This is a genomic window from Halobaculum sp. XH14, from assembly GCF_032116555.1.
In the GTDB taxonomy this organism is placed as follows: domain Archaea; phylum Halobacteriota; class Halobacteria; order Halobacteriales; family Haloferacaceae; genus Halorarum; species Halorarum halobium.
The window spans coordinates 1,715,225-1,828,635 of record NZ_CP134949.1; the positions used below are offsets into that span (position 1 = coordinate 1,715,225).

Sequence of the window (113,411 nt, forward strand, 5' to 3'; positions counted from 1 at the left end):
CGGTCGAACAGGCCGGATTTACGTCTTTACATCCCGCGACGCTCGTCGGCGATCGACGCGAACGAGCCGACGGCGACTCCCGACACGGATCCGAACCGGGGGCCATAAAGTCTCGCGCCACCGAGGTTCCGACCATGCGACGACGACGGTTCCTCGCGGCGGCCGGGTCGACCGCGGCGCTCTCCACGGCCGGCTGTCTCGGGCTCTCGGCCGGCGCGGACGACTGGGACGTGGGGATGACCGCCGAGGCGTTCCGCCCCTCCGAGTTCACGACGACCGTCGGCGAGGAGGTCGTCTGGGAGAACACCTCCTCGCGGGCCCACACGGTGACGGCCTACGAGGACACGCTCCCCGACGGCGCGGCGTTCTTCGCCACCGGCGACTTCGAGTCCGAGTCGGCCGCTCGCGACGCGTGGGACGGCAGCCAGGGAGCCATCACGAGCGGCCAGCGGTTCTCGCACACGTTCGAGGTCGCGGGCGAGTACTCCTACTTCTGCGTTCCCCACGAGAAGGCGGGGATGGTCGGGACGGTCGTCGTCGAGGAGTAGCGTCTCACCGGACCGACCGGGGACGGGATCGAGTGACCGCATCGCTCCGGAGCCGAGCAACCCGTGAAAAGCTGGATCGCGTTCGTCGGTTCGAAGTCGCCTACTCCTCGTCGGCGTCGACGGCGACGTCCTCGTCGTCGACGTCGACCGCGGCCTCCTCCTCGGCGGCGACCTCCTCGGGTCGCGCCTCGAGCGAGAGCTTCTGGACCTCGACGCGGCGCAGCGGGTAGATCGTCTTCGCCTCGCCGTAGATGGCCGACGAGAGCCGGCCCTCGACGACGGAGTCGACGAGCTGTTCGAACGTCCGGTCCTGCGCGGCCTCCTCGACGATGTCGGTCATCACCGAGCGGATGGCGTGCTCCTGCGAGCGGTCGGCCTTCTTCGTCGTCAGCGCGACCGGCTGGAGTCGAACGCGGTAGTCGTCGGTCGTGCGGACCGTGCGGACCGCGTCGACCTTCGACGCGCCGCGGCGGACGAGCGAGCGCAGGTAGTCGCGCGCGAGCTCGTGCTCGATGAACTCGGTGTAGGCCGAGTCCGAGCCGACGTCCGTGATCTTGAACGTCAGCTTCGTGTTGTTCTGGCTCTGGTCGTCGGTCAGGTCGCCGAGGGTCGTCTCGACGGTCCGGCCGATCACCTGGTTCGGTTCCTCGGCGATGGTCTCGCCGAGCTCCGCCCTGTCGAACTGCTCGGGCGCGAGCACGGTGTACCACCGCTTGCCCTGTCGCTGTCGTGAGACTGATCGTTCACTCATGGGTGTCTGTTGTGTCGTGTGTCGTCGTGTCGTTCGCGTTCGTGTCGTTCTCGTCGTCGGTCGCGTCGTGGTCGTCCGCGCGTGCGTCGGTCGCCGTCGTCGCGTCCGTCGCCGGGTCGTCGGTCCGCGCGTCCGCGACCACCGCGTCCGCGACGGTCACGTTCACGAGGTAGTCGTCCGCGGAGGCGTGGAGGCCGCCGGTCGTCTCCCGCTCGATGCGCGTCCGGACGACGTCGCCGTCCGACGCGGTGTGCATCTGCGGGGTGTTGTCCGGCGCGAGCGCGTCCGCGACCGTCGCGGCGGCCACCGCGTCGGCGTGCCGCGTCTCGAACGTCGCGGTGCGCGACTCCTCCGTCATACCGTCCCCCTGAACGCCTCGATGAACTCCTCGCTCTCCACGTCGTCCGCGTCGAACCGGACGTCGCCCAGGTCCGCGTCGCCACAGACCGAGCCGTCCTCGGTCGGCGTCGCCGCGGTTTCCGCGACCGTGACGTCCGCGAGGGCCGCGCCCAGCGCGGCGGTGACGTCCACGTCGCCGGTCCCGGCCGCTGCCGCGGCGTCGTCAGTGACGACGAGCGCCACCGGCTCGGGCGACCGGAAGTCGCCGGCGAGCCTCGCGGCGGTCGAGAGCGCCGATGCCGACTCCGAGTCGGCGTCGGCCCGGAGGACGAAGACGCCGTCGTGGCGGCTCGTCTCCGGCCCGTCGAGGACGCCGTGGGCGGCGGTCGCGTGCGACCGCCAGGCGTCGAGCGCCGCCTCCCGGGCGACGTCGTTGCCGAGCGCGAGCGCGACCCCCAGTCCAGGAGCCTCGCGCGCCGTCGCCGAGAGGACGTCCGCGTACCCGCCGAGGGTCGCGAACGGCCCGTTCGGCGTCGCGTGCGGCTGAAGCGCGTGCCCGACCGACTCGGCCGCCCGCTCCGGGGCGTCGGCCGTCGCGTCGAGCGCGACGACGGAGGCGAGTTCCCGCCGGGCGTCCTCGTCCGGCTCCGCGGGGTAGTCGAGCTCCCCGAGGAGCGCCCGCGCCGCCTCCTCGTCGCCCGAGACGGGCGAGCGGAGCAGCGTCGAGTGTGCGAGCCCGTCGCTCGCGTCCGCGGTCGGGACGGCCACGCCGGGTCGCCGTTCGACGGCACCGAGCCGGTCGGCGGCGTCGAGCAGCGAGCCGCTGCCGGCCGCTCCGGGCGTCGTCCCGGCCGCGATGACGCCGGCGAGCCCGACGACCGGCTCGGGGTCGGGGCCGAGTTCCGCGACGACCTCGGCTGCCGCGACCGACACCGGCCGGTCGCCGGTCGGGATCGACGTCTCGTTCGCGGCGGTCCACCCGAGCGCGAACGGCGTGCCGTCGCCCTCGGGTACCGCGTCGAGCCGGGTCGTCCGGACCTGGAACGGCACGTTTGCGGCCCGAAGCGCCCGGGCCAGCAGGCCCGCCGCGGCGAGCGCGTCGCCGGTCGGGCGGGCGTAGAGGCGGACGAAGTCGGCCTCGCGCAGCGCCGTCGCTACTGCGTCCGGGGCGGGCGAGTCGGCTGCGCGTGCGGTCGACATCTGGAAGTCCTACTCGAGGAGCCGCCGTGCGGCCTCGTAGCTGTACGTGAAGTCCTCGTCGAGTTCGTCGCCGCGGTAGTAGTCCACCAGCCGGCGGATCTTCGACTCCGTGTTCTGGAGCGCGCGCTTGTTCTGTGCGTCCTGCGCGTTCTCCGCCATGTGATCGCGGAGGCGGATCGCGCGTTCGAAGAGGTTCCGGAGGTCCTCGGGGAGTTCGGGCGCCGCGTCGTTCTCCTCGAGGATCTCGGTGACCTTCTTGCCGGTCGCGAGTTTCACGTCGGGAACGGGCGTGCCCTTCACGCCCTCGTCGCGGAGCTTCAGGCCGATCTGGCTGGGGTCGTGCCCCTGCTCCGCGAGTTCGACGACGCGTTCCTCGACGTCCTCGGCGTCGACGTCGCTCCACTCCGGGGGTTCGTCTGCCACCGGGTGGTCCGAACCGGACGAACCGCGGCGGCGGGTGTGCATTCGTGCCATGTGTTCTGGTTGGAACGCACCACCGCAGAAGCGAGCCACCGCCGGCGTTCCACGCGTCGACGCGCGCCGCGTGGCGTCGCGTCGAGACGGCTGGCCGGCGGGGGCACCTCCGCAATCTCAAAGCCCGCGTGGGCAGGTCAGATTTGCGGCCGTGCTGTTCCCAACGTGAGGTGACTCCGGAACGGGTTAAACCGTTTCGGGTTGGGCTGGCCGGCGGCTCGGGGTCGTCCCCGCCCGGGTGGACGTCCCGAACGGTGCCGGGTCCCGATCCGTGGGCGTGCGCCGTCGGTCACGCGGAGTCCGGGGTCGAATCCCGCCAGCACGGTTTTGCTCGGGGGACCGAAAAATGCGGTCATGGCCACGACGCGACCGGTGGGGGTGCTTCGTGGGCGTCGACCCGGAGTCGCGTGGGCGGCGACGCTCGCTCTCGTCGCCGCCGCGTTCCGGCTCCTCTCGATCGGCGAACCGGACTGGGCGGCGTTCGTCGTGGTCGTGGTCGGGGTCGCGCTCCTCCCGCCGGTCATCGAACGCGATCCGAAGACGACGATGCCCGGGGAGCTCCTGGCGCTCGTCACGATTCCGGTCGTCCTGCGGGCGGTCGGCGTCGTGAGCGCGGCTTCGCCGTTCCTGGTCACGGCCGGGCTCGCGCTGCTGGTCGCCATCGCCCTCGGCGCGTACACGTCGCTCGCGCTGACCGCGCGGTTCGCCGTGGTCCTCGTCGTCGTCACCACGATGGCGTTCACGGCCGTCTGGGTCGTCGGAACCTGGGTGAGCGACGCGCTCCTCGGCACCGAGTTCGTCGCCGGACAGACCGAGTTGATGTGGGACGTCGCGGCCGCGACCGGGGCCGGCGTGCTCGCCGGCGTCGCGTTCGAACTGTACTTCCGGTTCTCGATCGACGCCGAGGGCTCGGGCGAGTCGGGCGCTTCCAGGGACGGTTCGGCGGGGTTTGACGACGACGCGCGACGGCGGGAGCGGACCGACCGCCGGGTGAACCTGCCGGGCGACGAGCGCCAGCAGCGCTTGGCGGTCAACGCAATGCGCGGCGTGCTGGCGTTCATCGCGGTCGTCGGACTCGTCCGGCTGAACGTTGGGCTGTTGCTCAACGGTGCGATCACGCTCGCGGTCACGTTCGTCCCCGCGTTCCTGCGACGCGAGTACCGATACCCGATGGACGTGGGGCTGACGATGTGGGTGACGGCGGCCGTCCTCCTCCACGCCGTCGGCGTGCTCGGCCCGTACCGGGAGTTCGCCTGGTACCACTCGGTGGCCCACGCGCTGTCGGCGACGCTGATCGCCGGCGTCGGGTACGCGCTCGCGCGTGCCGTGGAACTACACAGCGACGGCGTCGACTTTGAGGCTGGGTTCCGCGACGCCTTCGTCGTCCTGTTCGTCCTCGCCGCGGGCGTGGCCTGGGAACTTCTGGAGTTCGCGAGCGGCGGGGTCGCGTCGGTCATCGGCGGACGAGCCGCGCTGGTCCAGTACGGGACGAGCGACGTCGTGAACGACCTCGTGTTCAACGCCGTCGGCGGCGTGGTGATCGCGGCGCTCACCACCGGGCGCTTCGAGGCCATCGCGCGGTCGCTGGCGGACCGCGTCGGCGTCCTCACGGGGGAGCAGTAGCCGGGCGGACTTTCGGCAGCCGTTCGGGCGACCCGGCCGTCACTCGTTCGCGGACGGCGCCCCGAACCGAGGGATTTATGCCCGGACCTCGGCAAGTCGGAGGTGTGAGGGCTCGTAGATCAGTGGTAGATCACTCCCTTGGCATGGGAGAGGCCCCGGGTTCAAATCCCGGCGAGTCCACTCGGAATACAGTTCGTGTATAGTTACGAACGCGCAGCGACGAGTCCCATGACTCGATGGACGAGGACACTGTTCAAACGGGAGTTCACCTCGCCCGTCCTCCTTCAATAGTTTCCCTCACACCGCCGGTTTCGCCATCGATGGCCACCCCCACGGCGGCTCCGGCGGCTCGGCCTCCGATACCTGTGCCTCGACGAACCCGACCCTGACGACCACGTCCCTGCCCAGCTCCCTCGTCAGTTCGTCGTCCCAGCGCTGGGCGAGATCAGGCGGCGCGTCCCGCTCGCGGGGAAGTCCCACGAGCACGTTCACCTCGGGTTCGTCCCCAAGCACCATGTCGGCCGGATCGTACTCGACGGTCACCCGGACCAGTTCGACGCCCTCGACGTCGGCCTCCTCGAAGTCCGCTTCGAGGATGGACTGGGTCTGCTGTTCCAGCGACTGGCTCTGGAACGTCGTCCAGGTGACCGCGACCAGGACGAGCGACAGCACCGCGATGCCGACGGCGATGACCACGACGCGCGAGTACACCGACGCCCGCACTCCCTCGTACGTCCCGACGTCGAGGGGCTTGAACCCCGAGAGGTAGAAGAGGACGAGCGCCGAGAGGTTGATGGCCAGCAGGTTCACGACCACCAGGATGGCCGCGGCGATGGCGACGCCCGGGAGCCCCAACGTGACTCCGAGCCCGGAGATCGCGGCCGGCGGCACCAGCGCGACGGCGATGGCGACGCCGACGAGCGTCGAGCCGGAGCCGCGCATGATGCTCAGCGCACCCGCGAGCCCCGACCCGAGCGCGAGGAACAGCGACAACACGTTCGGGCTCGTGCGTTCCGCGACCTGCGGGATCGTCCGGATGTCGAGTCCCGGCGCGATCAGCACGGTCTGCTGGAGCACCCAGCCGAGCGCGGCGGCGGTCGCGATGGCCGCGAGGAGCCCGAGGACCTGGAGGGTGACGCCACGTGACGCCATCTCCGGTTCGTCCAGGATGGTGCCGACGCTCGCGGAGATGGCCGGCCCCATCAGCGGTGCCACGACCATCGCGCCGATGATCGTCGCCGCCGAATCGAGCAGGAGTCCGGTCGTGGCGATGACGGTGCTCAACACGAGGAACGCGAAGAACGTGGAGTTGGCCGGCGCGAGGTCCTGGGCGCGGGCGTACAGCTCCTCGCGCGAGATCCGCAGCCCCGGAAACCGTTCCTCCAGGGCCGAAAGCCGCTGTGAAACGACGGTCTCGGTCGCCATGACGATGGTGTAGGAGTCCTCCCTGATGCCGGCGGCGAACAGTTGCTCCATCACCGGCTCCACGCCGCTCGGCGGGACCGGGAACTGGACCATCGCCTCGAAGTCGCCGCGCCCGACCTGCTCGAACACCGCGTAGTCGATCCCCTGTCCGTCGAGCGCGTCGAGAACCGCTCCGCGAGTCCCGCTCGGAACCAGGACCTGAACGAGTCGCATGTGGTGATCGTGGGGCCGGTTATGCCAGTCGTTGGGGTCGGTCGTGTCAGTCGTCGTGCAGTCGCTTGCCGGCGGGGGTGAACCCCGTCCAGGACGTCGGTCGTCTCCGAACCTAGCCCGCGACCTCCTCGGCAGCGAACGCGTCCCGGAGCCGGGTCTCGTCTTCGGGCGAGAGGTTCGTCTCGATCAGTTCGAACTCCACACCCTCCAGTTCCCCCTCGATGCGCTCGAGCTGGGCGTCCCGAGCGAGGAGGAACAGCGCCGACTCGCCCGGCTCGACCGCGTCGGCCACCTCCTCGATGAACTCGTCGTCGATGCCGATGTCCGAGAACTTGCCCGAGAGCGCGCCGGTCACGGTCCCGATCGCCATCCCGAGCCACGGCATCCAGAAGATCATTCCGATGAGTAGCCCCCAGAATGAGCCGCCCAGCGCCCCCGCTCCGACGAGGCTGTGTGCCTGCTTGATCTTGACGTGGCCGTTCTCCTTGCGGACCGCGACGGCCGCGTCCTCCAGCGTGATGAGTTCACGCTTCTGAAAGTCGTACATCCGCTCTCTCATCTCTTCTGCCCCGTTCTGATCGTCGAACGCGAGCACCACGAGGGAACTCATACGCCCGACCCGACGACGTCCGGGCGCTTTGTTAGTAACGCACAAGACGCGGTAACGACGCCGAAAGGCGTCCACGGTCGGAACCTACTTTCGCGGTAAGCGATTGATACGGCGGGTACCGTGCCGACTGAGGGAAGAAAGGGTGGCTTTCGCGGTCCGTGAACGGATCGAATTTCGCCGGGTCGAAGCAGCAAAAACGGACCGGGGTCGTTCGGCGATCAGACGGCACCGGGGCCGGCGTTGGCGACGTCCCGCTCGACGCCGATCGCCTTCCGGCCGACCAGCGCCACCGAGATGAGCGAGAACCCGCTCGACAGCAGGCCGACGCCGACCAGGAGGCCGACCGCCCAGAGCGCGGTGCTGGGGAACCCGACCCAGAGCAGCACGGCGAGCAGCAGCGAGATCACGCCGCTACCGGCCACCCAGGCCCACCGGGACTCCGGCCGCATCCGGAGCCCCATGACGATCTCGACGACGCCGTCGACCGCGAAGTACGCGACGAGCAGCAGCGTCAGCGTGGCAAGCCCCAGCACCGGGTTCACCAGCAAGGAGACGCCGGCCAGGCCGTAGACGATGCCCAGCACGACCTGCCAGAGCGATCCGCTCCATCCCCTGGCCGAGAACGCGTTGACGAGGTGGACGAGGCCGCCGACGATCAGGATCGCCCCGAGCAGCAGCGAGAGCGTCACGCCGGTCACGAACGGCGTGAAGATCGCTAGCACACCTAGCGCGGCGAGGACGATGCCCCCGCCCAGCAGGTACCGCCAGTTGTCTTGCAGTTCCATCGGAACGCCCGTCGCTTTGGAAGTGGTTTCTGAACTCATGATTGTGAGGATAACTCCGCCTTCTAGGACGACTCAGACGGGGATAATCGTTGTTTACCGATGCTGACGGGTTCGTACGCGCATCGTGACGGAGCCGCCGGAACGCCACCCACCCGAGCGGTCGGAACCACGATCCCCGCGAGCGGAATCCGGGCCGAACGACTTCAGGGCCCGCCGACGTCTCTCCGCTCCAGTTCTTTGCTCCCGAACCGGTCCGCATCCGCGACGGTCGTCCTCGCATTGCACGCGGGCCCAGAACGCTCTTGGCCCCCACCGACGAGAGCCACCTACGTGCAGATCGCAATCCTCACCGTCGGCGAGGAACTCCTCGCCGGCGAGACCGAGAACACGAACGCCTCCTGGCTCGCCCGCGAACTCGCCGAGCGCGGCGCGACCGTGGCCCGCATCCTCGTCGTTCCCGACGATCCGGACACGATCGCCGAGCGCGTCCGGGACTGGTCGGCGACGTTCGACGCGGTCCTCGTCACGGGAGGGCTCGGCGGCACCCACGACGACGTGACGGTCGAGGGCGTCGCCGGCGCGCTCGACCGCGAGGTCGTCGTCGACCCGGCGGCACTCGACGCCGTGACCGAGTCGGCGCGCGCGTTCGCCGAGGCGAACCCCGACGTCGTCGACGAGTACGACCTCGAGATCGACCTGGAGGCGTGGGCGGAACTGCCGGCGGGGGCGCGGGTGCTCGACAATCCCGCGGGGCTGGCACCCGGCTGTTCGGTCGGGAACGTCTACGTGCTGCCCGGCGTCCCCGACGAGATGCGGGCGACGTTCGCGGGCGTCGCGGGCGAGTTCGACGGCGACGTCGTCTCCGAGACGGTGTACACCGACGCGCCGGAGGGGTCGATGGTGTCCACGCTCGGTGACCTGCGGGACCGGTTCGACGTCGTCGTGGGGAGCTACCCGGCGCCTCGCGGGGAGTCGAACCGGGTGAAAGTGAGCGGAACGGACAGGGAGGTCGTCCGGCGCGCGACCGCCTGGCTCCGGGACCGGATCGCGGTCGCCGACCCGGACGAGCGTAACCGCCGGGATGCCGATCGGTGACCGGCCGGGCCCAGCCTTATCGAAGTCCCAGCGACCCACGTGATCCACTCGTTGTCCGCCGGTTCGTCCATCCGGCCGGCGGCGATCGTGAGGGCGGGAACGGCGTGCGATTATCCGAACTGAGTATCGCGGCGGCACACATAACACGGAGAGGCACCGAGCGCGCACGATGATGGGGGACGCTCGGGACTCGGAGGGGAAGCGAGCCGTCTCCAACACCGTCGCGGTCGTCCTGCTCATGGGGATGATCGTGACGACCGGCGCCCTGGTGCTGTTTGTCGGCTCCTCGGTCGTCACCGACTATCAGGCCGATGCACGCGTGACGGCGACGGTCGACTCGTTCCGGGAAGTCGACGCCCGGATCAGCCAGGTCACGTTCGGCAACGACGAGATCCAGTCCGTCGAGTTCGCGGACAGGGAGGGGAGCAGCGTCTCGATCAGGGAGGGCTCGTACGTCAACATCACCGTCGACGAGAACCCGAACTGTCGCGTTCACGCGGAGATGGGCTCGATCGTGCGGGACTTCGACGACGACGGCGAGGTGGCATACGAGGGCGGGGGCGTCTGGCGCGAGACGGGCGGGACGACCTCGATGATCTCGCCGCCGGACTTCCAGTACCGCAACGGGACGATCGAGTTCCCGATCGTCAACGTCGGCGACAGCGGGGCCGGACGGATCGACCGGTTGGTCGTCGACAAGGACGTGGACGCCTCCCGCGAGGCGAACCGGAACATCTCCCGGATGCTGTCCGAACCGGCGTGTCGTGACCCCGAGAACGTCACGGTCACCGTCGCCAGCGAGTACTACGACGCCTGGGGCCAGTTCCTCGGGGAGACCACCGGGTCGAACGTGACCTACGACGACGCCGAGGGGAGCGCCTCGCTCACGCTCAGGGAGTTCGGCAGTTCCGTCACCGTCAACGACGACGCCATCTCGGCGTCCGACTTCGAGGCCGAGATCGAGGTGCTCTCGACGGGCGTCTCGGGCGGGTCCTCGAACATCGACAACGCCCCCACGACGTTCTTCATCAATCGCAGCGGCGAGATACTCACCCCGTGGACCGACGGCGACCCGACCGACTCGATCGACCCCGACCAGGACGACCTCGGCCCGCCCACCGCGAACCTGCCGGTGGCGACGACCATCTCGGACGACGAATCGACCTCGTTCGCCGTCGCGGCACAGTACTGGAACTGTCACGACTACGACGACACCGGCATCGACCGCACGGTCGACGGGACCACCTACGACGAGTACGGCTGCGATAACGCGGGCGGGCTCGTTCTGGAGGCCTCGCTCAACCAGAACCGCGAGAACCTCATCGCGCTGACCGACGGGCAGGTCGTGCCGGGCAACCCGGCGGGATACGAGTACCAGGCGTCCCTGAAGGACATCCTCCAGGGGAAGATCGACGACGACGGCCGCCTCCAGCTTCAGCCCAACCAGGTAGTCTACGTGTACGAGCTGACCGACGACCCCGCGGACGCGGACTGTGACGACGACGGCGTCCCCGGCTACGATGCCGACGGCGACGGCACCATCGACGACCCCGACGACGGCGAGGGATCGAGCTGTAGCGACTTCAACGATGCCGTCGTGCTCGTCACGCTGGAGGAGAACGACGGCATCTCGGCGGGCAACTTCGCCATCCACGTCTCGTTCAACCAGGTCGTGATCTCCGAGGAGTGAGGCGGTCGCGGTCGGTCGACGCGGGGCCGACCCTCGGGAGCGGACACGATCCCGCCGGGACGACCGACGCTCACGTCGAGAAGCCGACGTCGAGGACGAGCAGCCTGACGAAGACGCGGTCGGCGGTGCAGGTGTAGGTCGACCCGCTCTTCGTCCACCCGTTCCCCGTCAGGTACTCGCCCCACTCGTCGGCGTAGGGCGAGGAAGTCACCGCGAGTTCGACCGCGGTGGCGTTTGCCGCGCGCTGGTACGTGCCGCCGGTCGCGGTCGGAAACAGCAGGGAACTGTCCGACTCCGCCGAACTCACGACCACCGAGCCGTCGAACCCGACGGCCGTCACGTTGCCCGCCGGCGCGACCGCGATCAGCGAGACGACGGCACGATCCGGGTCACAAATCACGGACGGTTCGTGTGTCATCACGGCTCCGTCCTCGCGTCCCCGGAACACGGCCCCGCTCTGGTACTCGATCCGGCTGTCGTCGACGCCGATCCGGACCGAGCCGGTCGTGACCGTCGTCGCCGGCGGGTCCGGCCCGTCCGCGACCGCGACGTCGACCTCGAACGTGCTCCCCCCGGCGACGGCGATCTCCCCGCCGTTCAGGCGGATCTCGTTCGCGCGGTTCTCGCCGTCGCTCCGGCCGATCTGCTCGAACGTCACGGCGAGCGCCTCCATCGCGTCCTGTGCGCTGTTGACCTCCGCGTGTCCGGAGATATCCAGCAGCGCTCCCGAGCCGGCGGCGTACACCGTCCCGACCGAGAGCAGGATGACCGAGAACGTCAGGACGAACCCGACCGCCTCGCTCACCCCGCGGTCCGTCCCGCTGCCGTCGACGGGGCGCGACTTCGATCTCACGAGGACCCACCTCCTTCGATCGTCAACTGGCCGTCGAAGACGACCCGAACCGCCCCGCCGGACGCGCTTCCCGGCCCGACCGGCACGTCGCTGTCGAAGGGGATCGTCACCTCGACGGTCGGCTCGACGCTCCGAAGCGTCAGGCAGCCGTCCGCGTCGCCCGGACACGATGGGTCGGCTGCGAGGCTCACGGCGTAGCCGCTGCCGGCGACCTGCTCGACGTGGTTCGTCTCGAACGAGACGCGCACGTTCGACCCGGCGGCGGCGATCTGTTCTGCCCTGACGAGTTCCTCGACGAGCCGCTCGCCGATCGTTTCGAGCTGTCGATCGATCGAGTTCCCGCGCTGGTCCTCGACGAGCTGGCCGCCCGCGATGAGGATCCCCGAGATCAGCACCGTGGTGATCGCCGCCGTCAGCACGGTGGTGAGCGCGGACGTTGCGGCTCGATCCGTTCCGCCGAGCGGCCGGGTGGCGTCACCGGTCATGGTACCTCCCGTCCGACGACGACGACGCTGTCGACGTGCCACTCGTCGTTCCGGTGGTCCGCCTCGTTGCGAACCAGCCTGAGCGCGAAGTCGTCGTGGAACGCGTCCGGGTCGGTGATCGTCGCCGACACCGTGAACTCCTCGCCCTGCGAGTAGGAGTCGAACTCCCTGATCGCCTCCCAGGCGCCGCCGTCGTCGCGGTACTGGACGTAGAAGTACTCGCCGTCGTACTCCTCCGGGTGGTCGCTCCCGCCGCCGGCTTTCACCCACGCCTCGACGGTCACCTCGTCGTACGCGCTCGTGTCGTAACTGGCGGCGGTCCGGAGTCCGGACGCGTCGCCGTCGTCGCCGGCGATCGTCGCTGCCGCGCCCTGGTCGCTGTAGACTGACTGGGTGAACGTGTCGACTGACCCGATCTCCTGCCACGCGCCGAGGCCGCCCTCGAACCCGTCGTCGAGGAGCGTCGTGACCGTCGGCCCGTCGGCCGGCGCCAGCGGTTCCACGTCGTCGATCGTCGTCCGCACCGAGACGTCGGGCGTCTCGTACACGAGATCGACGGAGGCGGCGACGATCACCGTCTCGAGGGACGGCGAGTCGCTCCCGTCGGGGGAGAGGTTCCCGGTGGGAACGGAGCCGTTCACCGCGATCCGGTAGGTTCCCTGCGCGTGCTGTCCACCGTCGAAGGTCAGGGTGTAGGGACCCGAGACCCCGTCCGCGAACGCGTAGCTGCACCCGCCGCCGACGACGCCGGTTTCGTTGAGCGTCACCGGTATCGAGCCGACGGTGCAGGTCGACGCGCCGCCGTCGTCGGTCGTCGTCTCGACCACCACGTCGCCGCCGGCGTCCCGATACACCGCCAGCTCCCACCAGTCGTCGGTCGTCGTCGAACTGGCGTTGAGCTCGAACCGATCGGAGGCGTCGACCTGGTCGACGGTCATCCCGAACGACGTGACGTTCGTCGCGTTCGCGGCGTCGACGAGTGACCAGCCGGCGTCGCCGTCGACCGACCGGAAGTCCTCCGGAGCGTCCTGCACGATCAGTTGGTCGGTGTCGGAGTCGGTTTCGTTCAGGGACACCTGGATGTAGGCCGGTTTGCCGTCGGCGACGACCTCCTGGAGCCGCCTGTTGTACGTCGTCAGGTTCCCCCGGAGTTCGGCCGTCCCCACCGAGCCGTCGGTTCCCAGCACGCCCATCAGCCGCGCGGTGTCCTGACGGACGGCCTCGATGTAGCCCTCCGCGTCGTGGCTCGCGGCGATGGTACCGCGGTCCGGGACGCTCTCGGTGTAGATGGTGGCGTTGAACAGGACTGCTACCCCGAGCAGGGCGATGGCGACCGCGACCGCGCCGACCAGCAGGAGTTGGCCACGATCCTGCCGTGTTCGTGGCCCGCCGTCCTCCTCCGGGCCCGGTTCGGTCCCCGTTTTCCACGACCTCCGCGTCGGTTCGTCCGTCGACGTGCGGCCGCCGTCGGTCACCAGACGACCACCCTGATTCGGAGCACGTTGTAGATCGGCCCGTCGGGGTCGACGTCGGGCGCGTAGAAGTTCGACGCCGGGTCGCCGAGCTGGTACGCCTCCGGCCCGGTGAGCCGCATCCGGTCGTAGACGGTGATGACGAACGACGCCTCCACGGCGTTGCTGGTGGGGTAGCCGCGCCGGACGAGCACCTGCTGGTCCGTCTCCGCCGGATCGCTGCCCGTCCGGTACTCCACGAACAAGTTGTACGTGAACCCGCGCTGGGTGAACGTCTGGTTCAACATCGCGCCGAACACGCTCGGGGCCGACCGGGCGTCAGGCGGCGGGTTCGGACCGTAGCCGAACCGGTTGCTGACGTTGTACCCGACGTAGGGGTCCGCGAACAGGCCGCTGCTGGCGTTCCAGTACAGCGCCGTCGAGGTGAGCGAGCCGTTCGTCCGGGCGGCCGCGAGCGCGTCGTTCGCCTGGACGCGGAGCTGTGCGCGGGTGTCGGCGTCGACGGTCCCCGGGGTGGTGGGCGTCAGCGCGACCGACTGCACCGACAGCAGGAGCGCGAGCACGACCAGGATCGCCGCCGCCATCCCCTCGAGCGTGTACACCTGTCCGCGGTCGGTCCCGTCACTCATGGGTCACCACGTCCTCACGACGAGCCTGCAGCTCGGTTCGGTCGGCGTCGGCCGGCAGGCCGGGAGCCCGACCGTGATCCGCGTCGAGGCGGCGACCGGGTGGGAGCCGTAGGGGTCGCCGACGGTCCGCCAGTCCGCCTCGTCGGGCGTCTCGAGCGTGACGTTGATCCGTCTCCTGTCGGGCAGTTCGTACCGATCGCGGAGGCCGTCGCCGGTCGAAGTGAACTCGTCCGGCCCGGCGACGCCCCCGAACAGGTCGTCGACGAGCGTCTCGTTCAGTTCCGTCCGGGAGCCCTCGACGGTCACGTCGTGGAGAAGTTCCGTCGTCACGCGCTCGTTGGCGATGGTCGCCGAACGCTCCATCGAGGCCGAGTACGGCGTGAACAGCGTCGGGACGAACGCGAAGACGAACGCCGTGGCGAGCAGGAAGACGCTCACGCCGGCCGCGTAATCGAGGAGCAGTTGCCCCCGCTCGTCTCCCCGCCCTACGGAGCGGGATCGCACGGTTCGGCGGGGCGGACGGGTCACGTCGCCGTCGTCGCCGCTCATGCGACCACCACCCAGACGGCGAGCGCGAGCGTCATCAGGACGACGACGAACTTCACGCCCGAGACGATCTTCGCGTCCCGGATGTAGCCGCTGATGAACCCGGAGATGATGGCCTGAAGGGTGACCGCGTGGAAGAACAGCAGCGAGAGCATGTCGGGGTCGATGTTGCCCCCGAAGCTGAGCCCGCCGGCCTGCGCCCCGCCACCGTTCCCGCTGGCCTGGTCGGTGAGCCCCGCCATGACGTCGATGAACTGCGTCTGGAGGATGGCCATCACGCCGAGCAGGGTGACGTACGTCATCAGGATGATGGCGACCTGCATCCGCGCCCTCGACTTCCGCTCCCGGTCGATGTCGTCCTGGTTCTCGGACGCCTGCGCGGCCGTCGTCAGCACGTCGGTGATCTGGCTCGACGCCTCCTGTGCCTCCGAGATGAGCTTGATCGTCCGCGCCAGCCGGGGGATGTGGTACTCGTTGTTGAACTCGACGAGCGCCTCCCTGACGCTCGTGCCGTAGTTCACCTTCGCGTACATCACCTCGAACTCGTCGGCGAGCCGTCCCGAGGACGTCTCGGCGACCGTCTCCATCGACTCCAGCAGCGTCTGGCCGGTGTCGTTCGCCGAGGAGAGCTTCCGGAGGCTCTCGGAGAGCTTCCCCGTGATGCCGGCGCGCCGCCGGACGTTCCAGAAGTTGAACACGGCGAGGGGAAGACAGACGACGTACATCGGCAGGTAGACGAGCAGGAACGTTCCCCAGATCGGGTTGTCGATCAGGCGGTCGTACGACAGGGGTGCCCGACCGGACGCGACGCCGATTCCGACCAGCACGAGCGCGGCAGGCACGGTCAGCGCGAGCGTGTACGGCGGGTTGTCCCGGAAGAAGACGTGCGGGGCGGACAACAGCCGTTTCGTCCGGAAGTTGCCCTCGCGGCTCTTGATGCGGTCGAACAGTCCGTACGAGCCGACGAACGACTCGACGAGCCCGAGGTGGACCAGCCCGCCGCGCTGGCTCTGGGCGAACTGCTCGTCGACGCCGTCCGGGTCGAGGTAGCCGTCGCCGACCTCGTCCTGTTTGACCGTCGAGACCAGCACGAGAAAGCCCACGCCGATCAGCGGCGTGAGGAGATACACCGTCGCGTACAGCAGGCGGTCCTGGCTCTGGCCCAGCATCGACATGATGACGAGAATGATGATGAGCAGTAGCGGGAACAGCGAGAGCGTCATGTACATCTCGCCGAACAGTTCCAGCGTCTCCAGGGTCAGTTGCTGCTGCTGTTTCGCGGTTCGGAGGTGTTTCTCCTTCTTGTCCTTCAGGAACCGCTCCATGTCGCCCCCCGAGTTGATGATCGAGAGCATGTCCGTCAGGAACTGTGAGAGTTCGTCGCTCGGGGTTTCTGCGGCCTGCTCGCGGACCGCGTTCCGGTAGTCGGTCCCGAAGTACTCCGTCTCCTGGACGATGCTCTGGAACTCCTTTGCGACCTCGCCGTAGGTGTCCTCGGCCTGGGCCATCGACTCGAGGATCTCGAGCTGGTTGAGCCCGCCGACCGAGAGCGCGTACATGAACGACACCGAGTCCGAGAGCAGCATCTCGATCTCCCGCTCCCGGGCGCTCGCCCGCTGGTACGGGATCGCCAGCAGCGTCCCGAACCCGCTCACGAAGCCCAGCGTCCCGAAGAACAGGCCGCTCAACAGCACCCCTAGGGGCATCTTGAGGCTGTCGAGCAACGCGGCGTTTTCGGCCGAGGAGACGGGGATTCCGAGCCCGACGCTTTCGGCCGAGAGGACCCCGAACGCGAACAGCACCCAGCCCAGCAGCATGCCCACGATCCACAGCGCCAGACCGACGAGGACGCCGACACCGAGCGCGCGGGAGACGTACAGTTCGACCGGCCGGTTCATCCGGGCTTCGGTCAGCTTCTCCTCGATGCCGGCGACGAAGTCGCCGTGCTCGTCGAACAGCCGCCTGAACAGCGGGTAGAACGCGTCCGCGAACCCCCGCGCGTCGCCGAAGCCGTCGCCGGTGTCCAGGCTCATCTACCCATCCTCCGGGTTCTCGACCTCGCCGAACCCCCAGTCGTCGATCTCGTCGTCGGATACCCCGTCGACCTCGTCACTGCCGTCCCGGTCACCGTCGTCCTGATCGCTGCCGTCCTCGTCACCGTCGGCCGAGTCCGGTTCGTCCCCGTCCGGGTCGACCGGGTTCGAGTCCTCACCCGACTCGATCCCGTTCGGATCCTCACGCGATTCGACTTCCTTCGAGCCCCCGGAATCGACGTCGTCGTCGAACTGATCGACGGCGTCGAACGGATCCGCGGTCGACTCCGAAACCGTCCCGTCGCCGGACGGATCCCCGTCGTCCGGCTCGTCGTCGAACGCTGATGGCCGGGCAGTCGGGTCCGCGTCCACCGCATCGCTCGCGTCGATGTCCGGCTCCGGTCGCACGTCCCGCAGCGCCGAGAGCACGCTGTCCGGCTCCGCGCCCCGGTACTCCGCCAGGAGGTCCTCCGCGCGGTCGAGCACGTCCTCGGCCTCCGCGGCGGTCCGCTCGTCCGGCTCGGGGCGGGGGACCATCTCCTCCTTGTCGGCGTCGACGTCGATGAGCACCGACTCCATCTCGCGGAGGTCCTCCAGGCTCTCCTCGAGCCCCTCGTCGGCCATCAGCGCGAGGATCGTCTCGGGGTCGTTGATGAACGCCTGGAGCGTCGCCGCGACCTGCGTGTACGTGTTCAGGCCGCGGTCGATGAGGTACGCGAGCACCGCACGCCGCTGGAGGAGCTCCTCCTGAAGCGTCTCGTGGGACCAGCCCCGGTCGAAGGCGATCTCCTCGAGGGTGTTCGACTCGCCCATCTTCAGGAAGTTGTCCGTCTCGGCCTGCCACTGGTAGACGTCCTGGACGTTGATCTCGTCGTTCTCGGCGTCGTAGTGGTTGATCTCGGTGAGCGACTTGTTCCGGCGGACCTTCCGGCCCTGCACCCGGGTCGACGTCTGGATGGAGACGAGATCCAGCGCCGTGAACATCGTCTTCGAGACGTTGATCGGGTCCGTGGTGAACCGCTTCAGCACCTCGCCGACGCTGTCGGCGTGGAACGTGGTGTAGGTCGTGTGCCCGGTCGACATGACCTGAAACAGCGTCCGGCCCTCCTCGCCACGGATCTCGCCCATCACGATGTAGTCGGGGCGCTGGCGGAGCGCGGCCTCCAGCAGGTCGAACTCGTCGACGTCGCCCTTGTCGTCCTCGGAGAACGAGGGACGGGTGACCGACGCGATCCAGTTGCGCTGGGGCAGTTCGACCTCGCGGGTGTCCTCGATGGAGACGATCTTCGAGTTCGACGGGATGAACAGCGAGACGGCGTTCAGGCTCGTGGTCTTGCCGGACGCGGTGCCGCCGGCGAAGATCAGGCTCTTGTGGTTCTCGATGCAGAGCCAGAGGAACGCCATCTCGTCCAGCGAGAACGTCGTCCAGTTGATCAGGTCGATCGGCGTGAACGGGACGTCCTTGAACTGCCGGATGGTGTAGTTCGTCCCGTGATCGGACACCTCCTTGCCGAGCGTGAGCTGGGCGCGGGAGCCGTCCGGCAGCGTCGCGTCGACCTGCGGGCGCCGCTTCGAGATCCCCTTCCCCGAGCGCTGGGCGAGTTTGACGACGAAGTCGTCGAGTTCGGCCGTCCCGTGGTAGACGTTCGAGATGATCTGCTCGTAATCGGAGTGGTAGACGAAGACGGGGCTCTCGTAGCCGTCACAGGAGATGTCCTCGACGTTGATGTCGTGTTTGATGCCGTCGATGCGTTCGTAGCCGATGAAGTCGCGTTCGAGGTAGTAGAGGAGCTTTCGCACCGTGTACTCCGTGAGCGTCTCCGGGTCCTCCGCGATGACCGCCGGCTCGGGCCGCGCCGCGATCCCCTCGATCTCCCCCTCGGTGACCGGCTCATCGAACCCCAGCGCGCGGACGAGTCGCCCGGCGGCGCCGTCGTCCGGGTCGATGCCGAGCGCGTCGGCGAGTTTGTTCCCGAGCCCCTCGCTCTCCTCGCGTCGGTAGAGGTCGTACCTGTCGAGCAGGTCGTACGTCTCCTCGCGGATGACCTCCTTCCTGTGGGCCTCGTCGCTCGCAACGCCGCCCTCGTCGGCGTACTTGATCGCCGAGCGCAGTTTCCCCTCCAGGAACTCGGTGAGGTCGTCCTCGATGGGGTTGCGGTACGGCTCGACGACGTAGTACTTCTTCTCGTTCTCCTTGGTCGAGTGGAACAGGACGACGAACGAGTACGGCTCGTTCACCCAGTAGCGCTCCTCCTCGCGGAAGTGGGTCTTCTTCGCCATCGGGACGGCCTTCTCCAGGTCGTACCGGTTCGCGATCGTCGTCCGACCGTCGGCCCGCGAGAAGAACTCGTCCTCGTCGACGTCCTCGTTCACGTCGACCGTCCGCTCGTCGACCAGGTCGTCGAGTTCCGGCGCGCGCCCGCTCAGGTGTCCGAGCGTCTCCTCGATGGCGTCCGGGTCGAACCCGAGCGCGTCCGTCCTGTCCTCGTGGGTGAACGCGAGCGGTTCGCCCTCGTCGTCGGTCGGCGGCTCACCCTCCTCGTCCAGAAAGTACTCCTCGCGGTAGTCCTCCCAGGTGTAGAAGTCCTTGACGACGGGCGTGTCGTCGTAGCCGATGAGCGCGGACTGGTCGGTGATCCGGCCGGCGATCTCGGCCCCCGCCGCGAACCGACCCGGCAACGCGTCCGGATCGTCGCCGAGGAACTCGGCGGGGTCGAGCCCGACCGCGCGAACGTCGTCGGCGGTGATCGGCCGACGGTCCGGCTCCCGTTCGGAATCAGCGTCCCCGGTTCCATCGTCCGCCGCCCCACCGTCTCCGACGTCCTCCCGTTCGTCGGGGTCGATTCGTGCCCGCTCGTCCAGCCGGTCCGCCTCGGTCTCGTACCCCAGTTCCCGCAGTAGATCGGCCCAGGAGTAGCGTCCGGCGACGACCCGCGGTTCCCCCCGAAGCGACGCCGGCCCGCCGGATTCCTCGAATCCGGTCCCCGGCGTCGCGTCCGCGTCGTCGGTGGCCATACCACGCCTCACAATCGGAGGTGAAGTTAAATGCACCCCCGAAATATCGTTTTCGAGAACGGGAATATTGGACAGCTAACAGGACTCTCTCGTGAAATTTCGCCACCCCTTCTTTGGATACAAATTCGCCAGTTGGGGGCGGTCTCTCACCCGATTCTGCCGGTCGAGCCGACGTTGAAAGAATATCCGTCGGCCGAGTGCCGGTCACTGGAGGGGTGGGGAGCGACGTCCATCGACTTCGCTTCCCACACCACCTCCTCAGTACGAACGACGGCACGGCTCCTCGCACTCCGAGCGCCCCCGAGGTCTCGTCTACCTCGTAATCCCGTCACGCCGGTTCGCTCGCCGCTCCGTTCCTCGCTATCGGGCGTGACGGGATTCGAACCCGCGATCTAGAGGTTAGGAACCTCTCGCCGTATCCGCTTGGCCACACGCCCCGCTCGAAGCGTGCGGGTGGCCGGTAGAAAAACGGTGCGGAGCGGGCGGATGCCGATTCAGGCCGATTCCGTCTCGGTCGTCGACTCCGTGTCGTCCGCCGCGTCGGCCGCGCTGGCCTCGTCGGCCGTGTCGTCGACGCCGGTCGCTCCCTCCTGCATGTCCTGCAGTTCGTCCTCGATCTCCTCGCGGCCCTTCTTGAACTCGCCCATCGCCTGTCCCGTCGACCGGGCCAGTTTGGGGATCTTGTTCGCGCCGAACAGCAGGACGAGCACGAGGAGAATGATGAGCATCTCCGGCCCGCCGGGGATCGCACCGAACAGGGGTACTGTAGTCAGCATCTCTACCTCCGGCTAGCCCGGTGGCGACTATAGGCTTTTTGCTCCGCTCAGGTCGAGACGCCCGCGAGACGGCCGTCCGAATCACTGCCCCGAGTTTGCCGCCCGCGTCTCGGCGCACGGCCGCCCACGCCAGCCACCCAGAAGCCGAACCGTGGTGACTGGTTGGTTACCATCGCCGAGTAACCGGAGCGTACCGGGGGCAGTGAGCGGGGAGCGACACCCCGTCGCACGCGATCCGACCGCGACGTCCTGGATGACGAGACGACACCTGTCAACCGGTGGCACGACGGGCGAGCGTTTTTGCGCGACGGTCCCTACTGCCGAGGTATGAGCGACGATCAGGCCGCCGACCCCGTCGCGGGCGGTCGGCGCTACAGCCCCGACGCCGACCACGCGTTCCCGGACGAGAAGCTGAACGAGGTGCTCGCGGCGCTCCGCGACGACCCGGAGATCCACACCTACCTCCGCGCACAGAACGTCAACGCAGTCACCCGAAAGGGGTACAACGACCACGGCGCGAAACACATCGAGATCGTCCGCAACCACGCGCTCCGGCTGTACGACCTGCTGAAACGGGGTGGCGTCGAGTTCAACGGCGCCGCCGAGCAGGGGCTCGCGGAGGCCGACGAGGCCGTTATCATCGCGCTCGCCGCGACCCTCCACGACATCGGCCACGTCGTCCACCGCGACGAGCACGCCTACTACTCCATCCCGCTCGCGGCCGACGTGCTCGACAGGTTCCTCGCCGACTTCTACGACACCTCCGAGGCGGTGCGGATGAAGGGCGAGGTGCTCCACGCCATCCTCTGTCACCACACCGAGGAGGACCCCCTGACCCGCGAGGCCGGCGTCATCCGCGTCGCCGACGGACTCGACATGGAGCAGGGACGCTCGCGCATGCCCTACGAGAAGGGCGGGCGCGGCATCAACACGCTCTCCTCGCAGGCGATCCGTCGCGTCGAACTGAAACCGGGGTCGGCCGCCGGCGAGGACGCGCCGGTGCTCGTCGACATCGAGATGGTCAACGCCGCCGGCGTCTACCAGGTCGACAACCTCCTGAAGGCGAAGCTCCGGGACTCGCTCATCGACGAGTACGTCCGCATCGTCGCCATCAACAGCAAGGCGGACGACCAGCTCGTCGAGCGCATCGAACTCTAGGCGTCCCTCGCTGCCGACTTCGAGACGCTTTTGAACGCGGAAGCGGTGTTTCGAACCGAAAGGGGATAGCCTCAGGTGGCACGCTTTGGCAACTCCGTCGCGCTCCTCCGGGACAGGGAGTTCGCGGCGCTCGCGGGGACCGCGTTCGCGCGCAGTCAGGCGTACTCGACGATCCTCATCGCGCTCGCGCTGTACGCGGAAACGTTCGGCACGACGGGGTTCATCGAGGGGCTGTTCGGGACCGCGTTCGCGCTGGTCCAGCTCGCCATCGTGCTCCCGCTCGGGCGGAAGGTGGACACGGGCAACGCGAAGCGCTACCTGCTCGCCGGCTTTCTCGTCAACGTGGCGACGTTCCTCGGGTTCATGCTCGTCCAGAGCCCCGAGCACGTCATCCTCGTCCGGATGGTCCAGGGGCTCGGCGCGTCGATGCTCTGGATCACCGGCGCGACGATCATCGGCGAGATCAGCCCGGACGGGGAGCGGGGCCGCTGGCTCGGCTCGTACAACCAGTTCGCGTCGTTCTCGTCGCTCGCGGGCGACCTGCTCGGCGGCTACCTGCTGTACGCGTACGGCTTCACCGAGACGTACCTGGTCCTCACGCTCATCACGCTCGGAACGTTCGTCCTCGTCTACGCGTTCCTCCGCGACAACCCCGGCGGGCGAAAGGACCCGGAGGAGGCGGGCGGACTGGAGACGTTCCGCTCGCTCATCGACCTCGGCATGTTGCGCGCGCTCGTCACGTTCCGATTCACCTTCAGCGTCGGGAAGATGGCGGTGATCATCTTTCTCCCCATCTACGCGAGGACGGAGTTCGGCATCTCCGCGTTCGCCATCGGCTGGATCATGGCCGGCGGGAAGCTGACGAAGGCGCTCACCCAGGGGTTCGTCGGCAACCTCACCGACCGACTCGGGCGGAAACACTACTTCGTCGCCGTCGGCGCGCTGCTGTACGGGCTGGGAACGGCCGCCATCCCGCTCGCGAGCTACTTCGAGGGGTCGGTCGCGCCGGTCGAGATCTCGTATCTGGGCGACACGCAGGTGCTCGGCGGGGCCTTCTTCGCGCTGTTCGGGGCGTACTCGATCCTCGGCATCGCCGACTCCATCCGCCTACCCGCGAGCATGGCGCTGTTCGTCGAGGAGGGCGAACAGTACGACTCCGTGGCGAGCGCGATGTCGCTCCGCTCCATCTCCTGGAAGGTGGGCCAGGTGGTCGGCCCGGTCCTCGTGGGCACCGTGATGGACTTCGTCTCGACGGAGGCGGGGTTCCTGCTCGCCGCGGGGTTCATCGCGTTCGCCACCGCGTCGTTCGTCGTGCAGTCGCGGTTCGCTGCGCGTGCGGCGGCGGCCGAATCGGGACGGCCGGCCGCTGGCGACGACTGAACCACGTCTGTGTCACCGGGCACGAGGTGAGACGGTAACGGTATTGCATCGACGGCGAGCGCCGCGACATGGTCCGCGAGCACCGCGACCCGGTCCAGTACGGGCTGCTCCGGCAGGAGTGGCGTGAGGAGTTCACCGCCCCGACATCGCGAACGCACCCGGCTTCCACCGTTCAGAGCCGTCGCTCGTTGTGCTCGTCGTAGGCCGACAGGTTCCGGTCCGCGAGTTCCACGGTCCGCTGGATCCGGTGGTCCCTCGTTTCGTCCGTCTTCGCGTCGGTCACCAGCGCGATGAACGCGTGCTGGTCCGTGTTGGAGAACGCCTGGAAGTTCTCCCAGGCCTTCTCGTTGGCCTGCAGCGCGCGTTTCAGTTCGGGCGGAACCTCGTGGTCGTCGCCGAGCCGATACGCGTCCGCCCACGCTCCCGACTCCCTGGCCGCCTCGACCAGTTCCATCCCGGCCGGGGTCATCTTCCCGGCCTCGATCATCCGCTCGACGCGCTCCGTGTTGTTCTTCGACCACTTGCTGTCGGGCTTGCGGGGGGTGAACCGCCGTTTGTACGTCTCGTCGTCGATCCCGTTGACGAGGCCGTCGATCCAGCCGAAACAGATCGCCTCCTCGACCGATTCGCCGTAGCCGATGCCGCTCCGGTCGGCGTCCGCCTTGTAGTACCCGACCCACAGTTCGTCGGTCGAACCGTGGTTCGCTTCGAGCCAGTCGCGGAACTCCGTTCGGGAGCTGAAGAATACGGGGTCCATCGTCGGAGTACCGTATCGAACGGCCGGGTGATAATCGTGCGGGTCAGGGGAACGGATCACGTCGTCCGTGCGTCCCGTCGCTCCGCCGGTGGAGCATGATCGGGTTGTCGTCGGGGTCGGCGACCATCGCCATCGCGCACGTGGGGAACTCCTGTGGCTCCATCAGGACGGCCATCCCCTCGTCCCGAAGCCGTTCGACGGCCGACTCGACGTCGTCGACAGCCATCGAGACGCCGACGCCGCCCGCACCCGGAGACAGGGGAACCGCGGGGTTCACCTCGCCCAGCGCGAGCGTGGTCGGCGGCAGGGCGAACTCCGCCCAGCCCGACTCCTCGTCCAGCGATTCGAGGGCGAGTCCGAGCGTGTCCCGGTAGAACGAGACGGACTGCTCGATATCGCTGACGGTGTGAAACACGAAGTCCGCTGCTTTGGCGTTCATGCGACGTCCCTACGACGACCACTGCCCAGTTAATTTCTCACCCCGGAGCGAATGTAAACAGGTGTCGACTCGTACGGCCCGCCGGAACGAACTCGCCCGCGCGTCGTCAATCCCAGCGTTTCGAGGGTGTCAGCGCCGCCTGTCGTGACCGCCGCCACCACAACCCGGCGTTGAGGAGCACGCCGGCGAGGAGGAGCCCCCAGTTGAACCACGGGTCGTCGTACCAGACGAGGTCGATTCCGAGCGACTGCGAGTAGAGCGGCCAGAACGGCTCGACGGCCTGGGCGACGTCAGGTGCCGAGAGCATGTCCGCGAACAGGTGTGAGAGCCCGGGAATCCACACGACGAGGAACCAGAACGCGAACCCCGGCCATTCGGCGGGCTTCGAGGACTCGTCGACCGTGTCGGCGACCCGCCGGTACGCCAACGAGAGAACGGGCCCGAGAACCGCCGCCGCGACGGTGACGAACAGCACGGTGTGGAGGACGCCGTGGTGTTCGATCGTCCCGACGACGGTCTTGAGTGGCAGATCGACGTCCGGCAGCATCCCGAATAGGACGCCCACAGCGACGAACGTCCCGACCGGCGTCGACCGACCGGCGAGTAGCCACGCCGGCGCGAGCCACAGCAGCGCCATCCCGAGGTGTCCGGCAACGTCGACCACGGTGTCGGTTCCACGTCCGTCCCTAAACCGTTGCTGGCGGCTTCTCGTGTCCTGCCCGTTGCCGGTCGGCAGAACATGCGTCGGCCGGGATCTGGACCGAGCCGAGCCTGGCTACTCGCTTCGCTCGGAACTGCGACTCGTCGGGTTCAGAATCCCGACGAAGCGATCACGTCTCTCACAGGCGTTCGAGGCGACACTGCGCCGGCCGGGATTTGAACCCGGGTCGTTGGCTTGGAAGGCCAAAGTCATACCAGCTAGACCACCGGCGCGCCGTGGTAGTTGCTATCGGCAGCAGGAATAAGGGCCTTCCCCTTTCAGTCAGTCGTCGGCAGCCGCCTCCTCGTCGGGTTCCGCCGCTCGCGGTCCCGCCGCGTGGCCCTCGTGTGTGACCGCAGTCGCCAGCAACTCGGGCGAGATGGCGGGTACGTCGGCGGCCTCGACCGGACCCAGCGCGTCGACGTCCTCCGTCGAACGCGGGAACGGCCGCAGGTCCATGTGGATGGCGATGCCGGCTTTCGCGCCCTCTCCCATCGCGACCGGGATCTGGTTGTACCCCGGCGTGAGATCGCCGACGGCGTACACCCCGTCCCGACTCGTGCGCCCGTGGTCGTCGACGTCGACCGTGCCGTCGTCGGTGCGTTCCAGGTCGAGCGCGTCGGCGAGTTCCGCGTTGTAGTTCGAGCCGTACATCGGGAAGCCGCCGCGGTACTCGCGGGTCGTCCCGTCCGCGAACTCGAACGACTCCAGCCAGCCGTCCTCGTCCTTGTTCATGCCCGTGATCTCCTCGTGGATCACGTCTACGGGGTGGTTCTCCAACATCGTCGCCGTCGCCTCGCTCCACTCCGGGTTCGCGCCGCGGGTGAGCACGTCCACCTCGTCGGTGAAGTTGAGCATGATCATCCCGACGTGTGCCGCGGCGTCGCCGGCGCCCATCACGTACACCGGCTCGTCGACGAACATGTACGCGTCACAGTGGAGACAGTAGTGCAGTCCCCGACCGGTCGGCGGGAGGGGCGGATCGGGCCGCTCGTCGGAGAATCCGGTCGCCAGGACGAGCCGTCTGGTGGCGTACTCCTCCCCGCCGGCGACGAGTCGATAGCCGGTCGCGTCCTCCGACGCCTCCCCACCCGATTCCGAAGACGGCGGCCGGACGTCCTCCACGAACGTCCGCTCGTAGTCGGCACCGTAGGACTCGACTTGCTCCCGGGCCGTCCGGAGGAACTCGGCGCCGCTCGTCTCCTCGGTGACGCCGATGACGTTGTGCGTGTCCTGCATCATCGCCGCGCGGCCGCCGCCGCGGTCGAAGACCGCCGTCCCCAGCCCGAGTCGCGTCGTGTACAGCGCGGCCGTCAGCCCGGCCGGTCCGCCGCCGACGACCACCACGTCGTAGTCGAACTCGTCGCTCATGGGGAACCGTTCGGGTGCGCACAGTTAAAGTCGCCTTCCGGCTGTGCGCGGTCGACGACGGACCGACCCGCGCGGGAGCGGCAGGGATCGACTCGCTCCGGAGCGACCGGGAACGGTCCGCGCGGCCGACTCCCCGCCGGGAAGCGTTCGAGCGCGCGGAATCAGTCGGCCGCGACGACCGCGTAGCAGTTTCCGCTGGAGACGAACGCCTCCACCGTCCGCACGCCGCTCGCGTCCAGATCCGCGCGGAACTCGTCGGGGTCGTAGATGTGGTAGAAGCGCGGGACGGTCCGACCGCCCGGGAGGGTCCAGTCGACCTCGGTGTCGAACCCCTCCTCCGCGTCGAACCGGTCGCTCTCGGTGCTCCACGCGCTGACGAGCGCGCGGCCGCCGGGCGCTAGCGACCGACCGAGTTCGGAGAGGGACGCGACCCGGCGCGCGCGGGGGCGGAGGTGGTGGACGGCGGCGACGTACACCGCCACGTCGACGACGTCGTCCCGGACGGGCAGCGCCGCCGCGTCGCCGAGAACCGGGGCGAACGCGTCCCGATAGCCACGTTCTCCGGCCCGATCGACGGCCTCGCGGATGAGTTCCTCGCTCACGTCGACGCCGACCACCCGCTCGGCGCGTTCGGCGAGCGACTCGGAGTGGCGGCCGTTCCCACAGCCGACGTCGAGCGCGACCTGTCCCGATCGCCCGTCGAGGAACGACTCCACCTCGGGCCAGGCGTACCGCCTGGTTCGCGCGAAGTGGGACGCGATCCGATCGTACGTCTCGGCAACCTCCCGACGTTCAGCCGGTCGTGCGGGCTCGTCGCCGCGTCCCGATCGATCGCCCGTCATGTTCCGATGAACGCGAATGCGACGTACGTGGACAGCAGCATCAGGCTGGCGTGTTTGACGCCGTCCGCCATGCGACCCTCCCCGAGTTGGCCGGCGATGACGCCCGAACAGACCGCCTGAATCGCCGAGGCGTGATAGAACAGCAGGACGTACTTCTCGGTCGAAACGTCCCCGAAGCCGCCGAACACGCCCGAGACACCCGACACGCCGGTTCCGGAAACGCCGTCGTTCGTGCCGGCGATCGCCGCGTTCTCGATCGCCGGCACGAACGACACCGAGAGCGCGCCGACGATGCCGAGGAACACGGCGAAGGAGACGTAGATGACCAGCAGGTACGTCACCATCACCTGCCGTCGCTCGCGGCGGAGCCGCTGGGTCGCCCGCGTCTCGTCGGCGGCGATCTCGAGCACCGGCGCGACCTCCCCGCTGGCCGAGATCGCGTTCGTGACGAGCGCGACCGCCCGCGAGACCATCGGCGAGTCGACCCGGTCCTCCATCCGTTCGAGCGCCGTCGCCGCGTCCGCACCCCACCGGATGTCCCGCCAGGTGCGCTCGATCTCGGGCGTCAGCTTGCCCAGATCCGAGCGGGTGAGCCGGCGGATGCTCTCCACGACCGTCAGCCCGGCCTCGTTGATGCTCGCCATCCGATCGAGAAAGTCGGGCACGGCACGCTCGATGGCCCGCGTTCGGCGCTTGTCGAGTTCGTACACGAGCCCGTAGCCCACGAGCGCGAGCAGCGTCGCCTCGATGACGGGCGTGTCGAGCGCTCGGAGCGCCGGCAGCGGTGCGAGCGGGAACGCGTCGACCCGAAACCGGATCCACCAGAGTCCGGCGGGAACCGTGACGAGCATCGTCGCGGCCGGGCGGGCGAGGATCGCCCGACGTGGCCGCCTCAGCCAGCCCAGCAGTCGGTCGAACGTCTCGTACGCCGCGAGCCGTTCCCGGCTGGCCGCCCAGCGGTCCGACGCACCGCCGACGCCGCCGTCCGCGCGCGTGTCCTCCTCGGACGCGGTGCTGATCGCGGCGGCGCTCCGCCGTCGCGGGTCGGCCGCTATCCCGGTCCGCCGTGTCTCCTGGCTCGTGTTCGTGATGGAGTCGACGTAGACGGCGAACCCGGCGGTTCCGAGCGGGACGGCGACGTAGACGACCACTCGCAACAGCGCCGTCGTGTCCTGTAGCACCATCCCGATGACGACGAGGATGGTGATGAAAAACAGCGGCCCGGCGACGAGCACCGTCACGTACGCCTCCGCGAACGCCGAGAGGACCTCGAGATACTGCTCCTGCTGGGACTCGGCCTCCGCCTGATAGCGCTCGTACTGGCCCTTCAGGTACTCGGAGATGTTCTGCCCGCTGGCGAGCACCGAGGCGACGTTCTCGCCGAACTCGGCCATGTTCTCCGAGGGCGTCCGCCGGCCAAGTCGCTCCATCGCCGTCAGCACGTCCGTCCCGAAGTTGTTCATGTCGCGGACGCCGACGCCGAGTTCCCGCGCCGCCTCCCCGTACACGCCCTCGTTCTCGGTGAGCGTGTTCAACACGTTCGGGAACGCCATCCCGGACCGCGAGAGCGCGTAGACGAACGCGACCGTCCGGGGCAGCGTCGCCTCGATCTGTCCCGCGCGGGCGTTCGCGCGCTGGTCCAGAAGCTCCCACCGGATGGCGTACGTCGCCAGCGCCGCCCCCGCGCCGAGCGTCGCCGAGGACGCCAGCAGCAGCGGGAACAGGTCGCCGACCCCCAGTTCGCCGACGCGCGTGAGGTCGGCGAGAAACGAGAGCGCGGCCGGCAGCCGCGCCCGGAGCGTCTCGCCGTTCACCCGGAGCGCCGCCAGCAGGAACCCCATCCCGTACACCCCGAGGAGGCTGCCGGCGACGCCCGCGATCCCCGAGTACATGAGCGTCTTCGAGGCGTACACGCGGTGGGTCACGCCGAGGTGTGCGGCGCGGATCCGCGTCCGCTGGTTCCGCTTCCGTGGGTTCTCCTGGGCAACGTAGTCGCCGAAGAACACGAGCGCCGTCCGCGTCACCGCGAGGTTGACCCGACGGCTGAACGGGGCCGCCGCGACCGGCGCGAGCAACGCCACGAGCAGGAGGATCGAGACGAGTGCGACCCCGAGCATCGGCTACGGCTCCGCCCTTCCGGACCCGTCCCCCTCGTCGGGGACGGCGTCGTCCGCCGTGCCGTTCTCCGGTCCCTCGGCGTCTTGGGATCCGTGTTCGTCCGGTGACCCGTGCTCGTCCGGTGACCCGTGCTCGTCCGGTGATCCACGCTCGTCCGGTGATCCATCGTCGTCGGTCGGTCCCGTCGTCGATCGCGCCTCCGTCGTCGCCGCGATCCGGTCCATCACCCGGTCGGGGTTCGAGTAGTACTCGTTGACCAGCGCCGTGAACCGGCGGTAATCGGAGATCCCCCGTTCGCGGAGGTGTTCGAGGAACGTCCGCCTGTTCCGGAGCTCCGAGAGGAGTTCCGACCGCGACCAGCCGCGCTCCTCCTGGATCTCCTCGAGCAGGTCCGAGTCGCTCCGGCGGAACGAGTCGTCCTCCGGGTCCCACGAGAACGACGACGAGTAGTCGAGTTCGCCGGTCCGCTGGTCGATGCCGCCGATCTCGCCGACCGTCCGCGCGCGGCGAACCCGCTCGTTCCCGAATCGGGTGAGCGTCTGGATGGAGAGCAGATCGAGGCTCTGGACCATCGCGCGGGGCACGTTGATCGGCTCGTTCTCCAGCCGGTTGATCACCGTCTCGATGGAGTCGGCGTGCATCGTGGAGAACGTCGTGTGCCCGGTGTTCATCGCCTGGAACAGCGTCACCGCCTCCGCGCCGCGCACCTCGCCGACGATGATGTACTCCGGCCGGTGGCGCAGCGCCGACCGCAGCAGGTCGTACATGTCGATGTCCGTGCCCTCGTGGAGCCGCTCGCGCGTGACCGAGGAGAGCCAGTTGTCGTGATACAGCGACAGTTCGCGGGTGTCCTCGATGGTGAGCACCTTCGAGCGCGGGGGGATGAACATCGAGACGGCGTTCATCGAGGTGGTCTTGCCCGACGCCGTCCCGCCCGCGAAAATGAGGCTCTTGTTGTGCTCGATGCAGAGCCAGAAGTACGCCATCTGCTCGACGCTGAACGTGCCGTACTCGATCAGGTCGATGGGCGTGAACGGCTCGTCGGCGTACTGTCGGATGGTGAACGCCGAGCCGCGCGGGGTCACCTCCTCGCCGAGCGCGAGTTCGGCACGCGAGCCGTCGGGAAGCGTCGTCTCGACGATGGGGTCCCCGACCGAGATGTGCCGGCCGGACCGCTGGGCGAGCCTGATGACGTAGTCGTCCAGTTCGTCCCGCCCGAAGGCGACGTTCGTCTCGATGTCCGTGTACTCGTCGTGGTAGACGAACAGCGGGAGGTCGTAGCCGTCACACGAGACGTCCTCGATGTGGCGGTCGTTGAGCAGCGGGTCGACCTTGCCGTACCCCCGAAAGTCCCGCCTGAGGTAGTAGAACAGCGTGTGGTAGGTCGCCATGTCCGCGTCGACGCCGTACTGTTCGAGCAGCGTCTCCAGTTCCTCCCGGAGCGTCTCCTCGTCCGCCCGCTCCGAGTCGCTTCGGAACAGCAGCGGGTCCCTGATGTCGTCGACGACGCGTTCGAGGAGCGTTCGCTGGAACCCGTCGAGTTCGGGTTCGACGACATGGTACCGGCGTTCGCTCTCCTCGGGGTCGCGGCTGATGACGACGTAGGCGTAGGGGGCGTTCACCCAGTAGCGGTCGATCTCCTCGTGGCCGTCCGGGACCGAAAACGACGCCAGCGGGCCGTCCTCGCCGGGCCGGAACGGCCTCACCTCGAGATCCGTTCCACGGAGCATCTCGATGGTGCGGGCGATGCGGCGGCGGAGCGCCCCCAGCCGCCCATCAGCCCCCCCATCGGCGTCCGCGAGTTCCCCCGACATGCCGTGATCGTCGGTCGTTTGGCGCACCCGTACTTAAATCCGGCACCGCCGGTTAGCGGAATTGATACTCGCCGGCTCGGCGGTCTCGTGGGCCGACGGAGGCCTCCCCGACGTCGAACCGAGCGTCACTCCACACGGTCCGCCCGGAGCAACAGCACGCCGAAGGCGAGGTAGAACGGAACGCCGAGCGGGATCGAGGTCCCCGCCAGCCCGCCGCCGACGCCGAGGTCGACGCCGAAGAGCCCGCCCGTCAGCAGGACCGAGGCGACCCCGAAGACGACCCCCGTCGCGGTCAGCAGGCTGCCGAGCAGACGGACGGGATCGACCGACCAGGATTCGGCTCGCGCTTCCTCGCGGTAGTAGTGGACGGAGACCGCGACTGCGACGAGCAGCACCCCGGCCCCCACGAGCCACGCCGCGTACGCGCCGGCGACCGACTGGCCCGCCTGCAGCTGGTAGGCGGAGAGCGGATCCCGGAGGCTGGTCGCGCGTGCCAGCGGGACGCCGAACGCGTACTGGATCTCCAGCAGCGGGAAGCGGACGAGGAGGATGCTCCCGCCGCCGACGCTGCCGTGGAACACGTTCCACGGGATGAGCACGGAGAGCCACGTCGAGAGCACCGCCAGTTCGGGCGCGTACTCCGAGCGGACCCAGACCATACGCGGCGACCGGCACGGGACGACATAAAACCGAGTGAACTGGCCGTGGCCGTGAATCCGGTCGAGACTGGACCGAGCGGCGAGGCCCGAGAGCCGACGAGCCGGCCGATGCGACACGCAGACGCGACCGGCCGAGTTGGCCGAACCGCACCATCACTCTGCGTTACGTTCATACTCGTGTGCCACCACGGCTCCAGTACGGAATGAGGCGCGACTACTTCGAACTGGCCGTCGAGCAGATCGGATGGGTGGATTCTGACGGAGACCCGCGGAAACCACACGTGTACATCGATTTCCACGGACCGGACGGTCTGCTTCGAGAGCGCCTCACGGGCACCGAGGACGGCCTGCTGGACGGCGAGGAGATCGACGTCGCGTTCCGGCTCCAGACGTCCCACGAGGAGGACCCGGACGCGGCCGGCGTCGTCGGCGTCACGAACCGCATCACCGGCGACTTCGTGCTGGAACTGAACCAGGCCGCGGCCGACGTCCTCCAGTTCATCCGCGCGGCCCGCGAGTACGGCCAGCAGAACGACGGCGACGGGGGTTACCGCGTCGAGATCACGGTCGAAGGGGAGCCGCTCGTCTCCTACGAGAAGGAGACGTTCCTCGTCTACGACCCCGAGGGGAACCTCCTCCGGCGCGAGAGCCTCATCCCCTCGGGCGTCGAACTGTGAGGGCGAGTCTGCCTCAACCCCGACTCCGAACCATCTCGACCGGGCGCCCGAACCGGAACGTCCATGCCCCGGTCGGTCCCACCTGGTTCCAGTGAAGAACGTCACCGACCGCGTCTCGAACCCGTTCGGGATGGAGCCGGACTGTGACCGGTTCGTCCCCGGGTACGGCGACGCAAACGCCGACTTCCACGTCGTCGGCGACCACCCGGGCGTCCACGGCGGCGTCGACGCCGGCGTCCCGTTCACCGGCACTCCCGCGGCCGAGCGGTTCCAGGCCGCCCTGGTCGAAGCGGGCCTGCTGGAAGCGGCCGGGGATGCACCCGACGTGAACTCGACGTTCCTCTCGTATCTCCACATGTGCGTTCCCGACGGCGAGCCGTCGGCCGGCGAGTACGCCGACATGGAGCGGTTCTTCGACGCGGAACTGCGCGCCATCGCGGCCCACGTCCTGCTTCCGGTCGGTGCCCGCGCGACCGAGCACGTGCTGGAGACGTACACGGCCCAGGCCTGGAAGACCGAGATCGACATGCGGGGGCTCCACGGGGCTGAACTCCGGGGGTCAGGGTGGCTGGTCCTCCCGATCCTCGACCCGGTCGAGTGGGAGGAAGGAGACGCCGCCGACCTCGTCGAAGCCATCGAGACGATGCGCTCGACCGACTATCGCAGGGAGTCCGATCTGGGTCGGTTCATCGCTGGCGAGGACCCGTACCTCGTCCGCTGAGACGCCAAGTATTGACGGTCGACCCCGGTTTTTTGTGGGTTGGTAGCATCCGTGTCACCGGCGGCCATCCGAACGCGTCTGACTGTCAGACCGCACGCGTCTCGGCGACGTCCGCCGTCTATGATTGGTGCTCGCCGGCCGTGGCATGCGGCCGGCAACGCGCTTTCTCGCCGCGAACCGACCGCTCGACAGCGCGACGCTCGCCACCGGTGCGGCGCCGGCTCGTCGGACCGACGGGACCCTCCCGAGTTCGGGACCGACGGGAGCCTTCCGAGTTCGGGACCGATGGAACCTCCTGCGGCTTGACGGCCGATGGGAACTCTCTTGGGTCCCGACGGCCCACTCGGGTGCGTGAAGCGCATCCGCCTGCACAACACCGTCTTCGAGGGGTTGAACGACGTGTATCTCCTCGACGGCGAGGAGACGGTGCTCGTCGATACCGGCGTCGCCCTCCCCGAGGTGCGCTCGGAACTTGAGGAGGGCCTGTCGGCCCACGGCGTCGCGCTGGCCGACGTCGACCGCGTGTTCCTCACCCACTGGCACCTCGACCACGCCGGCCTCGCCGGCGAGATCCAGGCAGAATCCGGCGCGAGCGTCCACGTCCACGAGGCCGACGCGCCGCTCGTCTCCGGCGAGGAACCCTCCCTGCTCGAGGACCACCCCGGACAGCGCGAGACGTTCGCGGAGTGGGGCATTCCGCGCGGGAAGCGGACGGAACTCATGGCATTCCTCGAGGAGCAGATGGACCTGGGCGGCGACCCCGCCGACGTGACGCCCTTTGCTGACGGCGACACGTTCGACGTGAACGGCCGGACGCTGGAGGCGGTTCACCTGCCCGGCCACGCCGCCGGACTCTCGGCGTTCGCGGACGAGGCCGCCGGCGAGGCGTTCGTCGGCGACGCGATCCTCCCGAAGTACACGCCGAACGTGGGCGGCGCGGACGTCCGTGTCGACTCCCCCCTCGCCAGGTACGTCGACAGCCTCGTCGAGATCGTCGGGCGCGACTGGGACGTCGCGTGGCCGGGCCACCGCGACCGCATCGACGACCCGGCCGGCCGCGCGGCGACGATCCTCCAGCACCACCGCGACAGGACGGGGAACGTCGTCGACGTGCTCGACGCGCGCGGGGCGTCGACGCCGTGGGAGGTCAGCGCGGAACTGTTCGGCTCCCTCGAGGCGATCCACGTGCTCCACGGCCCCGGCGAGGCGTTCGCACACCTCGATCACCTCGCGGACGCCGGCGTCGTCGAGCGCGACGGCGGGCGCTACCGTCTCGTCGACCCTGCGGTCGACGTCGACGCGCTGTTCCCGGACGTGGGCATCGAGCGCGTGGTCGAGTTCGAGGAATGAGCGGCCGGATCCAGCCGGTCCACGGAGGGTTCGATCTTCAAGCACTGGCGCGCGGCGACGGCCGCGGGAGCCGACAGGCGGGGGCGTTCGGGGCGGCCGACGTGACGGCGAAACGGGGACCGTAGCCGACGGCCGTGGGGCTGTTACGGCCGCCACGGAACCGGAGAACGCGACCGGACGGACCGTTCCACGGCCCGCGACCGACGCGACGTCCGAAGACGCAGGAACACAACACTAAAACACGCCCTCGGCCAAGAATCCCCCATGGAACTCCGCGTTTTGGACAAGACGGACGAGGAACTCCGCATCGAGGTCGCGGGCGAGGACCACACGTTCATGAACGTGCTCAAGGGCGCACTGCTGGAGTCCGACGGCGTCACCGCGGCGACCTACGACATGAACCCCGAGCAGTCCGGCGGTCAGACCGAGCCGATCCTCTCGATCAAGACCGAGGCGGGCGTCGACCCGCTCGACGCGCTGGAGGACGCCTCCGACGCAGTGAGCGACCGGATGGGAACGCTGTACGAGGACATCGAGGACGCGTTCGCCTCGGCCGCCTGAACCGGACTCGAACGCCGGACGGATCGCTCGCGCCGACTCAGTTCTCACGGACTCGCTCGCCCGCCCGCACCGGAACGTCCAGCCAGTTCGCCGTCGGGATCAGCGGACACTCGTAGGCCCCCGAGTACGCGCAGTACGGGCTGTACGCGCCGTTGAAGTCGAGCACCCACTCGCCGTCGTCGGTGCGGTCGTCCGGGTCCTCCAGGTCGAGGTACCTGCCGGCCGGATACGTCTCCTCGCCGCTCGTCGCGTCGCGGAACGGCACCCAGAGGCGACCCTCGTCGCCCGGTGACCGGTAGGCCTGCAGCGTCACCGACTCGCCGGCCAGTTCGAACCGGAACTCGCCGACCGCGAGGTAGCGCCGCTCGCCGTCCTGCGTCGTCTCGACGGTGATCTCCTCCGGGTCGTCGTGCTCGTGCAGGGTCGTGACGATCCGGTAGTCGGGATCCGGGTCGAAGTAGTCGAGGCCATCGAACTCGTCGCGGTCCGCTTGCGGTATGGGGGACTGCGGGTGCTCCGCGAAGAACTCGTCCTTGTGTCGACGCTGCTCGCGGACCGCCTCGACGTACTCCTCCTCGGTGCTCATGGACGGTATTCGGTTCTCGAACGGGAAGAAGCTACGTCGCTCGTGTGCAACCCCGATCCGAGACGTTCCCGGAAACGTCGCAGGGGTGGGCCTCCGGTCGCGTCTCAGCGTCTGATCGGCAGGGCACGCTCGTCGAGGTACCGCTTCACCTCGTCGATGCCGTACTCCTCGAAGTGGAAGATCGACGCCGCGAGGCCCGCGTCCGCGCCGGCCTCGGTGAACACCTCGTACATGTCATCGGGACCGCCACAGCCCGACGAGGCGATGACGGGCGTCGAGACGGTCTCACAGACCGCCTTCGTGAGTGGGATGTCGTAGCCGTCCCTGGTCCCGTCGGCGTCGATGGAGTTGACGAACAGTTCGCCCGCGCCGCGCTCCTCGGCCTCCGCGGCCCACGCGATCACGTCGAGGCCGGTCCCCTCGCTTCCCCCCTTCACGGTACACTCGAACCAGCAGGACTCGCCGTCCACCTCGACGTAGTGCTCGCCGCGCTCGTCGAACCGGCGCTTCGCGTCGACCGAGATGACGATACACTGGCTGCCGAACGACTCGGCCCCCCTCGTGATGAGCTCCGGGTTCGCGATGGCTCCCGAGTTGATCGACACCTTGTCCGCGCCGGCCCGGAGCGTCTCCTTGATGTCCTCCCGAGTCCGGATGCCGCCCCCGACGGTCAGCGGGATGAAGCACTCGTCCGCGACCGCCGAGACCGTATCGAGCATCGTCTCGCGGCCGTCCGAGGTGGCGGTGATGTCGAGGAAGACGAACTCGTCGGCGCCCGCCTCGTTGTACTTTTTCGCCAGTTCGACCGGGTCGCCGGTGTACTGCAGGTCCTCGAAGTTGACCCCGGTGTAGACGGCCGCCTCCCCGTCGTCGTCGAGGGCAACGTCGATGCAGGGGATGATGCGTTTCGTGAGGGGCACTGTCCCGACGTTCGGTCCTGGGGCGTTTCACCGTTTCGACAGCGACAGTCGGAGCTCGGTCAGGACGATTAAGTACCGAGGCGTCGGAGGCTGGGGTATGGCCGACCACCACGAGCACGAACACTATCGGGAGTTCGACGACGAGCGGATCACCTCGCCGATGCAGTCGTTCGCGACGGGGCAGGTGCTCACGGGCGCGCTGATCGCGCTCGTCGGCATCGCGGTCGCGTTCGGCGTCCCGCTGCTTCTCGCCTGAACGGCCGGATCGGGTGCCGCATCGGCCGACCGATCGCTTCAGGTCGACCCGTCTTCGACGCTCACCGTCACCGTTCCAGCCCCCTGGCTGGCGTCCGCCGATTCGACGAACGACTCGTCGCCGAGGTACGCGACGACCGTCTCCGCGCCGACCCGCTCCGTCCTGATCGGTCCCTCGCCGGGTCGGGCCTTCCGCCACTCCGCGAACGCCGCCTCGAACTCCGTCGCGTTCGCCCGGTCCTCGAACGTCAGCGCCCAGGCGTAGCCGACGGTCCGGCCGCTCGCGGACGTGTCCCTGAACGCGACGCGGCGGTCGCCGGCCCAGCCGTCGGCGCCCCACGCGGCGACGGATTCGTTCATCGGGCTCCCGAGCACGACGCGGACGAACAGTTCGCCGAACGAATCCCGACTCCCCGGAACGACCTCCCAGCCGTCACCGTCCCTCGAGGCCACGTCCGGGTTCTCGACCGGCTCGCTGCCCGGCTCCGCGCCGTGGATCAGCTCCTCGGTCGTCCGGGGCGGATCGCGGTAGATCTCCCGGGTCTCCGCGGGCGAGTCGACGCGGCGGTCCGCGTAGCGAGCGCCGAAGTAGTAGGGAGCGAGGCCGAACCGAACCGCGCCGCTGCCGTTCCGGTAGCGCTCGCCCATCGTTCGGATCGGCATCGCGTTGTCGGAGCCGTACCGCTCGGCGTAGGCCGACTCCGTGTACGTGGCGATCCCCTCGGTGATGCTGCGCTGGACCAGCGAGTCGTCGGTCGTGGGCCGGCCCGCGAGGACGCCTTCGGACGTCCGTCGGAACGCCCCGGTCCGGTACTGGACGACGTGGACCGACTCGTGGGCGAGCGTCCGCTCGGTGTCGCCGGTCCGGTTGAGGATGAGCCGGTTCACCGTCACCGTCTCGGGGCCGGAAACGTAGGCGGCGGCCGTCAGTGCGCGGTCCCGGTCCTCGGGAATCCTGATGCCGAGGAGCCGGTAGAACTCGGGGTAGCGGCTCGTCCCGATCCCCATCCGCGCGTTCGGCTCGATCACCACTTCCTCGGGCGGGGCGGTGTCCGTCCGGTTCACCATGACCGTCACCCGCGCGTGGACGAGCGAGTAGTCCACCGGAAGCACACCGCCCTCAGTCTCGATGTCGTATGTGTCCGCGAGCGACCGGGGTGCCGGGGTCGCGTCCGGCTTCGTCGGCGTCGTCACCGTGGTCGCGTTCGGGGCTGGCGTTTCCGTCCGGTCGACGCCCGACGGGGCCCCGGCGCCGTCGGCGAGCGGTCCCGACGGACCGACCGAGCCGCCCGCGCCACAGCCCGCCAGGACGAGGAGAAGCGCGACGAGGACCGTGGTCGATCGCATACGAACCGATTGACGGCGAACTCCCTAAGCCTACTCCCGGCCCGTAACGGGGGTACTGCTGCTGGAGGGAGCTAGTCGAGTTCCCGCTCGATGACGCTCCGGAGTTCGCGTATCTCGTCGACGTCGTACTCGATTCGCTCGTCGCCGACCGTGAGCGAGAGCGTCGAGTCGCCGGTCGCGGTCCCGAGCCGTTCGACCGGCGCGAGTCCCTCGAACGCCGAGACGACAGCGTCGGCGTCGGTCGTCTCCACGACCGCGCGCCCCGGCGTCTCGTCGAACAGCGAGGGGGCGTCAGCGACGGTCGCCTCGACGCCCGCGTCCGCACCGACCAGTTCAGCGAGCGCGACCGCGAGGCCGCCGTGGCTCACGTCGTGGACCGCGAGCGTGGCTTCCCGTGTTGTGACGTCGGCCAGCGCCTCGAGGACGGCCGTCGGGTCGTCCGGCAGGGCCGGGAACCGGTCGGTCCCGCCCACCTGCGCGAGGTACTCCGAGCCGCCGAGCGCGTCGCCCGCCTCGCCGACGAGCAGCAGTTCGCCCTCGCCCGTGACCGACGCGGGCGGGGCCGAGTACTGGCCCGTCGTGCCGATCATCGCAAGCGTGGGCGTCGGCGGGATCGGGCCCGCAGCGGAGTCGTTGTACAGGGAGACGTTCCCCCCGACGACCGGGACCGACAGCTGTGAGCACATGTCCGCCAGCCCGTCGACCGCCTCCGCGAACGCGCCGTACACCTCCGGTTTCTCCGGGTTTCCGCCGTTCAGGCAGTCGACCGCCGCGAGCGGGCTCGCCCCCTTCGCGGTGAGGTTCGTGGCGTTTTCGAGCGCGACCGCCCGTGCGCCCTCGTACGGGGCCGCGTCGGTCCAGCGCGGCTCCGCGCCCGCCGAGAGCGCGACGCCTACGTCCGCCTCGCGGACGGCGATCACGGCCGCGTCGTCGCCCGGTCCGACGGCGGTTCGGGTCCCGACCTCGTGGTCGTACTGGCGGTACACCCAGCGCTTGCTCGCCGTGCTCGGGGTTCCGACGACCGCCTCGAACGCGTCGGCGAGGTCGCTCGTCGGGAGGTCCCGATCCGGCTGGCTCGGCTCCGCTCGCGGGAGGTCGTTCATCGGCGCGCCGTCGGCGAGGTACTCGGCGGGAACGTCGACGACCGTCTCGCGGTCACCGTCCGGACCGTCCGAGGCGCTCCGTGCCCCGCTCCCGGCGAACGTGCAGACGTAGTTCCCGTCGGTCACCTCCCCGATGACCGAGCAGCCGAGGTCGAACCGGTCGGCGATCTCGCGGACGCGGTCGACGTCGCCGGGGCGAACCTCATAGCACATCCGCTCCTGGGACTCGGCGAGCAGGATCTCGAGCGCATTCATGTTCGGCTCCCGCTGGTGAACGGCGTCGAGGTCGATCCGGGCGCCGAGTTCACCCTTCGCCACCAGTTCCGAGGAGGCACCGCCCAGCCCGGCGGCACCGAGGTCGCGCGCGGAGACGAGCAGGCGCTCGTCGAGGAACGCCTCGTTCGCCTCGATGAGCCGCTTTTCGGCGTATGGATCGCCGACCTGCACCGCGGGTCGGTCCTCCGTCTCCGCGTCCTCCGCGAGGTCCTCGGAGGCGAACGACGCGCCGCCGAGGCCGTCCCTGCCGGTACCGTTGCCGACGAGGACGAGCTTGTTGCCAGGTTCCTGCGCCACCGCCGTCACGAGTCGGTCCGCGGAGGTGAGTCCGAGGCAGGCGACGTTGACGAGCGGGTTGCCCTCGTACCCCTCGTGGAAGGCGACGGAGCCGCCCACGGTCGGCACGCCGATGCAGTTGCCGTAGTGGCTGATTCCCTCGACGACGCCCTCGAACAGATAGCGGGAGTGCTCCCGGTCGAACGGGCCGAAGTAGAGCGAGTCGGTCAGCGCGATGGGGTACGCGCCCATGCTCATCGTGTCGCGCACGATGCCGCCGACGCCCGTGGCCGCGCCGTCGAACGGGTCGACGTAGGAGGGGTGGTTGTGGCTCTCGATGCCCAGCGTGACGTAGGTGTCCCCGTCAGTCGCGTCGCTGGCGGCATCGTCGTCGGCCGCCGTGTCGGCGTCGGGCGACGGCAGCGCGACGACCGCGGCGTCGTCGCCCGGGCCGACGACGACCTGCTCGCCCTCGCTCTCGAACGCGCCGAGCAGGGGGCGCGAGGAGCGGTACGCGCAGTGTTCGCTCCAGAGGTTCTCGAACAGCGCTGCCTCCGCAGGCGTGGGGTCGCGGCCGAGTTCCGCGGTCACGAGTTCGCGGTCCGCGTCGGGGAGACTCATCCACATGTACGGCTACCCTCGGCGGTCAAATGGCTTTTCATGTGCACGGACGTGCCCATTCGTCGCCGGAACGGTCGGACCGCGTATCTTTTTTACCGGCCGCCACAAGCGCCGGACGTGCTATCGGTCGAGCTGCACTGTCACTCGGAGCTCTCACACGACGGGCGCGACCCCGTCGACATGCTGCTCGAACAGGCGGCCGCCGTCGGGATGGACGCGCTGGCCGTCACGGACCACGACGAACTCGACGCGAGCCTGGAGGCCGCCGACCGGGCCGACGAGTACGGCCTCGTCGGCATCACCGGGATGGAGGTCACGAGCGCCGCCGGCCACGTGCTCGCGCTCGGCATCGAGGAGCCGATCCCGGCCGGGCTCCCGTTCGACGACACGCTCGACCGCATCGCGGACCAGGGCGGGCTCTCGGTCATCCCGCACCCGTTCCAGAAGTCCAGACACGGCGTCGAGCCGCACGTCACCGACGAACAGCTCGCCCGCGCCGACGCCATCGAGGTGTACAACTCCCGGCTGCTCACCGGCCGCGCGAACCGGAAGGCCGAGGCGTTCGCGCTCGACCACGGCGTGCCGATGACCGCCGGCAGCGACGCCCACATCGCGGAGATGGTCGGCCAGGCCGTCACCGAGGTCGGGGCCGACGACCGGACGCAAACGGCCGTGCTGGACGCGATCCGCGAGGGTCGGACCAGCGTCGTCGGCCAGCGAACGCCCTGGCACATCTCCTTCCGGCAGGCCGCCGGCGGGGCGAAGCGCCGCGTCCGGCGACGGATGGCCCAGTTCCTCTGACGTGACGCGGATCGACGGCGCTCCGGCGGAACTGGTCCGCGACGCGCTCGCCGACGGCGACCCGCTCCCGGGCGGGACGGGCTTTGCCGGCGAACTCGACGGCGCGCTCGTCCGGGACGTGCTCGGCCGCCGGCCGGTGTTTTCCGAAGCCGACGAGCCGGGAGCCTGGAGCTTCGACCCGACGACGCTTCGGGCGCCGACCCCGGTTCCCGCGGGCCACGTGCGGACGGAGGACGGCGACCGGCGAGTCTGGACGCTTCCGGACCCGGAGCCGACGGCCGGCCTCGAGGCGCAGCGGTCCGTCACCGACGCTGTCGTGGACTCCGCCACTGCGGTCGATCCGGACGGGCTCGCGGTGGCGTTCTCCGGCGGCGTCGACTCCGCGCTCGTGGCCGCCGGGGTTCCGGACGCGCCGCTGTACGTCGCGGGGTTCGAGGGGAGCCACGACGTCGCCGCCGCCCGGGACGCCGCCGACGAGACGGGCCGGGAGCTCACCGTGGTCGAACTGTCCCACGACGACCTTCGACGCGTCGTCCCCGAGATCGTCGCGGCGACGGGTCGGAGCAACCCGATGGACGTGGGGATCGCGCTCCCGCTGTACCTCGTCGCCGAGCGCGCGGCCGCGGACGGTCACGGTCGGCTCGCGGTCGGGCAGGGCGCGGACGAACTGTTCGGCGGCTACGCGAAGGTGGTCTCGCCCGGCTCCGACCACCGGGTCGAGGCCGACACGGTCCGGGGCGCGCGCCGCGAGACGGTGCTCACGCTCCCCGATCAGTTAGAACGCGACGTGCTCGCGCTCCGGGCCGCGGGGGTCGAGCCCGTCGCGCCGTTCCTCCGGGACTCGGTCGTCGAGGCGGCGCTTCGGCTTCCCGGCGACCGGATCGCCACGGGGGACGAACGGAAGGTCGCGCTCCGGGCGGCCGCGACGGATCTGGTCCCCGAGTCGGTACGGACCGCGGACAAGAAGGCCGTCCAGTACGGGACGTACGTCTCCCGGGAACTCGACCGGCTCGCCCGTCGGGCCGGGTTCAAGCGACGGATGGAGAACCACGTCGGGCGGTACATCGAGTCGCTGCTGGAGTGAGTAGCCAGAACAAGGGGGAGTCACGGCCACCCCGTCGGAGCCGCGTTCAGCGGAAGTCGGCCCGCCCCTCGGCCTCCAGCAGTTCGTGGTACCGGTTTCGGATGGTGACCTCCGAGATGTTCGCGACCTCGCTCACCTCGCCCTGTGTCACCTTCTCGTTCGTGAGCAGCGACGCGGCGTACACGGCCGCGGCGGCGAGCCCGACCGGCGACTTGCCCGAGTGGATGCCAGCTTCCTTCGCGCTCTGGAGCAGGGTTCGGGCGCGGCGCTCCGCCTCGTCCGAGAGCCCGAGATCGGAGGCGAACCGGGGGACGTAGCTCTCGGGGTCGGCCGGCTGGATCTCCAGTTTCAGCTCCCGGACGACGTAGCGGTAGGTGCGGGCGACCTCGTCCTTCTCGACGCGGGAAACGTTCGAGATCTCGTCGAGCGAGCGGGGGGTGCCGGCCTGGCGGGCGGCAGCGTAGAGGCTCGCGGTGGCGACGCCCTCGATCGACCGGCCGGGCAGGAGGTCGTCCGCGAGCGCGCGCCGGTAGATGACCGACGCCGTCTCGCGGACGTTCTCGGGCAGGCCGAGCGCGCTGGCCATCCGGTCGATCTCCCCCAGCGCCTGTTTGAGGTTCCGCTCCTTCGAATCCCGCGTCCGGAACCGCTCGTTCCACGTGCGCAGTCGCTGCATCTTCTCCCGCTGGCGACCCGAGAGCTGGTTGCCGTAGGCGTCCTTGTCCTGCCAGCCGATGTTCGTCGAGAGCCCCTTGTCGTGCATCATGTTCGTCGTCGGCGCGCCCACGCGGCTCTTCTCGTCCTTCTCGGCCGAGTCGAACGCACGCCACTCGGGCCCGCGGTCGATCTCGTCCTCCTCGACCACCAGCCCACAGTCCCGGCACACCGTCTCGCCCCGTTCGGAGTCGGCGACGAGGTCGCCGCCGCACTCGGGACACTGGAGGTCTTCACGCTCCCGTTCTGATTCGAGCTCGTCGGCCTCTCGCTGCTCGGAACGCTCGTCCGTGTAGTCGCGGACGTTTTCACTCATTATCTGGTGGGGTGGGACCGGGGAGATGGCTCTCCGAGTTGTTCAACGTAATATACTATTGGGCGTGAAGCGGGTTAAACGTGGTGGCGACGTACGGGCGTGTAGCGACCCGAACGCGCCCCGAGGATCCGGTTCGAGCGCCGAGTCGGGCGAGGGAGTACGTGCTATCGAAACCCTTACTCCCGGTCCGGGCCAGCCATCGACCATGACTGACACCTCCGACGCGGACGGGACCGCCGGCGCCGGGGACGGCGTCGACTCCGCCGAGGTCCGCCACGTGGCCGAACTCGCCAGGGTGGACCTGAGCGACGAGGAGGCCGCGTCGTTCGCGGCGCAGTTCTCGGACGTGCTCTCGTACTTCGAGGCGCTCGACGAGGTTCCTGCCGTCGAGGACGAACCGGAGCTCGTCAACGTGATGCGAACCGACGAGGCCCGCGAGGGACTCGACCAGGAGGCGGCGCTCTCGAACGCTCCCGAGTCGGAGGAAGGGTTCTTCAAGGGGCCGCGGGTGTCGTAGATGACCGACTACAACGCCATCGTCACCGAGGCGACCATCGAGGGAGCCGACGAGGGCCCGCTGGCCGAGAAAACCATCGCCGTCAAGGACAACATCTCGACGGAGGGCGTCCGGACGACGTGCGGATCCGCGATGCTCGAGGGGTACGTGCCGCCCTACGACGCGACGGTCGTCGAGCGCGTGCGGGACGCCGGCGCCACCGTCGTCGGCAAGGCGAACATGGACGAGTTCGGGATGGGCGGCACGACCGAGACGTCCGCCTGGGGCGCGACGAAGAACCCGGTCGACCCGGAGCGGGTCCCCGGCGGTTCCTCGGGCGGGTCAGCGGCGGCGGTCGCTGCCGGCCGGGCTGACCTCGCGCTCGGCTCCGACACCGGCGGCTCGGTCCGGAACCCCGCGGCGTTCTGTGGCGTCGTCGGCATCAAGCCGACGTACGGGCTGGTCTCGCGCTACGGCCTCGTCGCCTACGCGAACTCGCTCGAACAGATCGGTCCGCTCGCGCCGACGGTCGAGGAGGCCGCGGAGCTGTTGAGCGTCATCGCCGGCCCGGACGAGAACGACGGGACGACGAGGGACGCGGGCGCGGACGCCGACTACGCGGCGGCCGCCGACGGCGACGTCGACGGCCTCACGGTCGGCGTCCCGACGGAACTGGTCGAGGGTGCCCACGGGGCGGTCGTGACCGTGTTCGAGTCTGCGCTCGCGGACCTCGAATCGCGGGGCGTCGACACCGTCGAGGTGTCCCTGCCGTCGGTCGACCACGCGGTCCAGGCGTACTACGTCATCGCCATGTCGGAGGCGTCCTCGAACCTCGCGCGGTTCGACGGGGTTCGGTACGGCGTTTCCGGCGGCGAGGGCGACTGGAACGAGTCGTTCGCCCGCGCCCGCGAGGACGGATTCGGCCCCGAGGTGAAACGTCGGATCCTGCTGGGCACGTACGCGCTCTCCGCCGGCTATCACGACAAGTACTACAAGAAGGCGCAGGACGCCCGCGCCTGGGTGAAACGGGACTTCGACGAGGCGCTCGCGGAGGCCGACGTGCTCGCGACCCCGACGATGCCAGTCCTTCCCCCGAAACGCGGCGAGAGCCTCGAGGACCCGCTCTCGCTCTACCTGATGGACGCCAACACCGTCCCCGTCAACCTCGCGAACCTCCCGGCGATCTCCGTTCCCGCCGGCGAGGCCGACGGGCTCCCGGTGGGCATGCAGTTCGTCGGACCGAAGTTCGGCGAGGAGACGATCGTGCGGGCGGCGAGCGCGGTCGAGGAATAAGAGCCGACCGGCCAGTTCGACGCCATATGTCGGGCGATTTCCGGCTTCGTGATCGGAACGATGGCTTTTCGGAGTCCCCTCGTTCAGTCCGAGGACATGTACGTGGTCATCGTCGGTGCCGGCAACATCGGCACGCCGCTCATCGAACTCGCGGTCGACGGCGGGAACGAGGTCGTCGTCGTCGAACGGGACCAGGAAAAGGCGGAGGCCGCCGCCGCCGAGTTCGACTGTCTGGTCATCAACGACGACGCGACGACGCGGGACGTCCTCGAGGACGCGGGCGCGGAGCGTGCCGATGCGCTGGTCTCCACGACCGACCACGACGCTACGAACATCATGGTGTGCCTGCTCGGGAAGGAACTCGAGGTGCCCGAGATCGTCTCGGTCGTCCACGACGAACGACACATGGCGCTGTTCCGTCGGATCGGCGTGAACACCATGGAGAACCCGCAGCGACTCATCGCGGAGTACCTCTACCGGGCGGTCAAGCGTCCCTCCATCGTCGACTACATGCGGGTCGGACAGGAGGCCGAGGTGTTCGAGATCCGCGTGGCCGAGGACGCTCCGATCGCGGGCGAAACGATGGAGGAGGCCCGGGACGCCGGCCACATCACGGACGACATGCTCGTCGTCGCCATCGAGCGCGACGGCGGTGCAGATCCCATCACCCCCCGGGGAGGAACGAGGGCGCTTCCCGGCGACCTCTGTACGGTGTTCTCCGGACGGGGAGCCACCCCGGAGGTGACGGACGTGTTCGGCCACTTCGAGGCGAACGCCGATCGTGGCCCCAACGGCGGCGGGGCGACGTGAGATGAGTCGCCGTCGGACGGTCGCGGGAGTGCCGGCGGACCTCGCGATCGTCGCCAGGGACGTGGGCTCGCTGCTGGTGATGCAGGCGACGATGATGACGGTCACCGTCGTCCTGGCGCTCGCGTTCCGCGAGTTCTACCAGGCGTTCGCGTTCCTGCTGGCCGGCGGACTGACGGTCACCGTCGGGTTCGGGGCGCGCATGACCTTCGCCGACGCCCCGGCACCGCGGATGAAACACGGCATGGTCATCGCCGCCACGGGGTGGTTCTGTACGGCCCTGTTCGGCGCGCTCCCGTTCCTGCTTTCGGCGTTCGTCACGCCGTCGGCCGTCGCCGCGTCGTTCGTTCCCCAGGGGGCCCAGTACGCGGAGTCGAGCCTCCGCTACTTTCGAGACCCGCTCCACGCGCTGTTCGAGTCGATGTCGGGGTGGACGGGGTCCGGCCTCACGATGGCAATCCACGAACCGTCGCTCCCGCGGACGCTGCTCTGGTGGCGGTCGTTCATCCAGTGGGTCGGCGGCGTGGGCGTCATCGTCCTCACGGTGTCCGTCCTCGCTCGACCGGGGAGCGGGAGCTACGCGCTCTACAGGAGCGAGGCCCGCGAGAAGCGGATCCACCCGAGCATCATCTCGACCGTCAGGACGCTCTGGAAGATATTCCTCGGGTACACGTTCGTCTCGGTCCTCGCCCTGTTCGTCGCCATCAGGACGAGCGACTACGGCTCGTCGCTCCCCCTCGTCGAGGCGGCATGGCAGGCGCTCAACCACGCCATGACCGGGCTCTCCACCGGCGGCTTCTCCGTCACGGACGACTCCATCGCCACGTACGACTCCCCGCTCATCGAGGCCGTCCTGCTGCCGGTGATGACGGTCGGTGCAATCGCGTTTCCGGTCCACTACGGCGTCCTCCGGAACCGGGACCTCACCCGCCTGGCCGACGACCTACAGACTCGCTGGCTGTTCCTCCTGCTCGGAGCGGGATCGGCGCTCCTCGTCGCTCAAAACGTCTCGGCGCTCGAGTACGCGAGCGGGGCGTTCGGCGCGACCGACTGGCTCGGCATCGGGTCGCTGATCGGCCCGACCGCCGCGGACGCTGCCAGGGACAGCGCGTTCCAGTTCGTCAGCGCGCTCACCTGTACGGGGTTCCAGTCGTCTTCGATCGGCGAGTGGAGCGCTGGCGGCAAGCTCGTCGTCTCCTGTGCGATGGTCGTCGGCGGCGCGGCGGGGTCGACGGTCGGCGGCATCAAGATCATCCGCGCGTACACAATCGGCCGCGGCATCGTCTGGCAGTTCGGGCGCGTGTTCCTCCCCGCGAACGCGGTGGTCACCGCCGACATCGGTGACCGGACCCTCGACCGGAACGAGATGAACCGCGAGTTCGCCGAGGCGGCCATCGTCTCGCTCCTCTGGGTGATTCTGCTCGTCGTCTCGTCGTTCGTCCTGACGAACGTCGTTGGCCCCTCCTTCGGCTACGAGGACGCGCTGTTTGAGGTCGCCTCCGCGCAGGGGAACGTCGGCCTCTCGACGGGTATCACCGGTCCGGCGATGCCACCGCTCGCCGAAGCCATGTTCCTGTTGAACATGTGGGTCGGTCGCCTGGAGATCATCCCGGTGCTCGTGTTCGGGCGCTCGCTACTGTTCGGGATGGACCCGTAACCCGAACTGACTGGACGGTTTCACATCACTTATGTACTCCCGCTACCCGAAGTGAGAATAGTGTATAGAGAGTCGTTATTCGGTGTTTTCTGACTACATCCAGTTCGAGCGAAGTTTTCAATTTCATTCACCGTTCGAATTTACAGGAACATTTAGGTAAATATTCATCGCAATCGCACCGGGAATGAAACGTCATGTCCGACAACCCGGTCAAGACGTACCTCGCACAGCACCCGAAAGCCTGCGGCGCAGTGTTCATGATGACGATGCTGCTCGCCAGCGCCGGTAACGGCGCGGCGACCGCGGCGGCGATCAACGGTCCGTAATCAGAGTTCTTCGAAGTTCAGTTCGTCGGACCACACCAGTTCGAAATCGACCAGCAGCGGCGTCCGCTGTTGTGTGGTCGCCTCCTCGAGTCGCTCGCGTGAGATGGTCAGCGACGGCGGGACGCTTCCCGCGAGATAGTGGGTACCTTCGTCGGTGAAGAAGTCGACGAACAGGCTCCCGACCCCGTAGTTCCGCGTCGTGTAGGCCCGATGTACGATCCGGAACGAGTCGGCTCCGGGCTTTTCCCTGGACTTGAGTTCGACGAGCGTCGGCGTGCCGCTCCCTGCCTGACACAGCGTCACCCCCGCGTCGCCCACGACCGAGTACGCGCCGCCGACGACGTGGACCTTTCGTACCACGTCGAGCACGCCGTGGAGGTCGAAGCCGTAGTCGAGCAGGCGCGCCATCGTCCGGCCGGCGTTGGTCGCCATGATGTTCCCGACGTCGGTGGTCGTCACGAGCCCGCCGATGCTGCCCGCGCGGACGAGCTCCATCCCCTGTGCGTAGGAGGTGCAGGCGTTCAGGAGGAACGCCTTCACGCCCGTCGTCTCCAGGGTGTGGAGGTCGAGGTAGCCGTCCGCACACTTCATGCCGTCCGCGTCGACGTGGCCGACGAAGTGGAAGAAGTCGTGATCGTCCGCGAGCAGGGAGCGGAGCTGTTCGCGCGAGCGGTCGTAGGCGATGTCGATGTCGAACTCGAGGTAGTCGCGGAAGCCGTACAGCTGCTCGGTCTCCTCGCGCATCTCGTCCTCGTTGCAGACCACCTGAACGTCGATGACGTGTGACTCGGAGGCGGGCTGGTCGATGCGCCGTCGATACGAGCCCACCGTGGGCTTGGACGCCCCGACCGGATAGCCGTCCCCGACCCAGGTGTGACCGACCGTGTCGACCGGCTCCGGGGTGACGACCGTCTCGTCCTCGAACGCCGACGCCGGAGTCTCGCCGCCGCAGGAAGCCGCTTCGTTCTCGTCGGACCGGTAGAGCCCACCCAGCGATTCCGCGCCGTCCGCCCCGGCGGCCGACGCTGTCGCCGGGTCCCTGATCGCGGACAGGTCGTTGACCACGAACGGGAGCAGTTCGGCGCTCCCGGGCTCGGCGGCGACGTCGGCGGTCAGGTGCCAGTCGAGCACTCCCGAGAGCGGGTCGGTCGGGACATCGAAATACCGGGCGAGCCGCTCGTCGACCGGCAACTCGTACAGCGCGGCCGCGTCGATGTCGACCCGGGACTCGACCGTGGCGCGCTCGTGCAGGTCGACGTCGTAGAACCCTTCGGTGCGGACCGCACAGTCGAGGAGGAACACGTGTTCGAGGAGCGCCTGAGCGGCGTCGGCGAGCCGCCCGTCCGCAAGCGAGTGGGACGCCCCGGCCGCGGTGACCCGCGGCCGGTCGCCGGGCACCACGGTCGCACCGAGGTAGTAGGCCAGCGTCGACACGGTGTAGACCGACCCCCACTCCGCCGGCACCTCGATGGTGACGCCCGTGTCGGGCGGACCGGCGAACGAGGGGACCTCGCGCTCGTCGTCGAACGCGACCAGCGGCGGGTGGCCACGAAGCGTCGGGAACGACCGCTCCGGGGAGGTCGTCGCCAGCGCCGACCCGAACGTCGAAACCGCGTCCATCAGCCCGCGGGGGGATTCGGGGACGGTGACCGTGCCCGCCGGCCGGCCGTGGAACGAGCGCGCGCCGACCCGGACGGTCCGATGCTCCTCGAAGCGAAGGCTGGTCCTCCCGGCCTCGCTACCCACCTCGAACGGGCCGTCGAGCCGGAGGTACAGCTTCATCGGCGCGGAGGACACCTCTAGCTCGTACTCGCCCGCCCCCACCGACGTCTCCCCGCCCGGCGGACAGGAGTCGACGAGTTCGTCGTCGCGCCGGACGTAGACGGCGACCGGTTTCCGGAACGCGACGTGGTCGGTTCCGAAGGAGACGGCCGAATCGACCGGGAAGACGAACCCGTCGGTCCCGACGCCGTCGGTTGCCGCGCCCGCGGTGTCGACGCGAAACACGACGTCCTCGATGTCGTCACGAACGAGGAGGTCGTCCCCGTCGCGCGCGAATCGGATCACCCGCTCGGCTCCCCTTCCGCAGGGCACGTTCGGCCGGCGTCCGGAGAACCATCGTCCCCCCATCGTCGGTTCATTTTCGCGTCTTTCCCTTTCCGAGACCCGACTAAAGCATTACGTGCCAGCTATCAGACCGGGGAGTTCGCCGATTCTCCTCAGCGACGCCAGAACTCCGGGGTGAGACAGGCCAGCACCGGGATGATCTCGAGCCGACCGATCCACATCAACGCGACCATCAACACCTTCCCGAACTCCGAGAAGGACCGATAGCTTCCCATCGGCCCCAGGACGCCAAAGCCCGGCCCGACGTTGCCGAGCGTCGCGGCGACCGCGCTCATCGCCTCCAGCACCGTCAGCCCCTGCCCGACCCGGACGGTGTCGAAAAACAGCACTAGCGTCCCGACGAAGAACAGCACGACGTACAGCAGCGTGAACGAGAAGATGCCCCGGATCGCCCGCTCGTCGAGCGGCTGCCCGTTCAGCCGGACCGGCCTGACGGCTTGCGGGTGGGCGGTCGTGAACAGCTCACGGCGGACGGTCTTCAGGATGACGTACCAGCGGACGACCTTCACGGCCCCGCCGGTCGACCCCGCGGAGCCGCCGATGAACATCCCGAACAACAGCGTGTACTGGAGGGGCTGGCTCCAGGTGTTGAAGTCGATGCTCGCGTAGCCGGTCGTGGTGACGATGGAAACCACCTGAAACAGCGCGTGCCGGATCGCCGGTTCGACGCTGCCGTCGACGGTACCGACGGTGTTCTGCAGGTACGCCGCCCCGTAGGTGGCACTCGCCGGCGAGGTCCCGACGAAGCCGGCACCGGCGAACAGCAGTCCCGCGACGATCGCGGTCAGCGCACCCATGACGCCGAGGTAGACGTGCCACTCCTGGTCGTCGAGGAGTCGGTCGAAGTCGCCGGTCAGCGCGTGCCAGAACAGCGCGAAGTTCGTCCCCGCCGCGACCATGAACGGGATGATGACCCACTGGACCGCGGCCGAGAACGCCTCGATCGATCGCGCCTCCGGCGAGAACCCGCCGGTCGGCATCGTCGTGAGCCCGTGGGCGACGGCGTTGTACAGGCCCATGTTCGGCGCGAGGCCGGGGGTCCCGAATAGGGGGCCGGCAACGTGGAGCCCGTAGAGCAGACAGATCTCCAGCAGCGTGAACCCCATGTACGCGCCCCAGAGCGCCCGCGCGGTCTCGGCGATTCGCGGGGTCAGCTTCTCGATCCCCGGACCGGGCGCCTCCGCGTCCATCAGCTGTGCGCCGCCGACGGACAGTTCCGGGAGGATCGCCACCGCGAGCACGACGATGCCCATCCCGCCGAGCCACTGGGTCAGCTGCCGCCAGAGCATGATCCCGCGGGTGTGCGTCTCGAAGGAGATGTCGCCGAGGACGGTCGCACCGGTGGTGGTGAACCCGGACATCGACTCGAACAGCGCGTTCACCGGGTTGGCGAGCGTCGAGTCGGGGTTGATCGGCGCGACGAGCCCCGGGACGCCGTAGGCCTCCACGAGATACGGCACCGCGCCCACGACGGCGACCGTGAGCCAGGTGAGCGCGACCATCAACAGCCCCTCGCGCGCGCCGATGTCGGGGTCTGGGTCGAGCCGTTCGAGCGCCGTCCCGAGCGTCGCCGCGAGGAGAATCGTGACGACGAACGGCGCGACCGGCTCGTCGTAGTAGACCGAAACGAACAGCGGCACGAGCAGCGGGATCGAGAGGTAGCGGAGAACCGTGCCCAGGAGGCTCAGGCTGGCCCGGTACCGAACCGTGAGCGACCACCCGTTTCGGGACATACACGCTGGCACTCCAGTCGACCGTAAGAAGGCCTCGCTTTCGGGACAGCGGCCCCGTGTGTCCCGGTTTCCGTGCTCGAACCCGAACCAGTCGGCCGATCAGGACCGCCAGTACGCCGGCGTGAGCAGCACGAGCACCGGGACGATCTCCAGCCGGCCGACCCACATCAGGACCGTCATCAGCAGCTTCGACGACCGGGGGAACGGGGCGTAGCTGTCGAACGGGCCCGCCAGGCCGAACGCCGGCCCGATGTTGAGGAACGTCGAGGCGGCGGCACCGAGCGCCTCGAACTCCGAGAGCGCGAGGCCGACGCGGGCCGCGTCGACGACGAGCAGTACCGCCCCCAGGAAGAAGCCGACGATCACCAGCAGCGTGTACGCGTAGATGTCCTGGACGGCCTCCTCGTCGACCGGCCGCCCGCTCAGCCTGACCGGCCGGACCGCTTCCGGGTGGACGGTCGTGTAGAGGTCACGACGGAACGCGCGGAGGATGACGAGCCAGCGGAGCGCCTTCACCGAGCAGGTCGTGCTGCCGGCCATCCCGCCGACGAACATCAGCATGAAGAGGACGTGCTTGGCCGAGGCGGGCCAGACGGTGTAATCGAGCGTCGCGTAGCCGGTCGTGGTGACGATCGAGACCACCTGGAACGCGGAGTGGCGGAGCGTCTCCTCCCCGAGCGGGCCGTTCCCGGGCGTGACGAGCAGCAACGCGAACACCAGCGCTGACGCGCCCGCGAGCACGGCGACGTAGAAGCGGAACTCGTCGCTTCGTCGGATCCGGGAGCGGTCGCCACCGAGCAGGTGATACAGCAGGACGAAGTTCGTCGCACCGACGGTCATCACCAGCACGAACGCCCACTGGACGGCCGGCGAGAACGCGCCGGCGCTGTCGGGCCGCGGCGAGAACCCGCTGGTCGAGATGGAGGTGAACGCGTGTGCGACCGCGTCGTAGGGGGTCATCTCGGGTGCCAGCCCCGAGACCCGCAACGCGAGCAACAGCCCGACGGTACCGACGGTGAGCAGGACGTATAGCCCCCAGATGATGCGGGCGGTGTCGATGAGTCTCGGCGTGAGCTTGTTGACGTCCTCGAGCTGGGATTCGGTCTCCATGAGCTGTGCGCCGCCGACGCCGAGCGTCGCCAGCACCGCCGTCGCGAGCGCGAGGATGCCCAGCCCGCCGAGCCACTGGAGGAGCGAACGCCAGAGCAGCAGCGACCGCGGCTGTGCGCCGAAGTCGACGACGACCGTCGCGCCCGTCGTCGTGATGCCGCTCATCGACTCGAACAGCGCGTACTCGGGCCGTGCGATCGCTCCCGCGCCGCCGAGCACGAACGGGACCGCGCCGACCAGCGCGATGGCGAGCCACACGAGCGACACCGCGAGGTACGCCTCGCGGGGCCCGACGTTCTCCGCGTCCCAGCGACCGATTCGCTCCAGGGACAGCCCGACGGCGAGCGAAACGGCGGCGGCCGCGAGGAACGGCCCGAGCGCCTCGTCGTACCAGAGCGCCGCGACGACCGGAACGGCCAGCGCGAGCGTGAGCCAGCGGAGCACGCGGCCCAGGATGCCGGCGCTGACCCGCCAGTCGACGCGGAGACTCACAGCCGGGCGGTCAGCCCTTCGGCGACGTCCGCGGGGGCGAAGGCGACGACGTGGTCGCCCGCCTCGATGACGGTGTCACCGCGGGGGGTGACGAACGCCCCGTTTCGCGTGATCGCCCCGAACACCACCCGCTCGGGGAGGTCCGCGACCGAATCGAGGATCGTCCGTCCCGCGAGGGGGCTGTCCTCGCCCACCTCGATCTCGATGACCTCGGCCTTGTCCGACTCGATGAGCGCGACGTTCTCCGCGGTCCCCTCGCGGGTGAACCGCGTGATCTCCTCGGCGACGACCGCCCGCGGGCTGATGGCGACGTCGACGCCGACCGTCTCGAACAGGTCGATGTACGGGTCGCTGTCGACGATCGACACCGTTCGCCCGACGCCGAGTCGCTTCGAGAGCAGGCAGGCGAGCAGGTTCTTCTCGTCGGAGTCGAGGGTGCTGACGAGCACGTCGGCGTCCGCGATGTGCTCCCGTTCCAGAAAGTCCACGTCGGTCGCGTCCGACTGGAGCACGACCGCGTTCGGCAGGTCCTCGGCGAGTTCCCGCGCCCTGTCGGCGTCCTGCTCGATGTACCGGACCGAGACGTCCCGCTCCTCGAACAGCCGCGCGACGTGGTAGCCGACCTCCGAGCCCCCGACGACGACCACCTCGTTCACCTCGTCCTGCTCGTCGATGCTGGCGACCGTCGAGGCGAACTCGCGGACGCTTCCGGGGCTCCCGATGACGACGAGGCGGTCCTCGCCCTCGATCACCGTCTCGCCGGTCGGGATGATGACCGCGTCCTCACGCAACAGCGCCGCGAAGGTGAGCGAGTCGAAGCGGTCCGCCTCCGCGACCGTCTGGCCGGCGACGTCGCTGTCGGGCGCGACCTCGAACTCGGCCATCTGCACCTTCCCGCCCGCGAAGGGGTCGACGTCGAGCGCGCCCGGCAGGCCGACGACCCGGACGATCGACTGGGCCGTCAGCAGGTTCGTACAGACCATGAAGTCGATGCCGAACGCCGTGTTCGACCGCCGCCAGGTCTTCAGGTACTCGGTCTTCTTCACGCGCGCGATGGTGAACGCCTCGCTGATCGCTTTCACCGTCGAACAGGCGACGATGTTCGTCTCGTCGTCGTCGGTCGAGGCGATCACCATGTCCGCGTCGGCCACGCCCGCCTCCTCGAGCGTGTCGACGGAGGTGCCGTCCCCGTTGATGGTCAACACGTCGAGGCCGTAGGTGAGTTCCTCACAGCGCTCCGGGTCCTCCTCGACGACGATGACCTCGTTGGACTCGTCGAGATCAGCCGCGATGGACTCGCCGACCTGCCCCGCGCCGATGATGACGACCCGCACTAGGCGCACACCCCGTTCATTGTGTGGCCCCACAGTCGGGGGCGGTATGAGGGTTCCGACCGACCGCGTGCCCGTGTGGCCCTCACCCGGCCGGTCACGTCGCCCTCAGAACGCCTGCCCGTCGCTCCGCACGTCCAGTCGCACGTCGCGGTTACGTCCTTCGAGTTCGCGCACGGCCCGCTCGATGATGCGCTCTGCCTCCTCGCGGATGAGCGGCTTCACCCGATCGAGCACCCAGTCGAACGAGACGAACGCGGGGAGCGACACGGCGGAGGCGTCCGCCGAGTCCGCATCGAACCGAACCTCGAAGGTCACCCGACAGCCCTCGGTCGCGTCGGCAGGCGCCTCCTCGGGGAGTTCCTCGAACGGTTCGATCCGCCAGTGGCCGCGGGCGTCGATGTCCTTTCTCACCCGCCAGTCGATGCGCGTCGGCGGGTCGACGTCGGTGACCTCCGATCGTGCGGTGTAGGTGAGCTTCCACCAGGAGAAGCGAAGCGCGTAGCGGCTTCCCGCGCCGCCGTCGCCGTGGGTCCGCGAGACGCGGTCGAGGTACTCGGTGTAGCGCGAGTAGCCTTCGAAGTCCAGCAGGAACTCGTAGGCCGCCGCGGGCGGCACGTACACGTCGGTCGAGACGACGAGTTCGTCCACGCCCCATCCTGTCCGGGAGTTCAGGTAAGGGTTCCGGGGGACAGGACGGGTCAGGCGAGGCGTCCGAGGGTACCGGATGCCTCACGTCCAGGGCGCCGTGTGTGACCGTGGCTCGTTGTTAGGTCGGCCAAAAGATCGCAGGGCTTACTTACCTTTAGGCAAACCAAAAACCGATGCGACGACGAGACTTCATCGGCGCGGGTGCCGGTGCGCTCACGACGGGACTGGTCGGCTGTCTGAACTCGAACGATTCGGGGGCCGGAACGCCGACGGACGAAGCGACGGACGCGCCGACCGTAGAACCGACCGAGGAACCGACCGACGCCGCCACGCCGGAATCGGCGAGCTACACGGTGTCGATGGCTCCGGTCGGCGACGTGACGTTCGACGCGGTGCCCGAGACGTGGGTTGCCAACAACGGGAGTTGGGCCGACATGGGCATCGCGCTCGGCATGGAACCGCCGAAGGGCGTCTGGCTCACGGGCCGCTATCACACCCAGTACTACGACGGCATTGACGGCGTCTCCGTCGACAAGAGCGGGATGGTCGACCTGTCCCAGGACGGCGTCAGCAAGGAACTGTTCTACGAACTCGAGGGCGACTTCCACGCCATCGACCCGAACTTCCTGATGAACCGGTTCGACGGCTGGGAGCAGGCCGACATCGACGAGGTCGAGGCGAACATCGGGCCGTTCTTCGGCAACAGCATCTTCTCGCGTGGCTACACCTGGCACGAGGATTACCAGTACTACGGCCTCATGGAGGCGTTCGAGAAGCTCGCCCGGGTGTTCCAGCGGACGGATCGCTACGAGGCGTTCGCCTCGCTCCACGAGGAGTTTCAGGCGTCGATCTCCGAGATCGTCCCGCCGGAGGGCGAACGCCCCGCGGCCGCCGTCCTCTGGGCGGGCGGCGACCAGCCCGAGGCGTTCTTCCCGTACGTCATGAGCGAGGGAACGAGCTTCAAGCAGTGGAACGACCTCCGGGTCCGGGACGCACTTGCCGAGACGGACGTGAAGGACTTCCACAGCAACCGCGGCCAGATCGACTACGAGACGCTGCTCGAAGTCGACCCCGAAATCATCCTGCTCCGCGGTCAGGAGGCCAAGACCGGCGAGGAGTTCCGGAACACCGTCCTCTCCTTCATGGAGGACCACGACGTGGCGAGTTCGCTCACCGCGGTCCAGCGCGACGACGTCTACCGCGGCGGCCCGCTGTATCAGGGGCCGATCACGAACCTCGTCGTCACCGAACGCGCCGCCTCCCAGGTGTACGACGTCGAAGACGAACTGTTCGACCGGAGCCGAGTGGCCGACATCGTGAACGGCGACGCCTGAGACGGGCGACGACGACGGGCCACCCGTCGATACCTCCCCCGCGGGAGGGACGGACCGAAGGCCTTTTGCTGAATTAGGGCGGCCTAAATGACATGCACTGTCGGATCGGGGGCGGTCGGTGATGGCCGGCGAGACGCGGACCCCGCGCGTGGGTGGACTGCGGAGTCGGGTCTCGTGGATCGACGGGCCGCTCGTCACCGTCATCCTCGCGAGCCTCGGCGTGATCTTCGTCTCCGGCCTGATTCAGGTGAGCTTCGGCGATTACACGATGACGCTCCCGACGACGTGGCGGGCGGTGTTCGACCCGGTCGTCTGGACGAATCCGCAACTGTTCCTCCGCCTGTTTCTCGGTGAGGGGCTCGGGACCGACGTGGCTCGCACGCTCGGCATCTCGACCGCGGAGGTCTCGCTGTCACGCGAATCACTGGTCGTCTGGCGGATCAGGATGCCCCGCGTCATCGTCGCGATGTTCGTCGGCGCGAACCTCGCCGTCTCGGGGGCGGTCTTCCAGGCGGTCACGCGAAACGAACTCGCCTCCCCGTACATCCTCGGCGTCTCCTCGGGCGCGGGGCTGGCCATCCTGCTCACGCTCGTGGTGTACACCGGCCTCTCACAGCTCCTCCCCGTCATCGCCGCGCTCGGCGGCGCTGCCGCGTTCCTCCTCGTGTACGCGATCGCCTGGCAGGGAGGAACCAGCCCGGTCAGGCTCGTGCTCGCCGGCGTCATCGTCAGCACGGTGTTCCAGTCGCTCCAGACTGGGCTGTTCCTCGTCGCCGACGACCTCGGCGTCGTCCAGACTGCCATCGCGTGGACGACCGGCTCGCTGACCGGCGTCAACTGGGAGGAGGTCCGGACCGCGTTCCCGTGGACGATCCTCGCGCTGACCCTCTCGCTGATCGGGTCGCGGCAGTTGAACATCCTGCTGCTGGGTGAACGAACCGCCCGGTCGCTCGGGATGCGGGTCGAACGGACCAGGTTTCTCCTCTCGGGGGTCGCCATCCTGGCGGCCGCGACCGCCATCGCGGTCGGCGGCATCATCAGCTTCGCGGGACTCATCGTCCCGCACATGGTACGGCAGCTCGTCGGCAGCGACTACAAGCGCCTCATGGTCGGCTGCCTGTTCGTCGGGCCGGCGCTGTTGACCGTCGCGGACGTCGGTGCGAGGCTCGGCCTGCCGTCCGGACAGGTGCCGGTCGGCATCGTCACGGGGCTCATCGGCGGGCCGTACTTCCTGTATCTGATGCGCCGCAAGAGCGCGCTGGGGGACCTATGAGCTCGTTCGACGACGCGGAGCCGGACGCGACGTCCGGCGGAGCCGAGGAGACGAGCGACGTGGCGGCCGGTCGGGCCGGGGACTCGGCGGCCGGACCCGCCGACGACAGCCCGGAGCTGTTCGTGGACGACGTCGCGCTCTCCTACGGCGACGGCGAGCCCGTCGTCGAGGCCGAGACGCTGGTCGTCCCGGCCGGCGAGGTGACGGCGCTGGTCGGTCCCAACGGCAGCGGGAAGTCGACGCTGTTGCGCTCGATGGCCGCGGAGATGGGTCCCGACAGGGGCTCGGTGCTGCTCGACGGCACCGACGTCCAGTCGTACGACGCAAAGCAGCTCGCCAGGGAACTCGGAATGTTGTCCCAGGAGAACGTCGCGCCCGACTCGACGACGGTCCGCGAGCTGGCGATGCACGGTCGCTACCCGCACCGCGGGTTCTTCGAGCCCGTCGGCGACGAGGACAAGCGGGCGGTGGACCGCGCGCTGTCGCTCGTGGGCGTCGAGGACCTGGCCGGGCGGCCGGTCGGCGACCTCTCGGGCGGACAAAAGCAGCTCGCCTGGCTCTCGATGGTGCTCGCCCAGGAGACGGACGTGCTGTTGCTCGACGAGCCGACGACGTATCTCGACCTCCACCACCAGCTTCGGGTGCTCGACGCGGTCACGCAGCTCAACGCCGAACGAGGCGTGACCGTCGCGGTCGTGCTCCACGACATCGGCCAGGCGGCCCGCTTCGCGGACAACCTCGTCGCGCTCAAGGACGGCGAGCCGTTCGACTGGGGACCGCCCGACGAGGTGGTGACGGGCGAACTGGTTCGCGAGGTGTTCGGCGTCGAAGCCGACGTCGGCTTCGGCCCGGACGGCCCGACCGTGACGCCGCGGCGCGCGCTCGACGAGGAGTCGGACTGAGCGGTCGGAGGGCCTCCCTGCACGAGTGTCGAGTCACCGCTTCGACGATGAGGCTCGCGGACCGTTCGCCCGCCGGCGAACCCGAACCCGGGAGACATAAGGCGGTCCGTCGGGTTTCGATTCGTAACGAATGAGCGGAGCGGAGGAGAGCGTCTTCGACGTCTACCGGGACCGCGTCGAGCGGCCGCTCTACCGACTGTTTACGGAGTACGGCACGCGGGAGTGGCGCTGGCTGGTGCTCGGGATGACCGCGAACGTCATCGCTCGGGCGGCGAGCCTGCTCCCGCCGGTCGTGCTCGGCGCGGCCATCGACAGCGCGTTCGACGGCGACGCCCCCTACTCGTTGCCGCTGATCCCGGCCTCGCTGCTGCCGACGGCCGCGCCGGACCCGGTGCAGTTCCGGTTCTCCGCGGCGGTCATCGTCGGGGCGTTCGTCGTGACCGCGGTCCTGACGTGGGTGTACGGCGTTGCCGCGAACAACTTCGCCCACAGCGTGATGCACGCGGTCAGGACCGACTCGTACGCGAAGATGCAGGACCTGGACATGTGGTTCTTCGACGACAAGCAGACGGGCGAGGTGATGTCGGTGCTCAACAACGACGCGACGAACCTCGAGCGGTTCCTCGACGACGCGCTCCAGAACTCGGTCCGCATCGGCGTCATGCTGCTGGGCATCGGCGTCGTGCTGTTCCTCGAGAACGCACAGCTGGCGTTTCTCACCCTCGTCGCCGTCCCCGCAATGGTCGGCTTTACCTACTGGTTCATGAAAGCTGTCGAGCCGCGTTACGCCGCCCAGCGGGAGGCGGTCGCGGACCTGAACACCCGGCTGGAGAACGCGCTGGGCGGCATCCAGCTCGTGAAGACCTCGGGGACGGAGGAGTACGAGACGGGGCGGGTCCGGCGGACCTCCCACGCGTACTACCGGAAGACGCTCGCCATGCTCCGGCTCAACTACATCTACCGGCCGGGCATGGAGCTGCTCGCGGGCGTTTCTTTCGCCGTGACGTTCGTGGTCGGCGGGCTCTGGCTCATCGACGGCACCGCCCCCGGCCCGCTCACCGGCGAACTCTCCTCGGGGGCGTTCGTCACGTTCATCCTGCTCTCCCAGCGCTTCGTCACGCCGCTCTCGGAGGTCTCGAACATCGTCTCCCAGTACGAGAACGCGAAGGCCTCCTGCGAGCGCGTGTTCGGGCTCCAGGACATCCCCCGGCGGGTGACCGACGAGCCCGGCGCCATCGAACTCGACGACGTCGACGGCGCGGTCGAGTACGACGACGTCTCCTTCCGTTACGCCCAGGGCGACCCGGATGCCGCTGGGGGCGACGCGGACGGCGGTCACCCCGTCCCCGACTCCGCCAACCTGATCCTCGACGGGATCGACTTCTCCGTCGAGCCGGGCGAGACGGTCGCGCTCGTCGGCCCGACCGGCGCGGGCAAGTCCACGCTGCTGAAACTCCTGCTCAGGCTGTACGACGTGGACGAGGGGGCGGTCCGGATCGACGGCCACGACGTCCGCGAGGTGACCGCCAGGAGCCTCCGGCGGTCGATCGGCTACGTCAGCCAGGACACGGTCCTCTTCGACGGCACCGTCGCGGAGAACATCCGCTACGGGCGGTTCGACGTCGACGTGGCCCGAGGCGACGGGGGCGACGGCGACGACGAGGTACACGAGGACATCGTCGAGGCCGCCGAGGCCGCCGAGGCCCACGAGTTCATCACCAACCTCCCGGACGGCTACGGGACTGGCATCGGCGAGCGCGGCGTGAAGCTCTCGGGCGGGCAGCGCCAGCGGCTCTCCATCGCCCGCACGGTGCTCCAGGACCCCGACATCCTGGTGCTCGACGAGGCGACGTCGGCGGTCGACACGGAGACGGAGATGCTCATCCAGCGCTCGCTCGACAGGCTCGCGGCCGACCGCACGACGTTCCTCATCGCCCACCGGCTCTCGACGGTGAAGGACGCCGACGAGATCCTCGTGCTGGAGGGCGGCGAGGTCGTCGAGCGCGGCGGCCACGAGGAACTGCTCGAGGCTGACGGCCTGTACGCCAAGCTCTGGGGCGTCCAGGCCGGCGAGATCGAATCGCTGCCCGAGGAGTTCGTCGAGCGCGCCAGGCGGAGACAGGCCGAAACCGTGCTGTCCACGGAGGACGGCGAGTAGCCCGTTCCGACGGCCCACGACGAGCGCAGCGTGTGCCCCCGCGCTTTTCCTGTTTCCGGACGACCGATCCGACGTGACGGTCGCGCCTGACCCGTCGGAGATCTACGAGCGCGCGGTGGCGGAGGGCGACCGCCGACTCGGCCAGTCGACGCTCGAACTCGCGTCGACCGGGTTCATCGCCGGCTTCACGGTCGTCTTCGGCATCGTCGCGCTCGGCATCGTCGAGGGGATCCTCGAACCCGCCATCGGCGACGTCGCCACGATCGCCGGAGCGCTCGCCTTCGGTCCGGGGGTCGTGTTTCTGGTCGTCGGGCGCGCCGAACTGTTCAACGAGAACTTCTTCGACCCGGTCGCGAGCGCGGTCGAGGCGTCCGGGACATGGCTGGTCGGGCCGCTGGTCCGCCTCTGGACGGTGACGTTCGCGTTCAACCTCGCCGGCGGCGCGCTCGTGATCGGGGTGTTCTCCGTGGAGGGGGCGCTCCCGCCCGGGACCGGCGAGGCGTTCGTCCGGGCCGCCGAGGAGATCGTCCACCGTCGGACGCCGGCGAAGTTCGCGGACGCGTTCGCGGGCGGCGTCCTGGTGACCCTGCTCTCGTTCCTGCTGCACGCGGCCAACGCCGTCGGGACGCGAGCGTTCCTCGCGTACCTGGTCGGCTTCCTGCTGGCGCTGGGAGCGTTCGACCACGTCGTGGTGACCATGCTCCACGTGCTGTTCGGGGTCGTCTTCGGGGCCGGGATCGGCCTCGCGGGCGTGGCGACGACGACCGCGGTCGTCACGTTCGGAAACCTCGTCGGGGGGCTCGGGCTGGTGACGCTCACCCACGTCGCGCAGGCGAAGGGGGCCGAGGACTCCGACGGTTGACTCAGACGTCCTCGACGATCTCGCCCATCCGCTCGACCGGGATGGCTCGCATCGTCTCCGTGTCCAGCCCGTGACGCTCGATGACGATCGCGATCTGCATGGCCGCGTCCTCGTCATCGACCTGGAACGTGACGAGGAAGTCGTAGCCACCCATGAGCGCGTAGCTCTCGAGCAGTTCCCCGCCGAGCCGTTCGACGTCCTCCCGGATCTCGCCCCAGATGCTCACCAGCTCCTGCGGGTTCTGGAACTCCCGTTCGTCGACGTTCGCGAGGACCGTGTACGTCGCCATGGCCCGACGTTCGGGTCCCGGTCCCAAATGCCTTCTTGCGCCCCGGTTCCGTCCACGACGCCGCTCGCGGGAACCACGACGCTCAAGCCGGAGGGGCGGGACTACCCCGCATGACGGAGACGGCACTCGAGACCGACGCGGAGTACGACGTGCTCGTCGCCGGCGGCGGCGTCGCGGGGCTGACCGCGGCGACGTACACGGCGCGGGCGGGCCTCCGAACGCTCGTCGTCGCCGACGGTGAGTCGATCCTCGGGCGCAACGCCCACCTGGAGAACGTCCCGGGTTTTCCCGCCGGCGTGAACCCGCGCCTCTTTGCCGACATGCTCCGCGAGCAGGCCGAGCGGAACGGCGCGGAGCGCGTGGCGGGCCGGGTCGAGGAACTAGCGGGCGTCGAGGACGAGTTCCGGGCCGATCTGGCGGACGGCGGGACGGTCACCGCCGCCCGCGTCGTCGCGGCGTCGTGGTCGGATGCCGACTACCTCGACGCGCTCGACGTGGCGGTCAGGGACGCCGGCAGCAAACGCTACGTCGAGGTGGACGACTCGGGGCGAACGTCGGTCTCCGGGGTCTACGCCGCCGGGCGGCTCGCCGAGAAATACCACCAGACGGCCGTCGCCGCGGGCCACGGTGCCGAAACCGCCATCACGCTGGTCCACGACGCGGACGTGCCGTTCTACCACGACTGGGTCGTGCCGGAGGGCTACTTCACCGACCGCGGGCGGGAGGTCCCGCCGGGCTGTGAGGAGATCGACGCGGGAGAGCAGGCCCGCCGACAGGCCGAATCCAGGGGGACGATGCGCGAGTACTTCGCGGAGCCCCACGCGGACCGCCAGCGCACCCACCCGAGCCTCGTCGACGACGACCGCGGCCGCGTCGACCCCGACTGGGAGTCGGACGACGACTGATCGTCCGCCCCACATCGTCGACCCATCCAACCGCCTCGGCGACGCACCGATCCCCCGACGGAACGCGCTCCACTGACCAACCGCCGGGCGACGCTTCTCCGGCCAACCGCTGGACGGCGATTGCCCGACTAGCCCTCGGGTGGGACTGAAAGGGGCCGCGGGGGCTTTCGCGGTCCGCACTACGATACCGACCACGCAGAAACCACCACCGACCTGGACTCGGTGGACAACAACGATTTATCACCCGGTCGGGAGAACACCGCACCATGACCGACCTCCTCGCGGACACGAACGTCGCGCTCGGCGTCTCCGGGAGCATCGCGGCGGTGCGCGTCGTGGAACTCGCCCACGAGCTCCGCCGGCACGGGGCCTCGGTCCGGGCGGTGATGTCCGAGGCGTCCCGCGGTATCCTCCACCCGTGGGCCGTCGAGTTCGCCACCGAGCACGAGGTGGTCACCGAGATCACTGGCGGGGTCGAACACGTCGAGCTCTGCGGCCGGGACGGCTGGGCGGACGTGCTGTTGCTCGCGCCGGCGACCGCGAACACCGTCGGGAAGGTGGCCGCCGCGGTCGACGACACGCCGGTCACGACCTGTGCGACGACCGCGCTGGGTGCCGGACTCCCGGTCGTCGTCGCGCCGGCGATGCACGAGCCGATGTACGACCATCCCGGCGTGCTCGAGGCCATCGAGCGCGTCGAATCGTGGGGCGCCGACTTCGTCGACCCCCGCGTCGAGGAGGGGAAGGCGAAGATCGCGACCGAGGAAGCGATCGTCACCCAGACGGCGCGCGCGGCCGGGAACCGGCCGCTGGCGGGCCGGCACGTCGTCGTCACCTCGGGGGCGACGACCGAGCAGGTGGACCCGATCCGCGTGCTGACGAACCGATCCTCGGGTCGGACCGGCCGCGCCGCCGCACGCGCCTGCTACGCCCGCGGCGCTGACGTGACCCTCGTCCACGACGGCGACGAGGTGCCGTACGTCGACGTGATCGCGGTCGAGACCGGCGAAGAGATGACCGACGCGACCGTCGCGGCCTGCGAGGACGCGGACGCGCTCGTCTCCGCCGCGGCCATCTCGGATTACACGGTCGAGGGGGTCGACGAGAAGATCCGGTCGGGAAAGGAGTCGCTCACGCTCGATCTGGTTCCCACGCCGAAGCTCATCGATGCCGTGCGCGAGACGTACCCCGACCTCGCCGTCGTCGGGTTCAAGGCGGAGTCCGAGGGCGACGACGACGCGCTGGTCGGGAGGGCACGGGAGCTCCTCGACCGCGCGATGCTGTCCTTCGTCGTCGCCAACGACGCCTCCGTGATGGGCGCGGACGCGACGCGGGCGCTCGTCGTTCGGGCGGACGAAGTCTCCGCGTTCGAGGGCTCGAAGCTCGGGCTCGGGCTCAGAATCGCCGACGAACTGGCGGAAGAGTTCGGGACCGTCGGCGAGTGACCCGTCTGTGAACGGACTCGGACTCGGACTCGTCGGGAGAAGGCTGCCGAGCGGGGACGGCTACTCGTTCTCGCCGGCCCGCTCCGTTTCCGCGCCCGTCCGGCTGGGCCACGTGACCCCCTCCTCGAACTCGACGCCCATCCGCTGGGCGGCCCGCGAGATCATGTGGCTGCCCGTCGGTGCGGTGAGGAACAGGAACAGGATCGTGACCAGCGCCTTCAGTCCCTGACCGGCCGGGCCGAAGTACACCCAGGCGGCCAGCGCGATGCCGGAGACGCCCAGCGTCGTCGCCTTCGTGGTGGCGTGGAGCCGGTTGTACACGTTCGGCAGGCGGAACAGGCCGACCGTCCCCACGACGAGGAAGAACGACCCCACGAGCACTAGCAGGACGACCAGCGCGGCCCCGACCGGTCCGACGGTCGTGCCGGCGGCGGATTCTGCGGCGATCATTCGATGATGTCCCCCTCGGTCACGTACCGTGCGACGGTGACCGTGCTGATGAATCCGATGATCGCGAGCACGATGCTCACGTCGAGGAAGAACCCCTGCGCGGACGCCATCGCGTACAGCAGCGCGATGGCGACGACGTTCGTCCCGATGACGTCGAGCGCGACGACCCTGTCTGGCGTCGTCGGCCCGGTGATGACGCGGTAGCCCACCGCGAGCGTCGCGGCCGCCGCGAGCGCGAGCGCACCCGAGAGGAACAGCGGCAGCAGATCGACGAGGGGGCTACTCATCGTCCACCCCGCCGTCGGTCGCCGGGTCGCCGGGGACCGGATCGCCCGGGGACAGGTCCTCCCGGAAGATGACCAGCGCGTAGTCCTCCCAGTTCCGGATCGGTCCGAGCACGTCGGCGGCGTCCTCGGCCGAGATGCTGTGCACGTACAGGGCGTTCGCGTCGGCGTCGTAATCCATCGTCAGGGTACCGGGCGTGAGCGTGATGCTGTTCGCGATCGTCGTCACCGCCGCGTCCGACTGAACGCGGAGGGGGACCTCCACGACGGCCGGTTCGATCGGCATCGACGGCGAGAGGACGACCCGCGCGACGGCCAGGTTCGCCACGAGCAGTTCCTTCAGGAACGTCAGCACGTAGAGGGCCGCGTACGGGAGGACCCGGAGCGTTCGGGCAGTCGGCGGTCCAGCGTAGAACCGCCGGAGGGCGAACGCGACGGGGAGGCTCACCGCGAGGCCGATCAGTCCCTCCTCCGCGATACGCGTCGCCTCGAGTGGCACCCCGCGCACGAACAGCCAGAGCACCGCGAACACGACCGCGTTCACCAGCCAGCGCCGCATCAGGACTCACCCCCCTGGGTCAGCACCGGCTCGGGCGCGACCGCGTCGACGTAGCCCGCGGTGTCCGTCGCGGCCTCGGCCGCGCGGGTCGCGGCCTCGACGACGAACTCCACGCCGACGCCGAAGCCGACCAGACACAGCGCCAGCGCGACGACGGCCGTCAGTTGCACGGCCAGCGATCCGACGATCACGTCCGTCGCACCCTCGCCCTGAGCGGCGCCGTCGGGGGCGCCGCCGTCCGCGGCCACTCCCGAGGACCGCTTGCTCCAGCGACTCGGCAGCGCCGCGAGCACCGTCTCGGTCGGCTCGCCCCAGAACACCTGGTTCCAGAGCCGCGTGACGTACGCGATTGTCAGCACCGCCCCGCCCAGCGCCGCGGCCAGCGCGAGCCCGCCCGCGAGGGGGGCTACCGCGAGGGCTTCGACGCCCGCACGGAACACGAGGAGCTTGCCGAAGAAGCCGACCAGCGGCGGGACGCCGACGAGCGAGAGCCCGCCGAGCAGGAACGCGCCTGCGAGCAGCGGCGCGCGCGAGGCCAGCCCGCCGAGCCGGTCGAAGTCGGTCGTGCCGACCGCGGAGTAGACGGTGCCCGACGCGAGGAACAGGAGCCCCTTGGCGAGCCCGTGGTTGAGCGCGTACACGAGCGCCGCCGCGACGCCGAGCGTCGCCAGCGTTCCCCCGGCGCCGGGGCCGCCGAAGTCGACCGCGAGCGCGGGCGCGGCCATCGCCACGGCGAGCGGGAGCACGATGAACCCGACCTGCGCGATCGAGGAGAACGCCAGCATGCCGTCGACGTCCTCGCGCCCGACCGCGGCAGCGCCGCCGTAGAGGATCGAGAGCACCGCACCCACGAACAGCGCCGGGCCGACGTAGGCGAACGTGCCGGTGTTCGCGTACGCGGCGCCGGCGAAGACGGTGAAGAACAGCCGAATGATCGCGTAGACCCCGACCTTCTTCACCACGCCCGCGAGCACGGCCGTCACCGGCGCGGGCGCGGCACGGTACGCCGACGGCACCCAGAAGTGGAACGGGACGAGTCCGGCCTTCAACGCGAACACCGAGAGCAGCAGCGAGGCCAGCCCCAGCGTGGGCGCGAGTTCGACGCCGTAGGCCGCCGGGTTCGCGAGCCTGCGGGCCATGTCCGCCATGTTGAGCGTGCCGACCGTGGCGTACAGCCCGCCGATGGCGACGAGCATCAGCGCGCTCGCCAGCAGGTTGAGGACGACGTATCCCAGCGCCGCGCGGGTGTGTTCGCGGCCCGAGTAGAACAGCACGAGGATGTAGCTCGCCATGAGCATCACCTCGAACCAGACGAAGAGATTGAACACGTCGGCCGTGAGGAACGCCCCCGTCACGCCGGCGAGCATGAAGTGGAACAGCGGCGTGAACGAGAGCCGCCGTGCGAACTCGTCGACGTAGACGGAGGCGAACGCGAGCGCGGGCAGGAAGACGACGGCCGCGAGCCCGAGCATGAACGCCGACAGCGAGTCCGCGACGAGCGTGATGCCGAACGGCGCGGGCCAGTTCGACACGTAGTACGGGACGACGCGGGGGCCGCCCGTCGCGAACACGACCGAATCGAACAGCGCCGCCACGGCACCGAGGTAGGCGACGCCGCCGAGCAGGCTGATCGCCCGCCGGAGGCGTCCGTCGAACCGGACGAGCAGCGTGAGGATGCCGGTCCCGAGCGCGACGAGCAACGGCGCGACGACGAGCGCCGACATCAGTCGTCACCCCCGTCGTCGAACCCGAAATCGTCGGCGGGACCACCATCGGCGGCGGCCCCGACCTCGCCCTCGATACCACCGTCCGTCGCGGCGGCCGCTGCGCCGCTCGCCGCGGCCCCGTCGTCGCCGGCCGCCGGTCGGGGGCCGTTCCGCCCGAGTTCGTACACGTCGATGGTGCCGTGCTCCTCGTACACCCGATAGGTGAGCACGAGCGCGAGCGCGGTCGTCCCGAACCCGATGACGATGGCGGTCAACACGAGCGCCTGCACGAGCGGGTCGGTCGGAAGCGCGGCGTCCTCGGCGACGAAGTTTCCGATGGGCGCGCCGCCCGCGAACCCGCCCATCGTGACGAGGTAGACGTTCGCGGCCTGTGCGATGATGGTGACGCCCCAGACGACCCGGACCACGTCGCGGCGGAGCACGAGGAACGTCCCGAGCGCGAACAGGGTTCCCAGCACGCCCGCGAGGATCCACTGGGTCATTCGCTCCCCGCCTCCCCGAGGACCGTGAGCAGGCCCCCCACGACCGTGAGGTAGACGCCGACGTCGAACGCGAGCGCCGACGCCACCTCGAGTTCGTGATACAGCGGGACCCCCTCCAGGAACAGGACGGCCTGGGTGAGAAACGGCAGGCCGAACAGCATCGGGACCAGCCCGCTGAGGAACGCGACCGCGAGTCCCCCAGTGAACAACAGCCGGTACAGGCCGATGGTTCGATCGGTCGCTTCGCCGCCCGAGCCCATCTCGAGCAGTTCCGACTGGAGGAACTCCATCCCGAACACGACGTAGACGAGCACGAACGCCGTCGTCGTGAGGACGCCGCCGATGAAGCCGCCGCCCGGCTGGTTGTGCCCCTGGAGCATGAACGCGAGCGCCGTGACGAGGATGATCGGGACGGTCACGCGAACGACGGTTCGCGCGATGACGGTCGTCCGATGTTCGTGCTCGATGCCGGGCGCGGCCGACCCGGCAGGTCGGGTGTCGGCGGCGTCCGCGCCGTCGGCGCCCTCGCCGGTGGAGAGGTCCGGTTCGGGGCCCGAAGCGTTCGTCACTGTGCCTCACCCCGTCCACGCATCCGAACGAGCGTCAACACCGAGAGCGCCGCCATGGCGACCACGGTAATCTCCCCGAGCGTGTCGATCGCGCGGAAGTCCACGAGCACGACGTTGACGACGTTGTAGCCGCCACCGTAGTCCGTGAACAGCGGCGGGTGCTCGGCCGGGACGCCTGCCAGCCGCGAGAGGTTCCCGCCGATGGCGTCCGGGCTGCCGGCGGTCGCGAACACGACCGTGAGAAACACCGTCGCGCCGACCAGCACCGAGAGCGCCCCGTCACGCACCGCGACCGAGAACCGGGGGCTGCCGTAGTAGGCGGGGAGCCTGTCGAGCACGAGCAGGAACAGCACCAGCACGAGCGTCTCGACGACGAGCTGGGTGAGCGCGAGGTCCGGCGCGTCCGCGAGGATGTAGAAGATGGCGACCATGAACCCCAGGATCGAGAGCGTGAGCACGCCGGCGACGTGTGACGGCGCGCCACCGACCGCCGCGGCGCCGACGAGCGCGACGAGGAGCACGAGCACCATCGCCGCGGTCATGCCGTCCGCGAGTTCGACCGCCGGGAAGCCGACGCCGGTCGCCAGGTACGCGCCGACGACGAGCACCGACGTCGCCGCGAACACCCACGTCGCGTACGTCCGCAGCAGGCCGGTCTGGACCCGGGAGACGAGGGTCTTCGAGCCGGCCGTCAGCCCGTCGACGCTGCCGTCGTACCACCAGTTCGCGCGGACCGGACCGTGAAGCAGGCCCCGGATTCCGTCGTGGAGACGGTCGTAGCGCGGCCACAGGAGCGCGCCGACGCCGATGGTGATCGCGCTCATCCACACCGGCGGGGTGAGGTGGGTCGGCAGGCCGACCGAGAACGAGTGCGCGTCGCCGGGCACCGTGCTCGCGTACACTTCCCCGACGAGCGTGTCGATCGCGAGCTGGGGGTCGACGCTGATGACCGCGACGAGCGCGCCGAGGATCACCGGCGGAACCAGCATCGGCAGGGGCGGCCGGTGGACGTCCCCGAGGTCGCCGTTCGGGTCGCCGAGGAACAGCGAGAGGAACTTCAGCGAGTAGAGGAACGTGAACACCGAGCCGAACACGGCGACGACCGGGAACAGCCAGGTCAGCCCGCCCGCGTCCTCGGCCAGCACGAACGTCGCCTCGAACAGGAGTTCCTTCGAGTAGAAGCCGTTGAACGGCGGGATGCCGGCCATCGACAGCGACGCCAGTCCGGCAACCAGCGCCGTCACCGGGAGGTCGTGTCGGAGCCCGCGGAGCTTCGATATCTTCCGCGTCCCCGCCTCGTGGGCGACGATTCCGGCGACGAGGAACAGCGCCGCCTTGAACGACGCGTGGTTGAGGATGTGGAACGCGCCCGTCTCGGCGCCGTAGGCGTTGGCCGCCCCGAACCCGGCGACGATGAGGCCGAGGTGGGAGGCCGTCGAGTAGGCGAGCAGCTCCTTGATGTCGGTCGCCGCGACGGCGAGGATCGCCGTGACGGTCATCGTGAGCAGGCCGAGCGTCACGAACAGGAGCGACCACTCGGGGAGGGACGTCGCCTCCGGGACCGCATCCAGGAAGAACGGCCGGAAGCGACCGACGAGATAGACGCCCGCCTTCACCATCGTCGCGGAGTGGAGGAACGCCGAGACCGGCGTGGGCGCCTCCATCGCGTTCGGCAGCCAGACGTGGAACGGGACCTGTGCGGACTTGGTCGCCGCACCGATAGCCAGCAGCAGCAGGCTGGGCAGGAACAGCCCGGCGCTCCGGAGCGTCGCCACGGTCTCGCCGGCGTTCGCCGTGAGCGACCCGGGCCCGACGATGAGGGTCGTGTCACCCGCCCACGCGAACACCAGGAAGCCGGCGAGCATGAACAGTCCGCCGGCCACGGTGATGAGCATGGACTTGCGTGCCGCGTACTGGGAGGACTTCTCGCCGGTGTAGTGGCCGATGAGGATGAACGACGAGAGGCTCGTCAGCTCCCAGAACGTGAACAGCGCGAACAGGTCCGCCGCGAGCGCGACGCCGAGCATCGAGCCCATGAACGCGAGCAGCGTCGCGTAGTACTTCGCCTGTCCCGGTTCGCCGTGCATGTACCCGCCCGAGTAGGTGAGGGTCAGCACGCCGACACCTGACGCGAGCAGGGAGATGAGCAGCGAGAGCCCGTCGACGTAGAACGCGAGCGAGATGCCCAGCGACGGGACCCACTCCGTCCCCACGAGGCCGTGTGTGCCTGTCACCGTGAGTCGGGCGACCAGCGCGAAACAGACCGCCGCGACCCCGGCCGCGTAGTAGGCGGTACGCTCGCCCGCCACCCGATGGACGAGCGGCGTGAGCGCCGCCCCCGCGAACGGGAGAAACACGACGGCGAGAACGATATCGAGCACACGCGTGGGGTGGGGTGAAGCCGACTTAGGTGTTATCAAACCGCTGGCAGCGTCGCCCGCGAGTTCCGGCGACGGTTCGCTCGGCCGTCCGAGCACGAACCCGACGAAGCGTCACCAGCGACGCCGAATCACGACGGCGAGGAATCGCGAACTCATCGCTGAACCACGATCGCCCCTGAATCTCAGTTCAGTGCCGTCGATTACTGAAATCGGCTTCCGGGAACGCCTTTTGGCCGTCCCCGAGAGCCGACGGTATGGTCTCGCTCGTCCGCCGGTACTACCTCTACCGTGCGACCCTCTCGAACGGCTTCTACATTCCCGTCTCCGTCATCTACATGGAGGCACAGGGACTCGGCCTCGCGGACATCGGCCTCGTACAGGGGGCGTTCCTGTTCGGGATGGTCACCTTCGAACTTCCCACCGGCTATCTGGGTGACCGGCTCGGACGTCGAACCGCGCTCGCCCTGGGAAACTGCATCCTCGTCGCGGTGATGGTCGGGTTCACCGTCGCCGACTCGACCGCCGGCTTCGCGGCCGTCTACGTCCTCTGGTCTGCGGGCTGGACGTTCCGAACCGGCACCGCCGACGCATGGCTCTACGAACTGCTCGCCGGACGCGACGCGGAGGACGAGTACGCCAGGATCGGCGGTCGGGCCGAGTCGACGCTGCTGCTCGTCTCCGGGGCCACGGCGCTCGTCGCGGGGCTGCTCTACACCGTCGACCCCGCCGTTCCGTTCCTCGCCAACGCCGGGCTGGCCGCGCTCGGGCTCCCGCTGTTGTTCACGCTGCCGAAAACGAAGCACGTCGAAGGTGGCAGTGATCGCGGTGCAGCCGATGACGGTGCGGCTCCCGACGACGTGAACGGCGACAGTGCGGGCAAGAAAGCCGACCGCGCGGAAGCGACCGGAGCCGAGCCGGCGATGGGCGTCCGTGAGGCAGCACGGGTGCTGTGGACGCAGCTCTCGCGCCCGGCGCTCCGCTGGATCGTCGTCTACGCGGCGCTGTTCAACCTCGCCTTCTCGGTGACGCGGGTGTTCGAACAGCCCGCGATGCGGGCGGTGGGCGTACCGATCGCCGGGCTCGGCGTCCTCTATGCCGGGTTCAAACTCGTGTCGGCGGTCGCGGCGAGCGCGACCGGTGCCATCCAGGACCGGCTCGGAACCGGGGGCGTCCTCCTGCTCCTCGTTCCCGTCGTCGGCGTCGCGTACGCCAGCTTCGCGGTGGTTCCGATCCTGCTGCTGCCGGCGCTGTTCTGTCGGCGCGCGCTACAGCAGATCACCCGACCCGTCCGTAACGAGTACGTCAACGACCGATTGGAGGACGTCGGCCGCGCGACGGTGCTCTCGGGGGTGTCGATGGCGCTCACGCTCGCGTCCGGCACCGCGAACGTCCTCGGCGGCCGGGTCGCGGCGGCGGTCGGTCCGCTGGCGTTCCTCTCGGTGACCGGCGTCACGGTGGCTCTCCTCGGGGGGTTGCTCTGGGTCGCCGCACGGCCCGTTCGGGACGCCACGGCCCGCGCCGCACCGTCGTGACGCGGCCGGCCGTCCCCCGCCGTTCCACCGTCGCCTGCCCACTAGGTCCCGTTCGACTCCCGTCGACCGCGACGCGCGGAATCCGCAGTCTTTTACAGCGCCCCTGAAGTACCGGCGACATGGACCAACTGCGGCAGTCCTTGCTCGACGCGCCCATCATCGAGAAGGGCGACTACCAGTACTTCGTCCACCCGATCAGCGACGGCGTCCCGATGCTGGAGCCGGAGCTGTTGCGCGAGATCGTCATCCGCATCATCCGCAAGGCGGAGATCGAGGACGTGGACAAGATCGTGACGCCCGCGGCGATGGGCATCCACATCTCGACGGCGCTGTCGCTGATGACGGACATCCCGCTCGTCGTCATTCGGAAGCGCGAGTACGGCCTCGACGGCGAGGTGTCGCTCTCCCAGGAGACGGGCTACTCGGAGTCGGAGATGTACATCAACGACGTGTACGAGGGCGACAAGGTGCTCGTGCTCGACGACGTGCTCTCGACCGGCGGCACGATGAAGGGGATCCTCGACGCGCTCGTCCACATCGACGCGAACATCGTCGACGTCGTCGCCGTCATCAAGAAGGCCGGCTCGAACAAGCTCGACGACACCGACTACGACGTGAAGACCCTGGTCAACGTCTCCGTGGAGGACGGCGAGGTCGTCATCGTCGACGAGTTCGGCGACAGCTGAGGCACCGACCGGCTCGCGCGACCGGGTCGACTCGTTGACTGCTCCCGACACGCCGGGGCCGACCGGGACGGTGACGAGGGACTTTTCACGTCGCCGGCCGGAGGTTCGGCAATGCCTTCGACGCGGTTCTACGGAACGGTCAGCACGGCGCTGCTCGTCGTCGGCGCGCTCGCCGTCGGCCAGGCGCTCCATCTGACCGTCGTGACCGGAGAGGTGTCCTACACCTCTCCCGCGTTCGTGATCTTGAGCCTCCTCGGGCTCGTGCTCATCGTGCTCGGCTACCGCGCACGTCGCCCGGTCGCCGAGGCGTGGGACCTCACGAGCGACGAGGGGGACGGCGGCACCGACGGCTCCGGCGGCGGCTCGTCGGGAGAGTCGTCGACCGCCTCCGTGACGGACGAGGCCGAGTTCGACCCCAGCATGAGCCCGCTGGGCGAGGCGGCTCCGGGCGATGCCGAACGGGACCGGGAGCGTGACGGGACCGGGGACGGATCCGGTTCGACCGCCGACCGGCGCGGGGATGGGCTGGAAGGCGACCGCTGAACGCGAACGGGAGATATATTACTCCGGCTGTCCGTGAATCCCACATAGATGTCCGTGGAACAGCGTATCCCGCAGCGGTTCATCGGCCCTCTGGGGGTCCTCTCGCTCTTCGTGGGACTCGCCAGCATCGTGATGGGCTTCATCTTCAGTGTCATCGGGTTGACCGTCTTCTTCGGCCTGAACGGCCTCCAGGGCGCGACCAGCACCGACGGCGTGATCGTCATGGTGACCGGGATCGCCCTCGTGGGCGTCTCGTATCTGGGGTACAAGGGCTTCATGCGGTTTGCAACCTGATGCCGGTCGACATTCGAGACCACCCCGACGCGCCGTCCCTCGAGGAGCTCCACGAGTTCACGCTCGTCCCCGTGGCGCGCTCGGAGATCGAATCCCGCATCGAGGCCGGCGAGGAGCTCCGGGAGCTGAACCTGCGCGAGGAGCGCAACGACGTGTTCGTCCAGTTGACGCCCGACCCCGAGGAGGGGGGCGGCGACGTCGACATCGGCATGGTGCTCTACCGGCTGGTTCAGCTGTTCGGGACGCCCGAGATGCCCGGCTACGAGGCCGGGACCGACATCAGCGATCGCGAGGACACGACGTTCAAGTACCTGTTCCGACTCGTCCGCGAGGGGGAACTCGAGGACGGCACGCTGCCCGAGGAGTGGCTCATCACGGTGTTCGACACCCACGTCGACTTCGGCGTCGGTCTCGCCGGCTGGAGCGGCGACGGCGTCGACCCGAGCGAGTACGACGACGACGTCGTGCTCGTCTCGCTGGCGCTGGCAACCAACGTGGTCACCGAACCGGTCACCTGCGAGTACAAGGACAAGTGGTACTGAAGCGCGGCGAGGACTGAATCCGGCATACGTCGAACGGACGGTTCCCACCTTCAGCGTCTCGAGGCGTTCCGCGTGAACCTCGGCCGGTCAGCGACCGGTGAGCACGTGCATCAGTGCGAACACGACCACGAGCGACGCGACGAGCAGCCCCGCGAACGCCGGAACGACGGTGGACTCGGGATACAGTCCCTGCCAGTAGCCGACGTACGCGAGCACGATGAACGTCGGCACCGAGAGAAGGAAGTAGAGCGAGGAGGCGTACGAGGCGAGCGTCGGGTCGTCGCCGTGTTTCGCGTACGTCCCCCGCTCGCGGACCGAGCCCTCCTCGGTCGGGAGATCCTTGGCCATACCGTCACCTGACACCCCGAACCCAAAAGGGCTACCGTCCGACCCCACCGGGCGTCCAAGCGCCGGAACCGGAGGGCCGCCGTCGCCGGCGGTCAGGCCGTCATTCCGTGATAGATGACGCCCAGGATGTAGCCGAGAAACTGAAGCGGGAACTGCTCGCCGACGTACGCGAGCGACGCTTGCGCGATGGGCTGGACGAGCGCATACCCTCCGATGGTGTCGATGTCGAGGAGGTAGTAGGGCGCGATTTCGAAGCCGACCGAGAAGCCGAGCCCAGCGAGACAGGCGACGATGATCGCGGCCGCGCTGGTCCGCATCTGCTCGGCGAGGAGCTTGGTCACGAGCCCGGTGACGACGACGAGCACGAACCCCGGCGTCCGCGACACCCAGGCCGGCGCGAGCGCCATGTGGAGCGTCGCGTAGTGGGCCATCGCCCCGATCAGGCCGGTGAGGACGCCGACGTACGCGACGACGAGGACCCGTTCGCGCGTCGACCCGTACGAGGCTTCCGCTGGGTCCGCCAGCGCCGTTCGGAGCGCGGACGCGTCACTCGACATCGACGGTGAACGGCTTTTCGATCATTGTCAGTTCGAGCAGTCCCTGCGTGTTCGCCGTTCCGTCCTCCAGTGCGGCCCGGAGGCGGTCCGCGTCTCCGGGCCGAACGTCCGCCCGAACACGCACGGAGACGGTCTCGCCGGCCGAAACCGTCACCCGGTCGATGCTCGCCGATCGGGGGACGCTCAGCCGGTCCTCCTGGTCGGGCGGTTTCGGCCCGTCGAACACCAGCAGGCGGACGCCGTTCACCTGGACCCGCCTGTCGAGCGGGTTTTCGACCGAGAGCGAGCCACGTACAGCGGGGCCGTCCTCGCTCGAGTTCGAGACGGTGAGGTCCGTCACGGTCGCGGAGACGGCGTCGCGCTCCTGCCACTCGAGTTGAGCGGCGAACGTGAGTCCGAACGCCGTGCCGGACGCGACCAACAGGCCCGCGAGTAGCAGCGGGAGGAGGGGCAGCGAGCGGGCGGACACGCCGCGATCAGTCCTCTGTCGCCATCGGACTGGTCGACGGTCCGGCGGCCGCGTCCGCGCCGTCGTCGCCGTACAGGTGGCACGCGACGTCCCTCGTTCCGGACGGCCGGCGGTCCGGGTGCTCCCGCTCACAGACCGTCGCGAGCACGTCGTCGAGGCCGTCGGCGGCAGCGACGGCGTCGCCGTCCATCGCGGTTTCCGCCGCCTCGAACATGGCGTCGCGGGCCGCCGTCGGGAGGTCGAGTTCCCGCAGCGAGACGTGGTGACCCCCCGTGCGTCGTTCGGTCTCCGTCTGGAACTCGTCCGGGACGTCCAGTGTCAGTCCGTGTTCGACGATCCGACGGGTCGGGTCGTCGGTCTCGGCCGCGAGCGTCTCCGCGTCGATGTCGCCACGGCGGAGCTTCAGCTTGAACTTGTGGGCCCGGCGGAACGCCTCCTGGCTGCCGGTCCAGTCGTCGGGCGGGATGACGTGTGCACACCGGGGGTTGTACCGGCAGGCGGACGGCGGGTTGCGGGGCGAGGGGACCTCGCCGGTCGCGTTCGCACGGCGGCGCTCGTCGCCGAGTTCCACGTCCGGGACGGCGTCGAACAGCGCCTCCGTGTACGGGTGTTTCGGGTCGTCGATGATGTCGTTCGTCGGCCCCTTCTCGACCATGTCGCCCAGATACATGATGCCGGCGCGGTCGCACATGTAGCGGATGAGCGAGAGGTCGTGGCTGATGAACAGGTAGGTGAGGTCGTACTCGTCCTGCAGTTCCTTCATCAGGTTCAGGACGCCGGCGCGGATCGAGACGTCGAGCATCGACACCGGCTCGTCACAGACGATGAACTCGGGGTCGACGACGAGCGCACGGGCGATGGCGACCCGCTGGCGCTCGCCGCCGGAAAGTTCGTCCGGGAATGCGTCGAGGTACACCTCCGCGGGCGCGAGCCCAACGTCGTTGAGCACGTTCCGTACCCGCTCGCGTCGCTCCTCGTAGTCGTCGATGGTCCCGTTGATCTTCAGCGGCTCGGCGACCGTGTCGAAGACGGACATCCGCGGGTTGAGCGACTCGAACGGGTCCTGAAAGATCATCTGGACGCGCTCGCGGAACTCGGACTCCTCCCGGTTCGACATCTCCGTGATGTCGGTCCCGTCGAACCTGATCGAGCCCTCGTTCGGTTCGTACAGCTTCACCAGCAGCTTGCCGAGCGTCGTCTTGCCACAGCCCGACTCGCCGGCGATGCCGACGACGTCGCCCCGGTTGATGGTGAACGACACGTTCTCGACCGCGCGAACCGGCCGTGGCTCGCGCCCCAGGATGGTGTCGACGACGCCCTGGGAGGTGTCGAACAGCTTGCTGACGTTCTCTACTTCGACTAGCGGCTCTCGATCTCCTGCTCGGTCCATGTGTTCTCCTGGGTGGCGTCGGTTCGGATCGTTTCGAGCTCGTCCACGCGGTAACACGCGGACCGGTGCGCGCGGTGGTCGGCCGCCTCGCGGCGGACGCCCTCCGAGGTCACCGACTCCACGTCGTACATCGGTGGGTGGCTCGTGTGACACTCCTCGACCGCGAACGGGCAGCGCTCCCGAAACCGACAGCCGTCTTCGGGGTCCCGCAGCGTCGGTGGCGTCCCCGGGATGGAGACGAGCGACTGGCTCTCCTCGGTGATCGTCGGGAACGAGTTCTTCAGCCCGAGCGTGTACGGGTTCGCGGTGTCGCCGAAGATGTCCGTCTTCGGCCCGCTCTCCATCACCTTCCCGCCGTACATGACCGCCATCCGGTCACAGATCTCGGCCATCACCGAGATGTCGTGGCTGATGACGAGGATCGAGACGCCGAACTCCTCCTGCAACTTTTCGAGTTCCTCCAGGATGCGGTCCTGGATGATGACGTCGAGGGCGGTCGTCGGCTCGTCGGCGATGAGCAGGTCGGGCTCGCAGGCCATCGCCATGGCGATGACCGCCCGCTGTTTCATGCCGCCCGAGAACTCGTGGGCGTAGTCGTCCGCGCGGTCCGGCTCGATGCCGACCCGTTCGAGCAGGTCGCGGGCCCGCTCGTCAGCCTCGCGTTTGGACGTCCCCGGCTCGTGTCGGAGGATGGCCTCGACGATCTGATCGCCGACCTTGTAGACGGGGTTCAACGCGTTCATCGCGCTCTGTGGGATGAGCGCGATGTCGCGCCAGCGGACGTTCCGGATCTGCTCGGTCGTGAGGGCGGCCAGGTCCGTCTTGCCGTCCGCACGGACCGGATAGTCGTCGTCGATGATTTCCTGGCGCGCGTCGCCGGACTCGTCCTCCCACGAGGGGAGGGTGCCGTCGAACCACACCTCGCCGTTCTCGATGTAGCCGTTCGAATCCAGCAGGTGGACGAGGCTCTTGGCGAGCGTCGTCTTGCCGCAGCCGGACTCGCCGACCAGCCCGTACGTTTCGCCACGTTCCACGGAGAAGGAGACCTCGTCGGCCGCGTGGACCGAGGAGTCCTCCTCCACCGCGTATCGGATCGAGAGATCGTTGACTTCCAGTAGTGTCATGAGTCACGCTGTGGGTTGGTTACGTCCTCCATCGAGAAGCCGACGAAGTAGAAGGCGGTCGCCAGCAGCGTGATGGCGAGCCCCGGCGGGATGAGCCACCACCACGCGTCGAAGACGTACCCTTCCGCCTGGATGTTCTGCAGCATGATCCCCCACGAGTCCGCGGTGAAGTCCGCGAGCCCGAGGTACGCCAGCGACGCCTGCGCGATCACCGCGCCGGCAGCGTCGGAGGCCAGATAGACGAACGACAGCGGCAGCACGCTCGGCATGATGTGTCTGAACATGATCCGGGTGTCGCTCGCGCCCGCAACCTTGGCCGACTCGACGAACGACCGCTCGCGGAGCGAGAGCGTCTCGCCGCGGATGACGATACAGTTGTTCAGCCACGACGTGACCGCGATGCCGATGATGATGTTCGTCGTGTTGATGCCCCGGACCGCGACCAGCACGATGAGGAACGGCAGGAACGGCAGGCCGTACATCACGTCGACGATGCGCTGGATCGTCTCGTCGATCCAGGTGTCGCCGTAGAAGCCGGAGATGAGCCCCAGCGGCACGCCGACGAGACTGGAGAGCAGTCCGGCGGCGAGGCCGATGTACATCGCGGTGCTCGCCGAATGGACGACGAGCGTGAGGATGCCCTCGCCCGCCTGGTTCGTCCCCAGCGGGGCGAAGAACGGGTCCCCGAACGCCGGCGGGTGGGGGAGCGACCTGATCTGTTCGCCGGTCAGTCGCGCGTTGTGGGGTGGTTCTCCGAGGTAGGCGACCCACTCCAGCGAGTGGGGCGCGAACACGCCCGGGATGATGGACCACACCGCGTAGACGACGAGGATGACGAGCCCGATGACGCCCATCTTGTGCTCGGTGAACCGATCCCAGCTCCGTCGAAACCGCTCGATTCGCGGCTCCCATCGTCGCTTGAACGAGTCGAGGTTCGAAGTGTCCTGATTGTCCGTCGCCATGTTAATTGTTCTCACCGAATTTGATCCGCGGGTCGAGGTACGTGTAGACGACGTCAGTGAGCAGGCGCATGACGACGACCAGTACCGCGATCATGAAGAACGCGGCCTGTGCGGTCGGGAAGTCCCGGCTCAACACCGCGCTGATGATGAGCGCTCCCATCCCCGGCCAGCTGAACACCTGCTCTACGATCACCGAGCCGTCGATGAGGAACGCCAGGCTGACGATCGCGCCGGTGACGACCGGGATGAGCGCGTTGCGTGCGGCGTGTTTGATCATCACCGTGCGCTCCGAGAGCCCCTTCGCGCGTGCGAGAAACACGTAGCCCTCGTCGGTCACATTGTTCATCGTCGGCCGCATCACGAGCATCGAGCCGACCCAGCCGATGAAGGTGAGACTCAACATCGGCAACGCCATGTGGTACAGCACGTCCCGCATGATCGTGAACGCCGTCCACTCGAACTCCGGATACTGCGTGAACATGAACGCGCTCGGGAGCCAGTCGAGTTCGTAGTTGAACACCCAGATGAACAGCCAGGAGATCCAGAACGCGGGCATGGAGTAGACGAACAGCGAGCTACTGAAGATGCCCTTGTCCTTGGTGCTCCCGCGCCACCAGCCGAGATACATCCCGACGAGCGGACCGATGACGAACCCGACGATGAACACCGAGCCGAACAGCACGATCGTCCGTGGCATGCGTCGGACGATGAGGCTCCACACCTCGGTGTTCTGGGTCGGGGACCGACCGAAGTTGCCGGTCTGGTAGTTGACCATGAAGTTGATGTACTGTTTCCAGAGAGGTTCGTTGAGGCCCCACTCCTGTCGGATTCGCTCGATCTGTTCGGCCGTCATCCCCGGCGTGATCATGCCCTGAATGAACGACCCGGGCATGCTCCGGAGCAGGACGAACAGCAGCGACATGATGACGAGGAGCGTCAGGTATGAGACGACGATCCGTTTCGCCAAGTACGTTCCACTGATTCTAGTCATGCATTGTCAGACCGCGAGTGTGCGCGAACATCACCATGGACCGAATATGAATCTGTTGAATCGATGCCTCGAAAAGTCGAAAACCGGCCGGAAGCGGGGCTGTGAGGCTACTCGGCCTGGTGGACCTGCTGGAACTGCCAGCCGAGGTACGTGGAGCCGGGACCGGGGATGTTGCCGACGAAGCCGCCCCAGTTCGCGGAGTTGACCGGCCACTTGGTCACGTTGTAGGTCGTGACCATCGTCGGGAAGTCGAGGTAGATCTTCTCGACGGCCTCCCGTGCCAGCTGGTTGCGCGTGTCGGCGTCCATCTCGCTGCGCGCCTCCTCGATGAGGTCGTCCGCGCCGGCGTCCTCGAACAGCCCGTAGCCCATCGGGTTGTTGAGCGACGTCTCGGAGTTACCCTCCGAGTGGTCGTCGGCCTGGGAGCTGTGGAACAGCCCGTACAGCGTGCTGACTGCGAACGGCGAGAGGTTGACCCAGCCCATCGGAAACAGGTCGAAGTCCTCCTCGACGTACACGCGCGTCAGCATCGTGTTGAACGTGTTGACCTCGCGCTGAACCGGAATCCCGATCTGCTGGAGCTGGTTGATGAAGTTCTCCATCATCTGGGCGGCCTGGGGCGCGTTGTCCGCCGGGTTGATGTAGAACACGAGCGGGTCGCCGCCGCGAAGTTCGGTCAGCGTCTGCCCGTCGACGCGGATCTCCTGTTCGGTCTCCGCGTCCGCGAGGATGTCGGACTCGACCGGCCCGAACGAGTAGTCGTATTTCGACTCCGTCTGGCTCGCCGAGACGTCGGACATGCTGCCGGGGTAGTCCTGGCCGACGAACGTGCCGGACTCGCCGGTGACAGCCTGCCCCTCGGTGAGGAACGAGCGAACGCCTTCGACGTCCACGACGCCTGGACCGGACTGACGGAAGGAGAACACCTCCGCGGCCGGGGAGTTGAGCACCTCGACGTCGTCGGCCCCGTCCGGGCGAACCTGCTTGTAGCCGGGCGGCATGACGAAGTCGCCCGCCTGCGCGTACCCCTGTGCGAGGCGGTCGACCGCGTACACCTCGTCGTACGCGAAGCCGAGCATCTGCCGGAACGTGATGTCATCGAGGGGGGCGTTCCGGAGGTTGAACGAGTAGTGGGAGTAGCCCGTGTCGTACCCGTCGACGAGGCTCAGTCCCTCCGCCTCCTCCACGTCCGGGATGCGGGAACTCGGCGAGATGCCCTCGTACATCGTGTCGAGTTCGCCGTTGAGGAACGCCTGGTTCAGCGCGCTCTGGCTCCCGTAGACGAAGATGCGGATGGCGTCGACGAACGGGCCGCCGTTGATGAGGCCGTTGACGTCCTCGCGCCAGTCGAGACTCGAGAGCGTGTAGTCGCCCTCCCGCTCGGCGTAGCTGATCTCGATGGTGGTGTCGGGCTCGTAGCGGGTGACGACGCCCGGGCCGAGGCCGAGGAGTTCGCCCTCGTTGCCGGGGCGAGGCTGGTACTGCTGGTAGTCGGAGACGTCGGACCATTCCTTCTCCGCCAGGATCGGAATGTTACCGAGCTGCGTCGAGTCGTAGGTCCCCAGCGGCTGGGCCAGCGTCATCTCGACGTCCCAGTCGCCGTCAGACTCCACGACCTCCGTGATCGGGTCGATGTAGGAGACGAACGCGCCCGGCTCCTGCTCCATGACGTAGTTGTACGAGAACACGACGTCCGAGACGGAGAGCTCGCTCCCGTCGTTGAACGTGAGTCCGTCCTGGACGTTGATGCGGACGAGGACGTTCGGCTGGTCGTTCTCGCCGGTTTCGTCGAGCTCCTCGAACTCCCACTCGGAGAAGACGTTGGGACGGACGGAGGTCGTGACCGGGTCCGTCGCGGTGCCATACTCGAACACCTGATTGAGGATGACGCTCGAATAGGCGGAGTTCGTGTTGAGCACGTTGAGCCCGGCCGGGGCCTGGGACATCCCGACGCGGAAGTTCCCGCCCGTGGTGATGTCGCTCTCGTCGACGTTACTGTCGGTCGGCGTCTGCTCCTCCGTCGGCGTCGGCTCGTCCGTCGGCGTGCTGTCGCCCCCCTGGCTGCACCCTGCGAGGCCCAGCGAGACGGCGGCTGCACCGGTTCCCTTGAGGAATCGGCGGCGGTTCGAATCGGTCTGACTGTCGGACATACGGAACTCCGTTATTGGATGTCATACTTAAGCTTGTGGATTCCACTCATGAGGAATCAATACATACACATCGCCGCGCAGTATGCCGGTATGTGACTGCTACCGTCGAAGATTCGGGGTTCATCGGTCGAACAAGGTTTCGTGAGTCCGGATTCCAAAATAAAGCGCCAGCGTGACCGCAGCCATCCCCCCGGAAAGGTAGGTCTTTGGCGGCGTCGTTCCGACCCCCTGCTGGGCCAGTGCCATGCCGAGAAACGCCCAGCCACCCGAAAACACGAACCCGATCGTGAAACAGAGGAGCCCCGATCCGGTCCGATCGTTCGCGTGGAGTCCGATCCCGAGCAGGAGGAACGTCCCCCCGATGAGGGCAAAGACCGTACGGGTCTCGAGTGCCATCCCGTCGGCGTACGTAACCCGGGGTTAAATCCTCCACGTATACACGTGACCGGCACCCCGGGGAACGCCGATCTCGGCCGAGGCCGTTTCGAGGGGGAAATCCGAATCAGTCGATGGTGAAGGTGGCGTCCGTGAGGCTCTCGCTCCGGCAGTCCGGACACCGGGACGGCGCGTTCGCCGGGTCATCGAACCCGGAGAACCCGCAGTCACGACACTCGGGGGGCGCGACCAGCAGTTCCTCCTCGTCCAGCGAGCGGGCGACGTGACGGACGTGATCGTACACCTGTGCCGTGGGAACGGCGAGGCGGGCCGACAGCTCCGGCGCCGTCAGCGCCTCCGCACGGAGGTCGTCGGCGATCCGCTCGCGCGTGGTCCGCTCGGGCATACGAGCGTGGTAGCCGTGGACGACCGTGACGCTTTCGACACCCGGCACGCGAGAGGAAAAAGACCTTAACCGGCCACGCGGACTTCCAAGTCATGAAGGCAGTGGTACTCGCCGGCGGCTACGCCACGCGTCTCTGGCCGATCACCCGCCATCGGCCCAAGATGTTCCTCCCGGTCGGTGAGGGTACGGTCATCGACCAGATCTTCGCGGACCTCGAGGCCGACGAGCGGATCGACGAGGTGTTCGTCTCGACCAACGAGCGCTTCGCCGAGCGCTTCGAGGAGTACCTCGCCGAGGCCACGTTCGAGAAGCCCACCCTCTCCATCGAGGACACCTCCGAGGAGTCCGAGAAGTTCGGCGTCGTCGGCGCGCTCGCCCAGCTCGTCGACCGAGAGGGCGTCGACGACGACCTGCTCGTCGTGGCCGGCGACAACCTGCTCTCGTTCGACGTCGCGGACTTCGTCGACTACTTCGAGCGGAAGGGCGAGCCGACGATCGCGGCCTACGACGTGGGCTCCCGCGAGCGCGCGAAGGAGTACGGACTCGTCGAACTCGACGACGACCGCGTCGTCGACTTCCAGGAGAAGCCCGACGACCCGAACAGCACGCTCGTCTCCATCGCCTGCTACGCCTACCCCCGGGAGACGCTGGACCTGCTCGAAACGTATCTCGCCGACGGCAACAACCCGGACGAGCCGGGGTGGTTCATCCAGTGGCTCCAGAACCGGACGGACGTGTACGCGTTCACCTTCGACGGCGCGTGGTTCGACATCGGCACGCCGGAGGCGTACCTCGACTCGGTCGCGTGGAAGCTCGGGGGCGAGAACTTCGTCCACGCCGACGCGACCGTGACGAACTCGACGCTCGGGGAGAACGTGTTCGTGATGGCTGACGCGGAGGTCGTCGACTCCTCGCTCGACGAGACCGTCGTGTTCCCCAACGCCACCATCGAGAACGCCGACATCCGCCGCTCCATCATCGACGAGGAGACGTCCGTGACCGGGCTCGACCTGGCCGGCGCGCTCATCGGCGCGCACTCACATCTCACAAACGGGATCTAGTCGAACGGCCGCGAAAACGGATCTCGACCGGGAGTTCTCCGATGCCGAACTCGCCGATCAGCGGAGCCTCGCGTCCGTCACACGGATCCGACCGCGGGTCCCGTCCCACTCCTCGTCGTAGGTCAACTCGATCGGGTTCCTCATGTGTGGACCGTCGGTCACGAACGTCTCGAACTCGCCCCCCTCGCCGAGCACGTGGACGCCGTACTCCTCGTTCAACTCCACGAGCTCCGCCAGCGCGTCGCCGTCGAGCGTCCGCCCGAGCCAGGACTCGTCGAGGCCCGCGGCAGCGACCTGCAGGATCGTGATCTCGAATCCCGCAGCCAGCATCGCCTCGCCGAGTTCCACGGGGTCCCGCTGCCAGAGCGGCGCGAAGAGGTCGATTCCCAGTCTTTCACACATCGCCTCGATCCGTGCGGTCTGAAACTCGCTCTCGACCGCCCCGGCCGTGACGCCGGCGAGCGGGAGCGACGAACGAAGTTCGAGCAGCGCCGCCTCCATCGGCTCCAGTTCGGCGTCGCCCTGTTCGCCGGCGTCGACGGCCTCGCCCGCCTCGAAGTCGTCCGGCTCGACCTCGACGAGCGGGATGCCGACGCTCTCGGCGGCCAGCCCGGCGAGCTTCGTCTCCGGGACGTGGTACATGTACGAATCGCCGTCCGGATGGACCGTCAGCAGTCGCTCGACGGGCAGGCCCCGCTCCAGCGCGCAGTACAGTGCCCACGAGGAGTCCTTCCCCCCGGAAAAGAGGCTCACCCACGCGCCGTCCGACGTCCCGGTCGAATCCTCGGGTTCCGAGTCGCGGCCCGGTTCGGTCATACGACGTCTACGGGGCGTTCGTGATTTACCGATGGCGGTTCCGGGACGCACCGACGCCGACTCCGAGGCTCGGGTTCGCTGGCGGCCCGGGGTACCGATACGATTTCACAGTGCTGGCCCGTAGGCTGTGTCATGGAAGGCCGGTCCGACGGACACCGCTTCCTGCTCGCGGTGGCGGGCGTCCTGACGCTGTTCGTCTCAGTGGCACTGGGGCTCGCTCTCTGGGTCGCGCTCCGGTACGTCTGGGCGAACCGGCCAGACCCGATCACCGCCCTCGCAGCGCTCGCCGCGATCACGCTCGTGTCGGGGTATCTGACCTACAGGTTCGGCACCGGAAGCGTCCTGTCGGGGCTGAACGCGCTGGCGCTCCCCCGCTCGCGCGCCCCGAGACTGCACGCGCTCTGTGACGGGCTCGCGGAGTCGATGGACGTGGAGACGCTGACCGTCTACGTCGCCCGACTCGGCGAGCCGAACGCGCTGGCGCTGGGCGGCCGCTCGCCCGCGCTGGTCGTCGACCGCTCGCTGTTCACGCTGCTGACCGAACCCGAGTTCGAGGCCGTGCTCGCACACGAGTTCGCCCATCTTGAGGCCGCTGACGGGCTGTCCCAGAGTCTCGCGTACAGCGTCGTCCACACGCTCGTGGGCGTCGTCGCGCTCGCGGTCGCGCTCCCGGCGTTCCTCCTCCGGGGGTTCGCGGCGGGGCTCGCACTGCTGTACGGCACCCCGACGAAGTGGAAGCGGACGGTCCCCTGGCGGCTCCGGACGACGCTCGAGGACGGAGTAGTCGTGCTGTTCGTTGCCCTCACGCTGCTCGTGCGTGCGTACGCCCGCCGCCGCGAGTTCGCCGCCGACGACCGCGCCATCGAGGTCACGGGCCGGCCGCTCGCGCTCGCCAGCGCGCTCCGGAAGATCGAGGGGTCGACGGGAGATCCCGGGCCGTTCGGCCGGCGTGTTCCGACGACCGAGGAGTCTCGCGCGCTCGCTCGACTGCTCTCGACGCACCCGTCGCTGGAGGAGAGGATCGAGCGACTAGGGTCGAAGGCCGACGGTCAGGACGGTGAGGGTGCCGACTGGACACGCGTTCCCGTCGAAGGCTAGTGGGACGTGCGTGTACGGCGCGACTCGCGATGAGAACGGGACCGTGATCGGAGCGGAACCGGGGCCTTCGAGCCGCTGTGGGCGTCGCCGGCCTACATGTAGCCCAGGTCGCGGAGGCGCTCCATGAGGTCCTCCTTGTCCTGGGCCCGGCCCGCGCGCTCGGTCGTGTTCTCGATGTCCTGGAGCCAGGCGGGGTTCTCCGCGGACTTCTCGGTGCTCACTTCGCTCCCGAGCGAGCGGAAGCCGGCGAAGTACTTGGGGGAGATCGGCACGTCGGCCTGGGTCATGCCGTCGGGGAGGTCGGTGTCGGACTGCGGGACGTGGCCCTCGGGGTAGCCCTCGACCGTCTCCGGGAGGACGAAGTGCCAGAATGCGTCCCACACGGAGCGCTCGTCGAAGTGGAGGATCGGCTGGATGCGGTCGTGGGGCGGGTAGATCTCGGGGTCGTGTCGCGGCGAGAAGAACGTCTCGTCCGCGCGGGCCTCCTGTTCGTCCCAGCGGACGCCCGAGAGGATGCCGTCGATCTCGTACTCCTCGAGCGCGTCGTTCAGCGCCACCGTCTTGAGCAGGTGGTTGCCGACGTACGTGTCGAGCAGGAACGGGAACGTGTCCTCCTCGTACTCGAGGATGTCGCGGACGTGGTGCCGGTTGTGCTCCGAGAGCTCGGAGACGGGGACGTCGTCGCCCGGTTCGAGCCCGTTCGCGTCGACGTAGTCGCCGACGTCCTCGTTGCGCGCGTAGATGACCTCGAGGTCCCACTCGTCGGCCCAGTGGTCGACGAAGTCGTGGATCTGCTCGAAGTGCTGGAAGTGGTCGATGAACACCGTCGGCGGCAGTTCGAGGTCGAACTGTTCACAGACCTCCTTGACGAAGTAGAGCGTCAACGTCGAGTCCTTGCCGCCGGTCCACATGACGGCGGGGTTCTCGTACTCCTCGAGACCCGTCTTCGTCACCTCGATCGCCTTCTCGATCTTGTGCTCCAGCGATGGGTAGTCCTCGGGACTTTCGCCGTCTCCGTCACCGTAATCGACGTTCAGGTAGTCGGGAAACTCCTGCGCCATGATAATGAGATGTAATTACACCGTGAAAGGTCTTGTGACCGACGACGGTGCCCTCCCCTTCGGCGTTCCCTCGGCGCGACCCCTCGGAGTTGCCGCCTCGAACCCCGAAACCGAACGCGGCGGGTCGAAACTGGTTCGGCCGGCCTGACGACGGCTACCGCCGCCGCCCCAGGAGCGGGGCGACCGCGACGAGCGCGATTCCGGCGACGAGCGGGAGTTCACGGTCCCCGTCGAGCGACGTTCCGACCGCCGGTTCGCCGTCCGTCGGGTCCGGCGTGGCAGTTTCGACGGGCGATTCGGTCGGTTCCGGGGTCGGTTGCTCGGTCGGCGTCGCCGCCGGGGTCGGTGATTCGGTCGGGGTCGGCGCTTCAGTCGGCGTCGGCGAGTCGGTTGGTGTCGGTGACTCGGTCGCCGTCGGCGAGTCGGTCGCGGTCGGCGTTCCGGGGGCGGTCGTCGTGGTCCCGGTTCCCGCCGGGGTTTCGACGGCTTCGATCGTCACAGTCGCTTCGGACTGGCCGTTCACGGGGACGCTCGTCCCGTCCTCCGTCTCGGCGGTGACCGTGTAATCGCCGGGCTGAAGGTCCGCAACCGTCCCGGTCGCGCCGGGTCCGACGGTGACCGTTCGGAGCTCCCCGTCGCCGTCGGTGACGGTCACGAGGACGGCCACGTCGTTCGGGTTCTCGAGTTCGACCGTCCCGTTGACCACCGTCGCGTCGACGCTTTCGAGCGGCTCGGCCGCCTCGACGGTGTACTCGACCGTCGCGGCGGTCAGTTCCGCGCCGGTGTCGGCGTCGACCACCGCGACGTCGACCGTCGCGTTCGCCTCGATCGGCGGATCGAGCGTGATGTTGCCCGCGAACGACTCGTTTGCCGGCAGTGAGTCCGTCTCTCCGAGGACCCGTCCGCCCTCGCTCGCGGTGACGACGTACTCGACCGTCGCGGTCGCGTTCCCCACGGTCAGCGCCGTCCCGTTCCCGACCTGATCGGCGACGACCAGCGTGGCGTTCGGTTCGGCTGCTGGCCGCGCGGTCGTTCCGAGCGGCGCGACGATTCCGGACGAGGTGACCGTCGCGGTCACGACGTTCGTCGATCCCTCGGACGCGTTTGGACCGGTCAGCGGCGTCCAGCCCGTCGCGTCCTGGTACTGCCAGAGCCGCAGGGACGCGGCCGTCAGGTTCGCCGTCTCCAGCGCGTCCTCCGAGTACTGCACCCGCAGCGCGACGCTGGCGTCGTCGTCGGTCGCGTTCACGGCGACGTACTCGCCGACGTTCGTCGCGTTCTCGGGGTCCTCGGGCGGCGATTCGACGGCGTCCAGCGCGACGTTCCGTCCCTCGTCGAAGCCGACCGTCGCGCTCGTGAGCGAGAGGTTCGAGACGCTCAGATCGCCCGACGAGATGGTCGCGGTCGAGAGGTCCGCCCCGCCGCTGTTCGAGACGCGGTTGTCGAGTAGCGCTCCCGCCACGGAGACGAGCGCGATCCCGTCGCCGTCGTTCCCCTCGATGACGTTCCCGGCGACCGTCAGGTCCGCGAGGTCCTGCCCGTCGATGCCGTGCTCGGCGTTGTCGCTCACGGTGTTGTCGCGGACGGTGACCCCGTCCGATTCGTCGAGGTCCAGGCCGTCGTCCGCGTTCCCGCTGATGTGATTGTCCGTGATCTCCAGGTCGTTCACGTCGTTGTTCGTGTCGATCCCGACTCCGGCGTTGTTCTCGATCAGGTTGCCCGTGACCTGGGCACCGGAGCCGCCCTCGAACAGCGTGAGTCCGCTCTCACCGTTCGACCGGATCACGTTGTCCGAGAGCACCGCGCTGGCCCCGAAATCCCGGAGAATGACGCCGTGGAACGCGTTCTCCCGGACGATCGAGTCTGAGACCGTCGCCCCGTTCGCGTCAGTGAGGTAGATGCCGTACTCGTTTTCGGACACCGTGGCGTCGACGACGCTGACGCCGACGAGGTTGCCGGACTCGAACTCGGGTTGGCCGATTCCGGTCCCCCAGTCGGTCGCGACGACATCCCGGACGGTGACGTTCTCGGTGTCCTCGCCGTCCGACTGGCGGATCCACACGCCGACGGACCCGTTCGTTCCGACGCCGTCGAGCGCGTGACCGTCCCCGTCGAGGACGACGTCGCTCGCGTTGATCGTGACGCAACTGGACGCCTCGCTGTCGGTCACGTTCGCCGTCAGCACGTAGCGACCCGGCTCGTCGATCACGCCACACGCGTCGAGTTCGGTGACGCCGGCCGCCGTTTCGTTCGGCGTCTCGACACCGTCCGTCTCGTTCGCGGCGGTCTCGTTATCGGCCGTCTCGGTGCCGAGGACGGTCACGAACGCCTCGTCCGTGACCGGCTCGCCGGCGTCGAGGTACGGGCCGTCGGCCGAATCGTTCGTCACCGGAACGTCGAGCGTCCCGTTCCCGTCGGCGTCCCGATACGCGACGGCGAGCAGCGAGCGATTCTCGGTGAGCGGATCCGTCAGTTCGACGCTGACGTTCCCGCTCGTCCCGGCGTCGAGGTACGCGGAGACGCCGATGATGAGCCCTGCTCCGTCGTCGCCACCGGTCGCGTCACGGATGGCGACGAACCCGCCGTCGGGGAGGGTCACCGAGTCCACGGTGACGGCCGTGCCGTTCGTCGTCTGGTTCCCGAACGAGACGGTCGCGTTCGGCTCCGCGTCGGTGGTCTCCGCGACCGTGTAGGAAATCGTCTCGGTGGCCAGTTCCGAGCCGTTCCCCGCGTCGACGACCGCCACCGTGAGCGTCGCGTTCCCCCCGAGCGGGGGGTCGAGGACCAGCGGCCCGGCGAACGTCCCGTTCGCCGCCACGGGTTCGGACTCGTTCAGCACGGTCCCGTTCCGATCGACCGTCACGGCGAACTCGGTCGTCGCCGACGCGTTCTCGACGGTGAGCGTCGTCCCGTCGTCCGTCTGGTTTCCGACCTCGAGCGATGCGTCGGCGGTCGCGTCCGTCGGCCCGTCGTCGGTCACGTTTTGGGTCTCGTTCGTGTCCGGCCCGAGCAACTCGACCTGCTCGAACACGGGCAGTTCGTCCTCGAGGTACGGCGCGTCGACCTCGCCGCCGCTGTCGACGTACTCGAACTCGCCGTCCCCGTCCGTGTCGCGGTACGCGACCGCGAACACGGTCGTCGATCCGTTCACCGACTCGTTCAACTCGACGGTGAGTTCACCGTCCGCTCCGGGCTCGACGTACTCGGAGACGCCGAGGATTCCGTCCCTGAGGGTTCCCGCCTCGACGTCCTCGGGCGAGAACTCGTCCGAGTGGATGGCGACGAAGCCGCCGGCCGAGAGGGTCGCGTCGTCGACGACGACCGTGTCGGCGGCGGGCTGGTCGGAGACGTTCAGTCTCGCGGTGAGGTTCGCCTGATCGATCGATATCTCCGCGTCGTCGCCGGCGGGCGCGCCGTCCTCGACGTAGGGTTCGTCAGCGTCGCCCGCGGACTCGACGTACGTGAACTCCTCGTCCCCGTCGGTGTCGAAGTGCGGGACCGCAGAGAGCGTTCGGTCCGCCGTCAGCGCGGACTCGTCGAACTCCCGTCCCGCGACGTCGAACAGTTCGACGGTGACGTTGTCGTGGGTTCCCGCCTCCAGGTACGACGAGACGCCGACGACGTCGAGCGGATCGCTCTCGTCGAGTTCGTCGTTGCGGACCGCGACGAACCCGCCCTCCGGGAGCGTCACGGAGTCGATCGTGACCGTCGTCCCGTCGGAGTCCTGATCCTCGAAGGAGACGTCCGCCTCGAACTCGTCCTCGGGGGCGGAGGCGTTGCTGCTCGCGCTTTCGGCGTTCCGCACGATCTGACTCACGTCGGTGATCCCCTCCGATGCCGCCGACTGGGCGGCGCCGGCCGATTCGAGCCAGCCGAGATACTGCGACTGCCGGATCGTGAGCTCCCCCGACTGGCGGAGGATGCCGCGACAGGCACCCTCGGCGGCGCCCCGGATCTGGACCGCGCTCGCGGTCACGCTCTGTGAAAGTGCACCCGAGGCCGCGCTCCGGGTCACGACCTGGATCTGCACGATCGTCACCTGCTGTATCTGGACCCCGCCGGCCGCCGCCCCGAGCGCGGCCGACTGTATCTGCTCGACCGAAACTTGCGTGTACTGGACGAGCGCGCCGCGTGCCGCGCCGCTCGCGGCCGCCTGTATCTGCACGATCGACACCCGTTGTACCTGCGTCAGCGAGCCTTCGGCCGCGCCGCTCGCTGCGGCCTGCAGTTGCTCGACCGTGACCTCGGTTCGCTGGGACGCGCTCGTCGCGGCGCCCGATGCCGCGCCGGACGCCGCCCGCTGGACCTGTTCGACGGTGACGCGCTGGACCTGCCGGAGCGCCCCGTCGGCCGCGCCGCTCGCGATGGACTGGGTCTGCTCGACGGTGATCCGCGTCCGTTGGGCCAGCGCACCCTCGGCCGCGCCGTGGGCCGCGTACTGGACCAGTTCCACGTCGACGGACTGGCGCTGAACAGCACGCCCGACCGCACCGTCCGCGGCACCGAACGCCGCGGCCTGTGCCTGCTTGAGTTCGACCGACTGCCGCTGGGCGAGGACGCCCGCGGAGGCGCCCCGAGCCGCGTACTGCACCTGCTCGACGGTGGCCGACTGGGCCTGCTGGAGCGCGCCGGTCGCGGCACCGCTGGCGGCCCGCTGAACCTGCCGCACGTCGGTGCGCTGGGTCGACACCGCACCGCGTGCCGCGCCGCGTGCAGCGAACTGCAGTTGCTCGACGGAGGCGGACTGGTACTGTTCGAGCGCGCCGCCCGCAGCGCCCCTGGCGGCGCGCTGTATCTGCGTGACGCTCACCGCCTGTGCCTGCGTGAGCGCGCCGTGTGCGGCACCCCTGGCGGCCGACTGGACCTGCTCGACGTCGACCACCTGCCGCCGGGCGGCCCGCTCGCAGGCACCCCTGGCGGCACCTTCGGCGGCGATCTGGATCTGCTCGACGGTCACCCGCTGGGCCTGGAACAGCGCGCCGGAGGCTCCGCCCATCGCGGCCGACTGGATCTGTTCGACGGTGACGCTCTGTCGCTGGCTCACCGCGCCCTTGAGCGCCCCCCGCGCCCCGCCGATGGCCGCGACCTGAACCTGCTTGAGGTCGGTTTCCTCGTGGCGGTCGAGCGCGCCGTGGGCACCGCCGTAGGCGGCGGCCTGGAGCTGCTCGACGGTCACCTGCTGGCGCTGGGAGATCGCGCCGTAGGCCGCGCCCTGTGCGGCCTCCTGGATCTGTCCGACGTCGGTGACCTGTTTCTGCGCCGCGCTTGCGGCCGCGCCGGACGCTGCACCGGCGGCCACGCTCTGCAGTTGCGCGGCCGTCACCTGCTGGCGCTGGGCCAGCGAGCCGTGTGCCGCGCCGTAGGCGGCGCTCCGGACCTGCGTGGCGGTCGCGTCCTGCTGCTGTTCGAGCGCCCCGCGCACGCTCCCGCCGACCACGGCCTGGATCTGCGTGGTCTCGGCCGTCTGTGCCTGCAAGAACGCCCCGTGTGCGGCGCCGGTCGCGGCGCTTCGGATCCGATCGGGGTTCGCGTCCGGATGCGCGGCGGCGGCCTCCGCGGCGGCCTCCGCGGCAGCATCGACCGCCGACTGGGAGACGTTTGCCCCGCGTTCGCGTGCCAGTTCGGCTCCGCGTTCGACGCCGGCAGTCGCCGCGTCCTGCTGTTGCACTGATGGCGCCCCGGCGCCGGTTCCCGCCCCGCCGGCCACCGCGACCGATTCGACGGAGCCGACCGCGAGCACCGTGAGAAGCGCGACGCCGACGAGAACGGCCACGAAGCGGGGAGCCCCCGCGAAATAATCGTTGCTAGCCATTACCTACCACACAACTCGACCCGTCAACGGTGCCCGGAAAGAGTGTACTTGCGGGATGTCGAGCCGTGGCGGCGGAGTGCCGACGGACGGCGAGCGAATGGCTCACGGACGGTTACGCCCAGGCGGGAAATGGTTGTGCGACTGCGGTCGACTGTCGGCACGTCGTGGTCCGGGTGGCGTTCGGAACTCGGGGCGCGTCGTCGGCCCGGCTGAGTTCGGGCGAACCGGGGACGACGCGAACGCGGACCGGAGACGGCGTAAGCGCCGATCGGAGACGACGTGACCCCGAATCGGAGACGGTGCGAACGCGAACCGGGGACGATAAGGCCCGGCGCGCGCGTCGGTACCCACGATGGAACTGACCTGGCTTCTCGCGGGCGGGGGAGCCCTCCTCGTGCTGCTGGTCGCCCTGCTGTTCCGACGGCTGGGGTCCTCCGACCGGCGGGAGTCGCGGCGGGCCCACGAGGCCGCACGTGAGCGCGACCCGCCCGTCGACATCGGGGACACCTGCGAGTTCGGCGTCACCGAGTTCACCGACCACCACTCCGGGTCCCGCGTCGCGGTCGGGAAGGTGGAAGGGTTCGTGCTGTTCACGGAGGACGTTCCCGACGGCGTGAGCGAGGGCGACGTGATCTCGGCGAAGGTGCTCTCGTTCAATCAGGGGCGGACGTCGGCTGACGCGACGTTCGTCGGGCGGCCGTAGCCTCACGGCAGAACCAGCGGAAACGGAGTTCGTCGGGGGAAACAGTCGGACGGTCGCGGACTGCGTTCCGTTCGTGACACAGGGCCCGGTCCGCGCCGGAAGATTCAGTCCGAGATGAACTTGTTGTCGCGCCAGTTCACGCCGCCGCCGTTGGCACCCTCGCCGCGGGGGCTCTCGACGACCTCGACGCTCGCGGGGCGCTCCTCGCCCTCGACGATCCGCGTCGCGCGGAGGTCGCCGTCCTTCTCGGTGATCGCCGTCAGCGTGCCCTTCTCCGAGAGCAGCGCGATGGTTCGCAGCACCTCGAACATCGGGTACTGGAGCGCGGTGTTCTGGAGCACCGTCTCGCGGTCGCCCTTGAAGCAGGCGAACTCGACGAGCTCGCTGGGAATCTCCTCTTCCTCCTCCTGCATCCAGCCGCCGCCGGTCTTGGGCGGCTCCTCCTCGTAGACGCGCGTCTCCGAGACGCTGGCCTTGAGCTGGGCGGTGGGAGTGTACTTGCTCAGGCTCTCGTCCTCGGCGACGGCCTTGATGATGAGCGTGTTGTTCCGTCGTGTGATGTCCACGTCCTCGACGCCCTCGGGCAGGTCGGGGTCGCCGTCGAAGTGGGCTTCCACGTCTTCGAGCGGCAGTTCGAGCGTCGAGTGAAGTCTGTATACGCGGCCTGTCATGGATTGGTTCGAGAGGTGGGGGTGTTCGCGGTGCGGCCCGTGGTCAGGAAACTGCTCGTCGGGAGATACGTGCTCCGTGCTTATAGGGTCTGCCCTCCGTGGCTGACCGCCGGGTCAGGTCGGCGGGTCACGGGGGGCAGTTCCGGTTACGCCTCGCCCGCGAGCGTGGCGCCCAGTTCGTCGCGCTCCTCGAGCTCCGCGAGGACGTCGCTCCCCCCGACGAACTCGCCCTCGACGTACGTCTGCGGGATGGTCTCCCACCCGCTGTGGGACTCAAGCGCCTCCCGGTACTCCGGCAGCGCCGGGAGGACGTCGACCGTCTCGAACTCCTCGACGTGCCCGGAGATGAGCTCGAGCGCCCGCTTCGAGTAGCCACACTGGGGCATCAGCCGGTTGCCCTTCATGAACAGGACGACGTCGTTGCCCGCGAGCGCGTCGTCGACGCGGTCGTTCGCCTCCTCGGTCGAGAGCTCGCTTTCCGGTTGGAACGTCATACCCGCAGTAGGAGGGACCGACTCAAAGACGTTGCGACGAGCGGGATGGTCGGACGCGATCAGTCCCGACCGACGCCGACCACCGTGATGAGCGAGTGGACCGGCACGCCGGCCACCTCGTCGAGCCCCTGCTTGTCGACGATGACGCCGCAAGCGACGGGGTCGCCGCCTTCCTCCTTCACCGCTTCGACGGTCTCGGTGAGCGTCGTGCCGCTGGTCACCGTGTCGTCGACGACGTAGCACTCGCGGTCCCGGATGCCGGCGAAGTTCCGCGAGAAGCCGCCGCCGCGCTCGTCGATGTCGCCCTCCTCCCACTGGTGTTTCGCCGGCGCGTAGGCGGCCAGATCCGTGTCGAGCTCCCGCGCGATGGTCGTCGCCAGCGGCGTCCCTGCCTTCTCGATGCCGACAGTGAGGTCGACGTCCTCGCCTCCCTTCTCGAGCAGGTCGGCCATCGCCCGGCCGACGTAGGTGAGCCGCTGGCTGTCGCGCCCGACCGTGCTCCAGTCGACGTGGATGTCGCTCGGCCCGCCCGCGGGCCGGCCCTCTTCCGGTTCGGTCATCCCGGTCCCGGTCGTCGTCGCGCCCGCTCGCTCGACCAGCCAGGACGCCGTCTCGCGCGAGACGTTGAGTTCGTCCGCGATCTCCCCCTTCGAGAGCCCTCGTTCGGCCAGCGTCGCCGCGTCCTCGATCAAGTCGTCGACGTTCTTCATCTCGTTCCGAATTCCACGGCCGTCTTGATAGTGGTGTCGTCGTCCGCGAATGCTCGCTCGAACTCGTCGACGCCGTGGACGCCCGTGACGAGGTCGTCGACGAACCACGCCGGCAGCTCCGTGAGCGTGTCGACCGCGCGCCGGAAGTGTCTCGCGTTCGAGTTCACCGACCCCACGAGCGCCTTGTTGTGGAGGACGAGTTCCCGGTGGATGCCACCGCCGTCGACCTCGAACGTCCAGTCCTCGGGTACCCCTAGCAGCGCAGCCACGCCGTTCGGCGCGAGCGCGTGGACCGACTCGAACGCGTGTTTCGCGTAGCCGGTCGCCTCGTACACCAGATCCATCCCCTCGTACTCGTCGGCGACCGCCGGGACGGGCGTTTCGCGCGAATCGACGTACGTTCCCTCGAGCGCCTCGATGAGCTCGATCGTCGGGTCGGGGCGGTCGCGCCGGCCGAGACAGTAGAGCCGGTCGAAGTCGTCGCGGAACATCGCGAGCGTGAGCAGGCCCAGGCTCCCGTTGCCCAGCACCATCGCGGACTCGGGCGACCACTCGAACGCCGACCGGGACGCTCGCGCGTGCTCGACTGCCTTCTCGGTGATCGAGATCGGTTCGACCAGAAAGCCCCACTCCGCGAGCCGGTCGGGCACCGAGACGAGCGCGTCCGCGGGGCTGGTGAAGTACTCGGCCATGAAGCCGTGCGCGCCGCTGATCCCCCGCTCGTGGTACTTGCCCGCCGGTGCCATGTCCGCCTCGCCGCGCGCGAAGTACTCGTTCTCGCCGTCGGGCGGCCGTCGAACGGTCGGCGTGACCACGGCTCCCCCCTCCAGGTCGGTCCCGTTCGGATCGACGACCACGCCGACCGCTTCGTGACCCAGCACGAGGTGGTCGGCGCCGTCCGGGAAGCTGCCGTGGCCGCCGGCGAGCACCTCGTGGTCGGTCCCGTCGACGCCGACTCTGAGGGTCCGCACCAGCGCCTCGCCGGGCCCGGGGTCGGGGCGTGGCTTCCGAACGAGCTCCGGGGTCGTCTCCCCTCGCCGAACCGCGATCGCTTTCATCAGTGACCGGGTTCGACCCCTGCCGTCAAAAGGTTTATTCTGTATCGAGTAAACAGTCGTCCGTCGGCGAGCGTCGTCGGAGGCGGCCGCGGACGCTACCTCACCTAGCTCCACATCGGCGTCGCTCGCCGTCTTCTCGAGTGGACGGGAGGACCGGCCCGACTGGCCGGTGTCGATCCGAGCCGCTCACTCGACCCGATAGAACATCCCCTTCGAGGCCGGCCGCGTCTCCTCGAACCCGAACCGCTCGTAGAAACCGTCGACGTCGGCCATCAGGTTCACGTACGCGCCGGGCGGGGCGTCCGCCTCGACGAACGTCATCACCGCGTCCATCAGTCTCGCCCCGAGCCCCCGCCGCTGGTGGTCCGGGTGGACGGCCATGTCGCAGACGTGGTACACCGACCCGCCGTCGCCGACGACGCGCGCCATCCCGACCACGTCGTCCTGCCGGTCCATCTCGTCTCCCCGGTCCCCTCCCTCACGCCGATCTGCATCGTCGTTCTCGCCCCTCTCCTCGCCGCCGTCTCCGTCCTCCTTCCCGGGACCCTCACTCCCGTCACGGCTGGACACGACCCGGACCGCGAACACGCTCTTCGACAGGCCGCGCTCGACGCCGGCGCGTGGCCGATCCGACATCCCCGCCGCCGCCCGGAGCCGCTGGAAGTCGTCGACGGAGGGTGGCCCCTCGCGGAGTTCGTACGTCATACCCACGGCTACGGGTTCCGTGACCTGAAGCCACCGGTCGGAAAACGGCCGCCAACGAACCCGACGTGGGGGAAGCTGTTTACTCGGACTCCTCGCCGTCCGCGACGTCCTCCTCGTCGGCCTCCTCGGCCTCCTCGGCCGTCAACAGGTCGAACTCCGCGAGGTAGCTCTCGACGCTCTCGGCGTCGTACTCGACGTACTGCGGGTCGGCGGCCTCGATCGTCGCCAGCCCGACGCCGTCGGGTTCGAGCCCCTCGTCGTTCGACTTCCCGAGCGCGCCGAGTGCGAGCTCGATGCCGTCCTCCAGCGTCAGATCGTCCTCGTACCCTTCCTCCAGGTAGTCCCGGACGTCGGTCCGGTTCGCGCCGATGGAGAGCGCCTTCCACTCGTAGGGCGTTCCCGAGGGGTCCGTCTCGAACAGGCGCGGCTCGCCGTTCTCGATGCCGCCGACGATGAGCGCGACGCCGAACGGACGTGCGCCCCCGACCTGCGTGTACTGCTGGATGTGGTCGGTGACGGTCTTGGTGAGCGTCTCGATGCCCATCGGCTCGCCGTAGCGCAGGCGGTTGACCTGCGCCTGCCGGCGGGCGAAGTCGATGAGCTGACGGGCGTCGGCGACGTGGCCGGCCGAGGCGATGCCGACGTGGTCGTCGGCCTTGTGCAGCTTCTCGACGGAGGCCGGCTCCATCATCGGCGACCGCGACCGCTTGTCCGCCGCGAGCACGACGCCCTCGTCCGTCCTGACGCCGATGCTCGCCGTGCCGCGCTTGACCGCCTCGCGCGCGTACTCGACCTGGTAGAGGCGACCGTCCGGGGAGAAGATGGTGATGCCCCGATCGTACGCCTGCTGTTGGGGTTGTCCCTGCATGGTAGTTAGCGTGAGACGTCCTCGTCGGTCGCGCCCACGAACCCGTCGGGCGTCTCCACGTCGACCGCGCCGTCCCGTGAATACGCCCGCCGCGACTCGCTCTCGAACGCGACGTCTCTCTCGTCACGAACTCCGGCCGCGCGTCCTAAATACCTTTCCTCACACGCCCGGATCGTCCCGGAGACGCCGCGGACGCGGAGGCCGATCGCCTCGCCGTCGACGTCGGCGACGCAGGCCAGCGCCGCGCGTGCGGCGTCCACCTCGCCGCGACGGGCGCGAACGATCGCCTCGCCGGCGCCGTCACCGAACTCGTAGGTCACCACCGTCAGGTCGGCGTCCGCGCTGCCGGGGTCGCCGAGCAGGTTCTGGGCCGCGTACCACAGCGACCGCTGGAACGCGCCCCGCGGGATCGAGGCGTCCGGCCACGTCTCGATGCCGACCGCGAGGTAGCGCCACCGAGGCCGAAGGTGTTTCGGCAGGTGTTTCACGCGCCGTGCCCCCTTCGGTCCCGCGTCATCTCACGCGTCCTCGACGGCCACGACCCGCTCGGCCGTGATGACACCGACCTGGTCGTGGACCCTGTCGACCTTCGTCACCGCGTAGCCGACGTCCGTGAACATCTCGACGAGTGATCCGACCGTGGACGGCTCGTCCACCTCGGGGCTGTAGAACGGTTCCTCGGGGTCCGGCTCCCCGAAGAACATCACGTCACCGAGCACGATCCGTCGTGGCTCACCCGGGTCGGCCGCGCCGGCCGACGACTGCGACCCGCCGCCCAGCGTCGCCATCGCCTCGATCGCGTCCCGCTTTTCGGCCTCGCCAAGGTGGTGCAGCGCGAAGTTGGTGGTGACGACGTCGGCCGGGCCGTCGTAGTTCGGGTCGCGGAACTCGCCGTAGTCCGCCGTGAAGTCGTCCACGCCACGCTCGTCGGCTTTCCGGCGGGCCTCCTCCAGCATGCCCTCGCTGATGTCGCGGCCGACGACCTGACCGGCATCCTCGGCGAGCGCGAGCGCGATCGCCCCGGTGCCACAGCCGAGGTCCACGACCGTGTCGGTCGCGCCGGGTCGCGCCTGGTCGATGACGAGCCCCGCACAGGCCTCGTACTCGGGCGTCTTGTCGTCGTCGTACTCGGCCGCGATCTCCGAGAAGCGGTCAGCGTGCTCCTCGATCGTCTCCTTCATACCGACCACGTTCGACCCCCGGGGAAATGAACTCCTCGGAGCGGCGCCGCCGGTTCCGCGCGGCGAGTTGCCCCCACTCGGCCAGCCCGGCGCGAACCTGTCCGGAGGAGAACCCGATCTCCTCGCCCACGGCGACCAGTTCCCGTGGCGAACGGAGTTCGAGGTGCGAACGCGGCCGGGCGCTCGCGACGAACGGCGCGTCGTACTGGGTCACGAGTTCCCGGAGTTTGCGGAGGTCCTGAATCGCCCTGACCCTGCTCCCGCCCGACTCGCGCAACGCCGGCCCGAGGTCGAACTCGACGCGCGTCCCGTGCTCCGCGGCCGCCTTCGCCAGCACGTGGTTGAGGTCGCCGTCGCCGGCCATCGGCCGCGCGAGCACGTCCACGCGGTCCTGCTCGACCGCGAACCGGTTGAGCGCGTTCGTCCCGCCCCTGACGATCACGAGGGGGTAGTCCGGCCGAAAGTTGCCGACGCTCCCGCTCGCGGACGGCGGGTCGTCCGCGACGATCTCGACGGCCGGAACGACGTCGATCCCGGTCGCGTCGGCCACGGCCTCCGGGTCGAACTCGGCCGTCCGGGTCCGCACGACGACGCCGCCGAAGCCGTGCTCGCGCGCCGTGCGGGCGTAGCGCGAGACGGTGGCGTCGCCGTCCGGGCGGGCGAACACGGCCTCGTACGGGGGAGCTTCCGTGGCGGCGTTCCCCGACCCGGCGGCGACCCCGGACTGGTCGTCGCTCACGGTTCCGAGCCCCCCGACCCACCCGACCCGCCCGAGCGCCCCGACCTGCCCGATCCCCCCGTCTCCGCCGGCTCGGCCGATGACGCCCGCCGTTCGAATCCGTCCGGGTCGCTCGCGGCTTCGGCGACGCGGACCGCCCGGACGTTCTCCGCGGCGTCGTGGACGCGGACGATGTCCGCGCCGTTTGCCGCCGCGAGCGCGGTCCCGGCGACCGTCTCGGAGCCGGCATCGCCAGCCGTCCCGCCGACGAGTTCGAACATCGACTTGTGGGAGTGGCCGATCAACACCGGGCAGCCGAGCGCGTGGAGTTCGTCCACGCGCCCGAGGAGTTCGAAGTTCTCCCGCTTCGACTTGCCGAACCCGAGACCGGGGTCGACGACGACGTTCTCTCGGGGGATGCCCGCCTTCTCCGCGAGCAGGACGCGCTCGTTCAACTGGTCGATCACGTCCTCGACGACGTCGTCGTACTCGACGGTCGTGGTCGGATCGACCGGCGCGTCGATGCTGTGCATCACGATGACGGGCACGTCGCGCTCGGCCGCGAGAAAGCGCATTTCGGGGTCCTCGAGGCCGGTGACGTCGTTGAGCACGTCGGCCCCGGCGTCGAGTGCCGCCTCCGCGACCGCGGCCTTCCGGGTGTCCACCGAGACGAGCGCGTCCGCGCCGGCGACCGCCTCGATGACCGGGACGATGCGGTCGATCTCTTTCCCGACCGGGACGGTCTCGGCGCCCGGTCGCGTGCTCTCGCCGCCCACGTCGATGATGTCGACGCCAGCGTCGACGAGTTCGGTCGCCCGCTCCAGCGCGTCCTCGGCGTCGAAGAACTCGCCGCCGTCGTGGAACGAGTCCGGGGTCACGTTCAACACGCCCATGACCGCGGTGCCGTGCTCCCACGGGTAGCTCCGGGAGTCGGCCGAGCAGTCGTCCGCGGAACCGGTCGTGTCGTCACCACCGGGACCGGACAGGCCCTCACCACCGGAATCGATCGCCTCGACTCCCGCCGCCGCCCGGATGTCCCCGGCGACGTCGGGCAGGCCCAGTCCCTGCCCTTCGAGCGATTCGACGAGCGACCGGAACTGCGCGAGCGTCCCCGTCAGGACGACCTCGTGGAGTTCGCCGGCCCCCTCGATTCCCGACGTCGCGCACGCGCCGCCGACCGCGAGCAGCTCCCGCTGGAGGGCGTCCGCCTGCCGTGCCGGGACGCGGATCTTGATGACGCGGTGGACCGCCCTCCCGCGCACGTCCTCCGCGTCCGTCGGCGTGACGTTCGCCCCGCGGAGGGTCGCCTCCGCCGCGGTGACGCCGTCCACCTCCTTGTCGATCCCGACTCTGGTCCACGCCGTTCGCGCCTCGGCGACACAGAACAGCGAGCCGGTGAGCAGGACGCAGTCTGCCTCGTCCGCCCGCTCGCGCGCCGCCGAGAGCGCGGCGGCGACCGACGACTCCGTCGTGACCGCGGCGTCGGTGCCCCGACGGAACACCTCGGCCAGCACCTCGGGGTCCTCCGCCCGATCCAGGGTCGGCGCGCACGTCCGGACGGTCTCCGTCGCCGGGAGCGCGGCGACCATCTCGTCGTGGTCCTTGTCGTGCATCGCGCCGAAGACGAGGTGGAGATCGTCGTACTCCAGTTCCCCGAGCGTCTCCGAGAGCGTCGCGCACGCGCCGGGGTTGTGTGCTCCGTCGAGGACGACGAACGGGTCCGTCCCCATCACCTCGAAGCGGCCCGGCCAGTGGGCGTTCCTGAGTCCGCGGGCCAGCGTCCCGTCGTCGGTGAGCCCGAGCTGCCGGGCGAGCGTGACCGCGATGCCGGCGTTGGTCGCCTGGTGGGCACCCAGCAACGGAATCCGTCCCTCGACCGTCCAGCCGTCGCCCCCGACCGAGACGGCGGATTCCTGGTGGGAGACGGCACCCTCGTACGTCGCGGTCACGTCGGCGTCGGCGCCCGAACGGTCGGTCGCGGTCGCGTCCCCGACCGTCACCGCGTCGCCAGCGACCGCCCGAATCGTTTCCAGTGCCGTCCCGCTCGCTCCCGTGACGAGCGGCGCGTCCCCGGGCGCGACCGTCGCCTTCTTCTCGGCGATCTCCTCGACCGTGTCGCCGAGGACGCTCGTGTGTTCGAGCGCGACGTTCGTGACGCAGGCGGCGACCGGATCGACGACGCTCGTCGCGTCGAGCTCCCCGCCCATCCCGACCTCCAGGACCGCGACGTCGACGTCGGCGCGGCCGAACCGCCAGATCCCCATCGCGGTGACGACCTCGAAGAACGTCAGCGGCTCGCCGTCGGCGGCCCTCTCGATCAGCCACGGCTTCGCCTCCTCGACGAACTCGGCGACGGCCGACTCGGGGATCTTCCGGCCGTCGACGCGGATCCGCTCGCGGAGGTCCTCGAAGTGCGGGGACGTGTAGAGCCCGACCGTCCGGCCGTCCTCGCGGAGGGTGGACGCGAGCATCCGGGCGACGCTGCCCTTCCCGTTCGACCCCGCGACCTGCACGAACGCCACGCCCTCGTGCGGGTCGCCCAGTTGCGCCAGCAGGTCGCGCACCGACTCGGTGCCCGGCTTGACCTGGAAGCGACGGAGGTCGAACAGGAAGTTCGCCGCCTCGTAGTACTCCATACTCCGTGGGACCCGCGGGGGCCGCTTTAGGCTAACGGGTGAGCGTGAACTCGAAGCGCGATCCGCCAGCGTCGCTTTCGGTCACCGTCACCGACCAGCCGTGTGCGTCGGCCACGTCGCGGACGATCGCGAGCCCGAACCCCGTCCCCTCCTCCGTCGTCGTGTAGCCGCGCTCGAAGATTTCCTCGCGCTCGTCGGGACGGATCCCGGGACCGTCGTCACAGACGGCGAACCCGCCACCGTCGAGCGGTTCGACGCGGATCGAGACGGCCGGACCGCAGTGGTCGACGGCGTTCCGGAAGCAGTTCTCGAGCAGCGTGCGGAGCCGTTCGCGGTCGGCCTCGACCACCGCGTCGCCCGCCACAGTGAAACTCGCGTCGGGCGCGTCGACCGACGACCACGCGCTCGCGCTGATCTCCGAGAGCCCGATCGGTTCGGTCTCCTCGACGACGCGCCCCTCCCGTGCCAGCGTGAGCACCGAGTCGATGAGCCCGTCCATCCGGTCCAGCGCGTCGCTCGCGGCGTCGAGCCGGTCCAGGTCACCCGTCTCCCGAGCCAGGTCGACGTTCCCGGCGGCGACGTTCAGCGGGTTCCGGAGGTCGTGGCTGACGATCGAGGCGAACCCGTCGAGCCGTTCGTTCTGTCGTTCCAGTCTGGCGGTCCGGGCGGCCAGCGTCGCCCGTCGCTCCGCCCGGTTCATCGCCGCCTCGACGTTCGCGGCCAGCACGCGGGCGAGTTCCACGTCCGCGGGGTCGATGTCGGCGGTCCGGACCGACCCGAGCGTGAGCACCCCGTGCTCGGCCAGCGGCGCGACGAGCATGCTCCCCTCGCCGGTCCTGGGCACGTCGTCGTCGATCTCGGTGATGTCCTGGAACGTGAGCAGTTCGTCGCCGTCGAACGCGTCCCACTGGACTGTCTCGCCGCGCTCGTACGCGCGACGGTCGCCGGCGAGTTCCTCGACGGCCGGCGACACCGCGGTCGGCAGGAGTCGTTCGGGCGACTCCTCGTGGAGCCGGACGGTGTTGAGCGAGAAGCCGAGCACGTCCGTCGCGGCCGTGGCCGCGATTCCTGCGACCTCCTCGCTCGACTCCGCGAGCATCATCTCGCGCGTCGCGGCGTGGAGGTTTGCGAGCTTCTCGGCGGTTCCCCGTTCCGTCCCCTCACCCCGGCCATCCACTGTCATGTCGTCGGTGCCGCGTTCGTCGTGAACTGTGAGGGAGTCTGATAAGTAACGTCGCATCCGTTCCGCGTGTTTTCCGATGAATAAAACGTATGAGTACTGTTTGCAGGGGAGAACCGAGCAGTTTTCGAAACGGTTCGATTCGTGGCGGACGCGTTCAGTCGTCCCCGGACGACTGCGACCCGAGGGACGCCACCCAACTGTCGTCCACGTCGTCGTCTCGTCGTTTCCCGCACTCCATGACCAGCGGGGCAGTCAGGGCTACCTTGTCAGTCGTGGGGGACGACACAGACTGGCTGCTGGGGGTTGCCGACTTCGGCTCATCGAACGGAGTTCGTTCCCATCAGCTCTCGTCCCGATACCCCGCCTCCAGGGTGTACTCGGTCCCGGCGTGGGTCCGACTCGTGATCGTTGAGTCGGCATCGGTTCCGTGTGTCGTAATGGAATAAAAGAGGATCCCGAGACCGACGGCCATGAGGAGCGTCTCGCCGGACTGCAACAACAGGAGTTCGTCCCGGGTGAGCACGTAATCGCCGCGCGCCGAGAGTTGGTAGACCGGCTCCACCAGCCCCCCGAAGACGACGAACCCGAACCCGATCGTCGAGAGCCGGTAGGACCGCCGCCCACGGTTCCGGCGGTACGCGAGATAGCTGAGCAGCGCCAGGGTGCTGCCGACGAGGAACAGCCCGACGTTGGCGAGGATGAACGCCCACAGTTCGGGGGACCTAACCATGGTGAGGGTTCCCCCAGGTATCGGTGCCGTCGGTCCGGTCGGCCCGGTCACCGGCCTCGCGTGTCACTCGATCGACCGACGCCTCCATTCCGTCCATGAACCCCTCGAACCCGTCGGCCAGGTCGCCGGCGACCGAGACGGTGACCGCGAGCTTTCCGTCCTCGATCCCGAACGTGATCCCGTCGACGGCGGCCTCGAACACGCGGTAGTGGTGCCCGTCCCGGTCGGTCCGGACGGCCTCGTGGACGAGGTCGTAGCGTCCGAGCCGTTTCACGCGCCGATAGACGGTCGTCCGGGAGACGGCGAACCGGTCGGACAGCTCCTCGGCCGACAGCGGCGTCTCGCTGGTCGAAAGCAGGATCCCCCGGGTGAGTTCGTCGCCGAACAGCCCGAGCAGTTCGTCGACGGACCGCTCGTCGTCGCTCATGGCACCCGTCCCCCGTCTCGACCGTCGGCCGGTCGCGTGGGTCGGGTCCGAGCGTGGGCTGGTCGGGCGCGCCGTCCGCGACCCGTTTGCCCGCCGAGGTCGGTCCCCCGTCCGTCTCCGGGTCGCCGGCACGAGCCGGAGCGATGACGCCCCATCACTGGGTTCGGTCGACGAGCCCCTGCGACTCGATGAGCTCCCAGACCTTGCTCCCCTGATCGATGATCCCGTAGACCCGCCCCTTCGCGCGCTCCTCGGAGACGTGCAGCGTGACCAGCCGTCGTTCCCGAAGCCCCTTGAGGGCCCGTGAAACGTGGGTCACGGCGATGTCCGCGTTGTCCGCGATCTGTGACGGCGTCGCGGGTCCGTCCGCGAGCCGCCCGAGCACGCTCGTCCGGTAGTCGGAACTGATCACGTAGCCGGCCATGTCCCACTCGTCCCGCATCGGTGCCCCAAACCCGTCACCGACGTGTTCGTTGGACATTCAACTCGCCACAGTACGGGCCGGTACATAATCCATACGCCACGTCCTCAGCAGCTGAGGACGGCGATTTTGTGGGTTTGGGAACCAGTCGTGATCCGGTACGATCGGTGTGGTGCGTCGAACGGCGGGTCGCGGGTCAGTCGTGCCGGAACGACCGCGATCCGGTGAACGCCATCGCCATGCCGTGCGCGTCCGCCGCCTCGATGACGTCGTCGTCGTTGACCGAGCCGCCGGGCTGGATTACCGCCTCGATGCCCGCCTCGGCCGCCTCCTCGATGGCGTCCGGGAACGGGAAGAACGCGTCCGAGGCCATCACGGCTCCGTCGGCCGACTTGCCCTCGGCGTCCGACTCGGCCTTCATCGCGGCGAGCGTGACGGCGTCGACCCTCGACACCTGCCCCATCCCCACGCCGACCGTCTCGGTGCCCTCGGCGAACAGGATGCCGTTCGACTTGACGTGTTTGAGCACTTTCCACGCGAACAGCATCGTCTCGACCTCCTCGTCGGTCGGCTCCCGCTCGGTGACGAACTCCAGATCCGCCCCCGTCGGCGACTGGAGGTCGCGTTCCTGAACGAGGCGACCCCCGAGGATCGGTTTCTCGGTCAGGGTCTCGCCCGTCCGGCCGGGCGCACCGAGGTCGCCGACGTCGAGCACGCGGAGGTTCTCCGTCCCGGTCAACACGTCGAGCGCGTCGGACTCGTAGCCCGGCGCGACGACGACCTCCTTGAACGAGTCGACGATCAGTTCCGCGGTCGCGGCGTCGCACTCGCGGTTGAGCGCGACGATGCCGCCGAACGCGGACTTCGCGTCCGTCGAGAGCGCGTCGGCGTACGCCTCGGCGAGCGTGTCCGCGGTCGCACAGCCGGCGGGGTTGGTATGCTTGATGACGGCGGCGGCCGGCTCGTCGAACTCCGTCACGAGGTTCAGCGCGCCGTCGGCGTCGTTGTAGTTGTTGTACGAGAGCGCCTTCGCTCCCTCGTTCAGCTGGTCGGCCGCGACGACGTTCGCCTCCTCGCAGGTCGTGTCGGCGTACAGCGCGGCGTCCTGGTGGGGGTTCTCGCCGTAGCGGAGTTCGCGGACGCGGTCGTCGCTGACGAGCCGACGGGACGGGAACCCGCCGTCGTCGCCCGCGTCGTCGCCGTCGACGGTGACCGTGCCGGCGTCCGGGTCCACCTCGACGCGCCCCTCCGCGAACCACTTCACCGCCCGCGGGTAGGCGGCGTACTCCGCCTCGGTCAGCACACGCTCCTTCAGGTCGGCGGCGTCGTCGCTCTCGAACACGGCCACCGGCTCCTGCGTGACGATCGGGCCGCCGTCCACCTCCTCGGTGACGACGTGGACCGTACAGCCCGTGGTCCGGACACCCGCCTCGAGCACCTGCTCGTGTGCGTCGGTGCCCGGGAACGCGGGAAGCAGCGACGGGTGGACGTTCAGCGTCGTCGGCGCGGACCGGAGGAACTCGGCGGTCAGCACGCGCATGTAGCCGTCGAGACAGACGAGGTCGAACTCGTGTTCGGCCAGCGCGTCGAGCACCCGACGCTCGTGGGACTCGCGGGCCTCGTCCGGGTCGCGTTCGACGACTTCGGTGGCGATCCCGCGCTCGGCAGCCGCGTCGAGCACCGGCGCGTCGGCGTCGTTCGTGAGTACGACCGAGAGGGTCGCCCCGCCGGGCGCCAGGTCCGCGATCCGTCGAAGGTTTCGTCCGCGGTTGCTCGCCATGCCGGCAATCTTCATGTGGGAACGGTCAGGCGCGGGGAGAAAAACGGTTGCGGTCCAGATCGGGTAAGTATACAGTCCCATGCACAATACGTCGGCTAATTCGGACTCCGAAGCCTGTACATATGCACAGTCGTGGTTCCAGGGACCGGAACGCCTTTGCCCGCGGCGACGGCACGGAGGCGTATGGACATCCCCCGCGAGGACCCGCTGGCGGCCGTCTCACCGCTGGACGGTCGGTACGCCGGCCGGACCGCTCCGCTCGTGCCGTACGCGAGCGAGGCCGGACTGATCCGGGCCCGCGTTCGCGTCGAAGTCGAGTACCTGCTCGCGCTCGCCGCGGAGCCGGCGGTCGGCGTGTCGCTCTCGGCGGCCGAACGCGACGCGCTCCGCTCGGTCGTGGGCGAGTTCGACGCCGAGGACGCCAGGCTCGTCAAGCGGCTCGAGACGGATGGCGCCGAGGGCTACGCCGCGACGAACCACGACGTGAAAGCCGTCGAGTACTTCCTGCGGACCGAGACGCCAGAGCGCGTCCACCCGTGGATCCACTTCGGGCTGACCAGCGAGGACGTGAACAACCTCGCCCACCGGCTGCTCGTGGAGCCGGCCGTCGAGGACGTGCTCGTGCCGGCCCTGCGCGACGTCCGGGACGATCTGACGGCCATGGCACGGGAGCACCGCGACCTACCGATGCTCGCGCGGACGCACGGCCAGCCGGCCACGCCGACGACGTTCGGGAAGGAGTTGGCCGTCTACGCCGCGCGTCTCGGGAAGTCGCTCGGACGGATCGCCGATGCAAGGGAGGGGCTGTCTGGCAAACTCGCCGGCGCGTCGGGGACGTACGCCGCACACCGGGCCGCCTACCCCGACGTCGACTGGCGGACGTTCTCCCGCGAGTTCGTCACGTCGCTCGGCCTCGACCACGCCCCGCTGGCGACGCAGGTGAACCCCTGCGACGACCTCGCGGCGCTGTTCGACGCGCTCCGTGGCGCGAACGACGTCCTGCTCGATCTCGACCGCGACATGTGGCTCTACGTGTCGGACCGCTACCTCGGCCAGGAGGCCGCCGCCGGGGAGACGGGCTCGTCGACGATGCCCCATAAGGTGAACCCCATCGACTTCGAGAACTCGGAGGGGAACCTCTCGAAGGCGAACTCTGACCTCACGTTCCTGGCGGACTACGTCACCACCTCGCGGCTCCAGCGGGACCTCTCGGACTCGACGGTGAAACGCAACGTCGGCGCGGCGTTCGCTCACTGCCTGATCGGCTACACGAAGACGAAGGCCGGGCTGGAGAAGGTCACGCCGAACGAGCAGGTCATGCGGGAGGACCTGGAGGCAAACCCCGAGGTGATCGGCGAGGCGGTCCAGACCATCCTGCGACGGGAGGGCGACACCGGCGCCTACGAGCGCGTCAAGGAGCTCACGCGCGGCAGCCGAACGACCCTCGAGGCGTTCCACGGGCTCTTCGATGATCTCGACGTGGACGAGTCGACCCGCGAGGAACTAGGCGCGCTCGCGCCCACGATCTACGTCGGCTACGGCGGCGACCTCGTCGACGAACTGGACGGCCGACTCGACGACGATAGCTGACCGGCCGACCGCGACGATTTCTGGCGTCTCGTCGGGCAACGTCTGCCGACCAGCGGCGAGCGACGGCGACCGAGAAATTGCCGACTGACCCCCCCTCCCGACCGGCAACGGGCGGGACTGGAAGGGGCCGCGGAGGCTTCCGAGGTGTTGCCGGTCGGGGCGTGCGAGCTATGGAGCGGAAAGGGACGAAACGAAAACCGGAGACTTCCGGTCAGTACTCCTCGTACGCGAGGTTCATCAGCCACTGCGTGAACGCGTCGCCGTTCGGGTCGATCTCCTCCTCGCCGATGAACGGCGAGAGCAGGTCGCCGGCCATGAGCAGCGAGAAGTCGAGGTCGGCGGCCGTGGGCTCCAGATAGTAGGTGTTGTGACCGTCGTAGACGGCGTCCTCGCGCTCGATGAGGTCGAGCTCAGAGAGCTTCTCCGCGATCCGGCTCCCCTTGCGCGAGGAGACGTCGAGTTCCTTCCAGAAGTCGCTCTGGTGGATCCCGCCCGACTCGCGGACGAGCTGGAGCCCTGCGTACTCGTCATCCGAGAGGTCAGCTTCGGCGTCGGCGACGCTCATACCCAGTCTCAGGGTGCGGCCCCCGTTTAACTTTGGCCTTCGCCGGCGTCGGCCGCGGTCGTCTCGATCAGCGGCTCGTAGGCCGTCTCGCAGGGGGGTCCGTCCGCGAAGTCGTACCGTCTGCTGCCGTCGTCGCCGACGATGACGAGCGAGGAGGAGCGCGTCCCGTACCCGCCGCCGGACTCGTCCGACGTGCCGTCCGACGCCGTTCCGGAGTCTGACACGTCGCCGTGGATGCAGACGCCGAACTCGTGGTCGCCGAGCGCCTCGCCGGCACGTTCGAGCCACTCCTCGGCCGTCTCGTCCGGGAACGGGCCGAGTTCCGCCGCCAGTTTCCGCGCGTTCCTGGCCTGCCGTTCGGCGATATCGGCCCTGTCCGGCGGTTCGTAGTACGTCCCGTCGAACCCGACGTTGCCGACGACGTGGATTCCCTCGCCCAGTTCAGTGACGCCGAGGGTGCCGTCCCACTCCAAGAGCAGCGCGTCGTCCCGGTCGGCGAGCACGAGGTTGAACCCGTCGTAGTCGTGTTCGACGCAGGACTCCTCGACCAGGCTCGCCGCCCCGTCGGCCGACGCCTCGCGCAGGCAGTCGCGGACGAGCAGCCCACGCGACCGACTCGAGCCCAGCCCGTCGACCCAGCGGTTCGTGACGCCGACGAACAGGCCGTCGTCGTTGTAGCCGATCCAGGTCCCGCCGGCCTCGGCGTCGCGGGGACCGACGACGCCAGGTTCGAGTTCGCGCGGCGGCTCCGAGGGACGATTCAGCGCCTCGTCGCGGTTTGCCGCCACCACGACCGAGGCCTCCGGGAAGGACCGCCACGCGAGGGTGAGCGTACACATACCCGTTCGTACGACGGGGAGGAAGAAAAGCGGCGGCGGTCAGCCGACGAGGCCGCTCACGGCACGGGTCAACGCCGCCGCGGCGGTCCGCACCCGGTCCAGTCGCACGTACTCCCGCTCGGCGTGGGCGACCGCACCCGCCTCGTCCGCGAGGTGGCCGGGGCCGAACACGACCGTCGGCGTGGGTGCGAAGTACGACGCCTCGGTCGCCGCGCCGAACGGCCGGACGGAGCCGTCTCCGTCCGCGCCGGCGGTCCGTGCTGCGGCCGCGAGCGTCCCGACGAGGTCGTGGTCCGGGTCGGTGTCGAACGCTTCGAGGAACGGCGTCGGCCGCTCGGTGAACGAGAACTCGACGCCGACCTCGGGGGCGACCGCCTCCCGGACCGCCGAGAGCAACTCAGTTCGGAACCCCGACGTGGTCTCGGGGGGAACGGACCGCCTGTCCAGCGTGAGTCGCGCCTCCGCGGGCACCTGGTTCGTCGCCTCGCCGCCGTCGACGCCCGTTGCGGTGAGCGTCGGCGAGCCGAGCCGCGGGTGCGGCTCCCGGCCCTCGTCGAACCGCCGAACCGCGCCCAGCGCGTCCTCCAGCGCGGCGACCGCGTCGACGCCCGACTCCGGTTCGGCCGCGTGTGCCGCGCTCCCGGAGAGGGTGAGCGTCCCCTCGAACCGGCCGCGTGCGGCCGTGCAGACGTCACAGTCGGTCGGTTCGCCGACGACGAACAGGTCGCCATCGAGCGGGTCGAGGGCTGCCGTCCGTTCGTCGTCGCCGTCGCCGTCGTCACCGCCGTCAGCGCCGACCCCGTACTCGCCCGTGACCAGCGCGTGGGCACCCGTCGAGAGCGTCTCCTCGTCGGGCGTGATCGCCAGCGTGAGGCGGCCGGCCGACGGCTCGACCGAGAGGAACGCGGCCAGCAACGCCGCCAGCGGTCCCTTCGCGTCACAGGATCCGCGCCCCCGGAGTACGTCGCCGTCCCGCTCGACCGGCAGTCCCGGCGGGACCGTGTCGACGTGCGTGTTCAACACGACGTGGGGTTCGCCCACGCCCTTCGTCGCCCGGACGTTCCCGGCGGCGTCGACGACCGGACTCGCGTCGGCCCGGTCGAGCGTCTCGACCAGGAACGAGCGCATCTCGTCGACGGATCCGTGGGAGTCAATCCGGACGGCCGCGTCCAGAAATTCGACCGGATCGAACGCCGCACTCACGGCTCGGCCTCCAGCGATCCGGTCGCCTCGCGCTCGGTGGGGCCGGCGAGCGTCGCCGAACCTTCGGCGGGCACCGTAACGCGCAGGTCGCCGCCCGGCGGAGCCACCACCGACGATTCTCGGTCGGTTCGGCCGGTTCGGCGCGCCGCCGCGAGGATCGCCACCGCGCCGGTCCCGCAGGCGCGCGTCTCGTCCTCGACCCCGCGCTCGAACGTCCGCTGTAGGAAGTCCGCGCCGCCGTCCGGGGTCGGTTCCGCGAGGGTGACGTTCGCGCCCTCGGGGAACGCGTCGGCGCTCCGAACGGGCGGCGCGACCGCGTCGAGGTCCACCGCGTCAACGTCCTCGACGAACGCGACCGCGTGCGGGACGCCGGTGTCGACCGCGGTCACGGTCAGCCCCTCGACCGACTCCTCGACCAGCGGTCCGCCCCACGTCGTCGGAACGGCCGCGGGTTCGAACGTCGGTCTGCCCATCTCGACCTCGACGGCGTTCGTGGCCGTCCGGACGACCGCCCGTCGGTCGCCAGCGGGCGTCTCGACGACGAACTCCCTCGCACCGGTCCGCTCGCCGGCCCAGGAGGCGACACACCGCGCGCCGTTCCCGCACATCTCCGCGACCGAGCCGTCGGGCTGGACGAGCGTCATCCCGACGCGAACCGGGACGGCCTCCGGGTTCAGATCGAGGAACAGGACGCCGTCCGCGCCCCGGCGAGCGCCCGCCTCGACACCCGTCTCCCGATCACAGTGGACGACGGCGAACCGGACGCGGTCGGGTACCGGTTCGTCGGCGTCGATGACGAGGAAGTCGTTGCCAGTGCCGTGGTACTTCACGAACGGGACGGTCGTCATCGTTCCAGCACCGTCAGGTCGGCGAGCGACTCGCGCCGCCTGAGCACGTCACCCTCCGGCGAGACGTCGGCCGGTCTGGGGCGGGAGTTGTACGTCGACGCCATCTCGTAGCCGTAGGCGCCCGCGTTACCGAGCGCGAGGAGGTCCCCCCGTTCGGGGGCGGGGAGCGGGCGACCCTCACAGAAGGTGTCGCCGCTCTCGCAGATGGGACCGGCGACCGTCACGGGTCGTTCCTCCCGTTCGTCGGCGCCCGGGTCCAGCAGGCGGATCGCGTGGAACGCGTCGTACATCGCCGGCCGAAGCAGGTCGGTCATGCCGGCGTCGACGCCCGCGACGACCTCCCCCGCCGACGGCTTGACTGTGTTCACGCGCGTCACCAGCACGGCCGCGTCGGCGACGAGATAGCGACCGGGTTCGAGCGCCACGGCCGCATCGAGCGCCGACAGTTCCTCGCGCACCGCCGTCGCGACCGCGTCGAGGTCGAGCGGGGATTCGGTCTCGCGGTACGGGACGCCGACGCCGCCGCCGACGTTCACGTACTCGAGGTCGCCGACCTCGGCCGCCAGTTCCGCGACGCTCGCCAGGAACTCGCGGTGGGCAGCCAGATCCGCCTCGTCGTGGATGCCGGAGCCGGCGTGGGCGTGCAGGCCGACGAACTCGAAGTCGGCACGCGCGTCAGCGACGACCTCGTCGACCCGCTCGGCGGGCACGCCGAACTTCGCCGCCGCCCCGGTCCGCACCTTCTCGTGGTGGCCCGCGCCGACGCCGGGGTTCACTCGGACGCAGAGTCGGCCGTCGTACCCCCGCTCGCGC

108 protein-coding genes, 3 tRNA genes and 1 pseudogene (1 of these 112 cut by a window edge) are annotated in these 113,411 nt (G+C 69.1%); 36 read left to right on the forward strand and 76 right to left on the reverse strand.

Annotated elements, in window-relative coordinates; all coding sequences use genetic code 11:
* Positions 1–134 precede the first annotated feature (134 nt).
* Positions 135–548 carry a cupredoxin domain-containing protein gene (locus tag RJT50_RS08810; protein ID WP_313690838.1) on the forward strand — a complete coding sequence of 138 codons (414 nt, stop codon included), beginning with the start codon at positions 135–137 and terminating at the stop codon, positions 546–548.
* A 100-nt stretch (positions 549–648) separates the two neighbouring features.
* Here the strand turns inward: RJT50_RS08810 and RJT50_RS08815 are convergent, their stop codons facing one another.
* Genes RJT50_RS08815 through RJT50_RS08830 form a run of 4 tightly spaced genes read right to left on the reverse strand, consistent with a single transcriptional unit; the run spans position 649 to position 3,312 of the window.
* Complete coding sequence (locus tag RJT50_RS08815; RefSeq protein WP_313690840.1) at positions 649–1,299, reverse strand: 30S ribosomal protein S3ae; 651 nt, start codon at positions 1,297–1,299, stop codon at positions 649–651.
* Positions 1,292–1,657, reverse strand: a complete 366-nt coding sequence (locus RJT50_RS08820) for a KEOPS complex subunit Pcc1 (protein WP_313690842.1) — start codon at positions 1,655–1,657, stop codon at positions 1,292–1,294. Before RJT50_RS08820 ends, RJT50_RS08815 begins: the two co-directional genes overlap by 8 nt.
* Positions 1,654–2,838, reverse strand: coding sequence for an exonuclease RecJ (locus RJT50_RS08825; protein ID WP_313690843.1), 1,185 nt, complete (start codon positions 2,836–2,838; stop codon positions 1,654–1,656). Before RJT50_RS08825 ends, RJT50_RS08820 begins: the two co-directional genes overlap by 4 nt.
* 9 nt (positions 2,839–2,847) lie before the next feature.
* Positions 2,848–3,312, reverse strand: coding sequence for a 30S ribosomal protein S15 (locus RJT50_RS08830; protein ID WP_313690844.1), 465 nt, complete (start codon positions 3,310–3,312; stop codon positions 2,848–2,850).
* A gap of 354 nt (positions 3,313–3,666) precedes the next feature.
* On the opposite strand from RJT50_RS08830, the gene RJT50_RS08835 reads away from it, so the two are divergent.
* Both RJT50_RS08835 and RJT50_RS08840 read left to right on the forward strand, forming a co-directional pair.
* A complete protein-coding gene (locus tag RJT50_RS08835) occupies positions 3,667–4,935 on the forward strand; it encodes a DUF2238 domain-containing protein (protein WP_313690845.1) in 1,269 nt (422 codons plus the stop codon).
* A gap of 108 nt (positions 4,936–5,043) precedes the next feature.
* Positions 5,044–5,115, forward strand: a tRNA-Ala gene (locus RJT50_RS08840).
* 117 nt (positions 5,116–5,232) lie between these two features.
* Here the strand turns inward: RJT50_RS08840 and RJT50_RS08845 are convergent.
* From RJT50_RS08845 to RJT50_RS08855, 3 genes are all read right to left on the reverse strand, one after another.
* A complete protein-coding gene (locus RJT50_RS08845) occupies positions 5,233–6,573 on the reverse strand; it encodes a TIGR00341 family protein (protein ID WP_313690846.1) in 1,341 nt (446 codons plus the stop codon).
* 112 nt (positions 6,574–6,685) lie between these two features.
* On the reverse strand, positions 6,686–7,183 hold the full coding sequence (locus RJT50_RS08850; protein WP_313690848.1) for a DUF1269 domain-containing protein: 498 nt from the start codon (positions 7,181–7,183) through the stop codon (positions 6,686–6,688).
* Between the two features lie 218 nt (positions 7,184–7,401).
* Entirely contained in the window at positions 7,402–7,968 is a 567-nt protein-coding gene (locus RJT50_RS08855; RefSeq protein ID WP_313690850.1) for an HdeD family acid-resistance protein, read from the reverse strand.
* A gap of 330 nt (positions 7,969–8,298) precedes the next feature.
* Here RJT50_RS08855 and RJT50_RS08860 point away from each other — a divergent pair, with 330 nt between their 5' ends.
* Complete coding sequence (locus RJT50_RS08860; RefSeq protein ID WP_313690851.1) at positions 8,299–9,063, forward strand: competence/damage-inducible protein A; 765 nt, start codon at positions 8,299–8,301, stop codon at positions 9,061–9,063.
* A 169-nt stretch (positions 9,064–9,232) separates the two neighbouring features.
* Positions 9,233–10,753 carry a DUF7289 family protein gene (locus tag RJT50_RS08865; RefSeq protein WP_313690853.1) on the forward strand — a complete coding sequence of 507 codons (1,521 nt, stop codon included), beginning with the start codon at positions 9,233–9,235 and terminating at the stop codon, positions 10,751–10,753.
* Positions 10,754–10,823: 70 nt separating this feature from the next.
* On the opposite strand, the gene RJT50_RS08870 is transcribed toward RJT50_RS08865, so the two are convergent.
* From RJT50_RS08870 to RJT50_RS08910, 9 genes are all read right to left on the reverse strand, one after another.
* Positions 10,824–11,606: a DUF7289 family protein gene (locus RJT50_RS08870; protein WP_313690854.1), complete on the reverse strand. Its 783-nt coding sequence runs from the start codon at positions 11,604–11,606 to the stop codon at positions 10,824–10,826.
* Positions 11,603–12,091 carry a DUF7266 family protein gene (locus RJT50_RS08875; protein ID WP_313690855.1) on the reverse strand — a complete coding sequence of 163 codons (489 nt, stop codon included), beginning with the start codon at positions 12,089–12,091 and terminating at the stop codon, positions 11,603–11,605. Before RJT50_RS08875 ends, RJT50_RS08870 begins: the two co-directional genes overlap by 4 nt.
* Positions 12,088–13,566, reverse strand: a complete 1,479-nt coding sequence (locus tag RJT50_RS08880) for a DUF7261 family protein (RefSeq protein ID WP_313690856.1) — start codon at positions 13,564–13,566, stop codon at positions 12,088–12,090. The genes RJT50_RS08875 and RJT50_RS08880 overlap by 4 nt, the downstream gene beginning before the upstream one ends.
* Positions 13,563–14,192 carry a DUF7288 family protein gene (locus RJT50_RS08885; protein WP_313690857.1) on the reverse strand — a complete coding sequence of 210 codons (630 nt, stop codon included), beginning with the start codon at positions 14,190–14,192 and terminating at the stop codon, positions 13,563–13,565. Before RJT50_RS08885 ends, RJT50_RS08880 begins: the two co-directional genes overlap by 4 nt.
* Positions 14,193–14,195: 3 nt before the next feature.
* Entirely contained in the window at positions 14,196–14,741 is a 546-nt protein-coding gene (locus tag RJT50_RS08890) for a DUF7287 family protein (protein ID WP_313690859.1), read from the reverse strand.
* Positions 14,738–16,771 (reverse strand): type II secretion system F family protein, encoded by a 2,034-nt coding sequence (locus tag RJT50_RS08895; RefSeq protein WP_313690861.1) that lies wholly within the window; start codon positions 16,769–16,771, stop codon positions 14,738–14,740. The genes RJT50_RS08890 and RJT50_RS08895 overlap by 4 nt, the downstream gene beginning before the upstream one ends.
* A complete protein-coding gene (locus RJT50_RS08900) occupies positions 16,772–19,786 on the reverse strand; it encodes a type II/IV secretion system ATPase subunit (RefSeq protein WP_313690862.1) in 3,015 nt (1,004 codons plus the stop codon). It abuts the gene before it with no gap.
* Between the two features lie 364 nt (positions 19,787–20,150).
* A tRNA-Arg gene (locus RJT50_RS08905) sits at positions 20,151–20,223 on the reverse strand.
* 57 nt (positions 20,224–20,280) lie between these two features.
* Positions 20,281–20,562, reverse strand: coding sequence for a Sec-independent protein translocase subunit TatA/TatB (locus RJT50_RS08910; protein WP_313690863.1), 282 nt, complete (start codon positions 20,560–20,562; stop codon positions 20,281–20,283).
* Between the two features lie 327 nt (positions 20,563–20,889).
* On the opposite strand from RJT50_RS08910, the gene RJT50_RS08915 reads away from it, so the two are divergent.
* Positions 20,890–21,720 (forward strand): HD domain-containing protein, encoded by an 831-nt coding sequence (locus RJT50_RS08915; RefSeq protein WP_313690864.1) that lies wholly within the window; start codon positions 20,890–20,892, stop codon positions 21,718–21,720.
* A gap of 75 nt (positions 21,721–21,795) precedes the next feature.
* A complete protein-coding gene (locus RJT50_RS08920; protein ID WP_313690866.1) occupies positions 21,796–23,100 on the forward strand; it encodes an MFS transporter in 1,305 nt (434 codons plus the stop codon).
* Positions 23,101–23,272: 172 nt separating this feature from the next.
* Here the strand turns inward: RJT50_RS08920 and RJT50_RS08925 are convergent, their stop codons facing one another.
* From RJT50_RS08925 to RJT50_RS08965, 9 genes are all read right to left on the reverse strand, one after another.
* The gene (locus RJT50_RS08925; RefSeq protein ID WP_313690868.1) at positions 23,273–23,857 is read right to left on the reverse strand and encodes a YdeI/OmpD-associated family protein; all 585 of its coding nucleotides are present in this window, start codon (positions 23,855–23,857) and stop codon (positions 23,273–23,275) included.
* A gap of 43 nt (positions 23,858–23,900) precedes the next feature.
* Entirely contained in the window at positions 23,901–24,296 is a 396-nt protein-coding gene (locus tag RJT50_RS08930) for a VOC family protein (protein WP_313690870.1), read from the reverse strand.
* A 106-nt stretch (positions 24,297–24,402) separates the two neighbouring features.
* Positions 24,403–24,960 carry a metal-dependent hydrolase gene (locus RJT50_RS08935; RefSeq protein ID WP_313690871.1) on the reverse strand — a complete coding sequence of 186 codons (558 nt, stop codon included), beginning with the start codon at positions 24,958–24,960 and terminating at the stop codon, positions 24,403–24,405.
* A 197-nt stretch (positions 24,961–25,157) separates the two neighbouring features.
* A tRNA-Gly gene (locus tag RJT50_RS08940) sits at positions 25,158–25,229 on the reverse strand.
* A 49-nt stretch (positions 25,230–25,278) separates the two neighbouring features.
* Complete coding sequence (locus RJT50_RS08945; RefSeq protein WP_313690872.1) at positions 25,279–26,367, reverse strand: NAD(P)/FAD-dependent oxidoreductase; 1,089 nt, start codon at positions 26,365–26,367, stop codon at positions 25,279–25,281.
* A gap of 161 nt (positions 26,368–26,528) precedes the next feature.
* Positions 26,529–27,209 (reverse strand): class I SAM-dependent methyltransferase, encoded by a 681-nt coding sequence (locus RJT50_RS08950; RefSeq protein ID WP_313690873.1) that lies wholly within the window; start codon positions 27,207–27,209, stop codon positions 26,529–26,531.
* On the reverse strand, positions 27,206–29,326 hold the full coding sequence (locus tag RJT50_RS08955; protein WP_313690874.1) for a type II secretion system F family protein: 2,121 nt from the start codon (positions 29,324–29,326) through the stop codon (positions 27,206–27,208). Before RJT50_RS08955 ends, RJT50_RS08950 begins: the two co-directional genes overlap by 4 nt.
* A gap of 3 nt (positions 29,327–29,329) precedes the next feature.
* Entirely contained in the window at positions 29,330–31,141 is a 1,812-nt protein-coding gene (locus RJT50_RS08960; protein WP_313690876.1) for a type II/IV secretion system ATPase subunit, read from the reverse strand.
* Between the two features lie 125 nt (positions 31,142–31,266).
* The gene (locus RJT50_RS08965; protein ID WP_313690878.1) at positions 31,267–31,800 is read right to left on the reverse strand and encodes a DUF7549 family protein; all 534 of its coding nucleotides are present in this window, start codon (positions 31,798–31,800) and stop codon (positions 31,267–31,269) included.
* A gap of 203 nt (positions 31,801–32,003) precedes the next feature.
* Here RJT50_RS08965 and RJT50_RS08970 point away from each other — a divergent pair, with 203 nt between their 5' ends.
* The 5 genes from RJT50_RS08970 to RJT50_RS08990 all read left to right on the forward strand — a co-directional run bounded on the left by RJT50_RS08970 (position 32,004) and on the right by RJT50_RS08990 (position 35,109).
* Positions 32,004–32,477 carry a DUF5793 family protein gene (locus RJT50_RS08970; protein ID WP_313690880.1) on the forward strand — a complete coding sequence of 158 codons (474 nt, stop codon included), beginning with the start codon at positions 32,004–32,006 and terminating at the stop codon, positions 32,475–32,477.
* Between the two features lie 91 nt (positions 32,478–32,568).
* Entirely contained in the window at positions 32,569–33,198 is a 630-nt protein-coding gene (locus tag RJT50_RS08975) for a uracil-DNA glycosylase family protein (RefSeq protein WP_313690882.1), read from the forward strand.
* A 351-nt stretch (positions 33,199–33,549) separates the two neighbouring features.
* Positions 33,550–34,548, forward strand: coding sequence for an MBL fold metallo-hydrolase (locus RJT50_RS08980; protein WP_313690884.1), 999 nt, complete (start codon positions 33,550–33,552; stop codon positions 34,546–34,548).
* Positions 34,545–34,673, forward strand: coding sequence for a hypothetical protein (locus RJT50_RS08985; RefSeq protein ID WP_313690885.1), 129 nt, complete (start codon positions 34,545–34,547; stop codon positions 34,671–34,673). The genes RJT50_RS08980 and RJT50_RS08985 overlap by 4 nt, the downstream gene beginning before the upstream one ends.
* A 139-nt stretch (positions 34,674–34,812) precedes the next feature.
* Positions 34,813–35,109 (forward strand): DNA-directed RNA polymerase subunit L, encoded by a 297-nt coding sequence (locus RJT50_RS08990; RefSeq protein WP_313690886.1) that lies wholly within the window; start codon positions 34,813–34,815, stop codon positions 35,107–35,109.
* A 37-nt stretch (positions 35,110–35,146) separates the two neighbouring features.
* On the opposite strand, the gene RJT50_RS08995 is transcribed toward RJT50_RS08990, so the two are convergent.
* Positions 35,147–35,695, reverse strand: coding sequence for a DUF1684 domain-containing protein (locus RJT50_RS08995; protein WP_313690887.1), 549 nt, complete (start codon positions 35,693–35,695; stop codon positions 35,147–35,149).
* A 104-nt stretch (positions 35,696–35,799) separates the two neighbouring features.
* Positions 35,800–36,615, reverse strand: a complete 816-nt coding sequence (gene hisF / locus RJT50_RS09000) for an imidazole glycerol phosphate synthase subunit HisF (RefSeq protein ID WP_313690888.1) — start codon at positions 36,613–36,615, stop codon at positions 35,800–35,802.
* 97 nt (positions 36,616–36,712) lie between these two features.
* Here hisF and RJT50_RS09005 point away from each other — a divergent pair, with 97 nt between their 5' ends.
* Positions 36,713–36,871 (forward strand): DUF7550 family protein, encoded by a 159-nt coding sequence (locus RJT50_RS09005; protein ID WP_313690889.1) that lies wholly within the window; start codon positions 36,713–36,715, stop codon positions 36,869–36,871.
* A gap of 38 nt (positions 36,872–36,909) precedes the next feature.
* Here the strand turns inward: RJT50_RS09005 and RJT50_RS09010 are convergent, their stop codons facing one another.
* Both RJT50_RS09010 and purL read right to left on the reverse strand, forming a co-directional pair.
* Complete coding sequence (locus RJT50_RS09010; RefSeq protein WP_313690890.1) at positions 36,910–38,217, reverse strand: hypothetical protein; 1,308 nt, start codon at positions 38,215–38,217, stop codon at positions 36,910–36,912.
* 71 nt (positions 38,218–38,288) lie between these two features.
* Positions 38,289–40,493 carry a phosphoribosylformylglycinamidine synthase subunit PurL gene (gene purL, locus RJT50_RS09015; protein WP_313690892.1) on the reverse strand — a complete coding sequence of 735 codons (2,205 nt, stop codon included), beginning with the start codon at positions 40,491–40,493 and terminating at the stop codon, positions 38,289–38,291.
* A 117-nt stretch (positions 40,494–40,610) separates the two neighbouring features.
* On the opposite strand from purL, the gene RJT50_RS09020 reads away from it, so the two are divergent.
* Both RJT50_RS09020 and RJT50_RS09025 read left to right on the forward strand, forming a co-directional pair.
* On the forward strand, positions 40,611–41,294 hold the full coding sequence (locus RJT50_RS09020; protein ID WP_313690893.1) for a PHP domain-containing protein: 684 nt from the start codon (positions 40,611–40,613) through the stop codon (positions 41,292–41,294).
* Positions 41,295–41,304: 10 nt separating this feature from the next.
* A complete protein-coding gene (locus RJT50_RS09025; RefSeq protein ID WP_313695956.1) occupies positions 41,305–42,378 on the forward strand; it encodes an asparagine synthase C-terminal domain-containing protein in 1,074 nt (357 codons plus the stop codon).
* A 46-nt stretch (positions 42,379–42,424) separates the two neighbouring features.
* Here RJT50_RS09025 and RJT50_RS09030 read toward each other — a convergent pair whose 3' ends face one another.
* On the reverse strand, positions 42,425–43,408 hold the full coding sequence (locus tag RJT50_RS09030; protein ID WP_313690894.1) for a transcription initiation factor IIB: 984 nt from the start codon (positions 43,406–43,408) through the stop codon (positions 42,425–42,427).
* Positions 43,409–43,613: 205 nt separating this feature from the next.
* Here RJT50_RS09030 and gatC point away from each other — a divergent pair, with 205 nt between their 5' ends.
* From gatC to RJT50_RS09055, 5 genes are all read left to right on the forward strand, one after another.
* Entirely contained in the window at positions 43,614–43,925 is a 312-nt protein-coding gene (gene gatC, locus RJT50_RS09035; RefSeq protein ID WP_313690895.1) for an Asp-tRNA(Asn)/Glu-tRNA(Gln) amidotransferase subunit GatC, read from the forward strand.
* Entirely contained in the window at positions 43,926–45,197 is a 1,272-nt protein-coding gene (gene gatA, locus RJT50_RS09040; protein ID WP_313690896.1) for an Asp-tRNA(Asn)/Glu-tRNA(Gln) amidotransferase subunit GatA, read from the forward strand.
* Positions 45,198–45,293: 96 nt separating this feature from the next.
* Positions 45,294–46,007, forward strand: a complete 714-nt coding sequence (locus RJT50_RS09045; RefSeq protein WP_313690898.1) for a potassium channel family protein — start codon at positions 45,294–45,296, stop codon at positions 46,005–46,007.
* A 1-nt stretch (position 46,008) separates the two neighbouring features.
* The gene (locus RJT50_RS09050; RefSeq protein WP_313690900.1) at positions 46,009–47,661 is read left to right on the forward strand and encodes a TrkH family potassium uptake protein; all 1,653 of its coding nucleotides are present in this window, start codon (positions 46,009–46,011) and stop codon (positions 47,659–47,661) included.
* A 194-nt stretch (positions 47,662–47,855) separates the two neighbouring features.
* A complete protein-coding gene (locus tag RJT50_RS09055) occupies positions 47,856–47,987 on the forward strand; it encodes a DUF7503 family protein (RefSeq protein ID WP_313690902.1) in 132 nt (43 codons plus the stop codon).
* Here the strand turns inward: RJT50_RS09055 and RJT50_RS09060 are convergent, their stop codons facing one another.
* From RJT50_RS09060 to RJT50_RS09080, 5 genes are all read right to left on the reverse strand, one after another.
* The gene (locus RJT50_RS09060) at positions 47,988–50,054 is read right to left on the reverse strand and encodes a hypothetical protein (protein WP_313690904.1); all 2,067 of its coding nucleotides are present in this window, start codon (positions 50,052–50,054) and stop codon (positions 47,988–47,990) included. It abuts the gene before it with no gap.
* A 152-nt stretch (positions 50,055–50,206) separates the two neighbouring features.
* On the reverse strand, positions 50,207–51,847 hold the full coding sequence (locus RJT50_RS09065) for a TrkH family potassium uptake protein (RefSeq protein ID WP_313690906.1): 1,641 nt from the start codon (positions 51,845–51,847) through the stop codon (positions 50,207–50,209).
* A gap of 99 nt (positions 51,848–51,946) precedes the next feature.
* The gene (locus tag RJT50_RS09070; RefSeq protein WP_313690908.1) at positions 51,947–53,449 is read right to left on the reverse strand and encodes a TrkH family potassium uptake protein; all 1,503 of its coding nucleotides are present in this window, start codon (positions 53,447–53,449) and stop codon (positions 51,947–51,949) included.
* A complete protein-coding gene (gene trkA / locus RJT50_RS09075; protein ID WP_313695958.1) occupies positions 53,446–54,783 on the reverse strand; it encodes a Trk system potassium transporter TrkA in 1,338 nt (445 codons plus the stop codon). The genes RJT50_RS09070 and trkA overlap by 4 nt, the downstream gene beginning before the upstream one ends.
* Positions 54,784–54,888: 105 nt before the next feature.
* Positions 54,889–55,431 (reverse strand): SRPBCC family protein, encoded by a 543-nt coding sequence (locus RJT50_RS09080; protein WP_313690909.1) that lies wholly within the window; start codon positions 55,429–55,431, stop codon positions 54,889–54,891.
* A 173-nt stretch (positions 55,432–55,604) separates the two neighbouring features.
* On the opposite strand from RJT50_RS09080, the gene RJT50_RS09085 reads away from it, so the two are divergent.
* The 5 genes from RJT50_RS09085 (at position 55,605) to RJT50_RS09105 (ending at position 61,960) form a co-directional block, all read left to right on the forward strand.
* Positions 55,605–56,765 carry an ABC transporter substrate-binding protein gene (locus RJT50_RS09085; protein ID WP_313690911.1) on the forward strand — a complete coding sequence of 387 codons (1,161 nt, stop codon included), beginning with the start codon at positions 55,605–55,607 and terminating at the stop codon, positions 56,763–56,765.
* 121 nt (positions 56,766–56,886) lie between these two features.
* Positions 56,887–58,038 carry a FecCD family ABC transporter permease gene (locus RJT50_RS09090; protein ID WP_313690912.1) on the forward strand — a complete coding sequence of 384 codons (1,152 nt, stop codon included), beginning with the start codon at positions 56,887–56,889 and terminating at the stop codon, positions 58,036–58,038.
* Positions 58,035–58,940 carry an ABC transporter ATP-binding protein gene (locus tag RJT50_RS09095; RefSeq protein ID WP_313690913.1) on the forward strand — a complete coding sequence of 302 codons (906 nt, stop codon included), beginning with the start codon at positions 58,035–58,037 and terminating at the stop codon, positions 58,938–58,940. Before RJT50_RS09090 ends, RJT50_RS09095 begins: the two co-directional genes overlap by 4 nt.
* 130 nt (positions 58,941–59,070) lie before the next feature.
* On the forward strand, positions 59,071–61,098 hold the full coding sequence (locus RJT50_RS09100) for an ABC transporter ATP-binding protein (RefSeq protein ID WP_313690914.1): 2,028 nt from the start codon (positions 59,071–59,073) through the stop codon (positions 61,096–61,098).
* A gap of 73 nt (positions 61,099–61,171) precedes the next feature.
* Positions 61,172–61,960 (forward strand): formate/nitrite transporter family protein, encoded by a 789-nt coding sequence (locus RJT50_RS09105; protein ID WP_313690915.1) that lies wholly within the window; start codon positions 61,172–61,174, stop codon positions 61,958–61,960.
* A gap of 1 nt (position 61,961) precedes the next feature.
* Here the strand turns inward: RJT50_RS09105 and RJT50_RS09110 are convergent, their stop codons facing one another.
* Positions 61,962–62,249: a GYD domain-containing protein gene (locus RJT50_RS09110; RefSeq protein WP_313690916.1), complete on the reverse strand. Its 288-nt coding sequence runs from the start codon at positions 62,247–62,249 to the stop codon at positions 61,962–61,964.
* Between the two features lie 110 nt (positions 62,250–62,359).
* Here RJT50_RS09110 and RJT50_RS09115 point away from each other — a divergent pair, with 110 nt between their 5' ends.
* Positions 62,360–63,154, forward strand: a complete 795-nt coding sequence (locus tag RJT50_RS09115) for an NAD(P)/FAD-dependent oxidoreductase (RefSeq protein WP_313690918.1) — start codon at positions 62,360–62,362, stop codon at positions 63,152–63,154.
* A gap of 266 nt (positions 63,155–63,420) precedes the next feature.
* Positions 63,421–64,599 carry a bifunctional phosphopantothenoylcysteine decarboxylase/phosphopantothenate--cysteine ligase CoaBC gene (coaBC, locus tag RJT50_RS09120; RefSeq protein WP_313690919.1) on the forward strand — a complete coding sequence of 393 codons (1,179 nt, stop codon included), beginning with the start codon at positions 63,421–63,423 and terminating at the stop codon, positions 64,597–64,599.
* Positions 64,600–64,659: 60 nt separating this feature from the next.
* Here coaBC and mnhG read toward each other — a convergent pair whose 3' ends face one another.
* From mnhG to mbhE, 7 genes and pseudogenes are all read right to left on the reverse strand, one after another.
* Positions 64,660–65,049, reverse strand: coding sequence for a monovalent cation/H(+) antiporter subunit G (gene mnhG, locus RJT50_RS09125; RefSeq protein WP_313690921.1), 390 nt, complete (start codon positions 65,047–65,049; stop codon positions 64,660–64,662).
* Positions 65,046–65,336: an MrpF/PhaF family protein gene (locus RJT50_RS09130; protein ID WP_313690923.1), complete on the reverse strand. Its 291-nt coding sequence runs from the start codon at positions 65,334–65,336 to the stop codon at positions 65,046–65,048. The genes mnhG and RJT50_RS09130 overlap by 4 nt, the downstream gene beginning before the upstream one ends.
* Positions 65,329–65,895, reverse strand: a complete 567-nt coding sequence (locus RJT50_RS09135) for a Na+/H+ antiporter subunit E (RefSeq protein ID WP_313695960.1) — start codon at positions 65,893–65,895, stop codon at positions 65,329–65,331. The genes RJT50_RS09130 and RJT50_RS09135 overlap by 8 nt, the downstream gene beginning before the upstream one ends.
* The gene (locus tag RJT50_RS09140) at positions 65,892–67,616 is read right to left on the reverse strand and encodes a complex I subunit 5 family protein (protein WP_313690925.1); all 1,725 of its coding nucleotides are present in this window, start codon (positions 67,614–67,616) and stop codon (positions 65,892–65,894) included. The genes RJT50_RS09135 and RJT50_RS09140 overlap by 4 nt, the downstream gene beginning before the upstream one ends.
* Before the next feature lie 155 nt (positions 67,617–67,771).
* Positions 67,772–68,101, reverse strand: a pseudogene (locus tag RJT50_RS09145) (sodium:proton antiporter); the annotation flags it as partial.
* On the reverse strand, positions 68,098–68,481 hold the full coding sequence (locus tag RJT50_RS09150; protein WP_425499724.1) for an MnhB domain-containing protein: 384 nt from the start codon (positions 68,479–68,481) through the stop codon (positions 68,098–68,100). The gene RJT50_RS09150 and the pseudogene RJT50_RS09145, both read right to left, overlap by 4 nt.
* A 185-nt stretch (positions 68,482–68,666) precedes the next feature.
* Positions 68,667–71,051 carry a hydrogen gas-evolving membrane-bound hydrogenase subunit E gene (gene mbhE, locus RJT50_RS09155; protein ID WP_313690927.1) on the reverse strand — a complete coding sequence of 795 codons (2,385 nt, stop codon included), beginning with the start codon at positions 71,049–71,051 and terminating at the stop codon, positions 68,667–68,669.
* Positions 71,052–71,305: 254 nt separating this feature from the next.
* Here mbhE and RJT50_RS09160 point away from each other — a divergent pair, with 254 nt between their 5' ends.
* From RJT50_RS09160 to RJT50_RS09180, 5 genes are all read left to right on the forward strand, one after another.
* Positions 71,306–72,583: an MFS transporter gene (locus RJT50_RS09160; protein ID WP_313690928.1), complete on the forward strand. Its 1,278-nt coding sequence runs from the start codon at positions 71,306–71,308 to the stop codon at positions 72,581–72,583.
* A 119-nt stretch (positions 72,584–72,702) separates the two neighbouring features.
* Positions 72,703–73,269 (forward strand): hypoxanthine/guanine phosphoribosyltransferase, encoded by a 567-nt coding sequence (gene hpt, locus RJT50_RS09165; protein WP_313690929.1) that lies wholly within the window; start codon positions 72,703–72,705, stop codon positions 73,267–73,269.
* 111 nt (positions 73,270–73,380) lie between these two features.
* Positions 73,381–73,812, forward strand: coding sequence for a hypothetical protein (locus RJT50_RS09170; RefSeq protein ID WP_313690930.1), 432 nt, complete (start codon positions 73,381–73,383; stop codon positions 73,810–73,812).
* Between the two features lie 48 nt (positions 73,813–73,860).
* Complete coding sequence (locus tag RJT50_RS09175) at positions 73,861–74,106, forward strand: hypothetical protein (RefSeq protein WP_313690932.1); 246 nt, start codon at positions 73,861–73,863, stop codon at positions 74,104–74,106.
* Positions 74,106–74,648: a hypothetical protein gene (locus RJT50_RS09180; RefSeq protein WP_313690933.1), complete on the forward strand. Its 543-nt coding sequence runs from the start codon at positions 74,106–74,108 to the stop codon at positions 74,646–74,648. Before RJT50_RS09175 ends, RJT50_RS09180 begins: the two co-directional genes overlap by 1 nt.
* Positions 74,649–74,735: 87 nt before the next feature.
* Here the strand turns inward: RJT50_RS09180 and RJT50_RS09185 are convergent, their stop codons facing one another.
* From RJT50_RS09185 to RJT50_RS09230, 10 genes are all read right to left on the reverse strand, one after another.
* Entirely contained in the window at positions 74,736–74,996 is a 261-nt protein-coding gene (locus RJT50_RS09185; RefSeq protein ID WP_313690935.1) for a hypothetical protein, read from the reverse strand.
* A gap of 92 nt (positions 74,997–75,088) precedes the next feature.
* Positions 75,089–75,553, reverse strand: coding sequence for a hypothetical protein (locus RJT50_RS09190; RefSeq protein ID WP_313690936.1), 465 nt, complete (start codon positions 75,551–75,553; stop codon positions 75,089–75,091).
* Complete coding sequence (locus RJT50_RS09195) at positions 75,543–76,022, reverse strand: hypothetical protein (protein WP_313690938.1); 480 nt, start codon at positions 76,020–76,022, stop codon at positions 75,543–75,545. Before RJT50_RS09195 ends, RJT50_RS09190 begins: the two co-directional genes overlap by 11 nt.
* A 7-nt stretch (positions 76,023–76,029) precedes the next feature.
* Positions 76,030–77,412, reverse strand: coding sequence for an ABC transporter ATP-binding protein (locus RJT50_RS09200; protein WP_313690940.1), 1,383 nt, complete (start codon positions 77,410–77,412; stop codon positions 76,030–76,032).
* On the reverse strand, positions 77,382–78,536 hold the full coding sequence (locus tag RJT50_RS09205) for an ABC transporter ATP-binding protein (RefSeq protein ID WP_313690942.1): 1,155 nt from the start codon (positions 78,534–78,536) through the stop codon (positions 77,382–77,384). Before RJT50_RS09205 ends, RJT50_RS09200 begins: the two co-directional genes overlap by 31 nt.
* Positions 78,533–79,498: an ABC transporter permease gene (locus RJT50_RS09210; protein WP_313690944.1), complete on the reverse strand. Its 966-nt coding sequence runs from the start codon at positions 79,496–79,498 to the stop codon at positions 78,533–78,535. Before RJT50_RS09210 ends, RJT50_RS09205 begins: the two co-directional genes overlap by 4 nt.
* A gap of 1 nt (position 79,499) precedes the next feature.
* Entirely contained in the window at positions 79,500–80,489 is a 990-nt protein-coding gene (locus tag RJT50_RS09215; protein ID WP_313690945.1) for an ABC transporter permease, read from the reverse strand.
* A 107-nt stretch (positions 80,490–80,596) separates the two neighbouring features.
* Positions 80,597–82,639, reverse strand: coding sequence for an ABC transporter substrate-binding protein (locus tag RJT50_RS09220; RefSeq protein WP_313690947.1), 2,043 nt, complete (start codon positions 82,637–82,639; stop codon positions 80,597–80,599).
* A 120-nt stretch (positions 82,640–82,759) separates the two neighbouring features.
* Complete coding sequence (locus tag RJT50_RS09225) at positions 82,760–83,035, reverse strand: hypothetical protein (RefSeq protein WP_313690948.1); 276 nt, start codon at positions 83,033–83,035, stop codon at positions 82,760–82,762.
* A 106-nt stretch (positions 83,036–83,141) separates the two neighbouring features.
* Positions 83,142–83,420 carry a transcriptional regulator gene (locus RJT50_RS09230; protein WP_313690949.1) on the reverse strand — a complete coding sequence of 93 codons (279 nt, stop codon included), beginning with the start codon at positions 83,418–83,420 and terminating at the stop codon, positions 83,142–83,144.
* 92 nt (positions 83,421–83,512) lie between these two features.
* On the opposite strand from RJT50_RS09230, the gene RJT50_RS09235 reads away from it, so the two are divergent.
* A complete protein-coding gene (locus RJT50_RS09235; RefSeq protein ID WP_313690950.1) occupies positions 83,513–84,481 on the forward strand; it encodes a nucleotidyltransferase family protein in 969 nt (322 codons plus the stop codon).
* Positions 84,482–84,538: 57 nt separating this feature from the next.
* Here the strand turns inward: RJT50_RS09235 and RJT50_RS09240 are convergent, their stop codons facing one another.
* Complete coding sequence (locus tag RJT50_RS09240) at positions 84,539–85,297, reverse strand: diphthine--ammonia ligase (RefSeq protein ID WP_313690951.1); 759 nt, start codon at positions 85,295–85,297, stop codon at positions 84,539–84,541.
* 132 nt (positions 85,298–85,429) lie between these two features.
* Here RJT50_RS09240 and RJT50_RS09245 point away from each other — a divergent pair, with 132 nt between their 5' ends.
* On the forward strand, positions 85,430–86,395 hold the full coding sequence (locus RJT50_RS09245; protein ID WP_313690952.1) for a M48 family metallopeptidase: 966 nt from the start codon (positions 85,430–85,432) through the stop codon (positions 86,393–86,395).
* Positions 86,396–86,487: 92 nt separating this feature from the next.
* On the opposite strand, the gene RJT50_RS09250 is transcribed toward RJT50_RS09245, so the two are convergent.
* Together RJT50_RS09250 and RJT50_RS09255 are read right to left on the reverse strand one after the other, a co-directional pair.
* On the reverse strand, positions 86,488–87,456 hold the full coding sequence (locus RJT50_RS09250) for a phosphoadenosine phosphosulfate reductase family protein (RefSeq protein WP_313690954.1): 969 nt from the start codon (positions 87,454–87,456) through the stop codon (positions 86,488–86,490).
* Positions 87,457–87,610: 154 nt separating this feature from the next.
* A complete protein-coding gene (locus RJT50_RS09255) occupies positions 87,611–93,268 on the reverse strand; it encodes a DUF7282 domain-containing protein (protein WP_313690956.1) in 5,658 nt (1,885 codons plus the stop codon).
* A gap of 352 nt (positions 93,269–93,620) precedes the next feature.
* Between RJT50_RS09255 and RJT50_RS09260 the strand changes: the two genes are divergently transcribed.
* Positions 93,621–93,971, forward strand: a complete 351-nt coding sequence (locus tag RJT50_RS09260) for a hypothetical protein (protein ID WP_313690958.1) — start codon at positions 93,621–93,623, stop codon at positions 93,969–93,971.
* Positions 93,972–94,075: 104 nt separating this feature from the next.
* On the opposite strand, the gene RJT50_RS09265 is transcribed toward RJT50_RS09260, so the two are convergent.
* The 15 genes from RJT50_RS09265 to purN form a co-directional block, all read right to left on the reverse strand.
* Positions 94,076–94,642, reverse strand: coding sequence for a DUF7110 family protein (locus RJT50_RS09265; protein ID WP_313690959.1), 567 nt, complete (start codon positions 94,640–94,642; stop codon positions 94,076–94,078).
* A 146-nt stretch (positions 94,643–94,788) separates the two neighbouring features.
* Positions 94,789–95,136 (reverse strand): glutaredoxin family protein, encoded by a 348-nt coding sequence (locus RJT50_RS09270; RefSeq protein WP_313690960.1) that lies wholly within the window; start codon positions 95,134–95,136, stop codon positions 94,789–94,791.
* Positions 95,137–95,195: 59 nt separating this feature from the next.
* Positions 95,196–95,846, reverse strand: a complete 651-nt coding sequence (gene gfcR, locus RJT50_RS09275) for a transcriptional regulator GfcR (protein WP_313690961.1) — start codon at positions 95,844–95,846, stop codon at positions 95,196–95,198.
* The gene (locus tag RJT50_RS09280) at positions 95,843–96,904 is read right to left on the reverse strand and encodes a glucose 1-dehydrogenase (protein WP_313690962.1); all 1,062 of its coding nucleotides are present in this window, start codon (positions 96,902–96,904) and stop codon (positions 95,843–95,845) included. The genes gfcR and RJT50_RS09280 overlap by 4 nt, the downstream gene beginning before the upstream one ends.
* Before the next feature lie 186 nt (positions 96,905–97,090).
* Positions 97,091–97,609: a GNAT family N-acetyltransferase gene (locus RJT50_RS09285; RefSeq protein ID WP_313690963.1), complete on the reverse strand. Its 519-nt coding sequence runs from the start codon at positions 97,607–97,609 to the stop codon at positions 97,091–97,093.
* Between the two features lie 79 nt (positions 97,610–97,688).
* Positions 97,689–98,477 carry an archaeal proteasome endopeptidase complex subunit alpha gene (gene psmA / locus RJT50_RS09290; RefSeq protein WP_313690964.1) on the reverse strand — a complete coding sequence of 263 codons (789 nt, stop codon included), beginning with the start codon at positions 98,475–98,477 and terminating at the stop codon, positions 97,689–97,691.
* 5 nt (positions 98,478–98,482) lie between these two features.
* On the reverse strand, positions 98,483–98,965 hold the full coding sequence (locus RJT50_RS09295; RefSeq protein WP_313690965.1) for an Rpp14/Pop5 family protein: 483 nt from the start codon (positions 98,963–98,965) through the stop codon (positions 98,483–98,485).
* 30 nt (positions 98,966–98,995) lie between these two features.
* Positions 98,996–99,658: a class I SAM-dependent methyltransferase gene (locus RJT50_RS09300; RefSeq protein ID WP_313690966.1), complete on the reverse strand. Its 663-nt coding sequence runs from the start codon at positions 99,656–99,658 to the stop codon at positions 98,996–98,998.
* A complete protein-coding gene (locus RJT50_RS09305) occupies positions 99,630–100,325 on the reverse strand; it encodes an RNase P subunit p30 family protein (RefSeq protein WP_313695963.1) in 696 nt (231 codons plus the stop codon). Before RJT50_RS09305 ends, RJT50_RS09300 begins: the two co-directional genes overlap by 29 nt.
* A 68-nt stretch (positions 100,326–100,393) precedes the next feature.
* On the reverse strand, positions 100,394–103,012 hold the full coding sequence (folP, locus tag RJT50_RS09310) for a dihydropteroate synthase (protein WP_313690967.1): 2,619 nt from the start codon (positions 103,010–103,012) through the stop codon (positions 100,394–100,396).
* 31 nt (positions 103,013–103,043) lie between these two features.
* Positions 103,044–104,195 carry a sensor histidine kinase gene (locus RJT50_RS09315; RefSeq protein WP_313690969.1) on the reverse strand — a complete coding sequence of 384 codons (1,152 nt, stop codon included), beginning with the start codon at positions 104,193–104,195 and terminating at the stop codon, positions 103,044–103,046.
* A 340-nt stretch (positions 104,196–104,535) separates the two neighbouring features.
* Positions 104,536–104,925, reverse strand: a complete 390-nt coding sequence (locus tag RJT50_RS09320; RefSeq protein WP_313690971.1) for a DUF7521 family protein — start codon at positions 104,923–104,925, stop codon at positions 104,536–104,538.
* Complete coding sequence (locus RJT50_RS09325; protein ID WP_313690972.1) at positions 104,918–105,352, reverse strand: HTH domain-containing protein; 435 nt, start codon at positions 105,350–105,352, stop codon at positions 104,918–104,920. The genes RJT50_RS09320 and RJT50_RS09325 overlap by 8 nt, the downstream gene beginning before the upstream one ends.
* A gap of 154 nt (positions 105,353–105,506) precedes the next feature.
* Positions 105,507–105,833 carry a winged helix-turn-helix domain-containing protein gene (locus RJT50_RS09330; protein ID WP_313690973.1) on the reverse strand — a complete coding sequence of 109 codons (327 nt, stop codon included), beginning with the start codon at positions 105,831–105,833 and terminating at the stop codon, positions 105,507–105,509.
* A gap of 136 nt (positions 105,834–105,969) precedes the next feature.
* Complete coding sequence (purN, locus tag RJT50_RS09335; RefSeq protein ID WP_313690974.1) at positions 105,970–107,568, reverse strand: phosphoribosylglycinamide formyltransferase; 1,599 nt, start codon at positions 107,566–107,568, stop codon at positions 105,970–105,972.
* Between the two features lie 168 nt (positions 107,569–107,736).
* Between purN and purB the strand changes: the two genes are divergently transcribed.
* On the forward strand, positions 107,737–109,143 hold the full coding sequence (gene purB, locus RJT50_RS09340; protein WP_313690975.1) for an adenylosuccinate lyase: 1,407 nt from the start codon (positions 107,737–107,739) through the stop codon (positions 109,141–109,143).
* 211 nt (positions 109,144–109,354) lie between these two features.
* Here the strand turns inward: purB and RJT50_RS09345 are convergent, their stop codons facing one another.
* The 5 genes in view from RJT50_RS09345 to lysA are tightly spaced (at most 39 nt apart) and all read right to left on the reverse strand, a layout consistent with a single transcriptional unit that may run on beyond the window.
* Complete coding sequence (locus tag RJT50_RS09345) at positions 109,355–109,708, reverse strand: helix-turn-helix transcriptional regulator (protein ID WP_313690976.1); 354 nt, start codon at positions 109,706–109,708, stop codon at positions 109,355–109,357.
* Between the two features lie 26 nt (positions 109,709–109,734).
* Entirely contained in the window at positions 109,735–110,547 is an 813-nt protein-coding gene (locus RJT50_RS09350) for an NRDE family protein (protein ID WP_313690977.1), read from the reverse strand.
* A gap of 39 nt (positions 110,548–110,586) precedes the next feature.
* A complete protein-coding gene (locus RJT50_RS09355) occupies positions 110,587–111,750 on the reverse strand; it encodes a M20/M25/M40 family metallo-hydrolase (protein ID WP_313690978.1) in 1,164 nt (387 codons plus the stop codon).
* Complete coding sequence (gene dapF / locus RJT50_RS09360; protein ID WP_313690979.1) at positions 111,747–112,598, reverse strand: diaminopimelate epimerase; 852 nt, start codon at positions 112,596–112,598, stop codon at positions 111,747–111,749. The genes RJT50_RS09355 and dapF overlap by 4 nt, the downstream gene beginning before the upstream one ends.
* Positions 112,595–113,411, reverse strand: partial view of a diaminopimelate decarboxylase gene (lysA, locus tag RJT50_RS09365; protein ID WP_313690980.1) — the 3' portion only. The gene runs 437 nt beyond the window's last position; 817 of the gene's 1,254 nt are visible here — the last part of the coding sequence; its start codon lies off the right edge, out of view; its stop codon occupies positions 112,595–112,597. Before lysA ends, dapF begins: the two co-directional genes overlap by 4 nt.

Coding starts and splice junctions, on each gene's coding strand:
- RJT50_RS08885 (WP_313690857.1), bottom strand. CDS start 14,192: ATGAGTGACGGGACCGACCGCGGACAGGTGTACACGCTCGAGGGGATG.
- RJT50_RS09140 (WP_313690925.1), bottom strand. CDS start 67,616: ATGTCGGCGCTCGTCGTCGCGCCGTTGCTCGTCGCGCTCGGGACCGGC.
- RJT50_RS08815 (WP_313690840.1), bottom strand. CDS start 1,299: ATGAGTGAACGATCAGTCTCACGACAGCGACAGGGCAAGCGGTGGTAC.
- RJT50_RS09225 (WP_313690948.1), bottom strand. CDS start 83,035: ATGGCACTCGAGACCCGTACGGTCTTTGCCCTCATCGGGGGGACGTTC.
- RJT50_RS09285 (WP_313690963.1), bottom strand. CDS start 97,609: ATGACGTACGAACTCCGCGAGGGGCCACCCTCCGTCGACGACTTCCAG.
- RJT50_RS08970 (WP_313690880.1), top strand. CDS start 32,004: ATGAGGCGCGACTACTTCGAACTGGCCGTCGAGCAGATCGGATGGGTG.
- RJT50_RS08830 (WP_313690844.1), bottom strand. CDS start 3,312: ATGGCACGAATGCACACCCGCCGCCGCGGTTCGTCCGGTTCGGACCAC.
- RJT50_RS09300 (WP_313690966.1), bottom strand. CDS start 99,658: ATGAAGGAGACGATCGAGGAGCACGCTGACCGCTTCTCGGAGATCGCG.
- RJT50_RS09260 (WP_313690958.1), top strand. CDS start 93,621: ATGGAACTGACCTGGCTTCTCGCGGGCGGGGGAGCCCTCCTCGTGCTG.
- RJT50_RS09170 (WP_313690930.1), top strand. CDS start 73,381: ATGCCTTCGACGCGGTTCTACGGAACGGTCAGCACGGCGCTGCTCGTC.
- gatA (WP_313690896.1), top strand. CDS start 43,926: ATGACCGACTACAACGCCATCGTCACCGAGGCGACCATCGAGGGAGCC.
- RJT50_RS08865 (WP_313690853.1), top strand. CDS start 9,233: ATGATGGGGGACGCTCGGGACTCGGAGGGGAAGCGAGCCGTCTCCAAC.
- RJT50_RS09185 (WP_313690935.1), bottom strand. CDS start 74,996: ATGGCCAAGGATCTCCCGACCGAGGAGGGCTCGGTCCGCGAGCGGGGG.
- RJT50_RS09240 (WP_313690951.1), bottom strand. CDS start 85,297: ATGACCGAACCGGGCCGCGACTCGGAACCCGAGGATTCGACCGGGACG.
- RJT50_RS08900 (WP_313690862.1), bottom strand. CDS start 19,786: ATGGCCACCGACGACGCGGACGCGACGCCGGGGACCGGATTCGAGGAA.
- RJT50_RS09350 (WP_313690977.1), bottom strand. CDS start 110,547: ATGTGTACGCTCACCCTCGCGTGGCGGTCCTTCCCGGAGGCCTCGGTC.
- RJT50_RS08945 (WP_313690872.1), bottom strand. CDS start 26,367: ATGAGCGACGAGTTCGACTACGACGTGGTGGTCGTCGGCGGCGGACCG.
- RJT50_RS09115 (WP_313690918.1), top strand. CDS start 62,360: ATGACGGAGACGGCACTCGAGACCGACGCGGAGTACGACGTGCTCGTC.
- RJT50_RS09095 (WP_313690913.1), top strand. CDS start 58,035: ATGAGCTCGTTCGACGACGCGGAGCCGGACGCGACGTCCGGCGGAGCC.
- coaBC (WP_313690919.1), top strand. CDS start 63,421: ATGACCGACCTCCTCGCGGACACGAACGTCGCGCTCGGCGTCTCCGGG.
- RJT50_RS08915 (WP_313690864.1), top strand. CDS start 20,890: ATGAGCGACGATCAGGCCGCCGACCCCGTCGCGGGCGGTCGGCGCTAC.
- RJT50_RS09055 (WP_313690902.1), top strand. CDS start 47,856: ATGTCCGACAACCCGGTCAAGACGTACCTCGCACAGCACCCGAAAGCC.
- RJT50_RS09330 (WP_313690973.1), bottom strand. CDS start 105,833: ATGTCCAACGAACACGTCGGTGACGGGTTTGGGGCACCGATGCGGGAC.
- purN (WP_313690974.1), bottom strand. CDS start 107,568: ATGAAGATTGCCGGCATGGCGAGCAACCGCGGACGAAACCTTCGACGG.
- RJT50_RS09230 (WP_313690949.1), bottom strand. CDS start 83,420: ATGCCCGAGCGGACCACGCGCGAGCGGATCGCCGACGACCTCCGTGCG.
- RJT50_RS09315 (WP_313690969.1), bottom strand. CDS start 104,195: ATGACAGTGGATGGCCGGGGTGAGGGGACGGAACGGGGAACCGCCGAG.
- RJT50_RS09160 (WP_313690928.1), top strand. CDS start 71,306: ATGGTCTCGCTCGTCCGCCGGTACTACCTCTACCGTGCGACCCTCTCG.
- RJT50_RS08990 (WP_313690886.1), top strand. CDS start 34,813: ATGGAACTCCGCGTTTTGGACAAGACGGACGAGGAACTCCGCATCGAG.
- purB (WP_313690975.1), top strand. CDS start 107,737: ATGGACATCCCCCGCGAGGACCCGCTGGCGGCCGTCTCACCGCTGGAC.
- RJT50_RS08965 (WP_313690878.1), bottom strand. CDS start 31,800: ATGGTCTGGGTCCGCTCGGAGTACGCGCCCGAACTGGCGGTGCTCTCG.
- RJT50_RS09215 (WP_313690945.1), bottom strand. CDS start 80,489: ATGACTAGAATCAGTGGAACGTACTTGGCGAAACGGATCGTCGTCTCA.
- RJT50_RS09065 (WP_313690906.1), bottom strand. CDS start 51,847: ATGTCCCGAAACGGGTGGTCGCTCACGGTTCGGTACCGGGCCAGCCTG.
- dapF (WP_313690979.1), bottom strand. CDS start 112,598: ATGACGACCGTCCCGTTCGTGAAGTACCACGGCACTGGCAACGACTTC.
- RJT50_RS09030 (WP_313690894.1), bottom strand. CDS start 43,408: ATGAGTGAAAACGTCCGCGACTACACGGACGAGCGTTCCGAGCAGCGA.
- RJT50_RS08820 (WP_313690842.1), bottom strand. CDS start 1,657: ATGACGGAGGAGTCGCGCACCGCGACGTTCGAGACGCGGCACGCCGAC.
- RJT50_RS08855 (WP_313690850.1), bottom strand. CDS start 7,968: ATGGAACTGCAAGACAACTGGCGGTACCTGCTGGGCGGGGGCATCGTC.
- RJT50_RS08985 (WP_313690885.1), top strand. CDS start 34,545: ATGAGCGGCCGGATCCAGCCGGTCCACGGAGGGTTCGATCTTCAAGCA.
- folP (WP_313690967.1), bottom strand. CDS start 103,012: ATGGAGTACTACGAGGCGGCGAACTTCCTGTTCGACCTCCGTCGCTTC.
- RJT50_RS09255 (WP_313690956.1), bottom strand. CDS start 93,268: ATGGCTAGCAACGATTATTTCGCGGGGGCTCCCCGCTTCGTGGCCGTT.
- psmA (WP_313690964.1), bottom strand. CDS start 98,477: ATGCAGGGACAACCCCAACAGCAGGCGTACGATCGGGGCATCACCATC.
- RJT50_RS09325 (WP_313690972.1), bottom strand. CDS start 105,352: ATGAGCGACGACGAGCGGTCCGTCGACGAACTGCTCGGGCTGTTCGGC.
- RJT50_RS09150 (WP_425499724.1), bottom strand. CDS start 68,481: ATGCTCCAGGGGCACAACCAGCCGGGCGGCGGCTTCATCGGCGGCGTC.
- RJT50_RS08925 (WP_313690868.1), bottom strand. CDS start 23,857: ATGGACCCCGTATTCTTCAGCTCCCGAACGGAGTTCCGCGACTGGCTC.
- RJT50_RS09320 (WP_313690971.1), bottom strand. CDS start 104,925: ATGGTTAGGTCCCCCGAACTGTGGGCGTTCATCCTCGCCAACGTCGGG.
- RJT50_RS09210 (WP_313690944.1), bottom strand. CDS start 79,498: ATGGCGACGGACAATCAGGACACTTCGAACCTCGACTCGTTCAAGCGA.
- RJT50_RS09220 (WP_313690947.1), bottom strand. CDS start 82,639: ATGTCCGACAGTCAGACCGATTCGAACCGCCGCCGATTCCTCAAGGGA.
- RJT50_RS09265 (WP_313690959.1), bottom strand. CDS start 94,642: ATGACAGGCCGCGTATACAGACTTCACTCGACGCTCGAACTGCCGCTC.
- RJT50_RS08890 (WP_313690859.1), bottom strand. CDS start 14,741: ATGAGCGGCGACGACGGCGACGTGACCCGTCCGCCCCGCCGAACCGTG.
- RJT50_RS08835 (WP_313690845.1), top strand. CDS start 3,667: ATGGCCACGACGCGACCGGTGGGGGTGCTTCGTGGGCGTCGACCCGGA.
- RJT50_RS09100 (WP_313690914.1), top strand. CDS start 59,071: ATGAGCGGAGCGGAGGAGAGCGTCTTCGACGTCTACCGGGACCGCGTC.
- RJT50_RS08810 (WP_313690838.1), top strand. CDS start 135: ATGCGACGACGACGGTTCCTCGCGGCGGCCGGGTCGACCGCGGCGCTC.
- RJT50_RS09130 (WP_313690923.1), bottom strand. CDS start 65,336: ATGAGTAGCCCCCTCGTCGATCTGCTGCCGCTGTTCCTCTCGGGTGCG.
- RJT50_RS09235 (WP_313690950.1), top strand. CDS start 83,513: ATGAAGGCAGTGGTACTCGCCGGCGGCTACGCCACGCGTCTCTGGCCG.
- RJT50_RS09005 (WP_313690889.1), top strand. CDS start 36,713: ATGGCCGACCACCACGAGCACGAACACTATCGGGAGTTCGACGACGAG.
- RJT50_RS08825 (WP_313690843.1), bottom strand. CDS start 2,838: ATGTCGACCGCACGCGCAGCCGACTCGCCCGCCCCGGACGCAGTAGCG.
- RJT50_RS09175 (WP_313690932.1), top strand. CDS start 73,861: ATGTCCGTGGAACAGCGTATCCCGCAGCGGTTCATCGGCCCTCTGGGG.
- RJT50_RS09245 (WP_313690952.1), top strand. CDS start 85,430: ATGGAAGGCCGGTCCGACGGACACCGCTTCCTGCTCGCGGTGGCGGGC.
- gatC (WP_313690895.1), top strand. CDS start 43,614: ATGACTGACACCTCCGACGCGGACGGGACCGCCGGCGCCGGGGACGGC.
- RJT50_RS09010 (WP_313690890.1), bottom strand. CDS start 38,217: ATGCGATCGACCACGGTCCTCGTCGCGCTTCTCCTCGTCCTGGCGGGC.
- RJT50_RS09270 (WP_313690960.1), bottom strand. CDS start 95,136: ATGACGTTCCAACCGGAAAGCGAGCTCTCGACCGAGGAGGCGAACGAC.
- hpt (WP_313690929.1), top strand. CDS start 72,703: ATGGACCAACTGCGGCAGTCCTTGCTCGACGCGCCCATCATCGAGAAG.
- RJT50_RS09200 (WP_313690940.1), bottom strand. CDS start 77,412: ATGGACCGAGCAGGAGATCGAGAGCCGCTAGTCGAAGTAGAGAACGTC.
- RJT50_RS09205 (WP_313690942.1), bottom strand. CDS start 78,536: ATGACACTACTGGAAGTCAACGATCTCTCGATCCGATACGCGGTGGAG.
- RJT50_RS09090 (WP_313690912.1), top strand. CDS start 56,887: ATGGCCGGCGAGACGCGGACCCCGCGCGTGGGTGGACTGCGGAGTCGG.
- RJT50_RS08950 (WP_313690873.1), bottom strand. CDS start 27,209: ATGACGGGCGATCGATCGGGACGCGGCGACGAGCCCGCACGACCGGCT.
- RJT50_RS08850 (WP_313690848.1), bottom strand. CDS start 7,183: ATGAGTTCCCTCGTGGTGCTCGCGTTCGACGATCAGAACGGGGCAGAA.
- RJT50_RS08895 (WP_313690861.1), bottom strand. CDS start 16,771: ATGAGCCTGGACACCGGCGACGGCTTCGGCGACGCGCGGGGGTTCGCG.
- RJT50_RS08845 (WP_313690846.1), bottom strand. CDS start 6,573: ATGCGACTCGTTCAGGTCCTGGTTCCGAGCGGGACTCGCGGAGCGGTT.
- RJT50_RS08910 (WP_313690863.1), bottom strand. CDS start 20,562: ATGCTGACTACAGTACCCCTGTTCGGTGCGATCCCCGGCGGGCCGGAG.
- RJT50_RS09280 (WP_313690962.1), bottom strand. CDS start 96,904: ATGAAAGCGATCGCGGTTCGGCGAGGGGAGACGACCCCGGAGCTCGTT.
- RJT50_RS09050 (WP_313690900.1), top strand. CDS start 46,009: ATGAGTCGCCGTCGGACGGTCGCGGGAGTGCCGGCGGACCTCGCGATC.
- RJT50_RS08955 (WP_313690874.1), bottom strand. CDS start 29,326: ATGCTCGGGGTCGCACTCGTCTCGATCCTCCTGCTCGTGGCGTTGCTC.
- RJT50_RS09085 (WP_313690911.1), top strand. CDS start 55,605: ATGCGACGACGAGACTTCATCGGCGCGGGTGCCGGTGCGCTCACGACG.
- RJT50_RS09345 (WP_313690976.1), bottom strand. CDS start 109,708: ATGAGCGTCGCCGACGCCGAAGCTGACCTCTCGGATGACGAGTACGCA.
- purL (WP_313690892.1), bottom strand. CDS start 40,493: ATGAGTCTCCCCGACGCGGACCGCGAACTCGTGACCGCGGAACTCGGC.
- mnhG (WP_313690921.1), bottom strand. CDS start 65,049: ATGATCGCCGCAGAATCCGCCGCCGGCACGACCGTCGGACCGGTCGGG.
- RJT50_RS08995 (WP_313690887.1), bottom strand. CDS start 35,695: ATGAGCACCGAGGAGGAGTACGTCGAGGCGGTCCGCGAGCAGCGTCGA.
- gfcR (WP_313690961.1), bottom strand. CDS start 95,846: ATGAAGAACGTCGACGACTTGATCGAGGACGCGGCGACGCTGGCCGAA.
- RJT50_RS08875 (WP_313690855.1), bottom strand. CDS start 12,091: ATGACCGGTGACGCCACCCGGCCGCTCGGCGGAACGGATCGAGCCGCA.
- RJT50_RS08930 (WP_313690870.1), bottom strand. CDS start 24,296: ATGAACGCCAAAGCAGCGGACTTCGTGTTTCACACCGTCAGCGATATC.
- RJT50_RS09250 (WP_313690954.1), bottom strand. CDS start 87,456: ATGGCGCAGGAGTTTCCCGACTACCTGAACGTCGATTACGGTGACGGA.
- RJT50_RS09180 (WP_313690933.1), top strand. CDS start 74,106: ATGCCGGTCGACATTCGAGACCACCCCGACGCGCCGTCCCTCGAGGAG.
- RJT50_RS09110 (WP_313690916.1), bottom strand. CDS start 62,249: ATGGCGACGTACACGGTCCTCGCGAACGTCGACGAACGGGAGTTCCAG.
- RJT50_RS09045 (WP_313690898.1), top strand. CDS start 45,294: ATGTACGTGGTCATCGTCGGTGCCGGCAACATCGGCACGCCGCTCATC.
- RJT50_RS09190 (WP_313690936.1), bottom strand. CDS start 75,553: ATGTCGAGTGACGCGTCCGCGCTCCGAACGGCGCTGGCGGACCCAGCG.
- RJT50_RS08960 (WP_313690876.1), bottom strand. CDS start 31,141: ATGTCGGGGGAACTCGCGGACGCCGATGGGGGGGCTGATGGGCGGCTG.